Annotated in this window: 93 protein-coding genes and 1 pseudogene (1 of these 94 running past the window's edge); 24 read left to right on the forward strand and 70 right to left on the reverse strand. The window is 45.8% G+C overall.

Translation table 11 applies throughout. The features are described 5' to 3' along the window. Positions 1 to 178 precede the first annotated feature (178 nt). Positions 179 to 853, forward strand: a complete 675-nt coding sequence (locus MSG35_RS10135) for a Crp/Fnr family transcriptional regulator (RefSeq protein WP_086970544.1) — start codon at positions 179 to 181, stop codon at positions 851 to 853. 50 nt (positions 854 to 903) lie between these two features. On the opposite strand, the gene tsgA is transcribed toward MSG35_RS10135, so the two are convergent. The 3 genes from tsgA to MSG35_RS10150 all read right to left on the reverse strand — a co-directional run bounded on the left by tsgA (position 904) and on the right by MSG35_RS10150 (position 4,032). Then, entirely contained in the window at positions 904 to 2,076 is a 1,173-nt protein-coding gene (gene tsgA, locus MSG35_RS10140) for an MFS transporter TsgA (protein WP_086970545.1), read from the reverse strand. Between the two features lie 72 nt (positions 2,077 to 2,148). Continuing rightward, positions 2,149 to 2,856, reverse strand: coding sequence for a purine-nucleoside phosphorylase (gene deoD, locus MSG35_RS10145; RefSeq protein WP_061033645.1), 708 nt, complete (start codon positions 2,854 to 2,856; stop codon positions 2,149 to 2,151). A gap of 267 nt (positions 2,857 to 3,123) precedes the next feature. Next, positions 3,124 to 4,032 carry a TIM44-like domain-containing protein gene (locus MSG35_RS10150; protein ID WP_004736112.1) on the reverse strand — a complete coding sequence of 303 codons (909 nt, stop codon included), beginning with the start codon at positions 4,030 to 4,032 and terminating at the stop codon, positions 3,124 to 3,126. Positions 4,033 to 4,232: 200 nt separating this feature from the next. Between MSG35_RS10150 and MSG35_RS10155 the strand changes: the two genes are divergently transcribed. The 3 genes from MSG35_RS10155 (at position 4,233) to MSG35_RS10165 (ending at position 7,782) form a co-directional block, all read left to right on the forward strand. Further along, positions 4,233 to 4,823 carry a TetR-like C-terminal domain-containing protein gene (locus tag MSG35_RS10155; protein ID WP_248383833.1) on the forward strand — a complete coding sequence of 197 codons (591 nt, stop codon included), beginning with the start codon at positions 4,233 to 4,235 and terminating at the stop codon, positions 4,821 to 4,823. A 17-nt stretch (positions 4,824 to 4,840) separates the two neighbouring features. Beyond that, positions 4,841 to 6,715, forward strand: a complete 1,875-nt coding sequence (locus tag MSG35_RS10160) for an MFS transporter (protein ID WP_248383834.1) — start codon at positions 4,841 to 4,843, stop codon at positions 6,713 to 6,715. Positions 6,716 to 6,861: 146 nt separating this feature from the next. Further along, entirely contained in the window at positions 6,862 to 7,782 is a 921-nt protein-coding gene (locus MSG35_RS10165) for a putative sulfate exporter family transporter (protein ID WP_048613077.1), read from the forward strand. A 133-nt stretch (positions 7,783 to 7,915) separates the two neighbouring features. On the opposite strand, the gene MSG35_RS10170 is transcribed toward MSG35_RS10165, so the two are convergent. Together MSG35_RS10170 and MSG35_RS10175 are read right to left on the reverse strand one after the other, a co-directional pair. Further along, the gene (locus MSG35_RS10170; RefSeq protein WP_017068947.1) at positions 7,916 to 8,083 is read right to left on the reverse strand and encodes a hypothetical protein; all 168 of its coding nucleotides are present in this window, start codon (positions 8,081 to 8,083) and stop codon (positions 7,916 to 7,918) included. A 106-nt stretch (positions 8,084 to 8,189) separates the two neighbouring features. After that, positions 8,190 to 9,068, reverse strand: a complete 879-nt coding sequence (locus MSG35_RS10175; RefSeq protein WP_048607926.1) for a LysR substrate-binding domain-containing protein — start codon at positions 9,066 to 9,068, stop codon at positions 8,190 to 8,192. A gap of 193 nt (positions 9,069 to 9,261) precedes the next feature. Here MSG35_RS10175 and nagE point away from each other — a divergent pair, with 193 nt between their 5' ends. Continuing rightward, positions 9,262 to 10,707 carry an N-acetylglucosamine-specific PTS transporter subunit IIBC gene (nagE, locus tag MSG35_RS10180; RefSeq protein WP_170930211.1) on the forward strand — a complete coding sequence of 482 codons (1,446 nt, stop codon included), beginning with the start codon at positions 9,262 to 9,264 and terminating at the stop codon, positions 10,705 to 10,707. Positions 10,708 to 10,832: 125 nt separating this feature from the next. On the opposite strand, the gene menE is transcribed toward nagE, so the two are convergent. The 6 genes from menE to MSG35_RS10210 all read right to left on the reverse strand — a co-directional run bounded on the left by menE (position 10,833) and on the right by MSG35_RS10210 (position 18,224). Then, entirely contained in the window at positions 10,833 to 12,269 is a 1,437-nt protein-coding gene (menE, locus tag MSG35_RS10185) for an o-succinylbenzoate--CoA ligase (RefSeq protein ID WP_248383835.1), read from the reverse strand. Positions 12,270 to 12,333: 64 nt separating this feature from the next. Continuing rightward, entirely contained in the window at positions 12,334 to 13,341 is a 1,008-nt protein-coding gene (gene menC, locus MSG35_RS10190) for an o-succinylbenzoate synthase (protein ID WP_052879778.1), read from the reverse strand. A 75-nt stretch (positions 13,342 to 13,416) separates the two neighbouring features. Continuing rightward, positions 13,417 to 14,283, reverse strand: coding sequence for a 1,4-dihydroxy-2-naphthoyl-CoA synthase (gene menB, locus MSG35_RS10195; protein WP_017060170.1), 867 nt, complete (start codon positions 14,281 to 14,283; stop codon positions 13,417 to 13,419). A 102-nt stretch (positions 14,284 to 14,385) separates the two neighbouring features. After that, complete coding sequence (menH, locus tag MSG35_RS10200) at positions 14,386 to 15,186, reverse strand: 2-succinyl-6-hydroxy-2,4-cyclohexadiene-1-carboxylate synthase (RefSeq protein ID WP_048661466.1); 801 nt, start codon at positions 15,184 to 15,186, stop codon at positions 14,386 to 14,388. Positions 15,187 to 15,195: 9 nt separating this feature from the next. Next, positions 15,196 to 16,920, reverse strand: coding sequence for a 2-succinyl-5-enolpyruvyl-6-hydroxy-3-cyclohexene-1-carboxylic-acid synthase (menD, locus tag MSG35_RS10205; protein WP_248383836.1), 1,725 nt, complete (start codon positions 16,918 to 16,920; stop codon positions 15,196 to 15,198). After that, positions 16,917 to 18,224: an isochorismate synthase MenF gene (locus MSG35_RS10210; protein WP_065583685.1), complete on the reverse strand. Its 1,308-nt coding sequence runs from the start codon at positions 18,222 to 18,224 to the stop codon at positions 16,917 to 16,919. Before MSG35_RS10210 ends, menD begins: the two co-directional genes overlap by 4 nt. 296 nt (positions 18,225 to 18,520) lie before the next feature. Between MSG35_RS10210 and MSG35_RS10215 the strand changes: the two genes are divergently transcribed. The 3 genes from MSG35_RS10215 to MSG35_RS10225 all read left to right on the forward strand — a co-directional run bounded on the left by MSG35_RS10215 (position 18,521) and on the right by MSG35_RS10225 (position 21,906). Further along, on the forward strand, positions 18,521 to 19,753 hold the full coding sequence (locus MSG35_RS10215) for a pyridoxal phosphate-dependent aminotransferase (RefSeq protein WP_048613093.1): 1,233 nt from the start codon (positions 18,521 to 18,523) through the stop codon (positions 19,751 to 19,753). A gap of 169 nt (positions 19,754 to 19,922) precedes the next feature. Further along, positions 19,923 to 20,507 carry a 5'-deoxynucleotidase gene (yfbR, locus tag MSG35_RS10220; protein ID WP_017060613.1) on the forward strand — a complete coding sequence of 195 codons (585 nt, stop codon included), beginning with the start codon at positions 19,923 to 19,925 and terminating at the stop codon, positions 20,505 to 20,507. 55 nt (positions 20,508 to 20,562) lie between these two features. Then, a complete protein-coding gene (locus tag MSG35_RS10225) occupies positions 20,563 to 21,906 on the forward strand; it encodes an anti-phage deoxyguanosine triphosphatase (protein ID WP_248383837.1) in 1,344 nt (447 codons plus the stop codon). A 26-nt stretch (positions 21,907 to 21,932) separates the two neighbouring features. On the opposite strand, the gene MSG35_RS10230 is transcribed toward MSG35_RS10225, so the two are convergent. After that, a complete protein-coding gene (locus MSG35_RS10230; RefSeq protein WP_081230556.1) occupies positions 21,933 to 22,532 on the reverse strand; it encodes a tRNA-uridine aminocarboxypropyltransferase in 600 nt (199 codons plus the stop codon). A gap of 9 nt (positions 22,533 to 22,541) precedes the next feature. Here MSG35_RS10230 and rrtA point away from each other — a divergent pair, with 9 nt between their 5' ends. Next, positions 22,542 to 23,090, forward strand: a complete 549-nt coding sequence (gene rrtA / locus MSG35_RS10235; RefSeq protein WP_061039305.1) for a rhombosortase — start codon at positions 22,542 to 22,544, stop codon at positions 23,088 to 23,090. On the opposite strand, the gene MSG35_RS10240 is transcribed toward rrtA, so the two are convergent. From MSG35_RS10240 to MSG35_RS24095, 8 genes and pseudogenes are all read right to left on the reverse strand, one after another. After that, a complete protein-coding gene (locus MSG35_RS10240) occupies positions 23,081 to 23,380 on the reverse strand; it encodes a helix-hairpin-helix domain-containing protein (RefSeq protein WP_248383838.1) in 300 nt (99 codons plus the stop codon). The genes rrtA and MSG35_RS10240 overlap by 10 nt on opposite strands. A 225-nt stretch (positions 23,381 to 23,605) precedes the next feature. Next, positions 23,606 to 25,471: a peptidylprolyl isomerase gene (ppiD, locus tag MSG35_RS10245; RefSeq protein ID WP_048607903.1), complete on the reverse strand. Its 1,866-nt coding sequence runs from the start codon at positions 25,469 to 25,471 to the stop codon at positions 23,606 to 23,608. Positions 25,472 to 25,689: 218 nt separating this feature from the next. Beyond that, positions 25,690 to 25,983: an HU family DNA-binding protein gene (locus tag MSG35_RS10250; RefSeq protein WP_012604504.1), complete on the reverse strand. Its 294-nt coding sequence runs from the start codon at positions 25,981 to 25,983 to the stop codon at positions 25,690 to 25,692. A 168-nt stretch (positions 25,984 to 26,151) separates the two neighbouring features. Beyond that, a complete protein-coding gene (lon, locus tag MSG35_RS10255) occupies positions 26,152 to 28,503 on the reverse strand; it encodes an endopeptidase La (RefSeq protein ID WP_019824784.1) in 2,352 nt (783 codons plus the stop codon). A gap of 132 nt (positions 28,504 to 28,635) precedes the next feature. Next, positions 28,636 to 29,916 carry an ATP-dependent protease ATP-binding subunit ClpX gene (clpX, locus tag MSG35_RS10260; protein WP_009847283.1) on the reverse strand — a complete coding sequence of 427 codons (1,281 nt, stop codon included), beginning with the start codon at positions 29,914 to 29,916 and terminating at the stop codon, positions 28,636 to 28,638. Between the two features lie 81 nt (positions 29,917 to 29,997). Further along, complete coding sequence (clpP, locus tag MSG35_RS10265; protein ID WP_004736080.1) at positions 29,998 to 30,624, reverse strand: ATP-dependent Clp endopeptidase proteolytic subunit ClpP; 627 nt, start codon at positions 30,622 to 30,624, stop codon at positions 29,998 to 30,000. Between the two features lie 105 nt (positions 30,625 to 30,729). Next, entirely contained in the window at positions 30,730 to 32,028 is a 1,299-nt protein-coding gene (tig, locus tag MSG35_RS10270; RefSeq protein WP_017106221.1) for a trigger factor, read from the reverse strand. Between the two features lie 294 nt (positions 32,029 to 32,322). Beyond that, positions 32,323 to 32,505, reverse strand: a pseudogene (locus tag MSG35_RS24095) (hypothetical protein); the annotation flags it as partial. Positions 32,506 to 32,668: 163 nt separating this feature from the next. Here MSG35_RS24095 and MSG35_RS10275 point away from each other — a divergent pair. From MSG35_RS10275 to MSG35_RS10285, 3 genes are all read left to right on the forward strand, one after another. Then, entirely contained in the window at positions 32,669 to 34,507 is a 1,839-nt protein-coding gene (locus tag MSG35_RS10275) for an ATP-binding protein (protein ID WP_248383839.1), read from the forward strand. A gap of 10 nt (positions 34,508 to 34,517) precedes the next feature. Beyond that, entirely contained in the window at positions 34,518 to 35,867 is a 1,350-nt protein-coding gene (locus MSG35_RS10280) for a sigma-54 dependent transcriptional regulator (protein WP_248383840.1), read from the forward strand. Between the two features lie 78 nt (positions 35,868 to 35,945). Next, positions 35,946 to 36,119: a hypothetical protein gene (locus MSG35_RS10285; protein ID WP_167542298.1), complete on the forward strand. Its 174-nt coding sequence runs from the start codon at positions 35,946 to 35,948 to the stop codon at positions 36,117 to 36,119. 45 nt (positions 36,120 to 36,164) lie between these two features. On the opposite strand, the gene MSG35_RS10290 is transcribed toward MSG35_RS10285, so the two are convergent. The 3 genes from MSG35_RS10290 to MSG35_RS10300 all read right to left on the reverse strand — a co-directional run bounded on the left by MSG35_RS10290 (position 36,165) and on the right by MSG35_RS10300 (position 39,344). After that, positions 36,165 to 37,526 (reverse strand): TRAP transporter large permease, encoded by a 1,362-nt coding sequence (locus MSG35_RS10290; protein ID WP_017060625.1) that lies wholly within the window; start codon positions 37,524 to 37,526, stop codon positions 36,165 to 36,167. A 2-nt stretch (positions 37,527 to 37,528) separates the two neighbouring features. Continuing rightward, positions 37,529 to 38,284 carry a TRAP transporter small permease gene (locus MSG35_RS10295; protein ID WP_048607896.1) on the reverse strand — a complete coding sequence of 252 codons (756 nt, stop codon included), beginning with the start codon at positions 38,282 to 38,284 and terminating at the stop codon, positions 37,529 to 37,531. 64 nt (positions 38,285 to 38,348) lie between these two features. Further along, positions 38,349 to 39,344: a TRAP transporter substrate-binding protein gene (locus tag MSG35_RS10300; protein WP_248383841.1), complete on the reverse strand. Its 996-nt coding sequence runs from the start codon at positions 39,342 to 39,344 to the stop codon at positions 38,349 to 38,351. 346 nt (positions 39,345 to 39,690) lie between these two features. Here MSG35_RS10300 and MSG35_RS10305 point away from each other — a divergent pair, with 346 nt between their 5' ends. Next, on the forward strand, positions 39,691 to 40,098 hold the full coding sequence (locus MSG35_RS10305) for a thioesterase family protein (RefSeq protein ID WP_248383842.1): 408 nt from the start codon (positions 39,691 to 39,693) through the stop codon (positions 40,096 to 40,098). 11 nt (positions 40,099 to 40,109) lie between these two features. On the opposite strand, the gene MSG35_RS10310 is transcribed toward MSG35_RS10305, so the two are convergent. Continuing rightward, on the reverse strand, positions 40,110 to 40,952 hold the full coding sequence (locus tag MSG35_RS10310; protein WP_248383915.1) for a 4'-phosphopantetheinyl transferase superfamily protein: 843 nt from the start codon (positions 40,950 to 40,952) through the stop codon (positions 40,110 to 40,112). Between the two features lie 518 nt (positions 40,953 to 41,470). On the opposite strand from MSG35_RS10310, the gene MSG35_RS24100 reads away from it, so the two are divergent. Genes MSG35_RS24100 through pfaD form a run of 5 tightly spaced genes read left to right on the forward strand, consistent with a single transcriptional unit; the run spans position 41,471 to position 59,202 of the window. Further along, positions 41,471 to 41,662, forward strand: coding sequence for a hypothetical protein (locus MSG35_RS24100; protein WP_083784101.1), 192 nt, complete (start codon positions 41,471 to 41,473; stop codon positions 41,660 to 41,662). After that, a complete protein-coding gene (locus MSG35_RS10315) occupies positions 41,662 to 49,503 on the forward strand; it encodes a type I polyketide synthase (protein WP_248383843.1) in 7,842 nt (2,613 codons plus the stop codon). Before MSG35_RS24100 ends, MSG35_RS10315 begins: the two co-directional genes overlap by 1 nt. Then, the gene (locus MSG35_RS10320) at positions 49,503 to 51,551 is read left to right on the forward strand and encodes a PfaB family protein (protein ID WP_248383844.1); all 2,049 of its coding nucleotides are present in this window, start codon (positions 49,503 to 49,505) and stop codon (positions 51,549 to 51,551) included. The genes MSG35_RS10315 and MSG35_RS10320 overlap by 1 nt, the downstream gene beginning before the upstream one ends. Beyond that, positions 51,548 to 57,526 carry a beta-ketoacyl synthase N-terminal-like domain-containing protein gene (locus tag MSG35_RS10325; protein WP_248383845.1) on the forward strand — a complete coding sequence of 1,993 codons (5,979 nt, stop codon included), beginning with the start codon at positions 51,548 to 51,550 and terminating at the stop codon, positions 57,524 to 57,526. The genes MSG35_RS10320 and MSG35_RS10325 overlap by 4 nt, the downstream gene beginning before the upstream one ends. 38 nt (positions 57,527 to 57,564) lie before the next feature. Continuing rightward, positions 57,565 to 59,202, forward strand: coding sequence for an eicosapentaenoate synthase subunit PfaD (gene pfaD / locus MSG35_RS10330; protein WP_048613119.1), 1,638 nt, complete (start codon positions 57,565 to 57,567; stop codon positions 59,200 to 59,202). 97 nt (positions 59,203 to 59,299) lie between these two features. Here the strand turns inward: pfaD and hflX are convergent, their stop codons facing one another. The 10 genes from hflX to prmB form a co-directional block, all read right to left on the reverse strand. Continuing rightward, positions 59,300 to 60,667 (reverse strand): GTPase HflX, encoded by a 1,368-nt coding sequence (gene hflX, locus MSG35_RS10335; RefSeq protein ID WP_059021166.1) that lies wholly within the window; start codon positions 60,665 to 60,667, stop codon positions 59,300 to 59,302. A gap of 279 nt (positions 60,668 to 60,946) precedes the next feature. Further along, a complete protein-coding gene (ugpC, locus tag MSG35_RS10340; RefSeq protein WP_248383846.1) occupies positions 60,947 to 62,059 on the reverse strand; it encodes a sn-glycerol-3-phosphate ABC transporter ATP-binding protein UgpC in 1,113 nt (370 codons plus the stop codon). A 6-nt stretch (positions 62,060 to 62,065) separates the two neighbouring features. After that, positions 62,066 to 62,923, reverse strand: a complete 858-nt coding sequence (locus MSG35_RS10345) for a carbohydrate ABC transporter permease (protein WP_060468181.1) — start codon at positions 62,921 to 62,923, stop codon at positions 62,066 to 62,068. Then, positions 62,920 to 63,858 (reverse strand): sugar ABC transporter permease, encoded by a 939-nt coding sequence (locus MSG35_RS10350; RefSeq protein WP_009848503.1) that lies wholly within the window; start codon positions 63,856 to 63,858, stop codon positions 62,920 to 62,922. Before MSG35_RS10350 ends, MSG35_RS10345 begins: the two co-directional genes overlap by 4 nt. Positions 63,859 to 64,039: 181 nt before the next feature. Continuing rightward, entirely contained in the window at positions 64,040 to 65,287 is a 1,248-nt protein-coding gene (locus tag MSG35_RS10355; RefSeq protein WP_048664276.1) for an ABC transporter substrate-binding protein, read from the reverse strand. Positions 65,288 to 65,398: 111 nt separating this feature from the next. Further along, a complete protein-coding gene (locus MSG35_RS10360; RefSeq protein ID WP_248383847.1) occupies positions 65,399 to 66,844 on the reverse strand; it encodes an ATP-binding protein in 1,446 nt (481 codons plus the stop codon). A gap of 58 nt (positions 66,845 to 66,902) precedes the next feature. Further along, positions 66,903 to 67,631, reverse strand: coding sequence for a response regulator transcription factor (locus tag MSG35_RS10365; protein ID WP_048607871.1), 729 nt, complete (start codon positions 67,629 to 67,631; stop codon positions 66,903 to 66,905). 227 nt (positions 67,632 to 67,858) lie between these two features. Further along, a complete protein-coding gene (locus MSG35_RS10370; RefSeq protein ID WP_248383848.1) occupies positions 67,859 to 69,316 on the reverse strand; it encodes a protein adenylyltransferase SelO in 1,458 nt (485 codons plus the stop codon). 535 nt (positions 69,317 to 69,851) lie between these two features. After that, a complete protein-coding gene (locus MSG35_RS10375) occupies positions 69,852 to 70,493 on the reverse strand; it encodes a LysE family translocator (RefSeq protein WP_248383849.1) in 642 nt (213 codons plus the stop codon). 253 nt (positions 70,494 to 70,746) lie between these two features. Continuing rightward, complete coding sequence (prmB, locus tag MSG35_RS10380) at positions 70,747 to 71,679, reverse strand: 50S ribosomal protein L3 N(5)-glutamine methyltransferase (RefSeq protein WP_017060640.1); 933 nt, start codon at positions 71,677 to 71,679, stop codon at positions 70,747 to 70,749. Positions 71,680 to 71,741: 62 nt separating this feature from the next. On the opposite strand from prmB, the gene smrB reads away from it, so the two are divergent. After that, positions 71,742 to 72,272 (forward strand): endonuclease SmrB, encoded by a 531-nt coding sequence (smrB, locus tag MSG35_RS10385; RefSeq protein WP_017064096.1) that lies wholly within the window; start codon positions 71,742 to 71,744, stop codon positions 72,270 to 72,272. A 111-nt stretch (positions 72,273 to 72,383) separates the two neighbouring features. On the opposite strand, the gene sixA is transcribed toward smrB, so the two are convergent. Then, positions 72,384 to 72,848, reverse strand: coding sequence for a phosphohistidine phosphatase SixA (sixA, locus tag MSG35_RS10390; protein ID WP_017064097.1), 465 nt, complete (start codon positions 72,846 to 72,848; stop codon positions 72,384 to 72,386). A 305-nt stretch (positions 72,849 to 73,153) separates the two neighbouring features. On the opposite strand from sixA, the gene MSG35_RS10395 reads away from it, so the two are divergent. After that, positions 73,154 to 75,931 (forward strand): insulinase family protein, encoded by a 2,778-nt coding sequence (locus MSG35_RS10395; protein WP_248383850.1) that lies wholly within the window; start codon positions 73,154 to 73,156, stop codon positions 75,929 to 75,931. A gap of 468 nt (positions 75,932 to 76,399) precedes the next feature. Here MSG35_RS10395 and fadJ read toward each other — a convergent pair whose 3' ends face one another. Together fadJ and fadI are read right to left on the reverse strand one after the other, a co-directional pair. Beyond that, a complete protein-coding gene (gene fadJ, locus MSG35_RS10400; RefSeq protein ID WP_248383851.1) occupies positions 76,400 to 78,616 on the reverse strand; it encodes a fatty acid oxidation complex subunit alpha FadJ in 2,217 nt (738 codons plus the stop codon). Beyond that, positions 78,616 to 79,923, reverse strand: a complete 1,308-nt coding sequence (fadI, locus tag MSG35_RS10405) for an acetyl-CoA C-acyltransferase FadI (RefSeq protein WP_048607862.1) — start codon at positions 79,921 to 79,923, stop codon at positions 78,616 to 78,618. The genes fadJ and fadI overlap by 1 nt, the downstream gene beginning before the upstream one ends. A 552-nt stretch (positions 79,924 to 80,475) precedes the next feature. Here fadI and MSG35_RS10410 point away from each other — a divergent pair. The 4 genes from MSG35_RS10410 (at position 80,476) to MSG35_RS10425 (ending at position 84,910) form a co-directional block, all read left to right on the forward strand. Next, entirely contained in the window at positions 80,476 to 81,024 is a 549-nt protein-coding gene (locus MSG35_RS10410) for a sigma-70 family RNA polymerase sigma factor (RefSeq protein ID WP_017060646.1), read from the forward strand. After that, on the forward strand, positions 81,017 to 81,745 hold the full coding sequence (locus tag MSG35_RS10415) for a DUF3379 domain-containing protein (RefSeq protein WP_248383852.1): 729 nt from the start codon (positions 81,017 to 81,019) through the stop codon (positions 81,743 to 81,745). The genes MSG35_RS10410 and MSG35_RS10415 overlap by 8 nt, the downstream gene beginning before the upstream one ends. Before the next feature lie 297 nt (positions 81,746 to 82,042). Then, on the forward strand, positions 82,043 to 83,317 hold the full coding sequence (locus MSG35_RS10420; protein ID WP_248383853.1) for an OmpP1/FadL family transporter: 1,275 nt from the start codon (positions 82,043 to 82,045) through the stop codon (positions 83,315 to 83,317). Between the two features lie 297 nt (positions 83,318 to 83,614). Then, a complete protein-coding gene (locus MSG35_RS10425) occupies positions 83,615 to 84,910 on the forward strand; it encodes an outer membrane protein transport protein (RefSeq protein WP_248383854.1) in 1,296 nt (431 codons plus the stop codon). 95 nt (positions 84,911 to 85,005) lie between these two features. On the opposite strand, the gene MSG35_RS10430 is transcribed toward MSG35_RS10425, so the two are convergent. The 33 genes from MSG35_RS10430 to fliI form a co-directional block, all read right to left on the reverse strand. After that, positions 85,006 to 85,791 (reverse strand): MlaA family lipoprotein, encoded by a 786-nt coding sequence (locus tag MSG35_RS10430; RefSeq protein ID WP_061039282.1) that lies wholly within the window; start codon positions 85,789 to 85,791, stop codon positions 85,006 to 85,008. 124 nt (positions 85,792 to 85,915) lie between these two features. Further along, complete coding sequence (gene ccmI, locus MSG35_RS10435; protein ID WP_050621064.1) at positions 85,916 to 87,136, reverse strand: c-type cytochrome biogenesis protein CcmI; 1,221 nt, start codon at positions 87,134 to 87,136, stop codon at positions 85,916 to 85,918. Continuing rightward, positions 87,136 to 87,627: a cytochrome c-type biogenesis protein gene (locus tag MSG35_RS10440; protein ID WP_248383855.1), complete on the reverse strand. Its 492-nt coding sequence runs from the start codon at positions 87,625 to 87,627 to the stop codon at positions 87,136 to 87,138. The genes ccmI and MSG35_RS10440 overlap by 1 nt, the downstream gene beginning before the upstream one ends. Then, on the reverse strand, positions 87,624 to 88,175 hold the full coding sequence (locus tag MSG35_RS10445) for a DsbE family thiol:disulfide interchange protein (protein ID WP_017060653.1): 552 nt from the start codon (positions 88,173 to 88,175) through the stop codon (positions 87,624 to 87,626). Before MSG35_RS10445 ends, MSG35_RS10440 begins: the two co-directional genes overlap by 4 nt. 5 nt (positions 88,176 to 88,180) lie before the next feature. Next, entirely contained in the window at positions 88,181 to 90,151 is a 1,971-nt protein-coding gene (locus MSG35_RS10450) for a heme lyase CcmF/NrfE family subunit (protein ID WP_248383856.1), read from the reverse strand. Further along, on the reverse strand, positions 90,148 to 90,630 hold the full coding sequence (gene ccmE, locus MSG35_RS10455; protein WP_017064106.1) for a cytochrome c maturation protein CcmE: 483 nt from the start codon (positions 90,628 to 90,630) through the stop codon (positions 90,148 to 90,150). Before ccmE ends, MSG35_RS10450 begins: the two co-directional genes overlap by 4 nt. Beyond that, the gene (gene ccmD / locus MSG35_RS10460) at positions 90,627 to 90,833 is read right to left on the reverse strand and encodes a heme exporter protein CcmD (RefSeq protein ID WP_009848525.1); all 207 of its coding nucleotides are present in this window, start codon (positions 90,831 to 90,833) and stop codon (positions 90,627 to 90,629) included. Before ccmD ends, ccmE begins: the two co-directional genes overlap by 4 nt. Positions 90,834 to 90,847: 14 nt before the next feature. Continuing rightward, a complete protein-coding gene (locus MSG35_RS10465; RefSeq protein ID WP_017064107.1) occupies positions 90,848 to 91,588 on the reverse strand; it encodes a heme ABC transporter permease in 741 nt (246 codons plus the stop codon). A 148-nt stretch (positions 91,589 to 91,736) separates the two neighbouring features. Beyond that, a complete protein-coding gene (ccmB, locus tag MSG35_RS10470; RefSeq protein WP_017060658.1) occupies positions 91,737 to 92,405 on the reverse strand; it encodes a heme exporter protein CcmB in 669 nt (222 codons plus the stop codon). Between the two features lies 1 nt (position 92,406). Then, complete coding sequence (gene ccmA / locus MSG35_RS10475) at positions 92,407 to 93,024, reverse strand: cytochrome c biogenesis heme-transporting ATPase CcmA (RefSeq protein ID WP_048607846.1); 618 nt, start codon at positions 93,022 to 93,024, stop codon at positions 92,407 to 92,409. Between the two features lie 279 nt (positions 93,025 to 93,303). After that, positions 93,304 to 93,816 carry a DUF2802 domain-containing protein gene (locus MSG35_RS10480; protein ID WP_248383857.1) on the reverse strand — a complete coding sequence of 171 codons (513 nt, stop codon included), beginning with the start codon at positions 93,814 to 93,816 and terminating at the stop codon, positions 93,304 to 93,306. Beyond that, positions 93,816 to 94,310 carry a chemotaxis protein CheW gene (locus tag MSG35_RS10485; protein WP_017064109.1) on the reverse strand — a complete coding sequence of 165 codons (495 nt, stop codon included), beginning with the start codon at positions 94,308 to 94,310 and terminating at the stop codon, positions 93,816 to 93,818. The genes MSG35_RS10480 and MSG35_RS10485 overlap by 1 nt, the downstream gene beginning before the upstream one ends. Before the next feature lie 70 nt (positions 94,311 to 94,380). Beyond that, positions 94,381 to 95,496: a chemotaxis protein CheW gene (locus tag MSG35_RS10490; protein ID WP_248383858.1), complete on the reverse strand. Its 1,116-nt coding sequence runs from the start codon at positions 95,494 to 95,496 to the stop codon at positions 94,381 to 94,383. Continuing rightward, positions 95,483 to 96,265 carry a ParA family protein gene (locus tag MSG35_RS10495; RefSeq protein ID WP_081231283.1) on the reverse strand — a complete coding sequence of 261 codons (783 nt, stop codon included), beginning with the start codon at positions 96,263 to 96,265 and terminating at the stop codon, positions 95,483 to 95,485. The genes MSG35_RS10490 and MSG35_RS10495 overlap by 14 nt, the downstream gene beginning before the upstream one ends. 10 nt (positions 96,266 to 96,275) lie before the next feature. After that, positions 96,276 to 97,400, reverse strand: coding sequence for a chemotaxis response regulator protein-glutamate methylesterase (locus MSG35_RS10500; RefSeq protein WP_050652157.1), 1,125 nt, complete (start codon positions 97,398 to 97,400; stop codon positions 96,276 to 96,278). Between the two features lie 13 nt (positions 97,401 to 97,413). Then, positions 97,414 to 99,597, reverse strand: coding sequence for a chemotaxis protein CheA (locus tag MSG35_RS10505; protein ID WP_050652156.1), 2,184 nt, complete (start codon positions 99,595 to 99,597; stop codon positions 97,414 to 97,416). A gap of 9 nt (positions 99,598 to 99,606) precedes the next feature. Continuing rightward, entirely contained in the window at positions 99,607 to 100,338 is a 732-nt protein-coding gene (locus MSG35_RS10510; protein WP_248383859.1) for a protein phosphatase CheZ, read from the reverse strand. A gap of 105 nt (positions 100,339 to 100,443) precedes the next feature. After that, positions 100,444 to 100,812, reverse strand: coding sequence for a chemotaxis response regulator CheY (gene cheY / locus MSG35_RS10515; RefSeq protein WP_016767062.1), 369 nt, complete (start codon positions 100,810 to 100,812; stop codon positions 100,444 to 100,446). A 42-nt stretch (positions 100,813 to 100,854) separates the two neighbouring features. Further along, the gene (locus MSG35_RS10520) at positions 100,855 to 101,589 is read right to left on the reverse strand and encodes an RNA polymerase sigma factor FliA (RefSeq protein ID WP_248383860.1); all 735 of its coding nucleotides are present in this window, start codon (positions 101,587 to 101,589) and stop codon (positions 100,855 to 100,857) included. Beyond that, a complete protein-coding gene (locus MSG35_RS10525) occupies positions 101,582 to 102,469 on the reverse strand; it encodes a MinD/ParA family protein (RefSeq protein WP_248383861.1) in 888 nt (295 codons plus the stop codon). Before MSG35_RS10525 ends, MSG35_RS10520 begins: the two co-directional genes overlap by 8 nt. Positions 102,470 to 102,482: 13 nt before the next feature. Next, the gene (gene flhF, locus MSG35_RS10530) at positions 102,483 to 104,036 is read right to left on the reverse strand and encodes a flagellar biosynthesis protein FlhF (protein ID WP_248383862.1); all 1,554 of its coding nucleotides are present in this window, start codon (positions 104,034 to 104,036) and stop codon (positions 102,483 to 102,485) included. A 27-nt stretch (positions 104,037 to 104,063) separates the two neighbouring features. Next, complete coding sequence (flhA, locus tag MSG35_RS10535) at positions 104,064 to 106,163, reverse strand: flagellar biosynthesis protein FlhA (RefSeq protein WP_017064115.1); 2,100 nt, start codon at positions 106,161 to 106,163, stop codon at positions 104,064 to 104,066. A 210-nt stretch (positions 106,164 to 106,373) separates the two neighbouring features. Next, positions 106,374 to 107,504 carry a flagellar biosynthesis protein FlhB gene (flhB, locus tag MSG35_RS10540; protein ID WP_017060671.1) on the reverse strand — a complete coding sequence of 377 codons (1,131 nt, stop codon included), beginning with the start codon at positions 107,502 to 107,504 and terminating at the stop codon, positions 106,374 to 106,376. A 9-nt stretch (positions 107,505 to 107,513) separates the two neighbouring features. After that, positions 107,514 to 108,296 (reverse strand): flagellar biosynthetic protein FliR, encoded by a 783-nt coding sequence (gene fliR, locus MSG35_RS10545; RefSeq protein ID WP_017060672.1) that lies wholly within the window; start codon positions 108,294 to 108,296, stop codon positions 107,514 to 107,516. A gap of 6 nt (positions 108,297 to 108,302) precedes the next feature. After that, the gene (gene fliQ / locus MSG35_RS10550) at positions 108,303 to 108,572 is read right to left on the reverse strand and encodes a flagellar biosynthesis protein FliQ (RefSeq protein WP_029235191.1); all 270 of its coding nucleotides are present in this window, start codon (positions 108,570 to 108,572) and stop codon (positions 108,303 to 108,305) included. Between the two features lie 11 nt (positions 108,573 to 108,583). Next, positions 108,584 to 109,513 carry a flagellar type III secretion system pore protein FliP gene (gene fliP / locus MSG35_RS10555; RefSeq protein ID WP_248383863.1) on the reverse strand — a complete coding sequence of 310 codons (930 nt, stop codon included), beginning with the start codon at positions 109,511 to 109,513 and terminating at the stop codon, positions 108,584 to 108,586. Next, complete coding sequence (gene fliO, locus MSG35_RS10560; protein WP_136982077.1) at positions 109,500 to 109,940, reverse strand: flagellar biosynthetic protein FliO; 441 nt, start codon at positions 109,938 to 109,940, stop codon at positions 109,500 to 109,502. Before fliO ends, fliP begins: the two co-directional genes overlap by 14 nt. Next, positions 109,940 to 110,350, reverse strand: coding sequence for a flagellar motor switch protein FliN (fliN, locus tag MSG35_RS10565; RefSeq protein ID WP_004739851.1), 411 nt, complete (start codon positions 110,348 to 110,350; stop codon positions 109,940 to 109,942). The genes fliO and fliN overlap by 1 nt, the downstream gene beginning before the upstream one ends. A 29-nt stretch (positions 110,351 to 110,379) precedes the next feature. Continuing rightward, positions 110,380 to 111,423: a flagellar motor switch protein FliM gene (gene fliM / locus MSG35_RS10570; RefSeq protein WP_017631770.1), complete on the reverse strand. Its 1,044-nt coding sequence runs from the start codon at positions 111,421 to 111,423 to the stop codon at positions 110,380 to 110,382. Between the two features lie 7 nt (positions 111,424 to 111,430). Then, positions 111,431 to 111,919: a flagellar basal body-associated protein FliL gene (gene fliL / locus MSG35_RS10575; protein ID WP_050635193.1), complete on the reverse strand. Its 489-nt coding sequence runs from the start codon at positions 111,917 to 111,919 to the stop codon at positions 111,431 to 111,433. Positions 111,920 to 111,972: 53 nt separating this feature from the next. Then, a complete protein-coding gene (locus MSG35_RS10580; protein ID WP_248383864.1) occupies positions 111,973 to 114,087 on the reverse strand; it encodes a flagellar hook-length control protein FliK in 2,115 nt (704 codons plus the stop codon). Positions 114,088 to 114,269: 182 nt separating this feature from the next. Then, a complete protein-coding gene (gene fliJ, locus MSG35_RS10585; protein ID WP_248383865.1) occupies positions 114,270 to 114,707 on the reverse strand; it encodes a flagellar export protein FliJ in 438 nt (145 codons plus the stop codon). A 19-nt stretch (positions 114,708 to 114,726) separates the two neighbouring features. Beyond that, positions 114,727 to 115,343, reverse strand: partial view of a flagellar protein export ATPase FliI gene (fliI, locus tag MSG35_RS10590; protein ID WP_017060680.1) — the 3' portion only. It continues 703 nt past the right edge of the window; 617 of the gene's 1,320 nt are visible here — the last part of the coding sequence; the start codon falls outside the window, past its right edge; its stop codon occupies positions 114,727 to 114,729.

A 115,343-nucleotide genomic window follows, 5' to 3' on the forward strand; every position in this document is an offset into this window, starting at 1 on the left:
CGTCTCCCTCCACCATATTCTCCTTAATTGGAAAATCGAAAAGCCAACTCATTGAGTTGGCTTTTTTCGTTTCTGTGTATAATATTTCACTGTACCCGTTACCTTTCTCGTTCAACGATCTTGATAACCTATCATCCAAGTTGAGAAACTTCTCTCAACAACTGAATTAAAATCAAATATGCAGCTACAAACCCTAGGAAAAGGTCGCTTCGAAACTGAGTGGACCGAAGACAAGCAACTAATCGAACAAACCATTCGTGATTGTATTTGTACGAGCAGAATATTTGAGGAAAATGAGAAGTTATTAACTCAAGGAGAGCATGTAGAAAACCTATACCTTGTTGATTCAGGAAGAGTTTCCATGGGGATGACGGCTCGCAACGGTAAAACATTTTTGTTAGGTACTCTTGAGTGTGAGCAACAAGTCTTCGGGGAAATGGAATTCTTTACAGGATACCGATGCCAAATGGATATTATGCCAATCGAGCCCGTTAACGTATCTATCATTGATGCTCAAAAGCTAAAGAAGTACTTGTTAGAACAACCTAGGCTTTCTCTCTATTTCGCTAGCGCTATCGCTATTGACTATCAAGACACGGTCGAGATCCTAACAAGGCGTCTTCTATATCCGATTACTTATAATGTTGCCTACGATATTTATCATCAATATTTGAATGACTTACCCGTCGATGGCTTTCAAAAGAACTATCTTGAAGCGGAACGCTTCGCTACGACTGATAGAGTCTACCGCCGCGCGGTGAAAGAGCTTGAGAGCAAAGGTTTTATTGCTAAAGAAAAGAAAGGACTAAGGATTCTTGATCTAGAAGGGCTTAAAAAATTTGCGGAGCAATAAAGGCCTGCACAAATACAGACCTTTTCAGTGTCGCTTAAACCGATAACTATTTATGCAGTTTGAGTTTGATTGGATTGGCTTGCTTTGTACTTTGTAGATGCAATAAGCATCACCAACACAACAGCATATATTGCAGGGATGGCATACATAACTGTTTGTAAGCCAACAATACTTTCCATCATAGAGCTAATCGCAGGGCTAAACATTGCACCAGCACTGCCGCTAACCAATATATAAGAAACATTCTTACTTGATGCATTGCGAACAAATGACACACCATAAGCAATGAAAGCATTATAAAGTGCAGCACAAGCAAACCCGTAACCATAAGTCAGGTAAGAGAGCCATTCTAGTTGATTTGTAGTAACGATGACGCTCGTTATCACCATTGCAAGTGTAATGATCGTCAATAAGAAGTACTGAATCTTCATACGCGACACAATGACAGTCGAAACTAAAGCACCAACCAACGCTGCTGACCAATACTGAGTAATAATGTTACCCGCTTGTTCAAATGGAATATCGAACTTCTCTTTCACAAACATTGGAGCCCAAGTTAAGAAAGTATAAAGGGCAAGCATTCCTAAGAATAGTCCGATACCACCACTAATAATGCCGAAGTTCCATTCAGACTTTGATTCAGTTTGTGTTGCGCTTTCATCACCACATTGATTGAAGTTAGTCAGCAAAGCGATAAACATTGTTGCCAATGCAACCACGCCAACACTCAAGTAACTGATGCTCCAATTCATTGCATTAGTAAGTGCGTAAGTGGTGATCATTGGGAACACAACACCTGCAATGTTAAATGTCGCGTCTTGTACCACTAACATTGTGCTCTGAATTTTGTCTTTCCATAATGAAACGACAATAGTACCAGCGATACACAGACCAACACCTCCACAAAAACCAATAATAGCCATACATAACATCACGATCGATAACGAAGGTGCAATGTAAAGGCCTAATGAGGACAGTGCGATAATGCCATAGCACAACACCGTCATGCGTTTAATACCGACTTTTTCAATTAAGAAGAAAGCCGCAATAGTGCCGGCTAGTGCTCCACCATTTAATAAAGAAAATATTGATGCTACTTCATTTACATTCGCGTTAAATGCATTGGCTATTGGCTCGACCAACATACCAAATTGTGTCGCAAAGCCCGCCATAACGAAATTAGCGAGGAAACTGATAGCAGTGAGTGTCATTTTATTTTTCATTGTTCACTCCAAGGGCTCGTAGGTTAGATGTTTTAATTTGGGAGAGCTTAACTTTAAGCCCTCCACACAGGCTTAAGCTTTGATTGCCGTTTCTAGAGCAATTTCAATCATGTTGTTGAATGAAAGCTGACGCTCTTCTGCGGTGGTCTCCTCACCCGTGATACAATGATCAGACACCGTCAGGATCGCTAATGACTCAATACCAAATTGTTGTGCTAGCCCGTATAAGCCTGCAACTTCCATATCGATACCAAGCACCCCAAAACGCTCTAAGGCAGGGATAAGATCTTCATCAGGATCGTAATAAAGGTCGCCAGTAAACACGTTGCCAACTTTAACATCTATATTCTTCTCTTTTGCTGAAAGGTAAGCATTATGTAAAAGCTCAAACGTTGCCGATGTCGCCATGTGATAGCCACTGCTGCGCTTGGCATTAGTTGGAGAGTCTGTACCGGCAGCTTGTGCCAAAATCACATCACGCATCATGACATTTTTCTGCGTTGCACCAACACTGCCGATACGTATAATGCGCTTAACACCGAAGTCATTAATCAGTTCGTGACCATAGAGAACCATTGATGGTACACCCATGCCATGCCCCATAACTGAGATGCGCTGCCCTTTGTAATAGCCAGTGTATCCAAGCATGTTTCGAATATCAGTCACGAGTTTTGCGTCTTCTAAGTAGGTTTCAGCAATGTATTTCGCTCGTAGTGGGTCACCCGGCATAATTACTGTAGATGCGAAATCCTCAGCAGTGCCAGCAATATGTGCAGTCATAATGTTTCCTTATTTGTTTTGTTGGCGCAATCATAAGGAGTAATGGCACAAAGCATTGAGGACAAATGTCCGCTTTCAAAGTACTGCCTCTCAAATTTGAATCTCTCTATCAAAACAGAGAAGTAGCCGTTCTAAGAACCTAGTTATGACTGGCTTGCTACCCTCAGCACACAAAAAAGCCCCTGCTGATTTCTCAGCAGGGGCTTTCTATTATTTGGTGTTATTCCGAATAACTACATCCTATTGATGTTGAGTTAAATCCTGGAATTAACCTTGAATACCAACAATTAACCAAGGTGCATTGTTAGTTGTTAGGTCACGCTCTAGGTGCCAGATATCAGTGATATCTTCTTCAACGCCATCCGCTGTGTCACGGTAACGACCGCTAAACTGAAGGCTTAGCTGTGCTTTGCTACCATCGTGGTCTGCGCGAACGATTTCAGCATCAACGTACATTACGTCAGTGTGCTGATCACCGTCTAGCTTATTACGCTCAGCTTTTAGGTCTTCAAATAAGCTTGGAGATACGTATTCTTCAATCGTGTTTAGCTCGTTGTGATTCCATGCACCTTGCAGTGTACGGTAGTGCTCACGAGAACCGTTGATGAATGCCGCTTGATCAAAGCCCGGTGGGTAGTTATGTGGAACATCGCTTTGTGCACCAAAACCGAAACCACCAGCAGCGCCTTGTGATTGAGGTTGTGCTTGCTCGAAGTTATGAACATTTGGTTGTTGCTTAGGTTGTTCAAACTTGTTCTGACCCATGCCGCCGAATGCTGGCTGTTGGCCACGAGCATTCTGCTGATTCATTGAGCCCTGCTTCGCGCCCAACATTCCGCGTAGGAATTTAAACGCTAGGAAAGCAATCAGACCCATGATCAGAATATCCATGAACTGGATACCTTCAAATGCGCCACCAAAGAATGCAGCTAAAAGACCACCAGCAAGTAAGCCACCTAGCAGACCGCCCATAAGGCCTTTCTTGCTAGAGTTAGCTGCTGTGTTCTTACCCGTTTGATCTTGACGGATCGAATTCGTGTTTTGTTGTTTTGGTGCTGGAGCCGTTTTAAAGCTTTTGCCAAATGACTTACCACCACCAAACTTTTTCGCTTCCGCGATTGGCGTCACCGCGACTGTTACCAACAGGATCGCGACTAGTGAGAAAAATCGTTTCATTATTATCCTTTATAATAGGGTTCTTTATCTTTCGACACCTTAATCATACTCGTTAACAAAGAACAATGAAATATTCACCGTGCTTACACATGTATCATAATATTGCAGCTATTAATTGATTACTAAACTAGCGAAGGGATTGACGGCACTCAGGGGCAGCATTAAAATATTGAACGATGTTCATTTAATAGAAAGTACCCATGGCAAGACGAAACGATCATACTCGCGAACAATTAGTGCAATTAACCTTAAAAACGGTAACCGACTTCTTAGAAGAGCACTCTTATCACGAGCTAAGTCTACGTAAAATCGCCAATATGATTGGTTACGTTCCAAGTACCTTAGTAAATGTATTTGGTAACTACAACCTACTGCTTTTGCATGTGGTCGCTCAAACATTAGATGAACTGGCGTCAGAATCTGCTATAGCGGTTGAACAATCGAGCAACCCTCAACAAGCTCTATTCAACCTTGCCTACTGCTACCACGATTTTGCACAGCGACACCCTCACCGTTGGCAGCTTATCTTCGAGCACAACATGAACGGTGAAAACCTTCCTGAATGGCAATCAAACCGCATCGATAGAATGACAGGCATGCTAGAGCAGTTGCTCGTAGCGATTGCTCCTGAACATACGAAAAGCGAAGTCGTTAAAGCCAGCCGTGTATTATGGTCTGGAGTACACGGAATTACTCTACTCAGCGTTGATGATAAATTTTTCGCCTCTGAGCCTATTGATGGTAAAGAGCTGATCAATAACCTAGTCTCAAACTACTTAACCAACTGGTAATCATCCAAGGAAAGATAATGAACAACAGCAGCCAATCTTCGCTGTTAACCCAAAAAAGGTTCCTACCCTACTTTATTACCCAATTTCTAGGAGCCTTTAACGACAACATATTCAAAAATGTCCTGTTACTGTTTGTTGCTTTCGCAAGCGTAGACACGCTGCCTATTTCCAGCAATCTATTCATTAATTTGGCCGCTGGCCTTTTTATTCTGCCCTTCTTCTTATTTTCAGCTTTGGCCGGTGTACTGGCCGACAAATACGAAAAATCGTGGTTTATCCGTAAAGTTAAGCTCCTTGAAGTAGTGATCATGTCACTGGGTGCGATCGGATTCATCTACGAAAGCTACGGAATATTACTTCTACTTCTGTTCCTTATGGGAACGCAGAGTGCTTTCTTTGGTCCGGTGAAATACGCCCTGCTTCCACAGCAGTTAGAAACAAAAGAACTGGTATCTGGTAATGCTCTTGTTGAGACAGGTACATTCTTGGCGATCCTAATTGGTACTCTAGGCGCAGGCATCATTGCGTCTGAAGAAGGCGCGAAGCTCATTGCTGCGGTGTGTATTGTTTCGTTCGCCGTGCTTGGCTATGTATCAAGTTGCTTTATCCCACAAGCACCAAGCAATGCACCAGATCTTAAGGTAAAGTGGCAACCTGTAAAACTGACCCGCGCGACACTGGCGATTGCCAAAAAAGATCGCCCGACCTTTCAAGCTCTGATGTCTATCAGCTGGTTCTGGTTCCTTGGTGCGGCTTACCTAACTCAGTTTCCCAACTTCACTAAACTGCACTTAAACGGCACTGAAAGCTCCGTCGCCTTTTTACTGGCGCTGTTCTCGGTAGGCATCGCGATCGGCTCTTTGGCTTGCGATAAGTTATCGAATCACCGAATTGAAATCGGCATCGTGCCAATGGGCAGCTTAGGTATCTCGATATTCGGCCTTTTGATGGCGATATCCATCCCGGAGTCTTTGCCTGACTTTAGCTCTTTCCATCAATTCGTAACCTATTCAGAGCTGTGGCCGCTATTTGCTTACCTTCTGCTTCTGGGTATCTCTGGCGGTATCTTTATCGTTCCTCTATATTCACTGATGCAGTTACGTGCCAAGCCCGACGAGCGTGCCCAAGTGATTGCCGGGCTCAATATCTACAACTCACTGTTCATGGTGGGAAGTGCGGTATTAGGTATTGTTTGCCTTAGTGTTCTAGATCTTTCAATTCCACAGCTGTTTATCTTGCTCGCAGTAGGCAACACTTTGGTGATGCTGTACCTGTTTTATCAGGTGCCTATCTACGCTTTCCGCTTCTTTACGTGGGTGGTCACTCACACCATGTACCGGGTTAAACACAAGAACTTACATCACCTGCCAGAAAAAGGCGGTGCGTTGATTGTCTGCAACCATGTGAGTTATATGGATGCACTGCTGCTGAGTGCGGTTTGCCCTCGCTTGATCCGTTTTGTGATGGAAGAGGATTACACCAAGTTACCGCCAATTCGACGCTTCTTGAAAAGAGCTGGGGTGATTCCAATCTCCGCGACCAACCGCAACTCAATTCGAAACGCTTTCAAAGAAGTAGAGCGTGCCCTGCATGAAGGCCACATCGTGTGTATTTTCCCAGAAGGAAAGCTCACCTCTGATGGCGAAGTGGCTGAGTTCATGCGTGGTATGGAACTGATCATCAAACGTTCCCCTGTCCCAGTGATTCCTATGGCTCTTAAAGGATTATGGGGTAGCTACTTTAGTCGTTACAAAGGCCGTGCCTGCAAAGGGTTACCGACTCGCTTCTGGACTAAGCTAGAGATAGAAGCTGGTGAACCGATTTCACCTAAAGAGGCCTCTTGTGAAACGCTTCGACAGTCAGTCTCTGACCTTCGCGGATCACTACGCTAGTTAACCAACCCTTTATTCATATCAGCTGAACAAGCGTTAAGTTTTCCTTAACGTTTGTTCAATTCATTTAGACTTACTTATCATTTTATTGAACGTATAGTGGTCTCATCACAATAACGCCACAACAAAACAAGACTCTAAATACAATGAACCTAAAAAAGTCCGTTCCATTTTATCTTGCTGCACTGTTTTGCTTAACGCCTTGGGTTAGCTCACCGACAGCCCTGGTTATCGGTTTCCTGCTTGCGAGTTTAGGTTTAGTCCCTGAACACTTGGAAGTCGGCAAACTCACCAAAAAACTACTGGCCTACTCTATTGTTGGCTTGGGTTTTGGTATTCAGTTTGAAAAAGCATTAGCAGTAACAGGCGATGGTATTGGGCTCATTGTAACGACGATTATTGGTACATTAGTCATTGGTTGGTTCTTGGCTAAACGAATGGGGCTAGACCGCACTACGGGCTACCTTATCTCTTCTGGTACCGCGATTTGTGGTGGTAGCGCGATAGCGGCTGTGGCGCCCGCTATCAAAGCAGACGATGAACAGATTGGCTTGGCGTTAGCCACTGTATTCGTGTTGAACTCGGTTGCTCTATTCTTATTCCCGATGATTGGTCACGCGCTTGAGCTCAGCCAACAAACATTTGGTACTTGGGCAGCCATCGCGATTCACGATACGTCTTCTGTAGTAGGTGCAGCTTCAGCGTATGGCGAAGAAGCACTGACGACAGCGACAACGTTGAAACTCGCGCGTGCACTTTGGATCATCCCAATCGCTTTAATCAGTGCGATGATCTTCAAGAACGATCAAAAGAAGATTACGGTTCCCTACTTCATTTTCTTCTATTGCGCCGCTATCGCGGTGAGTGACTTACTGCCACAATTTGAGATGGTCTATCAAGGAATCTTTGATGTGTCTAAGCGAGCACTGGTGGTGTGTCTGTTCTTAATTGGCTGTGGTATTTCAGTTGAAAAGTTAAAAGCAGCAGGGCCGAAACCATTGATGTTTGGTATTACGATGTGGGTCATGATCTCGACAGGTTCATTAGCGTGGTTAACTCTCGCCTAACCTGCATAGAAACGCTTTAGATGGTTGTTCGGTTAGCTAGACACTCGGGTTAGCGAGCAACAAAACAAAAAGGCAAAGCTCCAATGGGCTTTGCCTTTATCGTTTGTGGTAAGGATATTCTTTGTTGCAACAATCACGAATCAAACAGGGGCTTATCACTCTTCTTGCTCTCTCTTTTCATTAAAACAAGTACCACAACCAACACAAATGCGGTGAGTTCAGCCAACGAACGAGTCAACCCCGATGAGATGATTGCTTGGCCTATCTGCAGTAAAACCGCAATGATGAGGGCAATTTTCATAATAAGACCTTATTCTATAATCCGTTATTTATATGGCTTATTATGATGGATGGTTATAAAGATAATAAATTCTGTTTTGAACTATCTAATTGCTAAATTAACTAACCTAACGCAACTGCCCTTCTAACCACTTAATAAAGGTTCTTACCTTAGGCCGTTTTTCCGTGCCTAGCGGGCAGATTAAGTCATACCCTTGGTCAGTATCCATGCTCGGATAAGGTGTTATGAGCTCACCAGTCTGGACATACTGCTTAACAAAATGATAGCGCCCCATCGCGACACCGATATTACTGAGGGCACTTCTTACGCCCATATCTCGGTGGCTCACGCAGTAAAATTGCTCAAACAAGTTCACATCCAAGCCGTGGTGTTTAATCCAACGCTGCCATACATCTGACCCTAGTGCATGAATGAAATTAATCCGGTGCAGCGATTCTAAGCCATCATCAAAGATGTCGTGCTCAGCCGCGTAACTCGGTGTACATACCGGAATATACTTTTCACCAAACAGGCGCTGTCGATGCATGTCTTTGAGATCTTCAGCGCCATAATAAATGGCGACATCGAGATGATTTTGATGAAAATCCTGCTCTTCTTGCGAGAAAATGTTGAGATTAAACTTAGGATATCGCTTTTTAAAATCAGCCAGTCTTGGTAGTAACCAACTGTTGGCAAATGCAGGACTGGTACCGATATTGATCTGTCCATACAAGTCTGTGTTGGTAATGTCTTCGATCTCACCAAAAATAGAGCTTAACGACTTGGATAACGTTCGTTGAAAGCGCTGGCCTTCTTCCGTTAGTTCCAGTTTACGAGTCCCTCGCACAAACAAGTTAAATCCGAGTTCACCTTCTAACACTTTGATTCGATGGCTAACGGCTCCCTGAGTCAGATGCAACTTTCTCGCCGCTAGCGTAAAGCTCATTTTCTCTGCAGCAACATTAAAAGTATGAAGATTTCTAAGTAAAGATTGATGGTTAGCCATACGAACTCATGCATTAAAAATTTTAATTCATACTACTACCCGTTTCGTTTGTTTGCATTAAGAAATAAGTTTTTAATAGCCGCAGTTACTTAAAATCCTGCCTCGATCAACCTTTGACTCCATACGTTGACGAGCAGAAACATTAAAAAAATTAATTACAAACTTAGGGGCACATATGAATATACTCGGGTATATGCAAAAAGTAGGTAAGGCATTGATGGTTCCCGTAGCCACACTGCCAGCTGCAGCAATCCTTATGGGGATCGGCTATTGGTTGGACCCTGTTGGTTGGGGTTCTGAAAGTATCTTAGCCGCATTCTTGATCAAATCTGGTGGCGCGATCATCGACAATATGGCGGTTCTGTTCGCGGTGGGTGTCGCATTTGGTTTGAGCCGTGATAAGAATGGTTCTGCGGCACTGTCTGGTTTTGTGATGTTCCTCGTCGTCACCACGCTACTTGCTCCGGGCTCTGTTGCTCAGTTAATGGATGTTGAACTCAGTGAAGTGCCAGCGGCATTTGGCAAAATCAGCAACCAATTCGTAGGTATCATTGTGGGTATCATCTCTGCTGAGATCTACAACCGCTACTCAACCGTTGAACTTCCTCAAGCTCTAGCGTTCTTCAGCGGTAAGCGTTTGGTTCCTATCCTTACCTCAATCGCAGGTATGGCTCTCTCTTTTGCTCTACTTTACATCTGGCCAGCTGTTTACGACGCTCTGATCGTTCTGGGTATTAAACTAGAGAGCATGGGCGCAGTGGGTGCCGGTCTGTTTGGTTTCTTCAACCGTTTGTTCCTATCAGTAGGTATGCACCACGCTCTTTACCCTGTGTTCTGGTTCGACGTTGTTGGTATTAACGACATTCCAAACTTCCTAGGTGGCGCGCAATCTATCGCTAACGGCACGGGTATTCCGGGTAAAACAGGCATGTACCAAGCGGGCTTCTTCCCTATCATGATGTTTGGCCTACCAGCAGCAGCATTGGCGATGTACCACTGTTCTGATGCGAAAAACAAAAACCAAGTATTTGCAATCATGCTTGCGGCAGCTATGGCTTCATTCTTCACAGGTATTACAGAGCCGCTAGAGTTCAGCTTCATGTTCCTAGCACCCGTGTTGTTCCTGCTACACGCAGTATTAACAGGTCTATCGCTTTACATTGCAGCAAGCATGGAATGGATGGCAGGCTTCGGCTTCTCTGCTGGTTTCGTTGACCTAGTACTATCAAGCCAAAACCCACTAGCGGTTAACTGGTACATGCTACTGGTTCAAGGTGTGGTGTTCTTCGCGCTTTACTACGGTATTTTCCGCTTCGCTATCATCAAGTTCAACCTACGTACTCCAGGTCGTGGTGAAGAGATGGAAGCAGAGAAAGAAACTGAAACGCCAGAAGCATTAGCTAACCTAACCAATAGCTACATTGAAGCGGTTGGCGGTGCAGACAACATTCTAGAAGTCGATAACTGTATTACTCGTCTACGCTTAACTGTGAAAGACTCAGGTGCAGCAGACAGCGATAAACTGAAGAAACTCGGTGCGGCAGGTGTGGTACCGGTTGGTAAAGGTGGCCTACAAGTTATCATTGGCCTAGGTAAGGTAGATAAAGTCGCTGAGCAAATGAAGAAGGCACTCGCTTAACGCCAAATCTTGAATGACACGATAAGATACTAAGAATTTGTGACGGCTTCACCACCGTCACAACCCCCTGAAGCGCAATTACGACTAGTCACCGTGTATTGCGCTTCATTTTATTACTCTTCGCTCTATTTAGAACGAGTCTGCTGTAACCACTGCGCCAATCCAGCGCGCGAAACCTTAATACCCTGTTGTTCCTGCTGAGGCATTCGATAATACTCAACAGGAAATTTGAACCGTTCAAGACGCCCCGTCAATTGCTCGATAAACCACTCTTTGGTTGGCAGCTCAGCACAATCGACAATCGCTGCAGGTCGGAATCCGAACTCATCATCTTCAATGGGAACAATAAAGGCCTGATTAACCTCAGACAATTGATTGAGTACTCGCTCAATTTCTTCGCAATGAATGTTCTCACCACCAGAAATAAACTGATTGTCGGCGCGACCAATAATCGACACTTGTTCGCCAACCCACTCACCAAGATCTTTGCTATCAAACCAACCGCTCTTATCAACTAATGGCGTTAATTTACCTTGATAGTAATACCCGGAAGCGAGCGTCTCGCCACCAATAAAGATACGTTGTTCTTCAATTTTTAGCTGGCGATGGTTAAGGACAAAACCGGCGGTGCTGCTGGCATCAACGGGCTTCGCGGTCACGGTTGAAGCCGCTTCAGTCATGCCGTAGCCAAGCCATGTTTCAATGCCCATTTGTTGAGCTTCGAGCCCAAGTGCTTCTGGTATATGACTACCACCCAAAAGTACATGCGTTAAAGTAAGTGCTTGCTTACTCTTTAACAATCGATGTAGCTGAGTAGCGACTAATGAAGCGTGACTGCATTCTTCTATATCGGTTTCAAGCTTACCTGTGCCTATTTTGATGCAGCCACCAGCCGCCAACCAACGATGAACTATCGCCAGCCCCGACACATGGTACATAGGTAAACTCAGTAACCACGTGTCACCTTGTTGATAACGAAACACCTCAAGCAGCCCTGACGCAGAACATAAGTGCTGATCAAGTGTATGGGCGACCGCTTTTGGATTTCCGGTAGAACCTGAAGTGAATACGATACTCGCTAGATTTTGCGGATTGAAGTGGAAGTCTTGAGATGTCGTTATCCGATTACCATCAGCATCGACCTTCACTTCATTTAAGCAAGACAAGGTCACCAACTGAGTATTCAAATCGGCAGTCTCTGATTGCTCTATCCCGCTATTGCCCAAGAGCCAAAGGTAGCTTCGTTGATCTGCTTGATATAAGGAATCGAGCTTTTGCTTGAGGCGTAAACTAGGCTGAGGCATCGTAAACGCACAAACCACACCCAAATTGAGTGCGGCAAGGTAAACAGGGATCACTTCAGCTTGATTCTTACCAACAATCGTTAGTACATCACCTTCAGATAGGCCTTGATGAGATAGCTGTTGTTGGTACTCACTAACCAACACAAACACTTGCTGCCAAGTATAAGTACGGTGAGTAGTCACTAACGCTGGTTGAAGTGGGTTTTGCTGCGCCCACTGTACCCAGAGCGGGTGATGATTAGATTGTGGGCGCATCATATGATAACCAAAAATAGATTAAGAACTTGCTAGGCTAACTAAATAGCCATTCAAATAGCTCGGTCTAAGAAGACCAAATCAATTGCTGCTGGTCAAGCGTAGAGACAGGCAACTGACTCCCCGGCCAAGAAACCTCTAGCTGCTGCTTGAACAAGCCAATCGTATCCAACCCCGGCACTTCATTTGGCAAATATTGCTGCGCCAAACGAGCAATCTGCGTCAGACCTAGGCTCGACTCAATGCTTGAGCTCAATACCGGTTTCATTCCAAGCTTCTGTGCACGCTCAATGATTGCCACACAACGCTCTACAGAACCAATAAGAGTTGGCTTGATCACGACAGCTTTAACGCCAGTAAGGTCGCTAAGATCAAACTCTGGGCTTCGCACCGCCTCTTGTAGTGTCTCGTCCCACGCAATCGCGACACCATGGTCGATGGCAAAGGCCAAGCTATCTTCTGGCTTTTGGCAAGGCTCTTCAATAAAGCTTATGCGCTGACGCAGTGACGGCGAAATGTATTTAATGAACTGCTTCGCTTTCTCTGGCTTCCACGCACGGTTGGCATCAAGTCTTAGGGTCAAATCAGGGATCGACTCAAGGAATAAGCTAACCAGCATGCCATCGCGAATCGCTTCGTAGAGGCCGACTTTCACTTTCGCGACCTTCTCGCCTTGCATCTCATTCAATACAGGGATCAGTTCATCTGGATCGCCTGTACACAAAGGCGCCGCTTGGTAGTTACCTTGAGCGTTAAGATCGCCTCGCAATTCCATCATCGCCATTGAAAAGCCAAACGCGACAGAAGGATACAGCTCGTCGAAAGGCGTTTGAGGCTTATTGTGGCTCCAAAGCTCTAATTCGTGTTGAAGCTGAATGCCAGCTTGTTCGGCATCTTCTTGGCTAAAACCGGGCAAAGGCGCAACTTCGCCAAAACCAGTTTTACCATCACACTCAAGTTGGATGATATAGCCAACGCGTTCGTTCAACTTATTGTCACGAAGAACCACGCCACTATCCATAGGTAATTGATAACGGTAGAGTTTAGCGTGGCGCTGAGAATTCACTGAGTTCATAAAGTTTCCTAAAAAACGGGGAACATCAAAACAAAACGAGCCGCTATTAGCGACTCATTTTGAAGAAGAGAAAGACTATGGATTACGCGGGAACTTGTCGAAGTCCGGTCGACGTTTCTCGTTGAATGCGTTGCGGCCTTCTTGGCCTTCCTCTGTCATATAGAACATCATGGTTGCGTTACCAGCCAACTCTTGCAGACCGGCTTGACCATCACAGTCTGCGTTCAGAGCCGCTTTCAAGCAACGCAGTGCCATTGGGCTGTGTTGAAGCACTTCACGACACCAACGAACGGTCTCTTTTTCTAAGTCAGCGACAGGAACAACGGTGTTTACAAGGCCCATGTCCAGTGCTTCTTGTGCATCGTAGAAGCGGCACAAGAACCAGATTTCACGCGCTTTCTTTTGACCAACGATACGAGCCATGTAAGAAGCACCCCAACCGCCATCAAATGAACCCACTTTAGGACCCGTCTGACCGAACTGCGCATTTTCAGCGGCAATCGTAAGGTCTGCCATCATGTGAAGTACATGACCGCCGCCTACTGCCCAACCCGATACCGCTGCGATAACTGGTTTTGGACAAGTACGAATTTGACGTTGGAAATCAAGTACGTTCAGGTGGTGTGTACCTGAATCATCTTGGTAGCCGCCGTAGTCACCACGAATACTTTGGTCACCACCAGAACAGAACGCCTTCTCACCAAGACCCGTCAAAATGATCACGCCTACTTTCTCGTCGTAACGAGCGTCAGCCAGTGCGTTGATCATCTCTTTTACGGTTTGTGGACGGAACGCATTGTGGACTTGAGGACGCGCAATCGTGATTTTTGCAATACCATCGTCAGATTTGTGGTACTGAATATCTTCGTATTGACTGCTTTCATCGCTCCAGTTAACTGCCGCGTAAAGTTCTTCTTCTGTGATGCCTACTGTTTTAGCCATGGTGATTCCCATTGTTCTATTAGAGACCACGACTAACGAGTAGTCGTGACGGTGTTGCTCTGCTTTTGATAGTGCTTGATACGAGAGAATCGCTCAGTCAGATTAACGACGACTGGCGATACATTGGATTATCAGGTTAGAAAACAGCTCGGGTTGCTCAAAATGAACATTATGACCCGCGTAATCCACCTGACTATATTCAAAGCCACTATTCTCAGCTAGCTCCATGAATTTACGATCTTTTTCTCCACATACATAATGCAATAAATGCTCATGAGATTTCAATGTGGCACGTAAATCCGGTTGCTTAGCTAACGAAGTAGATAACAACATATTTGCTACGGATACTCCAAGGTTACCACTACGCTTTATGACCAAAGTTTGTCTTTGCTCATGATTTAGTGAAGAAAAGACGCTTTGTTGATACCAATCGTCTAAAACATCTTCAATCGACTGCTGTGCAAAGCGAACAGCCCATTGCGTATCGTGTACTAACCTTTGTGCTCTTTCTTCATCACATTCCAAGCCAAAGTTGCCACCTTCAATAATGACTTTCTCTAGGTTGAGTGTCTCAAAGCAAGGGCTTGTCACCCCATACATTGCGAGCCTTCCGCCCATAGAATACCCAATCACTACGATAGGATAATCGGCAGGAAGATCGTTGAGAGCCAGTTGGGATGTGATGCATTGGACAATTTTCTTGCAGCAATGATCAAACCCTACCGGATCGATAAAGCGACTTTGTCCGTGTCCGGGTAAATCTATGCAAAGGAGAGGAAAATCCTCGAGGAATGGATGACATGCACTCCAATCATCCCCGCTTCCGAGTAAACCATGTAAGAAAACAAGCAAAGGTTTGTCAGAAGAATCTTGTACAGCTGGGTAATAATCGGAGTAAAGCATGTAAAGTCCTTAGGCTAATGCCTCGGTGAGCATTGAACTGAATTGTTTCAGCAAAGTAGACGCTTGTTCGGGAGGCGTCTTAACTTCCACGAGCAAGGTACCCTGACCCTGTTCGAAATGTTGTTCGATAATAGTTTGATAGCAATTCAAGGTTTCTGGCGCAGCGTATCCCAACTGGAATTGCGCAGCAGCGTGTTCAAAACTGAAACCATGAGGCATTTGATAAAGTGACTGTTTCTGTTGTTCTGGTACCGGCAATAAATCAAAGATCGCACCGCCATCATTGTTGGTCACAACAATAACCATCGGCGTTAAGTTATGAGTCAGCAGAGCCAGTGAGTTGAGGTCGTAAAGCAAAGAAGTATCGCCAATCAACATCAATAAGGGATTTTGGTTGGCTTTCACTACACCCGCAGCCGTTGCCACCAAGCCATCAATGCCCGATGCACCACGATTGCTGTAAACTCGATTCGCAGATATTGAAGACAGCATATCTACCAGCCTTACCATCAAGCTGTTTCCCACAAACAACTCTCTGTCTTTAAGTCTAGACGACAAGTCAACCGCAACACTCAACTCGGTCAGTTGGTCATTATTGGATATTTGTGCGAGTGCGAGTTGCTGAACGGTATTTGCCACCTCGATTAAAGGTGTAGCCCAACCCGAGTGTTTGCCCAACAACGTTGGCAGGTGTTGATCAGTTATCCACGACTCAATATTGGCAACAATATGAGTTTGAGGCAAATGGTCTTGATTTATACGGTGCGCATCAGCCGAAACCACAACATATTGCGTGCAATCGAACCAAGCTGCTTGTGACTTAACCCAATGGTTTAATCGCTTAGAAACAATGCGCTCACCAAACTGAAGAATGAAATCACACTGGTTGAGTTGCTCTTTAACTGAGTCACTCTGTAACCACAGATCATAATGCTTCCAATCACTGCTCACGCCCGATTGAGGATCACAGAAAATTGGCCAGCCCAAAGCCGAAGCAAACTGCTTCGCTTTTGTCGCCGCTTCTTTATCAATCGAACCAATAATCACCGCACCTTTACGCGCTAGGTAATCGCCCGGCGCTATCGGCTGTACAGTCAAATGGTTGGGTAAACAGGTATTGGAATACGGGCTTGTTGACGAGCTCCACCCAGCGATACTGTTAGTGTAGTCTGCATACATTTCAGCACTGTTCTTAGAATAGAGCGGCTCTGGGAACGGACAATTGATATGAATCGCACCGCCCACATTGCGTTGTTTCGCAAGCGCGCTATCAACCGATGTTAGAAGCCAATTCAATGAAATTTGTGTGGTTGGGCTTGGCAGGTTTAAAGCACTTTCTACATGGGAAGAAAAGATACCATGCTGCTGAATCGCTTGATTGGCACCACAGTCGACCAAGTCGATGGGTCTATCAGAGGTCAGTAAGATCAGCTTCTCTCGTGTCAGCCCAGATTCAGCCGTCGCAGGAAGCAAATTCGCCACGGCGGTTCCTGATGTCACAATCACTGCAACTGGCTTATCACTTGCTTTTGCTAAACCTAAAGCTAAAAACCCAAGACCACGCTCATCAAAGTGCGTGTGTAAGGTTAACTTAGGGTTAGCTTCAGCTTCGAGAGTTAACGGCGTTGAGCGAGAGCCCGGTGCAACACAAACATGTTCAACGCCATTGCGTGCAAGCTCTTCAAGTAACGTGTGACACCAAACTCTGTTTAATACGGCTTGGTCGTGATTCATGACGCGACACCCAATGGAGGGTGATCAGAAATGAGACTGAGCAAGGTAGACATCTTCTTGTTCAGTTCTTGCCACTCATGTTCGGCAACCGATCCCGGCACGATCCCCGCGCCAGCAAACAACTGTACTTGATCGTTTACAATCAAGGCGCTGCGAATCGCCACGCAGAATTCCGCTCGCTGATGACTGATATAGCCTACAGACCCTGCATACCAACCTCTAGCAAACGGTTCGTGTTCAAGAATGAAATCCATCGCTTCTTTACGAGGTAAACCCGCCACCGCAGCAGTAGGTTGTAAGGCAGCAAGCAACTGCACACCATTAACACCATTATTAAGCTGAGCATGGATATTACGCTTAAGATGCTGCACCTTACGCAAGCGCACTAGACGCGCATCCTTTTCAACATGGACCGTTTGAGAATGAGGAGTGAGACGCTCAATGATGTCGTCGACCACATACTGGTTCTCATTGAGGTTTTTGCTATCTTGAGAAAGCCAGTTGGCCAGTTCCATATCCTCAGTAGCGTTCTCTCCGCGACCAATGGTTCCAGCAAGCGCTTCGGTATCGAGCTCAGTACCATGTCGGCTATATAAGCGCTCTGGTGTAGAACCAATGAAACTGTGTTTAGAATCCAGCACCAACATAAAGTGGAAACTGTGGTGATTTTGCAGGTAGCTGGCTTTAAGTAATTGAGCTGCGCAGATTGGCGCATCGAGCTGCAGTGTGGTTTTACGCGCTAAAACGACTTTTTTGTACTCTTCATCGCTAATGCCTTGCAGCACTTTATCGACAAGGTTGCCCCACTGCTCTCTTTCTGGAACGTGATTAATTTGTTCAATATGAGCAGACAAAGGCGCCAATATCGCCGCTTCCACAGAAAGCTTATTCAAAGCATTAATAGAAGAAACGCGATCAGGGGACAAGTTAACCGCTAGCGACCACGTATTGTCAAAGCGAATCAATTCAACCTGAGGAAGGAAGAAAAACGACTCCATGCAACGACGGTTCTTTGCGGTGTGCCCGTCAAACGAGCGTCCACCCCAGATTCGTTGGTCTTCACCAAGAATCGCGTACGCGGGTGCAGGATCTGAAAACGTATGTAACTGTCCGAGCGCAACAACCTCTTCACGAGTGTCGCGTGACTGCCAGTAGAACTTAGGAAAGAGCGGTTGAGCATGAAGCCATTCTATAAATGCAAACGATGGTTTTTGCGTTAGAACTTCAACACAACGAACTTCGCTTGCTTGGGCATTTTGTACTCGCTCAATCAAAGCGGAGATAGTTTGCTGGAAATGTGACAAATCGACCTCGTTCACATCTAAATTATTATTATATTAGTTTGATACTTTATGGGCAGTACCCACTTAGATCAAGAATGTACTATATCTTTTCAACATTCCTGTAATTTTAAGCGATCCCGCCCCTTTATTCATCTTAGCCAATAACCAAGAAAGCGATTAATTAAAATTTAGAAAAGAGTGACAACAAAAAGGCTAAACGTGACACTGAAATGCGACATTCATCAGATTTTTATTCTATCAAACGCCATTTTGCGGTACTTTAATAAAGTATTTAAATTAATTTCAGGAAATCGGCAATGCAAAATATCGGGATGTCGTCAAAACTCAACAGCGTATGCTACGAAATCAGGGGGCCTGTACTCAAACATGCTAAGCGCATGGAAGAAGAAGGGCATAAAATACTGAAGCTTAATATTGGTAACCCCGCCCCATTTGGTTTTGACGCCCCTGATGAAATCCTTGTTGACGTAATCCGTAACCTACCGACATCTCAAGGTTACTGCGACTCAAAAGGCATCTATTCAGCCCGCAAAGCGGTTGTTCAGCACTACCAGAAAAAAGGCCTACGTAACCTTGATGTAGAAGACGTTTACATTGGTAACGGCGCATCAGAGCTTATCGTTATGTCTATGCAAGCGCTACTGGATAATGGTGATGAAATCTTAGTTCCCGCTCCGGACTACCCACTATGGACAGCGTCTGTTGCGCTTTCTGGTGGTACACCGGTTCACTACATGTGTGATGAAGATGCTGATTGGTATCCAGATTTAGACGACATGCGCGCGAAGATCTCACCAAAGACGCGCGGCATCGTTCTTATCAACCCGAACAACCCAACGGGCGCGGTATACAGCCGTGATTTCCTACTGCAAGTGGTTGAGATTGCTCGTGAGCACGGTTTGATCATCTTCGCCGATGAAATCTACGACAAAGTACTTTACGACGGTGCGGTGCACACTTCAGTGGCAACGCTTGCTGAAGATGTATTAATGGTGACGTTCAACGGCCTATCTAAAGCTTACCGTGTATGTGGTTTCCGTGGTGGTTGGATGTTCTTAACAGGCCCTAAACACCTAGCGAAAGGCTATGTAGAAGGGCTAGAAATGCTGGCCTCAATGCGTTTGTGCGCCAACGTTCCGATGCAACACGCTATCCAAACCGCACTCGGGGGCTATCAGAGTATCAACGAGCTGATTCTTCCAGGTGGTCGACTGCTTGAACAGCGTGACCGTGCATGGGAACTGATCAACAAGATCCCTGGCGTTTCTTGTGTGAAGCCGAAAGGCGCAATGTACCTGTTCCCTAAAATCGACACCAACATGTACAACATCAAAGACGATCAGAAGTTTGTACTCGACTTCCTTAAGCAAGAGAAGGTGTTATTGGTCCAAGGTACGGGCTTCAACTGGCCGAAACCGGACCACTTCCGCATCGTGACTCTGCCGCACATCGAAGATCTGGAAATCGCGATTGGTCGTCTAGAGCGCTTCTTACAGACTTACAGCCAAGACGACCTCGTCGAAGGTTAATAAGCACAAAGAAAGATGGCTACAATTTGCTGTTTTAAAAGACTTTAACTTGTATTCATTCACTTCTATGCTTAAAAGGCTCCTGTTTAGGAGCCTTTTTTGTATCCGCTGTCTCGTATGCCTGCGCAAACACAAAATACGAGTGGAGCACTCTCTAGATAGGACATTTATGAAACAGAGCCATTTCTTTGCCCATCTCGCACGTATGAAGCTGATTCAACGTTGGCCTTTGATGCGTTCGGTCTCAAGCGAGAACATTTCAGAACATAGCCTACAGGTTGCTTTCGTGGCACACGCTTTAGCACTGATCAAAAACAAGAAGTTTGATGGTCAGCTTAACCCTGAGCACATTGCTCTGCTTGGCATGTACCACGACACCAGTGAGGTACTGACAGGTGATTTGCCAACGCCAGTTAAATACTACAACCCGGATATTGCACAAGAGTATAAAAAGATAGAAGCCGCAGCAGAACAAAGACTGCTTTCGATGTTGCCAGAAGAGTTCCGAGACGACTTCGCCCCCTTCTTAATATCTGGTACTGCGAGTAAAGAAGAGCAAAGCATCGTCAAGCAAGCAGATACTATCTGTGCTTATTTGAAATGCTTGGAAGAGCTCAGTGCGGGCAACCATGAATACGAGCAAGCCAAGCGCCGATTAGAAGAAACACTCGAACAACGCAAAAGCCCAGAAATGGACTACTTTCTCACCACATTTGCGCCGAGCTTTGAATTATCACTAGACGAGATAAGCTAGCTGGGTATAAGTTGTTTTTAATTAGCTAAATAAAATCAATTTGATAGGTGCTATTTTGAATTCTCTACTCGAACCACCCTTTGTACTCGAACAAGAATGGCAACATCGAAATGACGATGAACATAAAATACGACGTGATGATCACCGCAGCCCGTATCAGCGTGACCGTGCACGCGTGCTTCACTCTGCTGCCTTCCGTCGCTTACAAGCGAAAACCCAGATCCATGGCACCACGGTCAACGACTTTCATCGAACGCGTCTTACTCACTCTCTTGAGGCCGCTCAGCTTGGCACCGGCATCGTCGCCCAGCTGAAGAAAAAGCAGCCCGAATTTCGAGACCTATTACCCTCAGACAGTTTGATTGATTCACTGTGTTTGGCTCACGACATCGGTCATCCACCTTATGGACATGGCGGCGAAGTCGCACTCAACTACATGATGCGCGACCACGGTGGCTTTGAGGGCAACGCTCAAACGTTTCGTATTGTCACACAGCTAGAACCTTACACTGAACATCACGGGATGAACCTATCTCGACGCACTTTGTTAGGTCTGATTAAGTACCCTTCTCTGCTGAGTGAGGTTCAAGCTAAATTGCAGTCTGAACCCGTTAAGCATCAACGACAACTCCGTGCTAAAGATTGGATGCCAGCAAAAGGCATCTACGATCATGATGAAGAACTGTTTAACTGGGTGCTTGAACCGCTTTCAAGCAGCGACCAACAGCTCCTAAAACAGAAAAGAAAAACACACACCGAGCCACTTGAGCACAATAGGACCAAATATAAGTCGCTGGATTGTTCAATCATGGAGCTGGCCGATGACATCGCGTATGGCGTGCATGATTTAGAAGATGCGATTGTGCTTGGTTCTGTGACCAAAGCTCAGTGGGTCGAATCGGCTTATCCTCAACTGAAAGAGATGGCCGATCCATGGATTTGCGAACACCTAGATTCAATTACAGAGATGCTTTTCTCTGGTGAACAGTATCGTCGAAAGGATGCGATTGGTGGGATAGTCAACGCCCTGTTGACCAGCATCTCGATTAAGCGAGTAGATGCTAACTTTGAGAATGTGCTTTTGGCTTACAATGCAGTGCTCGAGCCGAGCATGGACGGCACGCTCGATAAGCTGAAACACTTTGTCAGCGAGTTCGTGATTCAAGTGCCACAGGTTCAAGTCATCGAATACAAAGGCCAACAGATAATCATGGATATGTTTGAAGCATTCAGCGCTGATCCTGAACGCTTGCTACCACTGCCCATCAAGAAGCAATGGCTACAACATCAAGATGAATCAAGAAAGATGCGCGTGATAGCCGATTACATTTCATCGATGACCGATGATCTTGCGCAGAAAATGCATCAGCAACTGTTCTCGGCTCATACCGAGTTTTAATTCCTGACTCACTTTACTAAAACGGCTTAATCTAAGTAGTTTTTCTCAAACACGCCCGGCGGCATTTGATTGATTTGAAACTGAATCATTTGGTCAAATGCCGTTAGCAAAGGGCTAAAGTCGCCATCACTCTCTAACAAGCTAAGTAAATGATAGCCAGCTTCAACGGTTGAAAGGCTATTTTCACTGGGTGCTTTGCGAATTCGGTAATTACCCTTGAGATCTTTCGGTAAATGAACCGTGTTCAACGCATGCAAGTTACTCGATACTTGCCACATCTTGAATGCTTTCTTCCACGTGCCATCCAATAAAATCACACGCAGCTTCTTATTGGGAGATGTCGCCGACTCAACTGAAACAGAATTTTCGCTTGGGTATAAAATCACATGTTGGTACTGTTCATCGGCCAGCAATGCGTTGAGTTGTTCATTGTCTGAAAAGTCTTCACCGACAAGCGTCACGCTGTTATTTAGAGACAACGAGAGAATACGCGCCGTTCCCATCGGACGATGCTCTTCTGATGGGTGCTGAAGAATGATAAGCTCAACATTCGATTCGAGTGGTGTAACCCACTGACAAATACAAGCTTTCAAAGCCTTGCTGCATTGGGGGCAATAACGAGACATGGATTTAATGTGTACCCTGTTTTAATTTTCACTTCACTTTTATGCGTCTTATTCCAATTTGAGCCAATACAAGCTTGGGTCGTTTGGGATAGCAATGCGATTGCCGAAGGGCAATGGTGGCGAATCCTAACAGGAAACTTTTCACATACCAACTACTCGCATCTTCTGATGAATCTAGCAGGCTTGTGGATCATCAGCTACCTGTTTCAACCGAGTAAAAAACAGCTTGTTGTTGCTTTGCTTGTGATCAGTTTAGTGACCGGCGTCTCTCTGTTATTTTCAAGCATTCAGATCTACGTTGGCCTATCGGGCACTTTGCATGGGTTATTTGGCTTGTTCGCGCTCAGAGAGGCTTTAAACGGCAGGAAATCTAGTTGGCTGTTAGTGTTCGGATTGGTCGCTAAAATCGCTTGGGAGCAGCTTATTGGTCCTTCTAGTACGACTGGCGAACTGATTAACGCTCGCGTAGCAATTGAAGCCCACCTAGCAGGTGCACTGGCTGGAGGCTTCATAGCTGTCGTTTCATTTCTAATGAATAAAAAAACGGATCAAAGCTGAATTCTTTCGCGATTCTTTTCAACCGTCGCTTCACCTATTCCTTTGACACTCACCAAATCATCAGCAGTCGTAAATGCCCCGTTCTGATCTCTGTAATCGACGATCTCTTTGGCTTTCTTATCACCCACACCAACCAATAGTGCTGAAAGTTCTTCTGCTGTCGCGGTATTGATGTTGACCGTAATCTCAATGCCATCGTAAAGCTCAGCCTTAGTTGGGCTGTCTGCAAACACGGCAGGGCTTAAGAGCATCAGAAATAAAAGAATTAGTGTTGAATATATCGTGCGCATAAATCGTTCCTTTGTTCAAAAAACGTAACTTATGCATTTGCCGCGCTAGATAACACAATCACCAGATAAAAATAAAGCGGGTCACCTAAGTGACCCGCTTCGTTATACATCTTATTTTCATCAGCTTGTTTGTTGGCTCACAAATCTGAATTAGAGCCTAACAATCATGTGTTGATTCTCAGTAGTAAACTCTAACTTGAGCTTGCTACTGAGGTAATCACACGCTTACTGACCTTGACCCACTACGTAGTATTCAACGTCTGCGTTTTTACGAAGTACGTTTAGTACGTTAGTCAGATCTTGTTGGTTACCAACTCGCTCCAACTGTGCACCAATTTGAGTGCTGTAAGCTGGGTTGATTTCAGCAGTCACTTTAGAAAGCTCAACAACAACGATGTTACCGTCTTGGTCTTTAGATTGACCGAACACAGCTTGGCCTGCTTCTGGTTTCGCTAGAGCGAATACAGATGCCGCTAATGGCGAGTTACGGTCAATCGTTTCAAGTTCAGTGAACTCAAGGTTGTTGTCCGCTAGTACTGCTTCATTGCCTTGCTCAAGTTCGTTCACTAGAGAAACACCTAGCTCAACCGCTTGTTGCTCTGCTTGTACAGCAGACAATGCAGCAACAACTTGATCTTTCACTTCAGCTAGAGGAAGAACTGTCTCGTCACGAGTCTCTTCTACACGAACAACAATTACGTGCTCAGGTGCAACTTCGATAACTTCAGAGTTTAGACCGTCTTCTTTCACTTCAGGGCTCAAGATAGCTTGCATAACTGCAGGCGTCATCAGAACTTCTGGAGCGTCAACTTGAGAGATGAAATCTGTCGTTGTGATCTTAGCGTTGATTGCTTCTGCAGAGTCATCTAGAGAATCTGGGAATTCAAACGCTACTTTTTCTAGCTCAGTTTGTTGCTCGTAGAATTGATCAACTGCGTGTTGGTCTAGAAGCTCTGTCTTAATCTCTGCCGCTACTTCAGTGTAAGGCTGAGCTTGAGACGCTTTTAGTTCGTCTAGCTTGATGATGTGGTAGCCGAAATCAGATTTAACTAGGCCAGTCGTATCACCAATATTCTCAAGAGCGAAAGCCGCGTCTTCGAATGCTGGGTCCATAACATCGCGTTCAATCCAACCTAGGTCACCGCCAACGTCTGCACTACCGAAGTCGTCAGATTTCTCTTCTGCTAGCGTAGCAAAATCAGCGCCTGCATTTAGCTCGTCTAGGATTGACTGAGCTTTCGCTTCGTCGTCGCCTTGAACTAGGATGTGGCTAACTTTACGTTGCTCTTCAGTTGAGTACTTGTCTAGGTGCTCTTGGTAGTATTTCTGTGCTTCTTCATCGCTTACTTCAAGCTGAGACTTAAGCGCTTCAGCAGAAAGCTCAATGTAAGATACCTTAGCTTGCTCTGGACGAGTGTAAGCTGCTGGGTTCTCTTGGTAGTACTGTTCGATTTGCTCGTCAGTTAACTCGATGCCTTTTGCAAGGTCAGCAACAGACAGTGTCACTGTGCGAATATCACGAGTTTGAGCGATAAGCTTGCTCTGAGTATCGATTTCGCCCTGAAGAACGAATTCACTGCCTTGAAGTGCAGTCACAAGCTGGTTGCGCATTAGGTCACGACGCATGTATTCAGCGAAGCTCTCTGCGCTGAAACCTGCACGACGTAGTGCTGCTTGGTAAACTTCTTGGTCGAATTGACCAGCCGTTTGGAACTGAGGCATTTCTAGAATCATGGTACGGATTTGAGAATCACTGATTCGTAGGCCTAGAGACTCAGCTTGCTGCTCAAGCAGTACGTCGTTGATCATGCGATCAAGTACTGATTTACGGAAAGACTCTACGTAAGCAGGGTCTGCAAGCATTTGCGCGAAGTAATCGCCAAGTTGAGACTGCATACGGTTACGTTCGTTTTGGTAAGCCTGTTCGAACTCACCACGAGCAATTTCTGTGTTGCCAACTTTAGCTGCTGCGTTGTTACCGCCACCGGTGATGTAGCTGCCTACACCTGCGAATACGAATGACAGGATAATCAACCCAAGGATAATTTTTACCGCGATGCTATTCACGCCTTCGCGTAATCGATCCATCATAATTTAAGTGCTCTCCGGATATGAAGCATTGGCTTCAAAATAAAAATCTATTCACGCGATATTATCAGAAAAAGAAATGCGCATCAGTAGGATGCGCATAATTTAAATAAGTTCAATGTGCTTTGTACACATACTGTTTAAGAATGAAACATCATTTTTCAAACAGTAAACGCATTTTACTGCCTTCCCCTCTTAAATGGAGGTTTCAGCAGTGAAAATTAGTTACATGCGTCTTTAAGTGCTTTACCCGCTTTGAAGCCAGGTACTTTAGCTTCTGCGATTTGGATCTCTTCACCAGTCTTTGGGTTACGACCTGTACGAGCAGCACGAGTACGAACACTGAAAGTACCAAAGCCAACAAGTGCAACTTGGTCGCCTGATTGTAGCGTTGTGCCAACTGCTTCGATGAATGCGTCTAGAGCGCGGCCAGCTGAAGCTTTAGAGATGTCTGCGTTTTCTGCGATTGATTCTACTAGTTGTGTTTTATTCACTGTTTTTCCCCTATGTGTCATCTGTGACTACTTCTGATGACTGTACGTTCCATTTTGGTTTTAATTTAGCCGCAAGCCTTATTGCAAAAGGGCTGCCGCTTTGATCAATAACTTAGCGTCCAAAAAAAACGCTGACAAGCCTTTTCGGGCCTATCAGCGTAATTCTTTACTTATTTTTGCTATGCATCACTATTTTTTCACGTCAAACTCGACCCCTGACGGATCTCGTTCTAGCGCTACTTTGAGTACTTCATCAATCCACTGAACCGGGATCACCTTCAAGTCAGCGATTACGTTGTCTGGAATCTCTTCCAAATCACGCTCATTGTCTTTAGGAATCAGTACAGTTTTGATGCCGCCACGGTGTGCTGCAAGCAGTTTTTCTTTCAAGCCACCGATAGGTAAAACTTCACCACGAAGGGTAATTTCACCTGTCATACCGACCTCAGCTTTAACCGGATTACCCGTCAAGCTAGAGACAAGTGCAGTACACATTGCGATACCCGCACTCGGGCCATCTTTCGGTGTAGCACCTTCTGGTACGTGAACGTGAATATCGCGCTTTTCGTAGAAATCCGAGTTAATACCCAGTTTTTCTGCACGAGAACGAACCACGGTCATTGCCGCTTGGATCGATTCTTTCATCACATCGCCAAGTGAACCGGTTTGCGTTAACTTACCTTTACCCGGCATTGCTTCAGTTTCGATAGTCAGTAGATCACCACCAACTTGAGTCCAAGCTAATCCAGTCACTTGACCAATACGGTTGCTTTCATCCGCTTTACCGAAGTCATGACGTTGAACGCCTAAGTACTCTTTCAGGTTATCAATGTTAACCGTTACAGACTTAAGGTCGCTGTCTAGCAAGATGTTCTTCACTGCTTTGCGACAGATCTTAGAGATTTCACGCTCTAGGCTACGCACACCCGCTTCACGCGTGTAGTAACGAATGATGCCGATGATTGCAGAGTCTTCAATCTCAATCTCATGAGGCTTAAGACCGTTGCGTTGAACTTGCTTGTCCAATAGGTGGCTCTTAGCAATGTTCAGCTTTTCATCTTCTGTGTAACCAGACAGGCGAATGACTTCCATACGGTCCAGCAGTGGGCCAGGAATGTCCATTGAGTTAGACGTTGCCACGAACATCACATCAGACAGATCGTAATCGACTTCTAGATAGTGATCGTTGAATGCATTGTTTTGCTCAGGGTCTAGAACTTCTAGAAGCGCTGAAGATGGGTCGCCACGCATATCAGAAGACATCTTATCGATTTCATCTAATAGGAACAGTGGGTTCTTAACGCCAACTTTAGACATCTTCTGGATTAATTTACCCGGAAGTGAACCGATGTACGTACGACGGTGACCACGAATCTCAGCTTCATCACGAACGCCACCTAGTGCCATACGTGTGTACTTACGACCCGTTGCCGCAGCAATCGAACGACCTAGCGAGGTTTTACCTACACCAGGAGGACCTACAAGACAAAGGATTGGGCCTTTTAGCTTGTTGATACGGTTTTGTACTGCCAAGTACTCAAGAATACGTTCTTTAACACGCTCTAAGCCGTAGTGATCTTCGTTTAAGATCTCTTCCGCTTTCGCTAAATTCTTTTTAACTTTTGAACGCTTAGCCCAAGGAACGCCAACCATCCAATCAATGTAGCTACGTACTACTGTTGCTTCAGCAGACATTGGCGACATCATTTTCAGTTTTTGCAGTTCTTGCTCAGTTTTCTCACGAGCTTCTTGAGGCATCTTAGAATCTTCGATCTTTTTCTTCAGAGTCTCGAATTCATCAGGTGCGTCGTCCATCTCGCCAAGTTCTTTCTGAATCGCTTTCATTTGCTCATTCAGGTAGTACTCACGCTGAGATTTTTCCATCTGCTTCTTAACGCGGCCACGGATGCGTTTTTCAACTTGCAGGATGTCAATTTCTGACTCCATTTGGCCCATCAAGAATTCCAGACGTTCAGTTACATCTAAGATTTCTAGAACGTGCTGCTTGTCTACCAGTTTAAGTGGCATGTGCGCAGCAATCGTATCAGCAAGGCGAGCCGCCTCATCAATACCGTTCAGAGACGTTAGAACCTCTGGTGGAATCTTTTTGTTCAGCTTAATAAAGCCTTCGAATTGATTGATCGCACTACGAACAACCACTTCTTGTTCTTTTTCGTCAAGTTCTGAGGTAACAACGTATTCGGCATCCGCTAAGAAGAATTCACTTTCTTTGAATTGGTGAATTTTTGCACGCTGCTGACCTTCAACAAGTACTTTAACCGTACCATCAGGGAGCTTTAGTAACTGAAGAATAGTAGCGACTGTACCTACGTTAAATAGGTCGTCGATTGAAGGCTCATCAGTGTCCGCTTCTTTCTGCGCTACAAGTAGTACTTGTTTGTTAGCTTCCATTGCCGATTCAAGGCATGTAATCGATTTTTCACGACCGACAAACAATGGAATAACCATGTGTGGGTAAACCACTACATCACGTAGAGGTAGCACGGGGATTTCGATACGCTCGGAACGTTCCAAGTTCATATATTTCTCTCTTCCGCTTTAACTTATAAAGCAGTATATGGGGCTTAAACGACTGGATTCAATGGAAGAATAAAAAAAAGGAGGTAATTGCTTACCTCCTTTTTCAATTTGAGTGACTTGTCTAAAAAAGACCTACTCTGCAACAGCTGCTTGATTATCTGAGTTGCTGTAAATCAACAGTGGTTCTGACTCACCATTAATTACCGACTCATCAATCACAACCTTGCTTACATCAGTTGAAGATGGCAGTTCGTACATAGTTTCTAGTAGAACACCCTCCAAGATAGAGCGTAGACCACGAGCACCTGTTTTACGGTTCATTGCTTTCTTAGCAATTGCGCGTAGGGCATCTTCACGGAATTCTAACTCTGTATCCTCAAGCTCAAATAATGCTGCGTACTGTTTTGTCAGTGCATTCTTTGGCTCACATAGGATTTGGATTAGCGCTTCTTCATCAAGCTCTGTCAGTGTTGTTGTCACAGGTAGACGACCAATGAATTCTGGAATAAGACCATATTTCACTAGATCTTCAGGTTCTACTTGAGTGAACAATTCACCGATAGTTTTGGTTTCGTCTTTTGAACGCACTTCTGCGCCAAAGCCGATACCTGAACCTGTTTCTACACGCTGTTCAATCACTTTATCTAGGCCTGCAAACGCACCACCACAGATAAATAGGATCTTAGACGTGTCCACTTGCAAGAACTCTTGCTGTGGATGCTTACGACCACCTTGAGGTGGAACTGAAGCAACTGTACCTTCAACAAGTTTTAGTAGAGCTTGCTGTACACCTTCACCAGACACGTCACGCGTGATTGATGGGTTTTCAGCTTTACGAGAAATCTTGTCGATTTCATCGATGTAAACAATGCCGCGTTCCGCTTTCGCTACGTCGTAATCACACTTCTGAAGCAACTTCTGGATGATGTTTTCAACATCTTCGCCCACGTAACCTGCTTCGGTTAGTGTTGTTGCGTCTGCCATTGTGAAAGGAACGTCTAGGAAACGAGCCAATGTTTCAGCCAGTAGTGTTTTACCACTACCAGTAGGACCGATAAGAAGAATGTTACTCTTACCTAGCTCTACGCCTTCAGCTGTCGTATCACCATTACGTAAACGCTTGTAGTGGTTATAAACTGCAACTGCTAGCACTTTCTTCGCGTATTCTTGACCGATTACATAGTCGTCAAGATGCTCACGAATCTCACGCGGCGTTGGCAGCGATTCCGATTCTTTCTTAGGAAGAACATCTTTAATTTCTTCACGAATAATGTCGTTACAAAGATCGACACATTCATCACAAATGTAAACAGAAGGACCTGCGATTAACTTGCGAACTTCGTGTTGGCTTTTGCCACAGAAAGAGCAGTAAAGCAGTTTACCGCTACCACCCTCTTTGCTTTTATCTGTCATTCGCTAACCTCTTAGCCTTAACTCTCTATGCTTGAGTGTATATCAATTTGAATCACTTTGCGTTAAACAATTGCCCTGCAATTATTGACCGCGGTGATTAAGAACTGAATCCACTAAGCCGTATTCTACTGCTTGATCAGCAGACATGAAGTTATCACGATCTGTATCGCGCTCAACAACTTCTAAAGGCTGACCTGTGTGCTCTGCCAATAGTTTGTTTAGCTTTTGTTTGATCGTTAGGATCTCTTGCGCGTGAATTTGAATATCAGACGCTTGGCCTTGGAAGCCGCCAAGTGGCTGGTGAATCATTACACGTGAGTTTGGAAGCACGTGACGCTTACCAGGAGTACCACCCGCTAGTAAGAATGCACCCATAGAGCAAGCTTGACCCATACATACTGTACTCACGTTTGGCTTGATGAACTGCATTGTGTCGTAGATAGACATGCCTGCTGTTACGCTACCGCCAGGTGAGTTGATGTAAAGATAGATATCTTTGTCTGGGTTTTCTGATTCCAAGAAAAGCAGTTGAGCCACGACAAGATTTGCCATGTGGTCTTCCACTTGACCTGTTAAGAAAATGATACGTTCTTTTAATAGACGAGAATAAATATCGTAAGAACGTTCACCACGGGAAGTCTGTTCAACCACCATAGGAACTAGTGCGTCCATAATCGATGGCATTGTATTTTTTTCTTGGTAGCTCATATTCTTATGTCCCTAAAATAAATGGCCCGAATGATTAAATCATACGGACCATTGTTAGCAGAATTGTTGACCGTACGTCAACCTTCTACGTCAGATATTACTATATTAAGCAGGTTGCTGATTCATTAGCTCGTTGAAGCTAACTTCTTTATCAGAAACTTGAGCTTTAGCGATGATTGCATCAATAGCTTGCTCTTCTAGAGCAACATTGCGCATGTTGTTCATCATTTGCTCGTTTTGCTCGTAGTAAGCAATAACTTCTGTTGGATCTTCGTATGCTGTAGCCATCTCTTCGATGATAGCTTTAACTTTCTCGTCATCAGCTTTTAGCTCTTCAGTCTTGATTACTTCACCAAGAAGAAGACCTACAACTACGCGACGTTTAGCTTGCTCTTCGAACAGCTCACGTGGAAGTTGGTCAGCAGCTTCAGTGTTGCCACCGAAACGTTGAGCAGCTTGTTGACGTAGAACACCGATTTCTTGATCGATAAGAGCAGAAGGTACGTCGATGTTGTTTTCGTTAACTAGACCGTCGATAGCTTGCTCTTTGATGCGGTTCTTAACAGCTTGCTTAAGCTCACGCTCCATGTTCTTACGAACTTCAGCTTTAAGACCTTCAACGCCGTCAGCAGCGCCGAACTTAGAAACGAATTCTTCGTTTAGTTCTGGAAGTTCACGAGCTTCAACTTTGTTCAGCTTGATAGAGAACTTAGCTGCTTTACCTTTTAGGTTTTCAGCGTGGTAATCTTCTGGGAAGTTTACGTCGATTTCGAATTCCATACCTGCTGTTTTACCAACGATACCGTCTTCGAAGCCAGGGATCATGCGACCAGCGCCCATCTCTAGTGGGAAGTTCTCAGCTTTGCCGCCTTCAAACTCTTCACCGTCGATAGAACCAACGAAGTCGATAGTTGCACGAGAACCAGCGTCAGCAGCAGCTTCAACTTCAGTCCAAGTTGCTTGTTGCTTACGTAGAGTTTCGATCATCTCTTCAACGTCAGCTTCTTTAACTTCTACTGCTGGTTTCTCAACAGTGATGTTTTCTAGACCTTTCAGCTCAACTTCTGGGTAAACTTCAAAAGTTGCGTTGAATACTAGGTCAGCGCCTTCGTTGTTTTCAACTGGTGCGAAAGTAGGTGCGCCAGCTGGGTTGATTTTCTCTTTAACGATCGCTTCGATGAAGTGACGTTGCATTACTTCGCCCATCACGTCTTGACGTACTGCTTTGCCGTACATTTTAGCAACCATCTTCATTGGCACTTTGCCTTTACGGAAACCATCGAAACGACGGTTTTTCGCGATGTTGCGTAGTTCAGCTGTAACTGCATCTTCGATGTTAGCAGCAGGAACAGTAATATTAAGACGGCGCTCTAGGCCTTCTAGCGTTTCAACAGTAACTTGCATTATATAAACCTCAAAACTGGCTCAGTAATCTGAGCATATGAGCCGTAACTTAGCTTTAATTCAAAAGCAGACGTTGTTGGCTGCATCCTTGTGTAGTGCTCTATCCGAACACCTAATTTAAAATCGAGCATTGATGTCTGAATTGATTATTCAACCAAACACCAGACTAATCAGCGATATCTTCGTTCTTCACACGTCGATTAAAACGCAATAAAGCTTGTTTTCAGAAACAAGAAAGGTATCTCCGATTAGCCTCAGGACAGAAATTTTAGACGCGACATTCTAGCGATCTGTTTAATCTCTGTCGAGCCGTTCACCTCTGCATGATGATGAATGCTCTAAATTCGTCCAACTAAGTGATATAAAAACGATCAAATCATCACTTAGCACAACAGAAATGGGGACAATAGCGACTTTTTCAAGGGAATCGAGGGCTTTTTTTGCTAAAAACCTTAAAAAGAGATCTTGCTCTTGTTTTACCCCTCAGAGTCGATAACTTTTTCAACAATCCCCGTTACAAACCCTTAACCTACACCCATCTGTTCACTCTCTGCTTTCAGCAAAAACTACCGCTATTTGCTACCATAAACGAGAGAAGACAGGCTTGATTGTTTACCAAAGAAATTAGCGGAGAGCCTTCATGTTTCAAGCTTTTAGAATCCCAATACTATTAATGGCCACATACAGTTTACTGATGGTGTTTGGCGGTCATTGGGTGTGGAGCACAAGCCATGAAAGTTTGTTAAATGATCATCAATCTAAGCTGGACCGTTTTTCTGTTCATATTTCAAGCCAATTGGATAAGTTCGCGCACATTCCCGAGCTGCTTTCAAAAGACAAAGAGCTGGTCGATGCCTTGCACTCTCCAAGTAACTCTGCGCAAATCGAACTCACTAATCGTTATCTAGAGCACGTAAACTCGGTGATTCAAGCATCCGACACCTACCTACTAGACAGTATCGGCACCACCATTGCAGCCAGTAACTGGAATCAACCGCGTTCTTTTATTCGTCGTAACTTTGCTTTCCGCCCCTACTTTCAAGAAGCGATTATTGGCAATGAAAATCAATATTTTGCGCTAGGTTCAACCTCTGGAAAGCGAGGGTATTATTATTCTTACCCCGTCTCCTATGCCGCCGAGATTATTGGCGTCATTGTCGTAAAGATGGATTTATCGCTGATTGAAGCAAGTTGGAAAGGCAAACAGAGTTTTTTTGTTGCTGACGATAAAGATCAAATTGTATTTATGTCGAGTAACCCTGAGTGGCTGTTCAAAAGCCTTCAGCCGCTAAGCGAAGCACAACACACTCGAATTCAAGAAAGCAGGCAGTATCTCGATACAAAAATAGAAAGCCTGCACTTCTCCGGCGATTTAGACAGTGCCACCAGTCGTATTGAATCGCCACACAAGCTCGTCCAAGAGCAGTTCTTTAGCTCTTCGCGTTTCCTAGCCGAACCAAAACTCACCATACGGGTATTTTCTCCGACCCACTTAGTGTGGTGGGACTTGGTTGCTTACCTTGTGGTTTTGAGCCTTATTTTTGCGATTATTTATCTAACGATGCAGCTCAACCACCATAGACAACAGAGACGAGCACAGATAGACAGGCTGCAATCCGAAGCCAAGCAAAAACTCGAATTTCAAGTGCTTGAGCGTACATCGGAGTTGCATGTAGAGATCAAACACCGTATCGAAACCGAGCATGTGCTGAGGCAAACCCAAGACGAGCTCATCCAAGCTGCCAAACTGGCAGTGCTAGGGCAGATGTCAGCGAGCATCAGTCACGAACTGAATAACCCGCTTGCCGCAATTCGCAGTTATGCCGACAACGGCCGACTGTTTCTTGCCAAAGAAAAAACCGATCGTGTCGATGACAATCTATCGCGAATCTCGGCACTCACTGATCGTATGGCCAAAATCAGCCACCAGCTTCGCTCCTTCGCCAAGAAATCGACCGCAGAAGAGCTACACACCTTACAAATACTCCCAGTTTTACATTCATCGAAAGAGCTGATGAAGCCACAACTTAAGAGTGAACGAGTTAAGGTCAACGAACTCCCTGAAACCTTTGATGCTTGCGTACTCGCCAACGCCATTCAACTGGAACAGGTGATCATTAACCTGCTAACCAACGCGATTCAGGCGATGGAACAACAAGACGACAAACAATTAGCTATTCTGTTAGAGATTAGAGAGTCCGACCATCAACAAGCCAATACCTTGCTGATTCATGTCGATGATAACGGCCCCGGCTTCACCTCCCCCTCTAACGGAAACTTTTTTGAACCCTTCCATACCACCAAGAAAAACGGACTTGGACTTGGGCTATCGATTTCTCAACAAATAATCAGCGGAATAAATGGCAAACTCGTTACCGGTAGCAGCCCTCACGGTGGTGCTCGATTCAGCATAGAGCTGCCCCTTGTTGAACAAGAACAGCAAGCAAAACTCAGCAATAACCAGAATACAAAGAAGTAAAGGAATCACTATGTGTCACGTCTATTTCATTGATGATGAATCCGATCTAAGAATGGCGATTGAACAGAGCTTCGAGCTCGCCGACATTGATGCCGAATTCTTTCCCGATGCGGAGTCTGCTCTGCTCGCGATTCAAGAAAACGGCTTACCTCACGTGATCATCACTGATATCTGTTTACCGGGCCTATCCGGGCATGACCTGCTCAACACCGTGATGCACAAAGACAAAGAGATCCCCGTGATCATGATTACTGGTCACGGCGATATTTCGATGGCCGTTCAAGCAATCCAATACGGCGCCTATGACTTCATTGAAAAACCTTTCGCTAATGAACGCCTAATCGAAACCACCAAGCGAGCGATAGAAAAACGTCAGCTCACCCTTGAGAACCTTGAGTTAAAACGTTCACTCAAGGCCAGCCAAGCGCTTGGCCCAAGGATCATTGGTGACACGCAATCAATGACGGAGCTGCGGTCTATCATCACTCACGTTGCCGATACCAATGCCGACATATTGCTATTTGGCGAAACAGGCACCGGCAAAGAATTAGTTGCACGTTCTCTACATGAACAAAGCAGCAGGCGAGAACAAAACTTCGTTGCGGTCAATTGCGGCGCGGTCCCTGAAAACCTAATTGAGAGTGAACTGTATGGCCATGAGAAAGGGGCATTCACTGGCGCTGAAAGTAAGCGAGTGGGTAAATTTGAATTTGCTCAGGGCGGAACTCTATTCTTAGATGAAATTGAGTCCATGCCGATGCAAGCACAAATTCGCCTGTTGCGCGTCTTGCAAGAACGTGTCATCGAAAGGGTTGGGTCTAATGGTTTAGTTCCTCTAGACATTCGAGTGATTGCGGCAACTAAAGTCGACCTAAAGAAAGCCGCTGAAGAAGGCTCTTTCCGCCAAGATCTCTATTATCGACTCAATGTTGTGACCCTAGATTTGCCACCGTTAAGAAGCCGACAAGAAGATATCCCAGCACTCTTCCACCACTTCTTACTGGTCGCTGCAGCACGTTATGGCAAGACAGCCCCAGCCCTTCCACAAAAGGAGCTGCATACCCTTTTAGCTCATGATTGGCCGGGAAATGTTCGAGAATTACGTAACACTGCAGAGCGTTTTGTGCTTTTAGGTAAGCTTTCTCACTTATCAGACAGCGCCACTGAAACTACTCAAGAGCTGTCTTTGGCAGAATTGGTATCTGACTTTGAAAAAAACACGTTGAAGCAGGCACTTATTGAATGCAATGGCAGTATAAAAGAGACCATGGAGAGGCTGCAATTACCGAGGAAAACCCTCTACGATAAGATGCAAAAACACCAGCTCACGAAAGAATCTTATAAGGTAGAACCAAACTAAATTAGATTTGGGAGCAAGATCACCTATACTTATTTCAATAACAGGATGTTATGCAATAAATGTAATAAGGAAGTCGTTATGGGTGAGAAAACAAAAGTGCCATCGATTACCGATACTTTCGAAATAGATGGTATTTTTTATACTGACAATCATGTTGATCTATACACGCCAGAATTAGAGGCAAAACGCGCTCTGTATGAGCAGATAGACCATCATTCAAATCGTGGCAGAAATATAGATGAGGAGGTCTAGTGACCTCCTCATTTTTTATGGGTTAAATTCCATGTCACCAAATAACTACTTGGTTATGATTTCCGGTCCCATCAATGTGGTCGGCAACCATGTTGATACCCAAGGCACGTAAGTGACGATAATCAAGAATAAGAACATCACGCCAACCCATGGCAGTGCGGCTTTTACTACGTTCATCATCGACATCTTCGCGACCCCTGCGGTCACAAACAAGTTGAGCCCGACAGGCGGCGTTATCATCCCTATCTCCATGTTCACCACCATCATGATACCAAGGTGAATTGGGTCGATACCGAGCGCAATAGCGATTGGGAATACCAATGGTGCAACGATGATCAGCAAGCCTGATGGCTCCATGAACTGACCACCAATCAAGAGTAAAACGTTTACCACAATCAAGAAGGTGATCGGACCTAAGCCCGCAGATAGCATAGACTCAGTGATCATTTGAGGGATGCGTTCTTCGGTCAGTACATGCTTAAGAATCAGAGCGTTGGCAATGATAAACAGCAGCATGATCGTCAGCTTGCCAGCATCGTAAAGTGTGTCTTTAGTATCTTTATGGAAGAAAGTTTGGAACACTTTTACCAAAGCAGGCTTTGTATTGTTCTTGTCCGCAAACGGCCCCATATCTTTATAGATAAAGTTGGCGATAAAGAAGGCATACACCGCAGCCACTGCCGCCGCTTCTGTCGGAGTAAAGATGCCACCGTAGATACCACCTAAAATGATGACAATCAGCAGCAAACCCCAGCTCGCATCTTTCGCGGCTGCGAACATCTCGCCCCAACCCACAAATGGCTGCGCCGGAATCTTCTTAATACGAGCTGCAATGTAGATAGCAATCATCAGCATCACACCCGCCAACAGGCCAGGGATCACGCCACCTAAGAACATACGACCTACCGATACATCGGTCGCCGCCGCGTATACCACCATCACGATGGACGGTGGAATCAAGATACCCAAGGTACCCGCGTTACAGATAACCCCTGCCGCGAACTCTTTTGAGTAGCCGTTTTTGATCATACCTGCGATAACGATACTACCGATCGCCACTACCGTTGCAGGAGATGAACCAGAAAGGGCTGCGAACATCATACATGCCACAACCGACGCCATCGCCAAGCCGCCGCGGAACCAACCCACCATCGCGATAGCAAAACGGATAATACGTTTCGCCACGCCACCAGTAGACATAAAGCTAGAGGCCAAGATAAAGAAAGGAATCGCTAAGAGTGTGTAGTGGCCTGCAAAAGCATTAAACAGCGTTTGTGCGACTGAAGCTAATGACGCATCTGAATGCATCAATAAGAATATTACGCTCGATAAACCGAGGGAAATTGCAATTGGTACACCGACCAACATGAAAGCAATTACCATTAAAAATAGAAATAACATTGCCATGATTAGTCTTCCTTACCGTTAGATTTTGTACTCGACTCATTCGCTTTGTTCTGCGGAGTCGAATTCAATACCGCTGTTGCATCTTCGTCAGAGCCCGCTAGCACGTCCGCTTTCAATGCATCCAGCTCTTCTTCGGCTTCGTGTCCTGCAATCATGCGGTCAAGCTTGCCTGTGACGACTTGGTAAGCAACTTGAGCAAAACGAAACGTCAGCATTGCCATACCAATCGGCAGCGCCATATAAGGAATAAAACGTGGCAGTTTCTCGTATCGCTCGCCTTCATTCAGCCAGTCAGCAAGAAACTGAAGCATCTCTGGCATTGGAATATCGTCGGTCTCGTACCATGCGCGATCGGTCGCGAATGGGTACCAATAATTCCAAGAACCGATAAGAAGTAAGATTGAAAATGCTAGGCAGCTTGTCACGGCGATGAGCGCATACACTTTGCGTAGCTTTTCTGGGGCAAGGTTGATAATCACATCAACACCAATGTGGAAATGTTTTTTAACGCCATAAGATGCGCCCACTAACACCATCCAAGCAAACATGAACACGGTCAGTTCCAGTGCCCATAAGATGTTGTCATTAAATGCGTATCGAAATACCACGTTGGCAAAAGTAAGTAGCGTCATTGCGCCAAGAAAAAATGCGATTAATGACTCTTCAATCACATCCGTAACTCTTCCGACTTTGGAAAAAAGAGAGGTTTCCAGTGCTGATTCGCTAGAATTTGGTTGTTCCATTTGAGGCTTTTCCATAATTGACTCCGCTTATAATTGTTTTAATAAGGAGTGACGAATACTCGCCACTCCCTTAGCGGTGTTATTGGTTTGAAGCTAACGCTGCATCGATAAGGTCTGAACCGATGTCTTTTTCAAACTTCTTCCATACTGGTTGAAGTGCAGCTACCCACGCTTCACGCTGTTCAGGCGTAAGTGTACGAACCTCACCACCCGCTTCGATGATGTTGTTTTTGTTCGCTAGGTTAACTTTTGAAGATTCTGCATTACGCGTCTCAGACACTTCTTGAACGATAGTGCCAAGCTGTGTGCGTACATCTTCAGGTAGGTCTTTCCAGAAGTCGTTTGACGTTACAACTAGGTAATCCAAGATACCGTGATTGGTTTCAGTCACGCCGTCTTGTACTTCAAAGAACTTCTTACCGTAAATGTTTGACCATGTGTTCTCTTGGCCATCGATAACCTTAGTTTGCAGGCCACCGTACACTTCTTTGAAAGACATCTTCTGTGGGTTAGCGCCTAGTTGTTCAAACTGAGCCACCAATACATCCGATGCTTGAACACGGAATTTCAAACCTTTTGCATCTTCAGGGCTGATAAGAGGTTTGTTCGCCGACATCTGTTTCATGCCATTGTGCCAAAACGCTAGACCTTGAAGGCCACGACGCTTCATCGCATTCTTCAGTTTTTCGCCAGATTCTGAGTTTTGGAAACGGTCAACGGCTTCTACGTCTTCAAATAGGAAAGGAAGGTCAAAAATGCGGTATTTCTTAGTGAACTTCTCAAATTTAGACAACGATGGCGCCGCCATTTGAACATCACCATTTAACAGGGCTTCCAGTACCTTATTATCATCGTAAAGCGTTGAGTTAGGGAAAACTTGCATACAAGCTTTGCCATTCATTTCCGTGTTTACTCGCTCTTCCAGTAAAGAAGCGGCAATGCCTTTCGGGTGCTTATCCGTATTGGTTACATGACTGAATTTAATCACGATTTCACCTGGATCACAGTTTGCAGTAGCATTAAAACTTGTGAGCGCCAGAGCAGATACAGACAGCAGGGTAAGAGGCTTAAACATTATTATTCTCCTTAGTAAACAAAGCAGCCCTTCAATGGGAACTGCGTGCTTTCACTAAGGCAATTAGCGCGCCACATTAACACAATTCATTAACAAGCCTTTAACCACAAGGCTTCATCAGATCTGCTTGCAGTTGTCGCTAACTCGCTACAAAAATTAATGGGTGGAAAATGACACATAGAATATTTGTAAATGGGTGGAAGCTGACCAATGTAATAGTAATGAATGAGGTCTGACCAAAAGCCACATTACCGATGATGTCTTGAAGTAATTTCGACCTATCCTGTAGAGTGCTGCACAACTTAGCCAGATTTACTGTCCCACTACTTACCAAGAGTTGATACTAATGAGTCAGATCTACCATCACCCAGTACAAATTTACTATGAAGATACCGATCACTCTGGTGTGGTTTATCACCCTAACTTTCTTAAATACTTCGAGCGGGCACGCGAACATGTCTTGGGCAGCGATAAACTGGCGGAATTGTGGAATGAGCATGGACTAGGTTTTGCGGTCTATAAAGCCAACATGACTTTTCAAGATGGGGTTGAGTTCGCTGAGATCTGCGACATCCGAACCTCTTTTGAAATCGATGGCAAATACAAAACCTTATGGCGACAAGAGGTATGGCGTAAAGATGCGACCAAACCCGCCGTGATTGGTGATATCGAGATGGTCTGCCTTGATAAAGACAAGCAACTGCAGCCGGTACCCGCTGAAGTATTAAAAGCGATGCTTGGAGAGTCGAGCTAGCTTTATTTTATCTACATAGACGTAAAGAGATGAGACGACGAAAAGGTTCTCATCTCTATCTGCATGGGTAGCAAATTTCCGCCAAGCGTCACCGCAAACCGATACTGTTCATCCAACCGCCCTAAGCAACACTGCCAATCTGTAGAACTATCGTCTTGTTGAGCAGAATCCAAATTCAACCCAATCCCGCTATGTAGCCTGATTTCGCGATACAACCCTGATTGAAAGCCTGACGAACTGAGTTCCAATGCTTGCTTGGTCAAAAATGTTCGCTTGGTCAAATTAGAGAAATCGAACGAGAAGCTTCGCAACGATGTGGCTAGTCCCTTGCCTGTCGCTTTGATATACGACTCCTTCAGCGCCCAAAGATCGAAAAAACGCTCTCTCTGCAGCTCTTTACTAAGTTCAAGTAAATCCGCTAATTCTTTATCTGAAAAATAGTGCTTCATGATCGAATCGATATTGGTCGAGCTTCTTGCATGTTCGATATCGACACCCAGTTGGACTGGCTTCCCTACTCTCTGGCAAACCGCGATTAACAAATGTTCTTTGCTATGACTAATATTGAAATTTAGCCCCGTCATGAGTTGCTGTTCAGCGACTAAACTGGGCTTTCCTTTCTCGCCATATTCAAAGCGCCACGCTTCGGGCATTAAATCAGAATAGCTAGACAACACCTTTCTTAAGTAGTTGCGAACATACAGGGCTTGAACTTTAGATGAGGGCATTCGATACCGCTCGACTTTCGCTATTTCATCAGCTGTGAGTGTCTGTTTGAGGTGTGACTTACTGCCGACATCATCACGCAAATCACTCAAAGAACATAGCCACAAATCAACGATTGGATTTTCCAATTTACTCACGCTCACGTCTTCAAACCACTTATCAAAAAAACACCAAAACGAACAAATTTAAGTCACCTATGATTTGAGATAAACATAGAGAATCTGCGCAGGAAACACCCTTCATATAGGGACTTAAAACTAACTTTTAAAATAATAACAAATTAAAACACAGATCACACTCCACCTTACTGAACAGGCATCTATTAAATGTTACTTACAAAAATCTGACATAGATCTCACCAAGTCAAAAAATAGAGTATAAACACTAAAAAAACACTCATACCCATTAATTATCAATAAGTTAACTCCATTAAAAATACAAAAAACAAAAGTTCAGTAAAATCATCTGGTCTGAACAGATCATAGTGGCCTCTGGGAGCATTGTATCGGCCACTCACCTCGGGTAGCCTGCTCAACCATTAAACAAATTCACACGTTTTCTTTGCGGATACCGACTTGTCGTTTAGTCAGACTTTGAACAGGATTTTAATGGACATCGCCTCAACATTTGAATGCCACCGTCGCGCATGAAACACCTCCCCTACTCTCGTAAGTCAACGCACTTCGTAAAACTAATTTCTATCTGGTTGCCGCCACTCAGCAACCTGAATTTTCAGCTGCGCTTCCCTAAGTCTGTTTCAGATTTTCTTTCTATAGCTTTAAAAGCGCAGCCTCAAAACACGACATCACTTTCTGTGATTTCTAGTGGAGACTCATAATGAGCCAACCCGAAAAAAATACACCGGAATCAGTCGACGACACTCGACTTAATAAACGCCTTAAAGACATGCCAATTGCTATCGTTGGTATGGCAAGCATGTTTGCGAACTCTCGCTACCTAAACAAGTTCTGGGATTTGATCAGCGAAAAGATCGATGCAATTACCGAAGTGCCTGATACGCACTGGCGCCCAGAAGATTACTACGATTCAGATCGTACTACGCCAGACAAGTCTTACTGTAAGCGCGGCGGTTTCATCCCTGAGGTTGACTTCAACCCAATGGAGTTCGGCCTTCCGCCAAATATCCTTGAACTGACTGATACGTCACAGCTGCTATCTCTGATCGTGGCAAAAGAAGTACTTGAAGACGCGAAACTTCCTGAAGGCTACGATCGCGATAAGATCGGTATTACACTCGGTGTAGGCGGTGGTCAGAAGATCGCTCAAAGCTTGAATGCTCGTCTCCAATACCCTGTTTTGAAAAAAGTCTTCAAGAGCAGTGGCATCAACGACGAAGACAGCGAAATGCTGATCAAAAAATTCCAAGACCAATACATCCACTGGGAAGAGAACTCATTCCCTGGTTCATTGGGTAACGTCATTTCAGGTCGTATTGCTAACCGCTTTGACCTTGGTGGCATCAACTGTGTGGTAGACGCTGCGTGTGCTGGTTCTCTAGCCGCAATGCGCATGGCACTGAGCGAGCTGGTTGAAGGCCGCAGTGAAATGATGATCACAGGTGGTGTGTGTACTGATAACTCACCAACCATGTACATGAGCTTTTCTAAAACCCCAGCATTCACTACAAACGAAACCATTCAACCTTTCGACATCGATTCAAAAGGCATGATGATTGGTGAAGGCATTGGCATGGTTGCTCTTAAGCGTCTTGAAGATGCAGAGCGCGACGGCGACAGAATCTACTCAGTGATTAAAGGTGTCGGTTCTTCTTCGGATGGTAAGTTCAAGAGTATTTACGCCCCTCGCCCTGAAGGACAAGCAAAAGCACTGAAACGTGCTTACGATGACGCAGGTTTCGCACCGCACACGCTTGGCCTTTTAGAAGCGCACGGCACAGGTACAGCAGCGGGTGACGTTGCTGAATTTGGTGGTTTGAACTCGGTATTCAGCGAGAACAATGAAGAGAAGCAACACATTGCGTTAGGCTCTGTGAAATCTCAGATTGGTCACACCAAATCAACTGCGGGTACTGCAGGTTTAATCAAAGCTGCATTGGCACTGCACCACAAAGTACTGCCGCCAACGATTAACGTATCGGCTCCGAATCCTAAACTGGATATCGAAAACTCGCCGTTCTACCTAAACACACAAACGCGTCCTTGGATGAAACGTGTCGACGGCACACCACGCCGTGCAGGTATTAGCTCATTTGGTTTTGGTGGCACTAACTTCCACGTTGTATTAGAAGAGTACACACCAGAGCACGCTCGCGGTGACAAATACCGTCAGCGCCAAGTGCCACAAACACTGTTATTCAGCGCAGAATCTCGTCAAGCACTGATCAATGAACTAAAACAGGTTTCAACTCAAGCGGCAGATGCTGCGTTCAAACTAGAAGCGCTTGCTGAGCAACATGCTCTACGCGAAGTTAACGCTAAGTACGCTCGTATTGGTTTAGTTGTCACTGACCAAGCAGACCTTCAAGCGCAACTGACTCAAGCGATTTCTATGCTTGAGAGTCAAACCAAAACACATTGGCAGATGCCAAACGGTACTAGCTACCGTGAGTCAGCACTGATTGCTGAAAACGGTGCGGGTAAAGTAGCGGCGCTATTTGCAGGTCAAGGTTCGCAATACCTGAACATGGGTCGCGAGCTTGCTTGTCATTACCCTGAAATGCGCCAACAGCTTGCTCAAGCGGATCAAGTATTTGGTCAGCACAAGAAAACGGCTCTGTCACAAATTCTGTTCCCAATTCCAACCTTCACACCAGAAGCAACCAAAGCTCAAGAAGCGGTGTTAACCAACACGGCCAATGCGCAGAGTGCGATTGGTACTGTGTCTATGGGTCAGTTCGACATCATGACTCAAGCAGGCTTCAAAGCAGACATGGTTGCAGGCCACAGCTTTGGTGAGCTAAGTGCACTATGTGCATCGGGTGTTATCTCGCAAGACGATTACTACCAGCTAGCTTTCGCTCGTGGCGATGCGATGGCTGCGACACCTGAACAAGGTGACAGCGGTACTATGTTTGCGGTCATCCTAGACGCAGACAAACTTCCAGCCGTTGAAAACTGTATCAGCCAATTCGAAGGCGTGAGTATTGCCAATTACAACGCTCCGACTCAACTGGTTATTGCAGGTCCAACTGCGACGGTTCAACAAGCAGCACAAGCGCTAACAGAACAAGGCTTCAAAGCAATTGCTCTGCCTGTTTCTGGCGCGTTCCACACGCCGCTTGTTGCCCACGCTCAAAAACCATTTGCTTATGCAATTGATAAAGCTTCATTCAGCGCTCCAACGCTGCCGCTTTACTCAAACGCAACAGGCAAACTTCACAGCAAAGACGCTAAAGCGATCAAGAAAGCGTTCAAGCAACACATGCTGCAATCGGTTCGTTTCAGCGAGCAAATTGAAGCGATGTATGAAGCAGGCGCGCGCGTATTCGTTGAGTTCGGTCCTAAGAACATTCTTCAAAAGCTGGTTGAGAAAACATTGGCTGATAAGAACGAAGAACTTTACGCAATCAGCATCAACCCAAGCCCTAAAGGCGACAGTGACCAACAACTTCGCTTAGCTGCGGTTCAACTGTGTGTGGCTGGTGTTTCATTAGACAACATTGACCCTTACCAAGCTGACATTGCTGAACCTGCAAAGGCATCACCAATGAACATCAAGCTGAATGCAACCAACTACATCAGCCCTGCTACTCGTAAGAAAATGGATCAATCATTGGCTTCAGGCAACGTCACCGAAAAGACTGAGATTGTTGAAGTGAAAGTTGAAGTCGAGAAAATCGTGGAAAAAGAAGTGATTAAAACAGAAATTGTTGAAGTACCAGTGGCTGCTCCTCAAGCTTCAAATGCACAACCATCAGTTGCACCTGTACCAAGCGTACAAGTAGCAACAGCAGCTCAGCAGCCACAAGTGTCACAACCGGCACCAGCGACTATTCAGCCAGCAGCTCAAGTAACGGTTGATGAATCTTCACTGCAATCGTTCTTCAATGCTCAACAACAAGCAGCAGAAGTACATCAGCAGTTCCTTGCAATTCCTCAGCAATACGGTGACACGTTCAACACCCTAATGTCTGAGCAAGCGAAAATGGCAACAGCAGGCGTAGCAATTCCTGAGAACCTACAGCGTTCTATGGAGATGTTCCACCAGCACCAAGCTGAAACGCTAAAAGCCCACGCTCATTACCTAGAGATGCAAGCGCACAGCAACAGCTCTGCACTTAATATGCTGACGCAAGGTTCCGTGCAAACGGCACAACCAACCTTCGTTGCGCCAGTCAATGCTCAACCAGCGATTCAAGCTCCAGCGGCTCCAACAGCTATCGTTCAACAGCCTGTAGCTAAAGTGCAAACTGCCTCTGTACAAGCGGCGCCAGTTCAAGCTGCACCGCTTCAAAAGACAGCAACTCAACAAGCTCCAGTCCAGAAAGCCGTTCCTGCACCACAAGTAGTGGCTCAAGCAGCAGCACCTGTTGCAGCTCAGCCTGTGCCAGTTAAAGCGAAACCGGCTCCTGTGGCTGCGCCAGTAGCAGTACAAACAGCCGATGCTGAAAAAGTGATGCTAGAAGTGGTCGCTGAGAAAACAGGTTACCCAACGGAAATGCTTGACCTAGAAATGGACATGGAAGCAGACCTTGGTATCGACTCAATCAAGCGCGTAGAGATCCTTGGTACCGTTCAAGACGAAATGCCAAACCTACCTGAGCTGAACCCTGAAGATTTAGCTGAGTGTCGTACTCTTGGCGAAATCGTTACTTACATGAACAGCAAGATGCCTTCTGGAGTTTCAAATAATGAAGCTGCACCAGTTCAAGCAGCTGCTGTAGCTAATGGTCTTGATGCGAAAGTCGTTCAACAAACCATGCTAGAAGTGGTTGCTGAGAAGACAGGTTACCCAACGGAAATGCTTGATCTAGAAATGGATATGGAAGCAGACCTTGGTATCGACTCAATCAAACGTGTTGAGATTCTTGGTACGGTTCAAGATGAACTGCCTACTCTTCCAGAGCTAAACCCTGAAGACTTAGCTGAGTGTCGTACTCTTGGCGAAATCGTTGCTTACATGAACAGCAAGCTTCCAGCGTCTGCACCAGTTGCAGCACAAACTGAAGTAGTTGCTCCGGTAACATCTAACAACGGACTAGATGCCGCTGTCGTTCAAAAAACCATGTTAAAAGTAGTCGCAGAGAAAACGGGCTACCCGACTGAAATGCTAGACCTAGCAATGGATATGGAAGCTGACCTTGGTATCGACTCAATCAAGCGTGTTGAAATCCTAGGTACAGTTCAAGACGAGCTACCGACTCTTCCAGAGCTAAACCCTGAAGATCTCGCTGAGTGTCGTACTCTAGGCGAGATCGTCGACTATATGAACAGTAAGCTTCCGGTGTCTGCTCCAGTAGCAACTCAAGCATCTGCACCAGTACAAGCAGTATCAAACGGTTTAAACGCAGAACAAGTTCAAAGCACAATGCTGAGCGTAGTCGCGGATAAAACGGGCTACCCAACAGAGATGCTAGACCTAGCAATGGACATGGAAGCAGACCTTGGCATCGACTCAATCAAACGTGTTGAGATCCTTGGAACAGTTCAAGACCAGCTACCAACATTGCCAGAGCTGAACCCTGAAGATCTAGCTGAGTGTCGTACTCTTGGCGAAATCGTTGACTACATGAACAGCAAGCTAGGCGCTAATGAGGCTTCTAACGCAGCACCCGTTTCAGATGCAGCTGTAGAAAGCACGAGCAACGACCTAAACCCAGCTCATGTTCAATCAACAATGATGGAAGTGGTTGCCGACAAAACAGGCTACCCAGCAGAAATGCTCGACCTAGCGATGGACATGGAAGCAGACCTTGGCATCGACTCTATCAAACGCGTTGAAATTCTAGGTACAGTTCAAGACCAGCTACCAACGCTGCCAGAACTAAACCCTGAAGACCTAGCTGAGTGTCGTACGCTTGGTGAAATCGTTACTTACATGCAAAGCAAGCTATCCGCTGCTGCACCCGTAGCGACTCCAAAAGCTGAATCAGTAACGCCTATCGCAGAAACAGCGACAGCGGAACTTCCTCCACACAATGAGGTAGCGCTAAAAAAGCTACCAGCGGCAGATAAACTCGTCGATTGTTTCTCAAAAGACGCTTGTGTCGTGATCACAGATGATGGTCACAACGCCGGTGTTCTAGCAGAAAAGTTGACCGCTAACGGCATTCAAGTTGCTGTAGTGCGTAGTGCTCTTTCTGTCGCGTCACCTTTAAACAGTGAAATCGCAAGCTACACACTCAACAGCGTTGATGATGCTGGTGTGACTGCGGTTATTAACGACATCGAAGCAGACCTTAAAACGTCGAACAAAGTGATTGCTGGCTTCATTCACCTACAAGCTATCGTTGATACTAAGCAAAGCAACGAGCAAGCGGTTAACTTGAATGCAGACTCAAGAGCTTCACTAACCACAGCGTTCTTATTCGCGAAGCACCTAAATGGTCAGCTGAATACCGTTTCTGGTCGCAGCGTGTTCTTCACACTAAGCCGTATCGATGGTGGCTTTGGTTACCTAGATACTAAGCAATTAGCGAACGCAGAACTTAACCAAGCAGCACTGTCTGGTCTAACTAAGACACTGAGCCATGAATGGTCAAACGTGTTCTGCCGTGCATTGGATGCTGACGCTTCGATTGATGCTCGTCACCTAGCTGAAGCTATCACAAGCGAACTGTTCGATATCGATACCAACACGGTTGAAATCGGCCTTAGCCATGCAGAAAACGGTGAATCTGGTCGTGCAACATTGATTGCGGCAACACCAGGTGCTGCACAAACGAAGAACACAGGCGCTCAACTCACCAAGAGCGACAAAGTTCTGGTAACGGGTGGCGCTAAAGGCGTGACGTTTGAATGTGCACTGACGCTTGCTAAGCAATGTAAGTCTCATTTCATTCTTGCAGGTCGTAGTAAGCATATTACTTCAGCTGAGCTACCTCAGTGGGCACAAGGCAAGCAAGAGAAAGAGCTAAAACCAGCGGCTATTGCTCACCTACAAGCAACAGGTGACAAACCAACGCCAAAGAAAGTTGATACCTTGCTAAAACCTGTATTGAGCAGCCTTGAAATCAACGCAGCACTTGCCGCTTTCAACGAGATTGGCGCGAGCGCTGAGTACCTAAGCCTAGATGTGTCGAACCATGAGTCTGTAGCGAAAACACTGGCGAATTTCGACGGCATCACGGGTCTTATCCACGGTGCAGGTGTACTGGCTGACAAACACATTCAAGATAAAACACTTAATGAACTGAACATGGTTTACGGCACGAAAGTGGGCGGGCTAGAAGCGGTTCTTGGTGGTCTTGAGAGCAGCAAACTAAAACTGATTGCGATGTTCTCTTCGGCGGCGGGATTCTACGGAAACACAGGCCAAAGTGACTACTCGATGTCTAACGAGATCCTAAACAAAGCGGCTCTACAACTGTCTGCGCGTAACCCTCAAGCGAAAGTGATGAGCTTCAACTGGGGACCGTGGGACGGCGGCATGGTCAACGCAGCACTGAAACGTATGTTTACCGAGCGCGGCGTGTACGTAATTCCTCTTCAGGCAGGTGCAGAGCTGTTTAGTTCTCAACTACTGAACGAAACTGGCATTCAACTGCTGGTTGGTACGAGCATGCAAGGTTCTGACAACAAGGAAGCTGCTGTAAAAAAGCTTAATGCGGAGTCTGTGCATCTTGCAAAGAGTCCGCTGAATACAAGCATCACTGTGACACGTCATCTTGACCCTAAGGCTTTGCCTTTCATCCAAGATCACTGCATTGCCGGTAACCCAGTGTTACCGACAGTGTGTGCCATCCAATGGATGCGTGAAGTGGCAGAGCAACTGTTAGGGGTAAACGTTAGCGTTCACAACTACAAACTGCTTAAGGGTGTGATTTTTGATACTGATGAAGTGCAAGAGCTGAAACTGGTTCTTTCTTCTGATGCTAAATCAAAAGAGCAGCTAAAAGCAGTGATCAGTTGCCAAGGGCGACCACAGTATCAAGCTCAGTTGCAAGTTGCCTCTGTGCAAGTGTCTGAAGATGTTCAACAAGCGTCAGAAAAGCGCTTTGAAGCCAAAACTTCAGCACCTGTAACAACGGCACAAGCTCTATACAGTGACGGCACTCTGTTTCACGGACCAAGACTGCAAGGTATTACCTCAGTTGAACGCTTTGACGACTTAGGCTTATTGGCTCAATGCCAGTTGCCTCAGATTGAAAACAGCGACTGCGGATCATTTATTCCTAAGCAAGGCTTTGGCGATAGCCAACCATTTGCTGAAGATTATCTGTTGCAAGCCATGTTGGTATGGGCTCGATTGAAATACGGCGCGGCAAGCCTACCGTCTGCAATCGGTGAATTTATTTGTTACGCACCGATGCACAATGGTGACCAAGGTTGGCTAGAGCTGAGCGTGATCAAAAGCACGGCTCGTTCTCTGCAAGCTGATATCTCGCTTTTCCACCAAGATGGTCGTTTAAGTGCGGTAATGAAAGGTGCAAAAGTCACCATCAGCAAGAGCTTAAACGACGCATTTTTGCCGAAGTCTAGCTCATCAGTATCAAAGAAAGAGACGACTAAGAACGCAGAAAAGGAGCAATTGTCATAGTGACTGTTCCTACTAATAAAGCGATGCCATTGCGCATCGCTCTTTTAGCTCAGCCAGCAAACGCAGCTGAGCTTTCTGCCGACTTATCACCTACGCTTCCAGAGATGGTTACTATTGTGGTTGATGGCAACTTTGATCAAGCACTTGTTCAAGCGATTGAGGCAGTCAATCAAGGTAGTGCTGTTAAGCTTTGTTTGGATTCTCACTCACCATCATTGTTGATGTTGAGTGCACTGACCGCTGCTCAAAACAAGATTCATCCACACGCTTATCTAGCGGGTTTTGTAGATACAGCTACCGGAGATAGCATTCAGCTTGCTCTGGATATTGCACGCCGCCCCGCGACAGATTTAAGTCATCAACAGCAACACTCTGACTTATCGGCTTCGCAACAGTTTGGTCAATTGCTGAATATGGTGAATGCAATATCGAGCCGTTCATTGCCGAGCTATTCATTACCGAACCACTATTGGTTCACTGAGCCGAACAAAGCACGTGTTGCTGCGTTAACCTTCAGCGAAGAAAACAAGAAATCCACCAGCCTGATATTGACTCAAGCGACCGGTTTGCAAGAACCAAAACCCTTGCTATCGAGCGAGCGTTTGATGTTTGTGGTTTCTGGCAATGACCAAGCTGAATTGGTTTCTCAGTTGACCTCACTAAGAGCTGAGCTTAAATTCGTTAACGAAGCGGCAGACAGCAAACTTGCTATCGCTACCTTGATGCATTCAAACCTAAGTCACTTCCAAAGCATTCAGCACAATGCTGGCCGTGGTGCGAACATCGTGATTCAAGCGGCTTCAATTGATGCTGCAATACAAGAGATCACAGCGCTAGAAAATGCGTTGCCAAAAGTAATGGCTGAAAATAGCCAATACAAAACGCCAGCGGGCAGTTGTTTCTCACCGATGCCTCAAAGCAAAGGTGGCGTTGCATTTATTTACCCTGGTGTTGGCACGGTTTATCCCGGTATGTTGCGCGAGTTTCACCACCATTTCCCACAGTTATTTGCTCGTTTAGAACGTGAAGGTAACTTGAAAGAGATGCTGCAGGCCGACAAAACCTACGCTGAAAACTCGCAAGAGATGTCGCTCAGTGAATTGGCAATTGCAGGTGTGGGCAGTAGTTATCTGTTAACACAACTGCTGTGTGATGAATTCAAAGTGCAGCCAGATTTCGCCTTGGGCTACTCCAAGGGTGAAGCCTCCATGTGGGCCAGCTTAAATGTTTGGAAAAATCCACATGCGCTGATTGAGATGACTCAGACCAGTCCTATCTTCACCACTGCTATTTCTGGCGAACTCACCGCAGTGCGTCAAGATTGGCAGCTGAACGGCGACGAAAGCATCCAATGGAATAGCTTTGTGGTTCGCAGTGATGCACAAGCGATTGAGGCTCTGTTACCAGAGTTTCCGCGCGCTTATCTCGCTATCATCCAAGGTGATACTTGCGTACTGGCAGGCTGTGAAAGCACCTGTCGTGCTCTGCTCAAGAAACTGGGTAAACGTGGCATTGCCGCGAACCGTGTTACTGCAATGCACACCACGCCAGCGTTGAGCCAGCATAGCCAAGTGCAGGAGTTTTACACTCAACCACTGTTCGACGAGTTGCCAAAGCATATCCGCTTTATCAGCGCAGCAGGTCTACCGACTGGCGCACCAATCAATATCGACAGCGATAGTATCGCCCTTTCGATTGCCGACACCTTCTGTTCAACGTTAGATTTCACCGCGTTGATCCAGAGTGCGCGTCAACAAGGTGCTCGTCTGTTTATAGAAGTAGGTGCCGATCGTCAAACCAGCACATTGATCGACAAGATCAATCGTAGCGACAACGTAGCAGACCAGTACTGCTCAATCGCTTCCAATGCCAAAGGCGGTGACGATATTGTCACGATCATCAAATGCATTGGTCAGCTCATTACTCATCAAATTCCACTGTCTGTCGAGCCACTTATTCAAGGGCTAGAACAACAGATCACCGCCGCTAAGCAATTAAGTGGTGTGTCTCAAGGCAGCGCAGTGAATCATCAAGGAGAGCTAGTATGAGTTCTCAATCGAAGCCATCTCAATATCAAGCTCAGAACAAACAGCGAGTGAAGTGCAATAAGATCGCGATTGTCGGTATTGCTAACCAATACCCAGAAGCGGATACGCCAAAAGACTTTTGGCAAAACTTGCTAGATAAAAAAGATTCTCGCACCACATTAAGCGCTGAAAAGTTAGGTGCTAAACCTGAAAGCTATCAGGGCGTGCAAGGTGAGTCGGATCGCTTTTATTGTGATAAAGGCGGCTACATCGAAAACTTCAATTTCGACAGCAATGGCTACCGCTTAACAGCAGAATCGTTCAACGGTGTTGACCAGAGTTTCCTATGGGCTTTGGACACGAGTCGTAAGGCGTTATTCGACGCAGGTATTGATCTGAATGCCGATGTTTTAGAGCGCACAGGCGTGATCATGGGTGCCCTTTCGTTCCCAACAACACGCTCGAACGACCTGTTTCTGCCGATGTATCACTCGGTCGTCGAAAAGGCACTACAAGCTAAATTGGCTAATGACCAGTTTTCGCTGCTACCAACCAATGAAACCGCGCAAGACCTTAATCCGATCAATGGTGCCGCTGCACACAACGCCTCTAAGTTAGTGGCTGATGCATTAGGTTTAGGCAACGTACAACTTAGCCTAGATGCGGCATGTGCAAGCTCAGTGTATTCATTGAAGTTAGCGTGTGATTACTTGAACACAGGCAAGGCCGACATGATGTTAGCAGGCGCGGTATCCGGTGCTGACCCATTCTTTATCAACATGGGTTTTTCCATCTTCCACGCTTACCCTGATCACGGTGTGTCGGTTCCGTTTGATAGCAATAGTAAAGGCTTGTTTGCTGGCGAAGGTGCCGGTGTTTTAGTGCTAAAACGTTTGGCTGATGCAGAGCGTGATGGCGACAATATCTACGCAGTCGTCAGCGGTATTGGCTTGTCGAACGATGGCCGTGGCCAGTTCGTATTAAGCCCAAATAGCAAAGGACAAGTACAAGCCTTTGAACGCGCTTACGAAGCTTCTAACCTATCGCCAGACAGCATTGAAGTGATTGAGTGTCACGCAACCGGCACGCCATTAGGTGATAAGGTTGAGTTAACCTCAATGGAGCGTTTCTTTGCTGACAAATTGAATGGTTCTAACCCGCCATTGATTGGCTCTGCGAAGTCCAACCTCGGTCACTTACTGACTGCGGCGGGTATGCCGGGGATCATGAAGATGATCTTTGCGATGAAAGAAGGCGTGCTTCCACCAAGTATTCACTTGGATAAGCCACTATCGTCGCCAGAAGGTTTATTTGGCTCACAGACTCTGCCAACGCAAGTTCAACCTTGGCCAAATAAAGCGGGCAACCCAGAGCGCTGCGCGGGTGTTTCTGTATTTGGTTTCGGTGGTTGTAATGCTCACTTACTGCTTGAAGCGTATTCAGACACTCGTCATGTAAACCAGACTCAAGAGTCGGCTTCTCCAAGCCTACAACCGTCTAATTTAAGCATTACAGGTCTAGCGTCTCACTTTGGTTCTCTGCAAAGCATCAACGCGCTAAGCACTGCGATTGAAACCAACAACGATGCTTTCATTGCCTTGCCTAAGAAACGCTGGAAAGGCTTAGACCAACATCCAGAACTGCTGAATCAGTTTGGTTTACACGGTATTCCAAATGGCGCGTACATCGATCAATTCGACCTCGATTTCCTTCGCTTCAAAGTGCCGCCAAATGAAGATGACCGTTTGATCTCTCAGCAGTTGCTACTGATGAAAGTTGCAGACGAAGCCATCAAAGATGCCAAGCTTGTAGCAGGCCAAAAGGTTGCGGTTTTAGTCGCGATGGAAACTGAGCTTGAGATGCACCAATTCCGTGGGCGCGTAAACCTGCATAGCCAATTGGCTGACAGCTTTGCCAACATGGGTATTGAGCTAACACAAGACGAATACCAATCGCTAGAAACCATCGCGATGGACAGTGTGATGGACGCAGCCAAGCTGAACCAATACACCAGTTTCATCGGCAACATCATGTCTTCGCGTATCTCTTCATTGTGGGACTTTAACGGCCCTGCCTTTACGATCTCAGCCGCTGAACAGTCAGTTGCTCGTTGTATCGATGTCGCGCAAAACCTAATGTCGCAAGAGTCCATGGATGCCGTCGTAATTGCAGCCGTCGATCTAAGCGGCAGTGCGGAACATGTGATTCTGAAGAACAGCGTGAGCCCAGTGTCACTTTCTCCAAAATTCGGGCAACCGCAAGACGGCAGTTGGAATGTGGGTGAAGGCGCAGGTGCAATTGTTCTTGTTGAAGAAAACCAAGTAGCGAGCAACCAAGATGCGGCTTACGGCAGCATCAACGCATTAGCGTTTGGTTCAAGCGAGCGTAACAACACCGTTGTTGATGAGTTACTGACTCAAGTCGGTATGAGCTCAAACGATGTTTCTCTGCTTGAGCTTAACCATGCACCTGAATCTTCATTACATCAGTCTTCGTCTCTAAGTTTCGCGAACCCAAAGACGACTCAAGCGAGTCAGCGTGTTGGTCATTGCTCTGCAGCTTCTGGTATGGCAAGCCTGCTACACGGTCTGCTAAACCTGAACCTTGAGTCTCTGAATCCAAATGTCCGCTCTAAGAACGCGATTGTTGCCAACATCAGCGAAGGACAATGTTCACAGCTGCTACTAAGCCAGTCGAGTGTTGAATCTCAGTCACTTTCCGTTCGTTTAAGCAATGAACTGGCGAGCGATGCTAAACGTCAAGTGGTTAAGCAAGTGACTCTTGGTGGTCGCGATATCTATCAACATATTGCCCAAACCCCAGTGACTAACTTGGCTACGATTCAGCAGAAAGCTTTTGGCAAACAAGCAGCAAGAGTGGCGTCGGTTCCAACGACAGCAAGCATTCAAGCAGCGATTGCGCAAAAAGAGTTAGAGAAGAAAGCACTAGCGCAAAACGCGGTAGAGCCAGTAATCGAAACTCCTACATCAGTATCCCCTACTCTGGCGCCAACTCGCCACAGTCAGCTAACAGGTAACCACAGCAATATGACTCATGTCCTATCCGCTAAAAATGGCGCGTCTCAAATCGACGCTAATACGGATGCAGCATTACAGCCGTCTGTAACACCACACAACCAAGCTTTTGCTCAAAATCAGCAAGCAGCTCAACAGGTACACAAAGCATTCCTGCACACTCGTGCCCAAGGCATGCAGATGGCTGATGCGCTATTAAAAGCACAGCTAAACGCAGTGACGTCTGGTTTAGATAGCAATGCCCTTTCTCAACAAACGAATGGTCAACAAACGCCAGCTCAGCCTGTTCAAGCTCAACCGGCTCAGGTTCAGTCAGTGCCAGTCAACGTACTTGCAACGCCAGCACCAGTAAAACCTATCCGTAAGCCGTGTATCTGGGATTACGATGATCTGGTTGAGTATGCGGAAGGTGATATTGCGAACGTGTTTGGCCCCGATTACGCGATCATCGATAGCTACTCGCGCCGCGTTCGCCTACCAACCACAGACTACCTATTGGTATCTCGTGTAACCAAGCTCAACGCGACCGTTAACGAATACAAGCCAAGCACCATGACCACCGAATACGACATCCCTGTTGATGCGCCGTATCTTGTAGATGGTCAGATCCCTTGGGCTGTTGCAGTTGAATCTGGTCAGTGTGACCTAATGCTGATCAGCTACTTAGGCATTGATTTCGAAAACAAAGGCGAGCGTGTTTATCGCCTGCTTGATTGTACGTTGACCTTCCTTGGCGACTTGCCTCGTGGTGGCGATACGCTGCGTTACGATATCTCAATCAATAGCTTTGCTCGCAATGGCGACACCCTGCTGTTCTTCTTCTCGTACGAATGTTTCGTTGGCGACAAAATGATCCTGAAAATGGATAACGGCTGTGCGGGCTTCTTCACTGATGAAGAGCTAGCAGATGGCAAAGGTGTGATTCACACTGAAGATGAAATCAAGGCTCGTAAGCTGGCGACTAAGCAACGCTTCGACCCTATGTTGCACTGCCCTAAAACTCAGTTTAACCACCAAGAATTGCGCCACCTACTGACTGCAAACATTGCAGAGTGTTTTGGTCCAACTCACCAATCTAATCGCCACCAGCCTTCTTTGTGCTTCAGCTCAGAGAAGTTCATGATGATCGAAAAGGTTAGCCGCGTTGAACCACAAGGCGGCACATGGGGACTTGGTCTGATTGAAGGTCACAAGCAGCTAGAGCCTGAGCACTGGTACTTCCCTTGTCACTTCAAAGATGACTCAGTAATGGCTGGATCTTTGATGGCAGAAGGTTGTGGTCAGCTGCTTCAATTCTTCATGATGCACCTTGGCATGCATACGCTTGTTCAAAATGGTCGTTTCCAACCGCTTGAAAATGCCCCTCAACAAGTGCGTTGTCGTGGTCAAGTTCTACCGCAATCTGCAGAACTGACTTACCGCATGGAAGTGACCGAGATTGGTCTAAGCCCTCGCCCATACGCGAAAGCTAACATCGATATTTTGCTGAACGGCAAAGTGATTGTTGATTTCCAAAACTTGGGTGTAATGATCAAAGAAGACGACGAATGTACTCGTTACCTGCCTTCTTTAGAAACAGCTGTCACGACCCCTGTTATCGAAAGCTTGGACAATGAAAGCTTGGGCCATACGCCAGCAGTGAACCAACAAGCTTCAGCAAATGCGCCACTTATGGCTCAAATTGAAGACCTAGAAACTGCACCAAACAAGGGTGTCGTTCCTCTTCAACACGTTGAAGCTCCGGTGACTCCAGATTACCCAAATCGCACACCCGATACGGTTCCGTTCACGCCTTACCACATGTTCGAATTCGCAACGGGCGATATCGAGAAATGTTTCGGCCCTGACTTCTCAATCTACCGTGGAATGATCCCACCACGTACTCCGTGTGGCGATCTACAGCTAACCACTCGTGTCGTAGAGATTGATGGCAAGCGTGGCGACTTCAAGAAGCCTTCATCGTGTATCGCAGAATACGAAGTGCCAGAAAATGCATGGTACTTTGATGAGAACAGCCACCACACATTGATGCCTTATTCGGTATTGATGGAGATTTCACTGCAGCCAAACGGCTTCATCTCTGGCTACATGGGCACCACTCTGGGCTTCCCAGGTGAAGAACTGTTTTTCCGTAACCTAGACGGCAGCGGCAAAATGCTGCGTAACGTCGACTTGCGTGGCAAAACGATCACCAATGATTCTCGCCTGCTTTCAACCGTAATGATGGGCACTAACATAGTACAGAGCTTTAGCTTCGAACTGAGCACTGACGGCGTGCCTTTCTACGAAGGTACAGCGGTATTTGGTTACTTCAAAGGCGCTGCTCTGAAAGACCAACTAGGTTTGGATAACGGTAAGGTGACTCATCCTTGGCACGTTGATAACAACCGCACGCCGGATGTAAACATCAACCTACTAGACAAAACAACGCGTTACTTCAATGCACCTGTTTCTGCTACTGGTGAAGTGCAAGAGCATTACCAACTGGCTGGCGGTCGCTTGAACTTTATCGATACTGTGCAGATCACCAGCGATGGTGGTAAAGACGGTCTAGGTTACTTATACGCTGAGCGTACGATTGACCCAAGCGATTGGTTCTTCCAGTTCCACTTCCATCAAGATCCAGTAATGCCAGGTTCTCTAGGTGTCGAAGCGATCATCGAACTGATGCAAACCTACGCGCTAAACAAAGACCTTGGTGCTAGCTTCCGCAATCCGAAGTTTGGTCAGATCCAATCGGAAGTGAAATGGAAATACCGTGGTCAGATCAACCCTTTGAACAAACAGATGTCTCTGGATGTACACATCACTGCGATTAAAGACGAAGATGGCAAACGCATCATCGTTGGTGACGCAAACCTGAGTAAAGATGGTCTACGTATTTACGAAGTGAAAGACATCGCGATTTGTATCGAAGAAGCCCCTGCTATCGATAAAGCTCCTGGTATCAAGAAAGCATAAGCCGCCATTAGAGACAGAGAATTAGGAAAGAATTTAGTATGACAACTCAAACTACAATCAATAATGAAAAGCTATCTCCGTGGCCTTGGCAGATCGAAGAGAACACAACGCGTTTCGATAACGCAGCAATGTCGACAATCTTGAAAGATTTAAGCCTTGCTTGTTACGTAGTGAACCACCCAGAAAAAGGCCTAGGCGTAAGCCAACAAGCTGAGATTGCATCAGGCGATTCAGCAAGCTCTGCGAACAGCCAACCTGTTAGCGCCTTTGCTCCGGCTCTTGGTACACAAAGCCTAGGCGACGAAGATTTTCGTCGCTGCCACGGCGTGAAATACGCTTACTACGCTGGCGCAATGGCAAATGGCATTTCATCTGAAGAGTTGGTGATTGCGCTTGGCCAAGCTGGCATTCTTTGTTCATTTGGCGCGGCGGGTTTAATCCCGTCTCGTGTTGAGCAAGCGATTAACCGCATTCAAGCAGCACTGCCAAACGGTCCTTACGCGTTTAACCTGATTCACAGCCCAAGCGAACCCGCACTAGAGCGCGGCAGTGTTGAGCTGTTTTTGAAGCATAAAGTAAAAACGGTTGAGGCTTCTGCTTTCTTAGGTCTAACACCGCAAATCGTTCACTACCGTGCAGCGGGCCTTAGCCGCGATGCACAAGGTGAGATTCAGATTGGCAACAAGGTTATTGCTAAAGTAAGCCGTACTGAAGTCGCAAGTAAGTTCATGCAGCCAGCTCCTGTGAAAATGCTGCAAGCTTTGGTTGATGAAGGCCGAATCACAGCAGAACAGATGGAGCTAGCACAGCTTGTTCCTATGGCGGACGACATTACTGCAGAAGCCGATTCTGGTGGTCACACCGATAACCGTCCGCTGGTTACCTTACTACCAACGATTCTTGCCCTGAAAGAGCAAATCCAAGCTCAGTACCAATTTAAAACACCGCTACGTGTCGGTTGTGGTGGTGGCGTAGGTACGCCTGACGCTGCTCTAGCGACGTTTAACATGGGTGCGGCATACATTGTTACCGGTTCTATCAACCAAGCGTGTGTTGAGGCTGGCGCGAGCGAACACACTCGTAAGCTACTTTCGACAACCGAAATGGCTGACGTGACTATGGCTCCGGCGGCAGACATGTTCGAAATGGGCGTGAAACTGCAAGTGGTTAAACGTGGCACCTTGTTCCCAATGCGTGCGAACAAGCTGTACGAGATCTACACACGTTACGACTCGATTGAAGCGATTCCAGCTGAAGAGCGTCAAAAGCTAGAGAAACAGGTATTCCGTTCAACACTGGATGATATTTGGGCGGGAACTGTGGCGCACTTTAACGAGCGCGATCCTAAACAGATCGAACGTGCTGAAGGCAACCCAAAGCGTAAGATGGCGTTGATCTTCCGTTGGTACTTAGGGCTTTCTAGCCGTTGGTCAAACACGGGCGAACAAGGTCGTGAGATGGATTATCAAGTATGGGCTGGTCCTGCACTTGGCGCATTCAACGCATGGGCGAAAGACAGCTACCTAGACGATTACCAACAACGTAATGCGGTCGACCTTGCTAAACATTTGATGCACGGTGCGGCGTACTTGGCTCGTGTTAACTTGCTGACCTCACAAGGTATCAAGCTTGATCCAGAGCTAGCACGTTGGAAGCCGACGCAAAGAATGGCGTAGGCATTTCAATACGGAGTTAATTAAGCTCAACGAATAAAAAAAGCGACCTTATCAGGTCGCTTTTCTTTTGGTCATTCTTCTTAAGCTAGCTAAAAGATTAAGACTTCTGCATACGCTTTTTCAGTCGAGCTAAGTCAATTTCACTAGAGCGAACGGTCAACTTAATACACTCGTAATCGTATTCTTCTTTAACCACACTCATGTTTGAGCGAATCTCACCGATGATGCCTTGTCCAGAATAAGGAATCGTGATCTCTTCTTCGATCATGCCTTCTTCAGCAACACTAACGATGTACTTGTGCAGTTTCGTGATATCCAGAGGATCTCGAGTCGACGTTAGCATCGCATCTGGGAATTCTTCGATCAGCTCTAATTGCTGTTCTTCCGTCAATCTATCGCACTTATTCAGCACTAATAGTTTTTCGCTGCCTTCAACACCCACCTGTGCCAATACGTCGTGTACCACATCAAGTTGGGCGCGGAATGAAACGTCAGAAGCATCAACGACATAAAGCAGCAATGAAGCATCATGCGCTTCTGCTAGTGTTGAGTGGAACGAAGCAACCAGATCGTGTGGTAATTTCTTAATGAAACCCACTGTATCAGAAACCAGAATACGTGGTTGAGTAATTGGTTGAAGCGCACGAACCGTGGTGTCTAACGTTGCGAACAGTTTATCTTCACCCACCACTTCGGTTGCGGTCATTGCACGCATCATCGAAGATTTACCGGCATTGGTGTAGCCAACTAAAGCAACAGTGAAAAGCTCCGCGCGCCTTGTGCGTCGGGTCTTCATTTCATCTTGTACGCTGACTAGCTCACGCTTAAGCGCAGCAATTTGGTCACGTACGTTACGACGGTCTAGCTCTAGTGAAGTTTCACCGGCGCCCTGACCCATTTGACGCTCTTTATCACCCTCAGCCGTTTCACGAAGTCGTGGCACTAAGTAGTTTAGACGAGCGATATCAACTTGCAGACGAGCAGTACGAGTACGAGCGTGGCGGCTGAAGATTTCGATGATGATGCCAGTACGGTCAAATACTTCCACACCCAAACTCGCCTCAACAGTGCGCAGTTGAGATGGGCTTAAATCACAGTCAAAGACCACAACATCAGCGGCGCCGTATTGGAAATTGCCCGTTGGAAGATCATCAAAATCTAGCTCGTCGATTTCTGAATCAAATAGACCTGATTCATCAAGGAAGTCTTCATCTTCGGCTTCTTCAATCGAACCTTGGTAACCGGTTAGATGAGCAATTTCCGCAAGCTTACCAGCACCCAACACGTTTTGTCGTTGAGCTGAACTGTGGTGCTGCGATTGAGTACCAACCACTTTAAACCCTAGGGTTGTTACTAAGCGAGCAAGTTCGGCAAGAGACTCTTTTGCTTCGTCACCTTTGAAGTCCGGTGTCGTAATAGAAATAAGTAAAGCGTTACTAGCTGAGGGTTTTGCTGTTAGTTTCATGTATTCTTCTGTTTATGCACCAAAGTGCAACCTAGTATTTGGTCTAAAGTTGAGTCGATCCTACGCTGTTCTACGTCAGCTTTATAGGGCTAAGAGATACTAAATCGCGATATTATTGCTGTTAAAGCATTTAACTTGGTTATCCCTCTGTTTTTGTGAGGAATAAAAAGCGGCTAAAACAACGAAAAAGGCAGCATCACCTTACTTATTACTCGTTGGTGATACTGCCTTTGGTTTTGACATGAACTTTGATTGTTAAACTAACTCAGCAACTAGAAGTTAGAAATCGATTCTCGCTTCCGTCTGAGCATCGAAGAATACGGCTTTGGATAGGTCAAAATGCAGCGGCGCCATTTGCCCAACCGACACCTCAAATTCCGGAGACAAGCGACACGCGACTTCTTGGTCATTCACTTTGACCATAGCGATAGTATCTGGCCCTGTCGGTTCCAATACCTCCAGCTGTAAGTCTAGCTTTGTGGAGGCAGAAACATCATCACCTTCCTGTTCGGTAATGTGTTCTGGACGCAGCCCAATCACCAACTCCTTGCCATCTTGGTCACGCATACTTTGTGGCAAACGAATATGGTGTTCTTGATCTGCGGTACCAACCACTTTAATAATCGGATTTTGTTCCTCATCTAAGTCCACCATGGTTTTAATGAAGTTCATTGACGGTGAACCCATAAAGCCTGCCACAAACATATTGTTGGGTTTGGTGTAGATCTCTTGCGGTGTGCCGAGCTGCTGTAGTTCACCATCTTTCATTACTGCGATGCGATCAGCCAGTGTCATTGCCTCGATCTGATCATGGGTTACATAAACAATCGTGGTATTCAGCTTCTGGTGCAGACGTTTTATCTGATGACGCATCTCAACACGCAGCTTGGCATCCAAGTTCGAAAGCGGCTCATCAAATAGGTAAAGCTTAGGGCGACGAGCCAGAGCACGTCCCATCGCGACACGTTGACGCTGACCACCAGAAAGTTGCGACGGTTTACGATCAAGCAATTGCTCGATTTGCAGCATTTCTGCCACTCGATTCACTTCAGCATCGATCTCGTTCTGAGGCATCTTACGAATCTTCAAACCGAAGGCGATATTGCCGCGTACCGTCATGTTTGGGTAAAGCGCGTACGACTGGAATACCATCGCAATGTCGCGATCTTTAGGTTCAACCTGAGCGACATCGACACCATCAATCACGATTTCACCCGAGCTAATGCTTTCTAACCCAGCAATGGTGTTCATTAGGGTGGATTTTCCACACCCCGAAGGGCCGACAAGTATCAAAAATTCCCCCGAATCGATACTGATGTCGATGCCCTTTAACGTTTCGTTGTCCGCGTTGCGATAGGTTTTACGGATCTGTTTTAAATCTAATGTTGCCATGGGTAATTATCCTTTTACTGATCCTGCCGTTAGGCCACGAACAAAATATTTTCCTGCGAAGACATACACCAACAGCGTTGGCAGTGCGGCGATGATCGCGGCAGCCATGTCGACGTTGTATTCTTTAACGCCTGTGCTGGTGTTCACCAAGTTGTTTAATGCCACGGTGATCGGCTGAGTATCTGAGCCGGAGTACACCACCCCGAACAAGAAGTCGTTCCAGATTGCGGTGAACTGCCAGATCACCGTCACCATGATGATCGGCGTTGAGATCGGTAATAAGATCTTGAAGAAGATGGTAAAGAAGCCAGCACCATCGAGCTTTGCCGCCTTGATTAATTCATCAGGAATCGAGATGTAGAAGTTACGGAAAAACAGTGTGGTAAATGCCATACCGTAGATAACGTGCACAATCACCAAGCCGATGGTTGTGTTCGCTAGCCCCATCTTGCCGAGCATGGTTGCCATTGGTAGTAGCACCACTTGGAATGGAATAAAGCAACCAAATAACAACAAACTAAAGAACAGGTTTGAGCCTCTAAATTGCCATTTCGTCACCACATAACCATTGAATGCACCGAGCAATGTTGAAATCGCAACCGCAGGAATCACCATTTGGAACGAGTTCCAGAAGTAGCCTTTGATGCCTTCACATTTCACGCCCGTACAAGCGGTGTCCCACGCTTTATACCAAGCATCGAACACCCACTCTTTCGGCAAGCTCATCAAGTTACCCGCCTTGATATCTGGCAGAGTTTTGAAAGAGGTCAGCACCATCACGAACAATGGCATTAGGTATACTAAACAGAAGAAAAGCAGTGCTGAATAGATAAACATTCGAGCAAAATTGATGTTATTCATCATGACTTTTTCTCCCTAAGTTCAGAGTAAAGATAAGGCACGAGAATCGCTAAGATACCGGCAAGCATCATCATGGCACTGGCGGCACCAAGGCCGATTTGTCCACGAGTAAAGGAGTGTGCGTACATAAATAGCGCAGGAAGATCCGATGAATAGCCCGGACCACCCGCCGTCATTGCGGTCACAAGGTCGAAGCTCTTAATCGCAATGTGTGAGGTGATAATCACCGCACTGAAAACCACTGGGCGCAAGCAAGGCAGAATGATTTTGAGATAAATAGTAGGTAAGCTTGCCCCATCAATTTGTGCCGCTTTGATAATTGATGAATCGATGCCGCGAAGACCCGCTAAGAACATCGCCATCACAAAGCCTGAAGACTGCCACAGTGCCGCGATAACCAAGGTATAGACCGACATTTCAGAGTCGACTAACCAATCAAATTTGAAGTCAGTAAATCCCCAATCTTGCATCAGCTTTTCAATGCCAAGACCCGGATTAAGAATCCATTTCCACGCCGTACCTGTCACGATGAATGACAGCGCCATTGGGTATAAATAGATAGTACGAATCGCACCTTCTTGGCGGATATTCTGGTCAAGCAACACCGCTAAACCCACACCTAACAAGATAGCAATTGCCATAAATAGAAAACCAAACACACCGAGGTTGGTGATTGAGGTTATCCAGCGATCGTTATCCATCAGCTTTTCATATTGGGTTAAACCAACGAAATTAAAGCTCGGCAGAAATCGAGAGTTGGTGAACGACAGCGCTGCCGTCCAAAAAATGTAACCGTAGATACAGACCACGGTCACTAACGCGGTCGGCGCCAGTACAATTTTAGGTAACCAATGTTGCAACCTGTCAGCAAAACTTGGTTTCGGTGCAGGCTGGCTCCTTGTGGGTTTTGGAGTCGACTCAGTCAAAACATGCTCCATAACTTATCCTTGTTGCACAATCGAGCCAATGGCTTACCTCTCGGCACCACATCAGCATCACGCATATCAGAATTGGGAGTGAAGAGTAGATAGGCTCCCTACGAGCCTACCCACCCTGGGGGTTTGGTAAAGCAACACAACCCGTCACTCACGTGCGTTGTGTGTCGCTTATCAAGTTAGATTAGATAGCCGCTTTCACAGCTTTCGCTAACTTAGCCGCCGCTTCTTTTGGATCGGCATCTTTTTCGTTGAAGAAGTTGGTCACTACGTCATAGATAGCGCCTTGAGCGTAGCTTGTTGTCGCTAGGCCGTGAGCCATACTCGGAACAAGATCGCCAGATTCCGCACTTGCTTTGAAGGTTGCCATTGAATCCAACGCACATTGGTCAAACTTAGACATGTCCATATCTAGACGAACAGGGATAGAACCTTTGTTAAGGTTGAAGACTTCTTGGAAATCTTTGGTAAGAATGGTTTTCGCTAGGTCTTGCTGCGCTTTTTGGTTCTCTTTGTCACTCAGCTCAAAGAACGCAAAGCTATCGATGTTGAAAGTGAATTGGCCATCAGTACCTGGAGCTGGTGCACAGATGTAGTCTTTACCCGGCACTTTGCCTGCCGCAGTAAATTCACCTTTCGCCCAGTCACCCATGATCTGCATTGCCGCTTCGCCATTGATAACCATCGAAGTTGCTACGTTCCAATCACGACCCGGAGAGTTGCTGTCGATGTAATCACGCATCTTTTTGAATTTGGTGAACACTTCCACCATTTTGTCGCCAGATAACACGTCCATATCCAGATCAACGAACGCTTTGTTGTAATCTTCACTGCCTAGTACATCAAGTGCTACAGCTTCGAATACCGTAGCGTCTTGCCAAGGTTGACCACCGTGAGCCAGTGGAATGAAGCCAGCCGCTTTAATCTTGTCTGCGGCAACAAAGAACTCATCTAATGTCGTTGGAACCGTCACTCCTGATTTTTCTAAAACAACAGGGTTCGCCCAAAGCCAGTTAACACGGTGAACGTTGACAGGAACCGCCACATATTCGCCATCCCACTTCATCACTTTAGTGACCACTTCTGGCAGTAGCTCATCCCATTGTTCTTGTTTCGCCGTTGCATCGAGAGACGTTAGAAAACCTAAACCACCCCACTCTTGAATATCATGACCTTTGATCTGCGCGGCAGATGGAGGATTGCCCGACACTGCTCGAGTTTTCAAAACAGTCATCGCACTTTCACCGCCGCCACCAGCAACAGCAAAATCTTTCCAAGTATGGCCTTGTTCTTCAATCATCTCTTTCAGTACCGCTGCAGATTTCGCCTCGCCACCGGCAGTCCACCAGTGAAGCACTTCCACTTCACCAGCTTGAGAAAATGTTGAGGCAGCAAGAAGAGATAGAGTAAGTAGGGTTTTATTGATTTTCATTATTATCTTCCATGTTTTAGCGGACTCGACGTCCGGTTCAATAAAGAGTCTACTTATTTTGATTTTTAGGATTGAAACAAAAGGTAAGCCCTATGTAACATAATTGTTACATTACACTTCTAGGCCTGTTGGGATATAGACTTTGGCTTCTAAGCCGCCTTGAGAGGAGTTGCGAATAATGAGATCTCCGCCGTGTCCATGCAGGATATTTCGGCAGATCCCGAGGCCAAGACCGTGTCCTTGATCATCCGTTGCTAACCTAAAGTAAGGTTCAAAAACTAACTCTAGCTTGTCTTCTGGAATGCCATTGCCACGGTCTTTAATGGTCACGACTACCCAAAGCTCATCACCGCTGATTTCTACCACAGCTGAGGAACCATACTTAACCGCGTTGTCGATTAAGTTGGTCAGTACACGCTTTATCGCCAGTGGCTTCGCGACCAATGGCTCAATGACGACCGGCTCGAACTCAACCTTCGTTTGGTACTGGTTATGAGATTCAATCACAGCAAGCACCATTTCATTGAGGTCAATAATGGCATTGTTCTCGTGTAAGTCAGTATCTCTTACGGCCTGAAGAGCACCTTTAACCATCATCTCAAGCTCATCGAGATCTTTGTTGAATTTGTCTTTCTTTACTTCACTCTCCAACAGCTCTGTACGCAATCTAAGCCGTGTTATTGGTGTCTTTAAGTCATGGGAGATTGCCGAGAAAAGGTGCTCACGGTCGGCAACATAGCGACGAATTCGTTGCTGCATGCGATTGAAGGCTCGGGTCGCCGTCACCAGCTCCGTTGCCCCTTCTTCATTAAGTGGTGGCTGCTGAATATCCATACTCATCTCATTGGCCGCTCTTGCTAATTTTTTAAGAGGGCGTACTTGCCGACGAATCATCAAGTAAGTCAAAACCAAAAGAATGAGGGTCGAGGAAACTAAGAAGATCACCTGTTCTCTGCCGAGAATCGTATCGTCGAGTTTGACGTAAGGCGCCGGTAACAACGCGGCGATATACACCCATTCATGACTGGCTAATTCTATCTGAACAACCAAAATCGGCGGATTAAGAGGCTCTAAGGTTAATGTGTGATGTGCCCACGATCGTGGGAGATCGCTCAAGTAGATGTCATTTTTAAGCAAACGAAGATGTTCAGGGCGAGAGAAATCAACCCGCACTGATTCGACTTTATTGAGCTTGCTACTCAAAACACTTTCTATTGCTTCAATTGAGGCGGTTTTTAAGCGGGTATCGGTAATCGGTTCAACGATCAAAGCCTCTTTATTGAAAGAAACGAAGAAGCGCGTACCGCCCATATTGCGGATCTGATCTAACACGATATGACGATATTTAACGGGCAGAGATTGGAAGAAAGTCACCGTTGAGGCAAACATGTTCGCCATGCTTGAAGAGGCAGAACGAATCCCCTCCAGTTCTTTGTGTTTGGATTCGCTATACCAAATAGACGTTGCGATACCTTGAGCAATCACGACCGCTAGCAAGGTTAACAACAAGGTTCTTGCGACCAAGGAGTTTGGCTTTAACCGACTCAACCAGTTCATACGAGATAATTCATCCGGAATACTTCATTGGAAATACTTGATTAACAGTAAGCCATGCTTAGTGTTCATACTGAACAGGCACAGCAAGAATATAACCGTTGCCGCGCATGGTTTTGATGTAATGAGGATATTTACCACTGTCGCCCAGTCGGCTTCTCAGGCGACTAAGCTGCACATCAATGCCACGTTCAAAAGGCAACGCTTCACGGCCTCTGGTAGCGAAAGAGATGGTGTCACGGTCGAGAACTTCGTTAGGACGAGTTAAGAACAACATCAACAGAGAAAAATCACTGCCCGACAAATCCATCTCTTCCGAGTGTTCATTGTGGGAAATTCGATGCGCTAACGTATCAAGCGTCCAATCACCAAAAATAATCTGCTTTGGCAATGCATCACTTGGCTTGTCATCCACCACTTGAACGCGGCGTAATAACGCTTTGATACGAGCCATTAACTGACGAGGGCTAAACGGCTTGGCAATGTAATCATCAGCACCAATTTCTAAGCCGATAATCTGGTCGGTTTCATCCGATACGGCAGTCAGCATGATGATAGGCACATTCGATTGCTTACGGACGCGTTGACACAAGGTAAAACCGTCGTCACCGGGTAGCATCACATCAAGCAGAATCAGATCTGGATAACCTTGGTTTTGCAGATGAGCTTCTAGTTCAACACCATCTCCCACAGAAGAGACATCGAAACCCGATTTTGTGAGGTACTCTTCCAGCAGCTCGCGGATTTCTTGATCATCATCCACCACGAGAATTCGAGTATTTGTTGGCATCGCCCAAACCTATTAAATTTACAACTTATTCACATAGTGTATAGGCTGGCCGATTGTTTGATTATTGACATGTTTGTAAAGTTAGAAGAACAAACAGATAAAGATCACAACTTAGTGACCTCTATCTGAATCTTTAAGGCTTAATCCGCTGATAGTTAGTTATCACGCACAATTGATTATCACGTACAGTTGGCTATCAAGAGCAGTCGATTGTCATGCGTAGCTGATTATGACGAGCAGCTGATCTCCATGGCTTTACCCCACTCAGGAGGTAGAGCCGCTAGGTGTTCATAATCCGGGTGTTCCGCGTAAGGGTCTGCCAGTACCACCATCAAAGCGTCAATATCGCTGCTATCACCGCGCTCTGCTTTGTCGATGGCTAGCTGAGCTAGGTAATTTCTGAGGATGTACTTCGGATTTACCTGTCTCATCTTTTCACAGCGCTCTGCCACTGAAATCTCTTCTAATTCGCAGCGTTGTAAGTAGTTATCTACCCACAGTTTTGCTGCATCTCGGTCGATAACCAAATCAATCACGTCTTGCGGCTGCAAGGTATCCAAGTTCGACAACGTTCTTAAGTACCTTGGGTAGTCGACTTTATTTTGTGACATCAGCTCGAACATAGATTCAAACAAACGACTGTCGCCTTCATGTTTCGAAAGCAGCCCCAATTTACGACGCATCATCTGACTAAAATAACCGTTCATTTGCGGTTCGTACTGCTCTAAAGCCGCCTCTAAGTCGGCCTTATCCACCAGCGGAGAAAGTGAGTGAGCCAGTGCCGACAGGTTCCATAAACCTATTCTCGGTTGCTGGTTAAATGCGTAACGACCTTGGTAGTCTGAGTGATTACAGATCAAGCGAGGGTCATATTCATCAAGAAAGGCGAATGGACCGTAATCGAAAGTTTGCCCGATGATCGACATGTTATCGGTGTTCATCACGCCATGAGCAAAACCATTCGCTTGCCACAACGCGACCATTTCCGCAGTGCGATCGACAATCTCATTAAACATGGCAGCGTAGGGCTTCTCTTGATCAAGGCATTCCGGGAAGTGCCATTCGATGACTTTATCAGCCAGTAATTTATGTTCTGCCAACTGATTGGTGTAAAACAGATGTTCAAAGTGCCCAAATCGAATGTGGGATTCTGCAGCACGCACCAGTAATGCTCCCCACTCTTGCTTCTCACGATAAACTGGCGTGTCACTGGTCATCATGGCTAATGCACGAGTGGTTGGGATATTGAGCCCCGCCATCGCTTCGCTACACAAATACTCACGAACCGTTGATCGAATAACAGCGCGTCCATCACCCATACGAGAATAAGGCGTTTTACCTGCACCTTTGAGGTGTAAATCGAACGTTTCGCCACTTTTCGCGACAACTTGAGCTAATAACAGCCCTCTTCCATCACCTAGATCCGGATTATAAGAACCAAACTGGTGGCCTGCGTACTTCATTGCTACAGGCGAAAACTGCTCAGGTTCAACATTGCCAGATAACGTTTCAAGCAATTCCTCTGAAGCATCATCAAATGGAGGAAAGCCGAGTTCATCCGCAAGCTTATGGTTCCATGCGAGCCATTGGACATTGCTGAGCGGTGTAGGTTGAATTGGGGTATAGAACAGTCGAGGTAATGCAGTAAATCGATTGTTAAATGAAATAGAATCCCAGACAGACATGAGAGATACACTGTAGATAAAAGATAACTTAAGATTATCACAGTTTTGTAACAACTTCAGAAGTGCGATGGCGCTTGTTTATAGAGGTAAGGTGATAAACCATTCCACAGGAAGAAAGTGGTGACTAGGAGTAAATTACTGGGGGATGCTTGCTAGAAGAAGATGACTAAGAAAAAGTTAAGTGGCTAGCCTGATGAGAAAAGCCACATTTATAAGAGAAAGAGTTCTGACTTTGAAGACTTTTTAACAAGTGATTCCATAATAAAAACTAAAACTATAGAGCCATGAAGTTGACTACATTAGAGCAAGAATACCCACTAGAGAAAGGGTAGAGAAAATCCAAGTACGACTGATTACGCCAAAGTTACTGTGTTGAATCATTTCTTGATGCTGCATATGTCTCTCCTTGAGAACGTGATGGTGTAACTACAATATATCGGCTTTTCGCCAAATGCAGCAAGCACATTAATGTTAACCTTTTATGACAGCATCAAGAATATTCTGTAATCATTCACCTCTCTGATAAAACAGAAAGTTATGCTCGACTGGTCGTCGAAAGCAGTGCACCAGCTCCAATAAAGACACCTCCAGTGACACGATTAAAGACCTTGGCTCGACCTTTCGCAAACAACCAATTTGACGACTTCGCGCCCAAGTAGGCATACACCAGTAACCAAGACAATTCCATCACTGCGAAGGTCAAAGCAAACACGGTAAACTGTGGTAATAGCGCAATTGAGGGATCAATAAACTGTGGGAAAAGTGCGGTAAAAAACAGGATAGCTTTGGGGTTGCTCGCGCCAACAATAAAGCCACTTAGGTAATGCTGCGCAGCACTTTCTTTGACAGTTCGAGAGCCGCCTTGTTGATCCGGTAACTTGTCATAATCTTGTTGGCTAGAGCGCAGTGATTTCCAGCCGAGGAAGATTAGATAAGCCGCACCAGTCCATTTTATGACATTAAATACCACTTCAGACGAAGCAATAATTACCCCTAGTCCGGTAAACGATAAGGTTAGAATGCCAGTAATCGCAGTTAAGCTCCCCAAGGCGGTAAATATCGATAATTTAAAGCCAGATTGCACACCTTTGGTCATGCACAATAAAGAACTTGGGCCTGGTGATGCCGTTAAGATCAGCACCGCTAGTAAATAATAAATCCATGTATCAAAGCTCATCGTGAATTCTCCTTAACTCACTAAAACGACTAAATATTAAACACCAATATGTAATAAGCCCTCATATTAATCAACTAAATATTGCGCTGAACTTCTTCGATATAAATGCAAACATCTTTAATCTAGGCAATAAAAAACGCCATGCATTGCTGCATGGCGTTTAAATAAAAACGTTTCAAATCGAACGTCTTACTAGATGTCAGGTTCTAAGCTTACAGCCCTAAGATAGGGGCACTAACCTAATAATTGAAACCTAGTCTTTGTAGATAGAGAACTCATCAGCGCAAGCAACAAGCTGCTCACGAGTGATCATGAATACGCCATGACCACCGTTAGAGAATTCAATCCAAGTGAATGGAATCTCTGGGTACTGATCCATCATATGAACCATTGAGTTGCCTACTTCACAGATAAGAATACCGTCGTCAGTTAGGTAGTCTGGTGCATTAGCTAAGATGCGACGAACCAATTTCAGACCGTCGGTACCCGCTGCTAGGCCAAGTTCTGGCTCGTGAGTAAACTCATCTGGTAGGCTGTTCATATCTTCTTCGTCCACGTAAGGTGGGTTAGATACGATCAGGTTGTATTTCTCTTTTGGCAAATCACGGAAAAGATCTGAACGGATTGGGAACACTTGCTGCTCCATGCCGTGATCTTGAACGTTCTGCTCTGCAACTTGCAATGCGTCTGTAGAGATATCAATCGCATCTACTTCAGCGTCAGGGAATGCGTGAGCACAAGCAATAGCGATACAACCACTACCCGTACACATATCCATGATGCGAGTTGGCTCTTCAGTTAACCAAGGTTGGAATTGAGCTTCGATCAGCTCACCAATTGGCGAACGAGGCACAAGAACACGTTCATCAACGAAGAACTCAAGACCACAGAACCAAGCTTTGTTGGTTAGGTAAGCCGTTGGTGTACGATCATTAATACGCTTGATTACGCGCTCAACAATACGTAGACGTTCGCTGCTCGTTAGACGAGAGTTCATCACATGCGAAGGAACATCAATCGGCAGATAAAGAGTAGGTAAGATAAGTTGTACTGCCTCATCCCACGCGTTATCAGTGCCGTGACCATAAAATAGGCCAGCTGCGTTAAAGCGGCTAACAGTCCAACGAATCACATCTTGAAGCGTGTGTAGTTCTGATACCGCTTCTTCTACAAAAATCTTATCCAAAATTGTCTCCGAAAAGCGCTACAATACTGCTAATTACGTTTCTAATTAGAATTCATAACCTGATGAGCAAAAAAGACACCGACTTCGATGACGATTTCGCCCTGTTCAACGATGCAGTAAAGGGCGTTAAAAAGTTGCAACAGGATACCATAGTCCAGCAGCCAAAAAGAAATGCCAAGCAAAAAGAAATTACTCGAACGGCAAGACAAGCCAGTGATAGCGAGTTTTATTTCTCGGATGAGTTCATTCCGCATCTTAGCGAAGACGGTCCGACACGTTATGCGCGTGATGATGTCTCTAAATATGAGGTCAAGCGCCTACGTCGTGGTGTCTACGTGCCTGACGTGTATCTCGATATGCATGGTATGACTCAACAAGAAGCCAAACGTGAACTGGGCGCGATGATTGCGCACTGCGTAAAAGAGAGCGTGGCGTGTGCCTGTGTTCAACACGGTATCGGTAAACACATCCTTAAACAGAAGGTGCCTTTGTGGTTAGCACAGCACCCAGATGTGATGGCCTTCCACCAAGCGCCGTTAGAGTTTGGCGGCAATGGCGCGCTGTTAGTCTTGCTTTCGGTTCCTGAGAAATAATTCTGGTTAACGAATTCTCTCTCACCAAAAAACAACAAAGGGCATCCCAATCATATTGAGATGCCCTTTCTATTTGTCTTCAACTTCGTCACCCGACAGAGTTCAACGAGCTTATGGATTGATGTTCCAAAGCAACTCACCTTTTTGTGTCTCAAGGTTGAAGTCGATACACGCTAAGCCCGAAGTGGGAAACATCGGCGGCGCCATGCCTGTTGCAAACTCTGCCGTTAGGTAGCCTACTAGAGGTAAATGAGAAACAAATAAAATGGTCTCTAGTTTTTCTACTTCAGCCATTGCTAAGGTCAAATCAAACACATCGTCGGACATTCCATAAGGCGTAATATCATCACAGGTTTCTACTTTCTTTCCAGAAAACGCCTGAGAGATCTCTAACCACGTTTCTTGTGCCCTTAAATATGGGCTCACCAGCACTTTATCGAATTGACTAATCCCCTGCTCATTTGCAGCTTGTGCCACGGCAAGAGAAGCCATTTTCCCGCGCTTGGTCAACGCTCGTTCTGCATCCGAGTTGGCAAAATGTTCTGCTTCACCGTGGCGCATAATGAATATTTTCATGTTCAATCCTGTCTTCGTAACATGTCGAAAGTCGATATATCCCATATATCAGCGAAACGCTACTTAGGTTTGGCTCTCAATCCAGAGAAGCCGCAGTCAATATAAATAATTATATCAAGTCACTTGCCAAAGAGTTCGACTTTCTTAACAATCTTGTTAAAAGAAAATAAATTACTGATAAAAATCGATAAAAGTGATTTAGAAATCGCCAAAAAGCACTTCATATCCCAAAATATGATCACAAGGTTTGCACGCCGAATCATCGGGTACATAATTTAAAAACCACCTTCTCTGGAGATGCTCCTGTGCACTTAAGCCCAAATGATGAACATCAATACCGCTACATAACCTTAAATAACGGGTTACGTGTACTGTTAGTTCAGGACCAAAATGCTCAAAAAGCAGCAGCCGCATTAGCCGTCAATGTGGGGCATTTTGATGACCCTACAGACCGAGAAGGTTTAGCTCACTACTTAGAGCATATGCTATTTTTAGGAACTGAAAAGTATCCAAAGGTCGGAGAGTTCCAAAGTTTTATCAGCCAGCATGGCGGCAGCAACAATGCTTGGACAGGAACAGAGCACACCTGCTTCTTTTTTGATGTTGAATTGAATGCCTTTGAAAACGCACTCGATCGCTTCAGCCAATTTTTTACCGCTCCCCTGTTCAACGAAGAAGCGTTAGACAAAGAACGCCAAGCCGTTGATTCCGAATACAAGATGAAACTCAACGACGACTCACGACGCTTGTACCAAGTTACCAAAGAGCTGGTGAATCACAATCACCCATTCTCGAAGTTTTCTGTCGGTAATATAGATACGTTGGGTGACAGAAACGGCGAGACGATTCGACAAGAGATCTTGGCTTTCCACCAGCAACAATACTCTGCTGACTTAATGTCGCTGACACTGTCTGGCAATCAATCATTAGATGAGATGCAAAGTTGGGTTGAAGATCGCTTTAGCTCGATCACCAATCACAATCTACAAGGCAAGAAGGTTGAAGTACCGATTGTCGGCGAGTTAAGCACAGGCGTACAAGTCCGCGTTGAACCAATTAAAGAAGTACGCAAACTTATCTTAACCTTCCCAATGCCAAGCATGGACGAACACTACGGCGTTAAGCCATTGTCGTTCTTTGCCCACCTTTTAGGTTACGAAGGTGAAGGCAGTTTGATGATGCAACTCAAAGAGAAAGGTTGGATAACATCCCTCTCTGCAGGCGGTGGCGCGAGCGGCAGTAACTACCGTGATTTCACCGTGAGTTGCTCGTTGACTATTGAAGGTTTAACCAAAACCGATAACATCATCCAAGCGATATTTCAGTACATCAAGTTAGTCGAGCAACAAGGCATCGAGGAGTGGCGCTACCTAGAAAAACGCGCCGTTCTTGAGTCTGCTTTCCGCTTTCAAGAGCCATCAAGGCCGCTAGATGTCGTCAGCCATCTCGTCATCAACATGCAGCACTACCAAGAGCAAGATGTGGTGTATGGCGATTACAAAATGTCGCATTTCGATGACGAGTTACAGCGTTCTTTGCTACCTTACTTAACCGTCGACAACATGCGTGCGACCATTGTTGCTCAGGGATTCGAGTATGACAGGGAAGCGAAGTGGTACTTTACTCCCTACTCGGTCACACCTTTTAGCGCTGAACAAGTTCAATGCTTTACGTGCATTAACCCCGGTTGGCAGTTTGAACTCCCAAGCAAAAACCCGTTTATTTGCTACGATCTAGACCCGACTGAACTGGAAGGTGACGCTAAGTTTCCACAACTGTTAGAAGAGCTCGACGGCTTTAAGCTGTGGCACCTGCAAGACCATCAATTTCGAGTTCCTAAAGGTGTGGTGTATGTCGCTATCGATAGCCCGCACTCAGTTGCTAGCCCAAGAAATATCGTTAAAACACGCTTGTGCGTAGAGATGTTCTTAGACTCACTCGAAAAAGATACGTATCAGGCTGAAATCGCCGGAATGGGTTACAACATGTATACCCATCAGGGCGGCGTTACACTCACACTTTCTGGATTCAGTGAGAAGCAACCACAATTGCTTAATATGATCCTTGAACGCTTTCAAGCACGCGACTTTAGTCCAACACGCTTCGAAACGATTAAGCATCAATTGCTAAGAAACTGGAATAATGCGTCGCAAGACCGCCCTATTTCGCAGCTGTTTAATGCGATGACAGGGATACTTCAGCCAAATAACCCGCCCTATTCTGTATTAATTGAAGCGCTGGAAACGATAGAGGTCGATGAACTCTCTTCTTTTGTTCAAGCAATCTTGGCTGAACTGCACGTAGAAATGTTTGTGTATGGCGACTGGAAAAAAGCCGACGCACATAAAATGGCGGAAACGCTAAAAGATGCCCTACGTGTTCAAGACCAAGCCTACGAAGAGTCATTGCGCCCGCTCATCATGCTGGGTGAAAACGGCAGCTTCCAGCGTGAAGTGGTGTGTAACCAAGATGATTCGGCAATCGTGGTTTATTACCAGTGCGCTGATATTTCTCCTAAAAACATTGCGCTGTATTCATTGGCGAACCATTTGATGTCAGCCACCTTCTTCCATGAGATCCGTACCAAGCAGCAGCTAGGTTACATGGTCGGCACAGGTAATATGCCACTCAACCGACACCCAGGTATTGTGTTGTATGTACAATCACCGAATGCTGCTCCAGCAGACTTATTAGCCTCGATAGACGAGTTCCTCAATGCCTTTTATATGGTGTTGTTAGAGCTTAACGACTACCAATGGCACAGCAGTAAACGCGGTCTCTGGAATCAGATTTCGACACCAGATACGACTTTGCGAGGACGTGCTCAACGCTTATGGGTTGCGATAGGCAATAAGGACTTGGAATTCAATCAGAGAGAGCGTGTGTTGGAAGATCTTAAAGGGTTAACTCGCTCAGACATGATGCGTTTTGTGGTTAGCCAGCTAAAACCACGCACGGCAAATCGCCTGATTATGCATGCTCACGGTAATGCTCATAATGAGGAAGAGAAGCTGTCAGCAGGTGTTGAAATTGGCTCTATTGACGAGTTTCAGCTACGCCCGAAAGATACTGAGCTTGGCTGATAAAGCTTGAATGAAAACCATAAGGTTGATGTGAAAGCATCAACCTTTTTTATTGAATGCAGCACAAAAGCAGATCTCCTATTACGCTCCTTCGTCGCTTTAGGAGATGACAGTAGTTTCGATTGAGATGTGTGTGACCACCTTTCTTATCAATTCAATAGCGTACTTTTTATCTCTCGATCGTCATTCCCGAAAAGGAAGAACGACCGAATCGGGAATCTCCCACACCAAGCCAACGCTACCAGACAGAACACATCCCTCTCCTTGTCATTCCCCAGAAGGAAGAATGACTGAGTCGGAAATCTCCCACACCAAGCCAAGACGGCCAGACAGAACACATCACTTCCCCGTCATTCCCGAGAAGGAGGAACGACTGAGTCGGGAATCTCACTCCTTTAGCATATCTCCATAAAAATAAAGCCCGCATCAATCGCTTGATACGGGCTTCTTAATCAATGAATTAGAGAGTTACTTGTAGAAAGACTCACCCAAACCAGCGCGTGTCAGTAGGCCATCACATGGCGCAAAACGGTCACCGTATTTCTTAGCGAAATCGTTCATCATCTCAACCAGTGACTTAATGCCGATTTGATCCATATAACGGAACGGACCACCTAGGAATGGCGGGAAACCGATACCGAAAATCGCACCGATATCACCATCACGAGGGCTGCGGATAATGCCGTCGTCTAGACAACGAACCGCTTCGTTTAGCATAGGTAACACACAGCGCATCGCGATATCGTTATCGCTCAACTTAGGATCTGGTTGAAGCTTAAGCAGCTTGTAAACTGACTTATCGACTTCCTTCTTCTTGCCTTTGTAAGTGTAGAAACCTTTACCGCTCTTACGGCCTTTACGGTTGTCATTCAAAAGAATGTCGAACACATCAGGGCCTTGGAAGCGATCGCCTAACTCATTCACTAAAATAGGAATGATCTTCGCACCGATATCAACACCCACCTCATCTAGTAATGTGATAGGGCCAACCGGGAAACCGAAGTCCAGTAACGTGCTGTCGAGCTTTTCAATCGGTTCGTTCGCTAGTAGCAAGTGCGCTGCTTCATTCATGTACGGAGCAAGAATACGGTTCACGTAGAAGCCAGCGGTGTCTTTGACAACAATCGGCGTTTTGCCTTGCTTCTTCGCTAATGCTACAACCGTCGAGATCGTCTCTTCTGACGTAGTTTCATGAGGGATAACTTCTACTAGCGGCATTTTTTCGGCAGGGCTGAAGTAGTGAAGACCGACAACGTTTTCTGGTCGCTGCGCCTTCTCTGCAATCTTATGGATCGGCAATGAAGACGTATTTGTCGCGAAAATAGTCTCTGGCTTGGCATTGGCTTCGATATCCGCAACCATTGACTGCTTAAGGTCTAGGTCTTCAAATACCGCTTCAATCACCACATCGGTGTGGTTGAAACTCGTAAAGTCGATACCACCAGATAGCTGAAGCATCTTACTTTCGAGGCCCGCTCTGCTCAGAATGCGACGCTTACGCTGCTTATCGAACAACTTGAAGTTGTAGTTAAGCGCGTTCAGCACACCTTCATTTGATACGTCTTTAATACGCACAGGTACTTTCGCCTTAGCAACGCTGACATGACTGATACCTGCGCCCATAAGACCGCCGCCAAGCACACCAACACGCTTAACCGCTTTTGGTTCTGCGTCTGCGCCGTGCTCTTTTTTCATTTCAGTGGTGGCAAAGAAAATCGAACGCAGGGCTTTAGATTCTGAAGTCATAACCAGTTCAGAGAAACGCTTGGCTTCATACTGAAGACCTTTATCAAAGCCGTTCTCAAGGCCATAACGAATCACGTCTAGAATCGCATCTGCTGCTGGGTAATTGCCACGTGTTTTCTGATTGGTCTTCTTAGAAGCTTGTTCAAAAATCACTTTACGACCAAGACCGTTACGTGAAATCAGTTTTTCTTTGGTCGACGCTTGGCTTTTCGATGCTAGACGCTTACCTTTTTTACTGCCCGTATTCTTTTCAACAAAGCTCTTAGCGACTTCAAGCAGGATAGTTTCAGGCACACAAGCATCCACGACACCGAGCGATTTCGCTTTCTTAGCGCGCAGTTGCTTGCCCGTTAGGATTAGGTCGAGAGATGGCAGCAAACCGATAAGGCGAGGTAGACGCTGTGTACCGCCAGAACCCGGCAATAAGCCTAGTTGTACTTCTGGCAGACCAAGACGCGTCTTATCTGAATCAGTACATACACGGTAATCACACGCCAGTGCGAGCTCTAAACCACCACCTAAACATGGGCCGTGAATCGCTGCGACTACTGGGTACGGCAGTTCAGACAGAGTTTGGAACATCTCCTGCCCTTGGCGAGCCAGAGATTGTGCTTCGTCAGCCGTTTTACACGCATCAAGCATTCTTACATCAGCACCAGCGATAAAGTTATCTGGCTTAAGAGAATGAACGATTAGGCCCTTAACTCGGCTCTGCTTTTCTTTGAGTTGCTCGAAAATGGCTTTCATTTCTTCAGCAAAAGCCGCTTGCAGCGTGTTCATTTTCTCGTTTGGCACATCAATCGCTAACCAAGCAATATCTTGCTCGTCGATATTAAGAGTAAATGCTGTCGCTTTCTCTTTGGTTGATTCAGTCGCCGACGTTGAATCTGGTTGGGCGACTGTTTCTTTTTCTGTTGTTGCATCAAGAGTTGTAGACATTATTCTACCTCCAAGATCATTGCTGCACCTAAACCACCAGCCGCACAAGCTGTGTTTAGTGCCAAGCCGCCACCGCGACGTTTCAGTTCACGTAATGTTTGAGTCATCATGCGCGCGCCAGTCGCAGCAAATGGGTGTCCGTAAGCAATCGAGCTACCCAGCACGTTGAACTTCTCCATATCAATCTCACCGATCGCTTTATCACGGCCAAGATTCTTCTGTGCAAACTCATCGCTCGCAAACATTTTAACGTTAGCCAAAACTTGGGCAGCGAATGCTTCGTGCATCTCGATCAGTGTTAGGTCTGACAGCTCTAAACCGGTGTTCTTCAATACTTGTGAGGTCGCGTAAGTCGGGCCCATCAACATATCTGTTTCAACACCAATCGCTGAGAACGCATAACCACGAATATAACCAAGCACTTCTAAGCCTAGTTCTTTCGCTTTACCTTCGCGCATCAACATCACTGCAGCGCCGCCATCAGTAAGCGGCGTAGCATTGGCTGCCGTTACACTGCCGTACTTTCTATCAAAAGCAGGACGCAGCTTAGCGTAACCTTCAACCGTTGAGTCGTGGCGAATGTTGTTGTCTTCCGCTAGGTACTTTTTGTAAGGCGCCGGGAATGCCGTCATCACTTCGTCTTTAATCTTGCCTTCTTTCCATGCTTGAGAAGCCAAAGAGTGAGAACGGTGAGCAAGTGCATCTTGAGCTTCGCGAGTAATACCATGTGTCTTCGCCATCTGCTCAGCCGTTTGCCCCATGGATAAACCGGTCGAGTATTCAGCAACTGCAGGTGGTACTGGCATCAAATCTTTTACGGAAAGTGTTTTAAGAATTTTCAGCTTTTGACCCATAGTTTTCGTTTTACTCAGCGCTAATAGATTTGCCGCTAACTTTTTCGAAACACCGATAGGTAATACAGAAGAAGAGTCCGCACCGCCCGCAATACCGACATCAATCGTGCCAGCCATAATGCTTTCGGTCACGTTAACTGCCGCTTGGAAGCTGGTCGCACATGCTCGTGTGACACTGTAGGCATCAGTATTGATGTCCATGCCTGTGCCCAACACGATTTCACGCGCAATGTTCGGCGCTTCTGGCATTTGCACGACTTGGCCGAACACAACTTGTTCGATAAGCGCAGGATCAACATCCGTTCTTGCAAGCATTTCGCTCACAACCATTTTGCCTAGGTCAACCGCAGGCACTTGGCTAAATTCTGTGCTCTGACGAGCAAATGGGGTTCGTAATCCAGCGACAACGGCAACGCGTTCTCCAGAACGCGTTTTGACTTCCTGTTTGCCCATGGTTTCTCCTTAAAGTTAAGAGGTCTGACCTGAAGCATTGTAAAGAAGTTGTTAATTAAATCAAACGAGCGTTTAAATAAACGTGATACGAGTATCTCACTGTTTGAAAATATAACTGCACATTCAGGCGAACCTTTTTGGGGGAAAGGTTGTCGTAAGAGACTAAACTATTGTAAGCCAAGACTGTTATCGCAATGTAGAGAATGGTTTTCTTGAGGCAAAAAAAAACCACACAAAGCTGTGTGGTCGGAATGTATATAAAGCAATTAACTTAGCGCCAATTGAAATAATCAGTTTCCTGATTAGGAGAAAGTAAAGTCAGCCTTCAAAAGGAAGTGTCGTCTTGCTCAACATGCTAGCCACGAATGACTAACTAGACGACAAGGTGTACTATAACGGGTTCGAGGCCTTAGATTTTGAAGTAGATCAATTTTAATGTGATTTTACGATTTCCTGCCGATCGTTAGCTCTAAAAATATAAAAACGAAGCACAACGTATAGAGGACAGCTATACGCAGAGCAATTATGGAGGCTCGTGTGTCAATAATAAAAATGTTTGGAAAGAAAACAGCCAAGCGTCCGGTCAACTCTGATATGGACAAACAAAGAAAATACGAAGCACTCGTGCGTGCCTATCATCGTGACCTCTTTCGCTACGCCTATTGGTTATGCAAAGACAAAAGCATTGCCGAAGACTTAGTTCAAGAAACTTGCCTTCGTGCATGGAAGTCACTTGATAGCCTTCAAGATGAAAAAGCCGCTAAATCTTGGCTGATTACCATCTTGAGACGCGAGAACGCTCGACGTTTTGAACGCAAACAGTTTGATCTGGTTGATATCGACGATCACGGTAACGATGCTAGTGTCAGTGATGACCCGCATCATCAGCATCAGTGGTTGCAAGCCCAGATCATGAAACTTGAAATTGATTACCGTGAACCTCTCTTCTTGCAAGTGATTGGTGGTTTTAGTGGTGATGAGATTGCCGATATTCTCGATCTCAACAAAAACACGGTGATGACACGTTTATTCAGAGCTCGAAATCAGTTGAAAGAGCTGTTGGATACAGAAGAGGCAGAGAGGGGGCAACATAATGGATGATTTGGAATTTCGTCGTCGTGTATTGTCGGAACCTAAACAACGTACACAAGATATTGTTGATGCGACCGCGAATAGCGAAGCCAATAGTAACTTCTTAGACGATGTACTAGCGCTTGATAAGCAGATCCACTCAGCGATGAATGTGGATGTGCCAGACGATCTTGCTGATCGTATTCTGTTCAATCAGACCTCAAGCGAAGAAAGCAAAGTAGTAAGGCCTACGTTTGCGAGACGAGCAATGGCAATGGCTGCCTCGGTGGCGTTTGTTGCTGGTTTATTAGTTGGCCAAGTGAATTGGGGAAGTGCATTCGTTTCACCTGCGCAAGCTAGTTTAGTTGATACGGCGGTGAAGCATGTTGTTGATGAGAAGAGCTTTGTTAGTAACATCGATGAACAGGTCACATCGCAGCAGATCAATGCAAAAATGAATCCATTTGCTTTTCAGTTTGATGATGCTTTCCCTTACCACGTCTATTACCTAAACCACTGTGGCTTTGGTAAATCTAACGCGGTACATATGGTCTTCCAAGGCGCAAAAGGCAAAGTAACACTGTTTTTAACCGGAATTCCGACAGACAAACCTATCGACTTTGATGAAAAAGGCATGTCCGGCTCGGTAACACCCGTCGATGGCAGCAGCTTAATCCTGGTTGGTGAAAATGGTGAGGATGTTTCCAAAATCGCCGAAAAGCTGACAAAAATGATCAAACCAATGAGCTAATTCGCTCTTAAAGCCCCGTCACAAAAGGCCCAGCAATTATATTACTGATATTGCTGGGCTTTATTTATAAATAAACCGCAAAACCATTCACTCCACCAATACCTCTAGAGTTAAAACTCTAAAAAACAGCATTTCGCACCATTTTCGTGCCAGATAGGCGTCATTTCCATAATTTTCCACTCAAAATTTCCAATGGTCGGATTTGTATATCGTATACTTGCGAATAGGATCAGCCACCATTGAGCAATTGCTCAAATTAATCGCCCTGTAGAGGCGGATATATAAAGGAATAAATGAATGACTACCAACAACACGCGTCTGTTTAAAAAGTCTCTTTTAGCAGTAACAATTACACTGGCGTCTTCGCAAGCGATGGCAGCAGGTTTCCAACTTAACTCGCAATCAGCAACTGGCCTTGGCCGTGCTTTTGCTGGTGATGCAGTAATCGCAGATAACGCTTCTGTTATGGCTCGTAACTCAGCAGCAATGGCTTTGTTTGATTCATCTCAGTTTTCTGCTGGTATCAACTACATCGAGACTGACATCGATGTTACAAACGTGAAAGCAGGCGGCACAGTGCCTGTCGATAGCGCAAACAATAGCAGTGGTACTCCGGTTCCTAATATCTACTATATCCACCGACTAAATGACCAATGGGCATTTGGTGCTGGTATCTACTCAAACTTTGGTACAACTAATAATTTTGATAGCAGCTTTGGTTCAAGCAGCGCGTTAGGCGGTGCACACACTGGCCTATCAGCGTATGGCGGTACTACTGAAATCAAAAGTATCAACTATGCACTATCTGCTTCATACCGTGTGAATGAACAATTCTCTATTGGTGCAGGTCTAGATATCATTCAAGGCAGCGGAAAACTAGAGCGTAATTTAACAACTGGCCCCGCAGGTAATACTACAACACAAAATCTAGCAAAAATTGATGCTGATGGTATTGGTCTAGGTTGGAATATTGGCGCTGTATATGAAATAGACTCAGCAAACCGTTTTGGCCTTTCTTACCATTACAGCCCTGAAATCGAAGCTGATGGGGATATGACCCTTACGGACCCAACTACAGGCGGGGCACTTCCGCTAGATACGTTATACCTATCATTGCCTAGCATGGCTGAGTTCTCTGGTTACCATGAGATTAAAGATACTAAGTTTGCGGTTCATTACTCTGTTCAGTGGATTGGCTGGAACACATTTGACACTCTAGAAGCAGACTCTGTTGCTGGTAAGCAAGAAATTGGTAACTACCAATGGCAAGACGGTTGGCACTACGCAATCGGTGGTACTTACTTCCTGAACGATGCTTGGACTCTGCGTGCTGGTTACATGTATGACACTGCAGCTCAAGATAAAGTAACTTCGATTTCTGTTCCTGATTCTGACCGTCAATGGTTCTCTGCAGGTTTCACATACGCATTCCAACAGCAGCATACTGTTGACTTCGGCTTTACTTACCTACTAGGTGAAGATGTAGATGTGACTGAAGGTGGCGGTGCTCTAACAGCAACTACTCACGCAGACGCTATCTTAGCTGGTATCCAATACAGCTACAGCTTCTAATATAAGTTAGATTTCAAATACCCAAAGGGTCGCATTATGCGACCCTTTTTTATTGCCTAATCCACTGACCCGCATCAATTTAAGCTTACAACTGTAGCCTGCAAGGCTAATATATGACTACAAGTGTACGCTCAAACTTCGCAACACAGCCGAAACATTCAGATTATTTCTCTAATAATTGAACACATTTACTCATTAAATCCCTAAAACACTGTTTTATTCGAATTTCATTTTTAAAGTAATGACTCTAAAAGTAGAATCACGCCACTAAATACTTATGATTCAGCGAACATAATAATGAAAATGAATAAGACTCTTCTATCTGCTGCAGTGGCAGTTGGACTACTTTCGACTTCTACCGTGACTCAGGCGGCAGGTTTTCAACTAGCAGAATACTCAGCAACAGGCCTAGGCCGTGCATACGCTGGTGAAGCTGCTATGGCTGACGGTGCAGACGCACAATGGCGTAACCCTGCAATGCTGACTTACCTAGAAGGCACTCAAGTTTCTGTTGGTGGTATCTACGTTAACCCTAACATTGATGTTAAAGGTGAAGTAAACCACGCTCACCCTGCGATAGGTACAAGCCAAGCATCTTCAAACGATTTCGCAGATGACGCTATTATCCCGAACCTTTACATTTCTCACCGTTACAACGAGAAGTTTGCTATCGGTTTTGCATTTGGCACAAACTACGGCATGGAAACCAACCTAGGTGATGATTTCAATGCTTCTCACTTCGGCAATGAAGCAAGCGTAATCACTAAAGAAGCTAACCTAAACTTTGCTTATCAAGTTGTTGAGCAAGTAAGTGTTGGGGGTGGTATTCGTTACGTGATGGGTGAAGGTAGTTTCGGAGCAACGACACCAGCAAAAAATGCAATCGGAGCTCCAGAAGGTACAACACTGAAATACATGGAAGGTGATGACACTGCATGGGGCTGGCAAGTAGGTACGGCATGGCAGATCAACGAAGATCACCGCATCGGTTTTGCCTACAAGTCTGAGGTTGAACTGAAATTAGAGGGTCACGCAGAAGGTATCGGCTTTGGCATGACGCCCGATCAACGTGACAACGGGCATATGATGTTGGCACTTCCTGCAACAGCAGAACTTGCAAGTTTCCATCAACTAACAGAAGCATTGGCAGTTCATGCAAGCTTTAACTGGACTGACTGGAGTTCTTTCGAAAAACTACAAGCAGAATTAAACACATACGGCAGCCAAACAGTTAAAGTGGAAAATTGGGAAGATAACTACCGCCTTGCTTTAGGTGCAACTTACCAAGTTGACCCAAAACTGGCTCTACGTACTGGTGTGGCTTACGATACTTCAGCTGTTAGTGACAAAAACCGTACTATTACAATCCCAGAAACTGACCGCACTTGGTTAAGCATTGGTGCGGGTTACCAATGGTCTGAACAACTTTCATTAGACGCGGGCTTTACTTACATCATTGCTAAAGATGCTCCAATCACTGAGTCACGTGGTTATAAATCTGACGATGTTGCAGAAGCTGTTGGTGGCCAATTTGTTGGTACAACAACAGGTAATGTTTGGCTAGTGGGTATCCAAGCCAACTACCGTTTCTAATCTGTTTTACTTAATCTAAAGTAAACAAACATTAAAAAGGCTCGATGTTGCATCAACACCGAGCCTTTCTTTTATCGATTTTCTAAATCATCTTTCTAGTAATCTTCTAGATAACCATCGATGAAGTCTTCTTCTTCAAGGTCGACCTCTTCAGGTTCTATCTCGGCTTTGAAATCACGACGTTGAATGTAAACATCACGCGTTAATGCATATGGATCAGGAGAATTATCCAACAGCGCTTCTTGTGATACTAACTGAGCACGTGTTTCCATGCCTTCAAATGCCCACTTTCCTAAGCTAGCCCAGAAGTTCAAGAACGACAGAGGCACATACATACCATCAACGGTTTCAGTCACTTCACGCGTTGTTAGTGGACCATAACCCGGCACCATGAAGTACGGACCATTCCCTACCCCATAATGACCAATCGCATCAGAGAACGACTTATCATCGTATTTGGTGATCCCCGCTTCGCTGGCAATATCGATCAAGCCTAACAAACCAATCGTTGAGTTAATCCAAAAACGGTTGAAATGGTCGAGTGCTTTCTCGCCATTACCCATAATGAGGTTGTTCACCATGCTTGATGGTTCGTCTAAGTTGGCTAGGAAATTGGAGATACCAGAACGCACTGGCACTGGGGTGTAGTCAACATAAGCGAGGGAAACAGGACGAACTAAATAAGGATCTAGATATTCGTAGTTGATATCCCACATCGCGCGGTTGAAGCCTTCAAAAGGATCATTCGGGTGGGACTCTTCGACGTATTCAGAGGTTTCGAGGTTATCATCGTTAACACTTTCGTCCGGTGCACTTGAACACCCAACCGTTAAGCTTGCGATAAAAAGTAAACTCGAGAGTCTTAAAACACTGACAGACATATCACCTTTTCCATAAGGAATTCAAATAATAAAAAAGGCCAGCAATCGCTGGCCTCAATTGTTTGGCTAAGTCTATACCGTTTATCTGCAAATCGGAATAGCTAACACCTATGCAAAGTGATGATTAATATTGCTTATTGATATCAATGGTAACTGGAGCACCCAGTTCAACCACTTCACTTTCACCGTACCAATCACCTTCGCGAGTGGAAACGTTACCGTCTGTATCAAGCCTAGCTCTAACCATCAGAGTTTCAAGGCTAGACAGCTCTTGCCCTTCCAGCATGCTGTTGCCATCATCTAGCACAACAGTACGAGGGAAAGTCCCTAGTGGGTAACGAGCGGCTGCGATAGGCATTGGAGAACCATCAGCTCTGTGCACTGACACAATTAACACTGAGTTAGGGTCAGCGTTAACGTCAGCAGATAGATCGAGCGTTACAGCAACAGTCTTACCTTGGTCGACACCCATAGTGTCACCCATTTTCTTCTGAGCACTTTCAATACTGCGCGAAAGCATTTCATAGCGACTGTCTTGTGGACCAATCATCTGTTGCATGATGCTCCAGTACTTCACAGCACCTGGATAGTCTTGACGCTCAAATGCATCGAACGCTAGCAGTGAGAACACACGAAGGTCGACGTAATCGTTTTGAATCAAACGGCTCAAAATCAAACGAGCTTGGTTTTGATCAGCTTCATCAGGTGAAAGCATCAGAGCTTGTGCGAAACCTAACTGAACATCTTCATTCTTAGGTTCAAGCTTGTAAGCTCGTTCCATAGAGTCTTTTGCTGTTTCAGCATCACGGTTAGCCAGTGCAATACGACCGAGTAGTAACCAACCTGTTGAATCTTTTGGTTGGTAATGCAGACGAGTACGAAGCGCCAGAGTCAAATCTTCCAGCTCATCATCCGTTAGTGCACCACCTTCCGATGACATTAGCTTTTTAGACAATTCAGGAAGATTCGAGCTCACTTCTTGCCAGTGTTGAACTTTGTCCAATGCACCGAACTTAAAGTACATACCATAAGTCACAACGACGACAAGAATGATCGACGGTACAACCACACCAAGCGTAGAGATTTGAGTCTTCTTCATCTCTTCTTGTGCAGGAACATCATCAAGCAGAGACTGTTTCAAATCAGCGATCAGTTCTTGTTGGTTATCAACAAGACCTTCCTCTGCTTCTACTTCTAACTCGACAAGACGGTCTTTATAGAATGCTTTGTTCAACTCGTCGCGAAGCATTTCATCATTGTTTGCCTTCTTATTAATGAAAGGCAGAACAATTAAGAAAATTGCCGCTAGCGAAAGGATAATGGTAGAAATCCAAAATAGAGTCATTACTTCTTATCTCCGTCGTTCTCTTCATCGAGTAACGCTTTTAAGCGAGCTTCTTTGTCTGCATCCCAGTCTTTATCTGACTCTACTGCTGCTTTTGATTTTGACTTTCTGCTTCGTAAAATAATCAAACCAAATCCAAACACAACAACCGCAAACGGTCCAATCCAAAGGATCGATGTTGCTAGTGTCAGTGGTGGATTGTAAGTCACAAAGTTACCGTAGCGAGCAATCATGTAATCAATGATATCTTGCTTCGACTTGCCGTCTTTTGTCATCTCGTACACTTTTTGGCGTAAGTCGACCGCTAGCTCAGCGTTCGAATCACCAATCGTGTTGTTCTGACATTTAGGGCAACGTAGTGTATTGCTTAGCTCTTTGAACTGCTGCTCTTGATCTACGGTATCAAATTCATGAAATTCGATAGGTGCAGCAGAAACCGCCGCTGAAATTGCGAACGTAGCGAATAGAGTAATCAGTGCCTTTCTAATCATTTCGATTCCTCCAACAACTCTTGATACATCGGCTCAAGCGTCGATGCCCAGTTGGTTGGGTTCACGTCACCAACATGGCGGTAGCGAACTACGCCGTTAGCATCGATTAGGAAAGTTTCAGGCGCGCCATACACGCCAAGGTCAAGACCTAGCATGCCATTACCATCAAACAGGCTAATTAGGTACGGGTTACCCAACTCTTTTAACCAACCAACCGCTTTGTTGCGATCATCTTTGTAGTTAAGACCAATGATCTTAACGCCTTGATCCGCAAGCTTGTTCAGGTAAGAGTGCTCTGCATAACAAGTAGGACACCAAGTCGCCCACACGTTAAGAAGCAATGGCTCACCTTTAAAGATTGCTTGGTCATGAAACTTACCTGGTTGTTCTAAGTCTTCTAGACCGAACTCAGGAACAGGCTTACCAATCAATACAGATTCAAGCTTAGTCGGGTCATCGCCCGACTGGTTGCGCATTAATTGCGTTGCAAAGATTCCAGCTAGAACCATGAACGCAATCAATGGAATGAATAAAATCTTCTTGTTCATTCGAATTAAGCCTCCTGCTCTTCAGCCGACTTTTTTGTTGGCTTACGGAAACGGTAACGACGGTCACTGATAGCAATAGCACCACCAATCGACATAATCAAAGAACCTGCCCAGATCCAACGTACAAATGGCTTGAAGTAGATACGAACAGCCCAAGATTTGTTGTCGTCTAAACGTTCACCCATTGCAATGTAAAGGTCGCGCGTTACGCCACGGTCAATCGCTGCTTCTGTCATCATAGACTTAGCTGTGGTGTAGAAACGTTTTTCAGCGTGAAGCGTGTTGATGTATTTGCCTTCTTTTGTAATTTCAAAGTCAGCAATGTAACCATCATAGTTAGGACCATCTTTGTCACGAACCCCTGTAAACAGGAAGCTGTACTCTTCAAGCTGGTAGCTTTCACCTGGCGCCAGACGCACATCACGTTCGATGCTGTAGTTTTGCACCATCGCAATACCAATCACTGTCACGGCTAAACCAATGTGACCACACATCATTGCCCAGTGGCTACGAGGTAGCTTAGTTAGACCTTTCAGGAATGTATGACGGTGAGTCGCACGCTCATGCAACTCAAAGCCATGCATGAAGATGATCCAGAACGCCATTACCCAACCAGCAAAAGCAGTACCACTGAAGCGGTCAGCCAGTAGAGCAACCATTAGCGCACTCAAGCCCAGTGAGAATGCACCTGAAATCAGCATTGGTTTAACAAGCTTAGATAGGTTGTCACGTTTCCAGCGGATCAGAGGACCGATACCAAGCAGGAACGAGAACGGGATCATTAACCAGAAGAACAACATATCAAAGAATGGTGCACCGATAGATACCGAGCCCAAGCCTAACTGTTTGTGAACTAATGGCAGTAGCGTACCGACTAACACAACGACAAGCGCTGCAATCAATAAGATGTTGTTACCAAGCAGTGCGTTTTCACGAGAAACCAGATCGAAGTTACCGCGAACACGAACCGATGCGCCTTTAACTGCGAATAACAGCAGTGAACCACCGATAACAAAGACTAGGAAACCTAGAATAAACATACCACGAGCAGGATCCGACGCGAATGCGTGAACCGATACCAAGATGCCCGAACGAACTAAGAATGTACCTAGTAAGCTTAGCGAGAATGCAGAGATAGCCAGCAATACTGTCCAAGCTTTAAATGTGCCACGCTTTTCGGTTACCGCTAGTGAGTGCATCAGAGCAGTACCAGCTAACCAAGGCATGAATGAAGCGTTTTCTACTGGATCCCAGAACCACCAGCCACCCCAGCCAAGTTCGTAGTAAGCCCACCACGAACCTAGTGCGATACCTACTGTTAGGAATAACCAAGCTGCGATTGTCCAAGGACGTGACCAGCGAGCCCATGCCGTATCAAGGCGACCACTCATTAGAGAGGCGATTGCAAAAGAGAACGCAACAGAGAAACCTACATAACCCATGTAAAGCATTGGCGGGTGAATAATCAAACCCGGATCTTGCAGTAGTGGGTTCAAGTCACGGCCATCTACAGGGAAGAAAGGCAATGTACGTAGGAACGGGTTAGACGTTACGATAATGAACAGCAAGAAGCCGACCGTAATCAAACCCATGATAGCCAGTACGCGAGCTACAGACTCTTGAGGCATACCACGGCTAAACGTCGCTACAGCAACCGTCCAACCCGCTTGGATAAGAACCCAAAGCAGTAATGAACCTTCGTGAGCGCCCCAAACCGCCGTAATTCGGTAGTACCAAGGGAGTTGGCTATTCGAGTTACTTGCTACGTATTGAATCGTAAAATCATTTGTGTAGAACGCGTAACACAAGATAAAGAACGAAATCGCTAAGAATCCGAACATACCCCACGACAACGGTCGTGCGCTGTTCATCAATAATGTGTTATTTCGAGCGGCTCCATACAGTGGGAGCACGCTTAGCAGCAATGCAAGTCCCAAGGACAGGATCATCGCAAAATGGCCGATCTCGGCTATCATTGAGCATTTCCTTCTTTTTGTTCAGTCGTGTATTGCAAAGGCTCATGGGTTTTCTTCATTGCTTCCGCAACTTCAGAAGGCATGTACTCTTCATCGTGCTTTGCCAACACCTCAAACGCTTCGATTGTCGTTGCATTTTTAAGAACACCCTGAGCAACAATACCTTGGCCTTCACGGAAAAGATCAGGAAGGATGCCATCGTATAGAATTGTTACTTTAGGGCCTACATCTTGCAAATCAAAGCTAACACGTAGTGATTCATTGTCACGGCTTACAGAGCCGACTACGACCATGCCACCAATACGTAGGCGTTGACCAACTTCAGGTTTCTTACCATCTTTACCGTTGACCAGCTCAGTTGGTGTGTAGAACAGATCCATGTTCTGGTTAAGTGCGTAAACCATCAATCCAACAGTCGCACTGATACCAAAAAAGATCGCTAAGACAATGCCCAGCCTCTTTTTACGTCTTGGGTTCATAGAGTGTTCTCCATATTTTTTGCTGCATCGATACGAGCTTGACGATCAATCTTAGCTTGTACTTCATTTAGTAATTGCTTACCACGACGAACGCTTACGACCAGTAAAATGATCATCGCGAGGAATGTGATTCCAAATGCACTCCATACATACGAGGCATAGCCTCCCATGGCAAAGAAATCACTCAAAGATTCAAAATACATAATTACCTACCCTACTACGCTTTTTCAGCCGCAAGCTTGCGAACCCATGGACGGTGACTTTCTTTACTGATGATTTCGTTACGGAAACGAACCATAGTCACAGCACCAAAGAAAAAGGCGAAGCCGAAGATGTTAAGAAGAAGCGGCCATAACATGTCACTTGAAATAGAAGGCTTGTCGAACTTAGTGATCGTCGCGCCTTGGTGAAGTGTGTTCCACCACTCTACTGAAAAGTGAATGATAGGTAGGTTGATGACACCAACGATAGCCAAAATGCCTGCCGCTTTCGCTGCTGTTTTTTGGTCGTCAAAAGCGTGGTGTAGTGCGATCACACCCAAGTATAGGAATAGAAGAATCAGCTCTGAGGTTAAACGCGCATCCCAAACCCACCAAGCGCCCCACATTGGTTTGCCCCAAACAGCGCCGGTTAGTAACGCAATGAAGGTAAACACAGCACCAATAGGTGCCATCGCCAGTGCGGCCATGTCTGATAGCCTTACCTGCCATACCAAACCGATAAAGGCAGCAATCGCCATCGACATGTAAACGCCCATCGACCAGATTGCTGACGGTACATGGATGTAGATGATACGGAAGCTATCGCCTTGTTGGTAATCAGAAGGCGCAAATGCAAGCCCCCACACGGTACCGACGGATAGACACAATAGCGCTAGGATCGAAAACCATGGCAAAAGTTTACCAGCAAGCTGATAAGAGGTTTCTGCTTTGGCATAGGGATGGAGCCATTTCCACATGTTGTAATCTCACTCTTACTTCATATTGCTTACAGCTATTAAAGCTATAATTATAATAATTTTATTTGTCTTGCTTTCAGTTTTACTGACTCTATGAGTCCAATCGACACGTTTGGTTCACATTGGCTATACGATAACGGAACCCCAATCAGTTCACACTCACTCTAAGTGCGGCACTGATCGCAAAAGGCGTCATAGTCATCGCACCCATTAACATTGCCCCAAGCACCGCCAATTGGCCGTTGTACGCAACGCCCAAAGCCGCAGCGTCAATCGCTGACGTCGCGAAGATTAAAATGGGGATGTAAAGCGGCAAGATTAACAGGCTTAACAGGACTCCGCCCTTCTGTAACCCAACGGTTAACGCAACACCAATTGCACCAATAAAACTCAATGCGGGTGTTCCTACCAGCAAGGTCAACACAACTGAGAGCCATGTATCAAAATCTAAAGACAACAAAACAGCCAATAATGGGCTGATTAAAATCAATGGTAACCCGGTCAACAACCAGTGTGCTATGACCTTGGACAATACTACCAACTGCAACGGGATGGGCATCAGCATCATCTGTTCAAGGGCGCCATCTTGAAAATCATCGCGGAAAAGACGTTCTAAAGAGAGCAATGCAGAGAGCAAAGCGGCCACCCAAACAATACCCGCAGCAATACGCGCAAGTAGGTTTGGCTCAGGGCCGATACTCAAAGGGAATAGAGTTATGACAATGATGAAGAACCACAAAGGGTTAAAGATATCCGCTTGACGTCGAAACGCAATAAGCAGTTCGCGTCGGATAATCGTGGTCATTGAAGAGATCATATTACTCACCCAACTTTATTTTTCTTAGTTTCGGGCTATCAGCAAACATATCTTGGTGTGTGGTTAATAACACAATGCCACCGTTGTCTGCATGCTGAGAAAAAAGAGATTCGAGAACTTTCACGCCCTGCTTATCAATCGCAGTCAGCGGCTCATCGAGAATCCACAACATTTGCTTGCTCAACCAAAGGCGAGCCAACGCAACTCGACGCTGTTGGCCTGCTGAAAGTTGCCCCGCAGGTACGTCTTCTCTGCCCGCAAGCCCCACTTGAGCCAGCGCGTGGTAAAGCTCTTCTTTGCTGGTACCGCCACTGTGAATAGACTGATAAAAGCTCAGATTCTCATAAGCACTAAGCTCGCGCTTTACGCCTGTTTGGTGACCAAGAAAAAGTAAATTTTGATGATAAACATCTCGACTCGATTCAATAGACTCACCGTCCCAAGAGATAGTGCCGTCATCGCGATCGCCTAAACCAGTAATAATCCTAAGGAGTGTCGTTTTCCCAGTACCGTTACGACCTTCAACCTGAACCAGTTCACCTGGTTTCAATTGAAAAGACAACGATTCAAACAGAACCCTGTCGTCACGAATAGCAGTTAAATTTGAGACTTCTAGCATAGGTAAATTTAGTCGAGTAATGAGAGCGCTATAGTAGCACACCAACATGGTGACAAAACAGGACTAGGCGTTTTCGATAGAACAAAGTCGGTAAGAAACTGTTACCACCGCATCACAATTTACACATTTTCATCAACAAACAAGATATTGTCGTAGATACAAGCACTTATAAACATCGTTCTATATAGATCGATTAGACATAAAAAAAAGAAGCCGAAGCTTCTTTTAAGAGGAATACGTAATAAACATCAATTGCTCAATACGAATTAAGCGCTCAATTTAACGACGTCTAGGCGGGTCTCTGCGATCGCGAGAGGCATCGGGTTGATCATCGTACGATGAAGGGTTACTTCTCAACGAAGGGATTTTTTCCTTACCCGCGAGCTTATTCTGCAGAGACATCATTAGCTCAGCTTCCGCTTTAGGTAATTCACACTCTTCGATCAGTTCGTTTATCCCGGCACCAAGCTGAACCATTTTAGTTGCACGTGTGTACAAGCGTCCATCGGTGTCAGCATGTTCCAGCTCAACAATACGTTCATTCAAGTGCTTTATCAGATCTTGCTGTTCCGTCACTTTCTGGCCAAGGCCAACCACAACAGAGCGAACCTCAAGTAATTGCTTACTCGATTTTTGAAGCTCTTTGTCCAAGTTACGAACTTGCAGACGTGACTGATCGAGCTGCTTTTGAATCGCACGTTTTACTTTGCTAATCAAAATCAGGATAAATAACGTAAAAAACCCAACGCCTGATATCAGGGCAACAGGGCTTAAAGGAAGCGCTTCAAACATTACAGGTGAGCCATCTCATCCCATTCGTCTTCGCTTAGTAGTTTGTTTAGATCTACTAAGATAAGCAGCTTGCCATCTCGGTTACTTACACCTTGGATGAACTTAGCACTTTCATCAGTACCAACACTTGGCGTTGTGTCGATTTCAGAAGAACGTAAGTAAACCACTTCAGCAACGCTATCTACTAGAATACCAATTACTTGACGCTCAGATTCAATAACGATGATACGAGTGTTGTCTGTGATTTCCCCTTGCATCAAACCAAAGCGAGAACGAGTGTCGATAACAGTAACAACGTTACCACGTAGGTTGATAATACCTAGAACGTAATCTGGAGCACCCGGTACTGGAGCAATTTCGCTGTAACGCAGTACTTCACGTACTTGCATTACGTTGATGCCGTAAGTTTCTTCTTCTAGCTGGAAAGTCACCCATTGAAGTACTTCATCATTCGTTTGCTCTTTTCTTACTTCAACTTCACTCATATGAGACATAGATAATCCTCTTGCCGTCGTTACCGACCACTATTATTAACTTGATGCTTTTGTTGTACCAATCGTAGTACTAGCTCAATGCTTTTACATCTAGCCCTGCGTTTAGCATGGCGATTAATGCTTCGACATGGATCAAAGCACACATTTTTTCTTTTACCATCCCAGCGAGCCAAGGGCGTTTTCCCGCCGTTTCTCGCCAGCGTACTTTATCTGTATTCAACAACTCGGTGCCTTTGAGCTCAGTGCCCGCAAGGCCCCACAAGCTTTCTCCAAGCATCACTATATATTGATAGTTTTCTTTGTATTCGTCACCTGCTAGTTTCTCAGACATCACCCATTTTGCGGTATCGACCACATCTAGCTGACTATCACGGTTGGTTTGTAACCCCAAATACCAAGTCGGTTTACCAATAATGTGATTGACCTCTTCTAGGCGATGGATACCACCGAGTTCATCAAGCGGCACCGCAAAGGTCACACCGTTCACATCGAAATACAGTACTTGAAAATCTTCTGTGCGAACCGTACTTTCCCAAGAGGTAAACTGGTCAGCACCTCCGGCTTGAGTTTCGGGTTCAATAACTGTTTCGGGCTCAGGAACATCAACTTCAGGCTCAACAGCCTTAACTTCTACTTGTTCCGTCGCTAACTCTTCAATTTGCTGCAATTCAACAGGTGGCTCTACAACAATTGATAAATCGGGTTCTGGAAGATTCCAATCCTGAATCTCTGGCTCTTCGAACACTTGAACAGACTCAACCGCAGCATCAAACATTTGCATGTCAGCTTGCTGGGCGATTTTCTGGGTGTTCTGATCCATCAACTCATCAAGGTTCAGTTCATCAACAACATTGGTCGCCTCTAAACGACTCAGTAGTTTCTGAACATCCTCAAGGTTAGGAACCTCAAACTCAGCCGCGCGTATTTCTGCATAGCTTGAGTGGTGACTCGAAAATTGGCGCTCTGGCTCTGGCTCTGGCTCTGGCTCTGGCTCTGGCTCTGGCTCTGGCTCTGGCTCTGGCTCTGGCTCTGGCTCTTCAGATTGTGATTCGTCGCTCGACTCGTCAACAAAAAAATCGTCAGATTCAAAGCTTTCATCACCTAACAGCGCAGTAAAGTAGTCATCCAGTGCTTGTTCACTGGATAGACTTGGCTGCGCCAATGTTGATTCTTTATTCGCGCTCATTTATCGCCAACCTTTCGAGATAAATAAGCAGCTGTTTATAAGCAAATACACCACGGCTACCCGATGCAAAATGAGAGGCTGGTAAGCGTTTTAGGCTCGCATCTCGAAACTTAGTATCTATCGGCACAGCAGATGTCCAAACTTGATTTGGATAATCATCTTTGAGCTGCGTTAATGTTTGCAGTGAGGCTTTGGTTCGCTTGTCGTACATCGTCGGGACAATCGTCACCTTAAACGGTGTTTTGCGAGACTTCTGCATGATGGTCAAAGTGCGAATCATGCGCTCTAAGCCCTTCATCGCCAAAAACTCAGTTTGTACCGGAATCAATATACGATCGCTTGCAGCCAATGCATTGACCATCATCACACCCAGAATTGGCGGGCAATCGATCAACACATAGTCATAGTCGTCTTTCAAAGCGGCCAAAGCGCGTTTCAAGATCAACCCCATGCCGCTTCGATTTCCCATTACACGGTCTAATGTCGCCAAAGACATGTGAGCAGGAATAATATCGATACCTTCGACTTCCGTTTGTAAAAGCAAAGGTCTTACTGTCTGCGCGGTGAACTCACGCAACTGGAACAGATCAAACAGGCTCGATTCCACCGTATCTGAGTCGTAACCCAGATAGGTGGTCAGTGATGCATGTGGGTCAGTATCAACCAACAGAACACGGTGCCCCTTCAACGCAAGTAAACCTGCTAGAGTCACGGTCGTGGTCGTTTTACCAACACCACCTTTTTGGTTTGCAACACTCCAAACAATCATTTCGATTTACCTAAGCTAACCCAACTTCAACCAAGATCCTTTCCGCGATGCGGTCTAGAGGTAGGTCTTCAGTAGAAATGCCAGCTTTTGCTACAGCTTGAGGCATACCATATACAACACAACTGTCTTCGTCTTGTGCCCAAATCGTCGAGCCCGCAGTTTTCAACATACGCGAACCTTCTCGACCATCTGCGCCCATACCGGTCAGTATCATAGACAACACTTTGTCACCATAGATCTTCGCTGCAGAGCCAAATGTGACATCCACACAAGGCTTGTAGTTCATGCGGTCGCCGCCATCAATAATTCTTAGACGTGCAGACCCAGCTCGGCCATCAACCATCATCTGTTTACCACCCGGAGCAAGATACGCCACGCCAGGTTTTAACACATCACCGTCTTGCGCTTCACGAACTTCAATCTTACACAAGGTGTTCAAGCGACTAGCAAAAGCCGCTGTGAATGTTGCTGGCATATGCTGAACTAACACAATTGGATGTGGGTAGTGTGCAGGGATGCGAGTCAAAATCTTCTGTAGAGCAACAGGGCCGCCAGTCGAAGTACCAATGGCTGTTAATTGATACTTCTTACCTGACGCTCTGAATTTCGCCGTTGATGCAACCGCAGGCTTCGCTGTCGAAGTCGAAGCTGCTGTTGAAATTGGCTGGCGCAATGGCGTAGATGTTGAAGTCGTTGCTGTCGCTCTCGGCGCAATAGGAGCACGACGCATAAATGCACGCTTTGCAGCAATCTGAATTACACGTTGTTGAAGCAATGCAACTGCATCGTCACGGTTACGTGCAATGTCTTCAAACTTCTTAGGTAGGAAGTCGAGAGCACCTGCATCTAACGCATCTAACGTTGCTCTCGCTCCATCATGCGTTAACGATGAGAACATCAAAATAGGCGTTGGAGACGCAGCCATGATCTCACGAACGGCAGTGATGCCGTCCATGACAGGCATTTCAATGTCCATCGTGATTACGTCAGGTCTTAGCTGTTTCGCTTTTTCAACGGCTTCTTTACCGTTTACTGCAACATCAATGACTTCTAGGCGAGCCTCTGAGTTGATGATCTCGCTAACGCGACGACGAAAAAAACTCGAATCATCAACGACTAATACTTTAATCGCCATATTTATCCTTAAATTAAATTCTTGACGCAGCTGCGTACTGCTTCAACAAGTCCGGCACATCTAGAATCAATGCAATGTGTCCGTCACTTGTAATTGTCGCGCCTGCCATTCCTGGCGTGCCTTGCAGAAGCTTATCAAGTGGCTTGATCACGACTTCTTCTTGACCGATAAGCGTATCGACAACAAAACCAACACGTTGGCTACCAAGTTGTACGATAACAACATGGCCATGCCCTTTACGCAGTTCAACAATACCCGCTTTAGGAGCAAGCCAGTTTTGCAAGTAGAACAACGGAATAGACTTATCGCGAACGATGATCGTCAGCTGACCATCAACCACGTTTGTGCGGCTTAAATCTAGGTGGAAGATCTCGTTAACCGATGCCAATGGCAATGCAAATGGGTGACCCGCAACACCGACCATTAAGGTTGGTAGAATCGCTAGGGTTAGTGGAACCTTGATGGTGATCTTGGTGCCCTGTCCCATTTCTGAATCAATATCAATAGAGCCGTTCAGTGTGTTGATCGCTGTTTTCACAACGTCCATACCCACACCACGACCAGAGATATCCGAGATCTGCTCTTTGCTTGAGAAGCCAGGAGCAAAAATCAGGTTGAAACACTCTTTATTCGATAAACGAGACGCTGCATCTTCATCCATCAGGCCACGTTTAACCGCGATAGCACGAAGCTTATCAGGGTCCATACCGCCACCGTCATCAACGATAGCCAGTTCAATGTGGTCACCTTCTTGAGAGGCAGACAGAATCACTTTACCCGTTTGTGATTTACCCGCAGCAACACGGTCGTTTGGCATTTCAATACCATGATCGACAGAGTTTCTCACCAAGTGAATCAGGGGATCAGCAAGTGCTTCTACTAAGTTTTTATCAAGGTCCGTTTCTTCGCCACGCATTTCAAGAACGATGTCTTTCTTCAAGCTACGAGCAAGGTCACGGACAACTCGTGGGAAGCGACCAAATACTTTCTTGATCGGCTGCATACGAGTCTTCATTACCGCACCTTGTAGGTCTGCAGTAACAACATCTAAGTTAGAGACAGCTTTCGACATTTCTTCGTCGTTGCTGTTAAGGCCAAGGCTGACGAGTCGGTTACGCACCAATACCAGTTCACCTACCATGTTCATGATGGTGTCCAGTGTTGATGTATCAACGCGAACTGTTGCTTCAGCTTGCTGCTTCTTAGCCGGTGCTTTAACTTCAGCTTTTGCTGGAGCGCTCGGTTTCGGCTCAGCTTTAACGGCAACTGGCGCGGCAGGTTTAGGCGCAGCTTGAGGTGCTACTGCCTTAACTTCTGCTGGCTTAGTCGCGGCATCCAATTCTTCAATCGAAGGTCCATTACCTGAGCCATGTAGTTGGTCAAGTAACTTCTCGAACTCTTCGTCAGTCATCAGATCATCGCCTTCAGACATCGCCGAAGCAGGTGCTGCTGGCGGTGGAGGAGGCGTTGAACTTGCCGCTGTCGGGCTCTTACCCGCACCGTGCAATTCATCTAATAACTTTTCAAATTCGTCATCAGTAATATCACCACTGTCAGCAACAGACTGAGGTGCAGCGGGTGCTGGCGGCGGTGTTGGTGCAGAAGGCGCTGTTGGTGAACCACCTTTACCGTGAAGCTCATCAAGCAAGCGTTCAAACTCATCTTCAGAGATATCATCGACTGAAGATGCATTGATGTTTGAGCTTTCAACAGTAGGTTCCGGAGCAATAACAGGCTCAGGCGCTGCAACAACAGGTTCAGGGATAATAGGTGCAGGCGCTTCTACTGGTGCCACTTCATCCGCAGACTCTGGTTTACAGAGACGGTGAAGTTCATCCAATAAAGATTGGTCGGCTGGCACTAAAGGTTCCTGATCTTGCACGGCGCGAAACTGTACATTGACTGTATCTAGCGCCTGCAGCATGGTATCCATCAAACCTGATGTTACGCTGCGTTGGCCGTTTCGCAGAATGTCGAACACATTCTCAGCACCATGACAAGTATCCACCAGCTCAGTTAATGCTAGGAAACCAGCACCACCTTTTACTGTATGGAAACCACGGAAAATAGCATTTAATAGGTCTTTGTCGTCAGGGTTATTCTCAAGCTCTACCAGTTGTTCTGATAGGAGTTCAAGGATCTCTCCTGCTTCGACTAAAAAGTCCTGAAGAATATCTTCGTCTAAATCGTAGCTCATACGTTACCTTTAAAATCCAAGACTGGATAACAAATCGTCGACTTCATCTTGAGATGCGACAGCGTCTTCGCGCTCTTCTGGGTTCATAATTGGACCTTCAGGCGCAATCGATGCTTTCTTCTCTGACTCTGGAGTTGGCTCTTTTTGATTCGCACCGAATACCGTGAGAATCTCGACCAAACGTCCTTCCACCTCATTCACCAAGGTAATAACTTTGCTAATTATCTGCCCAGTTAAATCTTGGAAATCCTGAGCCATCAAGATTTCAGTCAATTGTCCGCGTAGTTCAGTACTATCGCCTTCTACTTGGACAAGCAATCCATCAATGCGGTGACATAAAGCTTTAAATTGTGACAGCTCAATGCGGCCATGCATCAGTTCATTCCATTGAGGCCTTACTTGAAGTAAACACTCGTGTAGGTTGTCTGCGATTGGCATACAGCGATCGACAGCGTCCATCGTCTTATTTGCCGCAACTTCCGTTTTATCAATGACATACTGAAGGCGATCCCTTGCATCAGGGATTTCGTCATTTGCGATAACGCTGATGCGTTCATCGAAATTGAATTGAGTCAAAGAGTCGTGGAGGTCGCGTGTCAGACTTCCTATTTCTTGAAGCATTGGATTGTCTTGAAGACTAAAGTTATCTTCATAAATGCTTCTCACAAGAGAATCAGCATTTTGCTGCTCATCGTTCTCAAGCAGCTCTACTAATTTTTTTGCTTGTTCTAATGAAATCATCCTGAATTCGGCCTTACTCCGCATACTTTGTGCGCTTAGGCTATCAAGATAAACAGATAACTTATCAGTCAGTGTTTACCTAGAAGTGCCTAAATTTATTGATGCTTATAAGCGATCAAAAATCTTATCAAGTTTCTCTTTCAGCGTTGCAGCAGTGAAAGGCTTCACAATGTAACCATTAACACCCGCTTGCGCAGCTTCGATGATCTGCTCACGCTTCGCTTCAGCTGTAATCATAAGCACTGGAAGGTGCTTAAGTTCTGCGTCTGCGCGAATGTGTTTAAGCAGGTCAATCCCTTGCATGCCTGGCATGTTCCAGTCAGTTACCACGAAATCAAATTCGCCTTTTTTCAGCATAGGTAACGCGGTCAAGCCATCATCTGCTTCTTGAGTGTTGTTGAAACCTAAATCGCGAAGTAGGTTTTTAACAATTCGGCGCATCGTTGAAAAATCATCAACAATGAGAATTTTCATGTTTTTGTTCAAATTAGCCTCCACTGAATAGGATCAGTGTTGTTAGTCGTTCTGTGTCCAAGCACTTAACTTAGTGCGTAAACGCTGCATAGATTGGCTCAGTATTTGGCTGACACGAGATTCGCTGACACCTAACACTTCCCCAATCTCTTTTAAATTGAGTTCTTCGTCGTAATAAAGCGAAAGCACAAGGCCTTCTCTTTCCGGAAGTTGTTTTATCGAATCGATCAAAGCTTGGCGGAATGACTCATCAGCAACCCCTTGAAAAGGCGTATTATCTTGAGAGTCTTCATTCGGAGATATTACATCATCTGAGACGCCTAAATCTTCGATTCCAACCAGTCTTGAGCAATTAATGTCAGTTAAAGCGCTGTGATATTGCTCTAAGCTGAGCCCCATGTGTTTTGCCACTTCGGCATCGCTCGGGTCACGGTTGAGGGTTCCCTCTAATTCCGCGATTGCACTGCTGATTTCTCGATTGTTTTTATGAACCGATCTCGGTACCCAGTCCCCACGGCGAATGTCATCCAACATTGCGCCACGAATCCGAATACCAGCATACGTCTCAAAGCTTGCGCCTTTGGTACCATCATAGTTTTGTTGCGCCTCAATCAAGCCGATCATGCCCGCTTGAATTAAGTCATCAACCAATACATTAGGCGGTAATCGCCCCAACAAGTGATGAGCGATACGTTTAACCAACACAGAATACTTCTCAAAAAAAGCCTGTTGGCTATTGTGATTAGCGTGTTGGTCGTAAGTAAGCGCTTTATTCACCAAATGGTTCCTCTATAAATTCAGTACGATTCAGCAGCCTTTCAACAAAGAACTCCAGGTGTCCACTTGGTGTTTTTGGTATTGGCCAGGTCAATGCTTTGTTAGCCAAAGAGCTGATTGCCAATGCAGCTGGAGAGCGAGGAAACGCATCGACTACGATTTTCTGTCTCTTGACTGATTGACGTACTTTATCATCTAAAGGAATACATGCTACGAGTTCGAGGCTCACATTCAAGAAGCGCTCTGTGACCAAAGTCAACTTTGCAAATAATTCTCGGCCTTCGCGGTAGCTTCTGACCATATTTGCAACAACTTTGAATCGCTGAACGTGGTGTTCTCTACTTAAAAGCTTAATCAAAGCATATGCATCCGTGATCGAGGTAGGTTCATCACATACCACAACAACCACGTCTTGCGCCGCTCTTGAGAAGCTGATCACCATGTCCGAAATACCTGCTGCCGTATCGACTAACAAGATATCCATCTCATCTTCAAGAGAACCGAACGCTCGAATCAAACCAGCATGTTGAGCATGCGAAAGTTCAGTCATGCTTTGTGTACCCGATGTCGCTGGAATTATCTTAATTCCGTACGGCCCTTCGACAATCGCATCCTTAAGTTCACACTCACCCGCCAAAACATGTCCTAGGTTTCGTTTAGAACGAATGCCCAGCATGATGTCGACGTTAGCCAATCCTAAATCGGCATCCAGTACCATGACTTTTTTGCCTTGGCGAGCCATGCAAATAGCCATACCTAACGTCACATTAGATTTACCTACCCCACCCTTACCGCCAGTTACAGCGATAACTTTCGTGATTGAAGGCTTCGTTAAGCGACGGAGGCCGCTAGCTTGATCGTGTATCATATTTTCATTCATATTTATCCGCCGCCTAGAGTCCTTCAGAATCGCTATTCCAGTAATGAGGTTCATTCTCTGTAGATTTTTCTAATAGCTCATTAGCCTTAGCAATCATGTACTTTGGCTGAGCTATAACGATATCTTCAGGAACTCGTTGACCATTTGCTATGTAAGCAACTGGTAATGCATTTTGTATTACGACACTGATGAATTCACCTAGACTTAGGGATTCATCCAGCTTAGTCATGATGCATCCCGACAACGGGATTCTTCTAAAGTGTTCAATTGTTTCTTGTAGCACTTTGCGTTGCGCGGTTGCAGGCAACACAAGGTAGCTATTGATAACGGAACCACTCTCTTGCATCAATGTGTCTAACTGCTCAGATAGGCGAACATCTCGTTGTCCCATACCTGCAGTATCGACCAGAATCAGGCGACGATTACGTAACTGATATATTACATCGGCCAGTTCGCTAGAATCTTTAGCAACTCTTACAGGACAACCCATAATTCGACCATAGATCGATAACTGCTCATGTGCACCTATACGATATGTATCAGTTGTCACTAGTGCGACGTTATCGGCGCCATATTCCATGGCAGCACGTGCAGCTAGCTTTGCAACAGTCGTTGTTTTACCCACGCCAGTTGGGCCAAGTAGAGCCACAATACCGCCGCGTTTTAAAATATCTTTTTGTGTAACGGAGATTTGGTCAGCAACCAGAGCTAACAAAGCCTTCCACGCACGTGCAGGTTTAGTATCTTCAGGAATGTAACACGCCATTTGATCGGCAAGCTCTGCAGATACACCCATACGCTCAAGGCGCTTAATAAGCATGGCTCTGAGCGGTTCACGACGCTCAACTTCTTGCCACATTAACCCGGATACTTGATGCTCTAACAAACGACGAATTGAGGTCATCTCTTCGCGCATCGTTTCCATTTCAGTATCAGAACCTTTGGACTGCGTGTTCTCTCGACCACGATCGTAACGTGTTGGGTCCAAACGAGGTGCCGGACGCTCGACTCTACGGTCTTCAGCAATCAACTTAGACAAACCCGTTTCACGAGCAAATGCTGAATCAAGATTGCCGTGAGACTGTTGGTTACCGTGAGATTGCTGATGGCCATGAGACAGCAAATTGCTTTGACTCTGAGGCTTATGGCCCGTGCTTGATTGGCGATTGAGCAATGCTGACAATGAATCTTCATTTTCAGCACGATGTTGTGGCTCATCATCGGCGCCATGACTGTATTGCTTAAGCATATTCGCAAAGCGCTTAGTCATTGAGCGTCCACCTTCAGCATTCGACTGCAGGCTAACCTTGTCATCGTCTAGTTGACGTCGCCCGGCAGGAGCTGCGGGCGCGGCCATTTGTGTATATTGGCTTTGTGCAGGCTGCTGAGGTTTATTTAGTCTCTGGCTCGCTGTCGACGGGCTGGATTCGCCATCAATAGCGGCAACAATTTCCACGCCACCTGCGACCTTTTTGTTAGACATGATCACCGCTTCTGAACCAAGTTCTTCTTTAACTTGGAGCAGAGCCGTTCGCATATCTTTTGCAAAAAATCGTTTAATTTTCAATTCGATTGTCCGTTCTAATTAGGCGGCTTAATTACCAACAGCTTGTACGATACGTATCTGCTTTTCGTCCGGTATTTCTTGGTAAGACAAGACTCGTAAGCTTGGGATCGTGTTCTTCACGAACTTAGCCAGAGTCGAACGCAACACGCCAGAGGTCAATAGTACCGCGGGCTCACCTTTCAGCTCTTGCTCTTGTGTGGCGTGGCTGAGGGAGGTCTGTAAACGTTCGGCTAAACCAGGTTCAATACCAGCAGATTCTCCACCGGATGCCTGCATGGTTTGATGCAAGATTTGTTCCAGCTCAGGAATCAAGGTTATCACTGGCAATTCTGGTTCTATACCATTGATTTCTTGAACAATTAATCGTTTCAATGAGATGCGAACCGCCGCAGTTAGTATGTCAGGTTCTTGACTCTTACCAGAATACTCCGACAAAGTTTGGACTATGGTTCGAATGTCACGAATTGGAATCGCTTCATTCAACAGGTTCTGTAGCACTTTCACGACCACACCCAACTGCAATTGATCCGGTACAAAGCCTTCGACCAGCTTAGGTGTTGAGCGGCTGAGCATCTCAAGCAGGTTCTGAACTTCTTCGTGACCAATGAGCTGCGATGCGTTATTGGTTAACAGCTGGCTAAGGTGTGTCGCCAGTACCGTAGAAGAGTCCACAACGGTATAACCTAAAGCCTGTGCGTGTTCACGCTGCTCTTCACGAATCCAAACCGCTTCAAGGCCAAAGGCAGGGTCTATCGTCGGCTCGCCATCGATCATGCCATAGACTTGGCCCGGGTTAATCGCGAGTTCCATATCTGGTTTAATCTCAGCTTCACCCACAGCAACACCCATCAACGTAATTCGGTAGCTGTTTGGTGTCAGTTCTAGGTTATCGCGAATGTGTACCGCTGGGATCAAGAAACCAAAGTCTTGAGACAGCTTCTTACGCACACCTTTAACACGCTCAAGCAATTCCCCGCCTTGGTCTCTATCAACCAAAGGAATTAAACGGTAACCCACTTCTAAACCAATAATATCGACAGGTTGAACATCATCCCAAGAGAGCTCCTTCTGAGAGCCTACTTCTCCATTCGCTTCAACTGTCGCCGGAAGATTAGGTTCTTCCGCCTTCTTCTTGTTCTTTTTATCGATGTAATACGCCCCCGCGCCCGCTACGATGGCAAGACTCAAGAATGAGAAGTGCGGCATGCCAGGAACAATACCCATAATGCCAAGGATGGCGGCGGTGATCATCAAGGCTTTTGGATTGTCGAACATCTGGAAGACAAGTTGCTCACCCATATCTTCATCAGTATTTTGGCGCGTTACCATCATCGCAGCTGCAATAGACAGTAATAGAGATGGAATTTGTGCAACCAGACCATCACCGATAGTCAGTAGCGTGTAGATTTCGATTGCTTCACCAAAACCAAGGTCAAACTGAGCCATACCAATGCTCAATCCACCAATGATGTTGATGAATAAGATTAAGATACCAGCGATCGCATCGCCTTTAACAAACTTAGAAGCACCGTCCATCGAACCGTAGAAGTCAGCTTCTTTGGTTACTTCAAAACGTCTCAGACGCGCCTGGTCTTGGTCGATCAAACCTGCGTTCAAGTCGGCATCGATTGCCATCTGTTTACCCGGTAAAGCGTCTAACGTGAAACGCGCGCTTACTTCCGAGATACGACCCGCACCTTTGGTTACAACCATGAAGTTGATGATCATAAGAATCAAGAACACCACTAGACCTACCGCATAGTTACCACCGATAACCACGTTACCGAAGGCTTCAATCACGTTACCGGCCGCGTCGCCCCCTTCGTGACCATGGAGCAATACCACACGTGTCGAAGCAACGTTCAAGGCTAATCGAAGTAGAGTCGCAATCAGCAGGACGGTCGGGAATGCAGCAAAATCTAAAGGCCTGCGGGTATAAACCGATACCAATAGCACAACCATAGACAGTGCAATGTTGAAGGTGAAGAACATATCCAACAAGAAAGCTGGAATGGGCAACACCACCATAGCAAGCGTTGCAAGTACCATAACAGGTGCACCAATCGCAGGCATGGCACGGTTAGGGATTTTAGGTAGCTTGTCCACAAAAGGCAGGGAGAATTTCATAAATCTAGACAGTTTCGCTATGTTGTAGCTCTCTGAACAAGTGGATTAGGTCTTAGTCAGGGCTGTTTGCTATGGGCTTATAATGTTCAGGCTACTACAGCAAACACTGTACCAACATCTCACGTCAAATTATCGCCATCACCTCTATAAAAGGAAGATTAGCTAGCTCGCTATTATCAGGGTTCATCACGCAGAGCTCAAGCAATTGATCTAATGACGTAAATCAGGTGGGATCGGCATATTAGAATCTTGCAGTTTTGGTCGCTCACCACCTCGTTTTCGGTACTGTTTAAGCTGGAAGACATATGCAAGCACTTGTGCAACTGCCGTAAACAGACCGTCAGGAATTTGTTGTTCTAGCTCAGTGGTGTGATAAAGCGCCCTCGCCAATGGCGGCGCTGGAACTATATAGATGTCGTTTGCACGCGCAATCTCTCGGATCTTCATCGCCATGTGGTCGACACCTTTAGCAACCACAATTGGTGCTTTGTCTTGATTCTGCTTGTAGCGCAGCGCCACTGAAAAGTGTTCCGGGTTGGTCACAATCACATCCGCTTGAGGGACATCAGCCATCATGCGACGCTGAGCCGCTTCCCTTTGAAGCATACGAATTCGGCCTTTCACTTCCGGCTTACCTTCAGTGTCTTTGAATTCGTCTTTGACTTCTTGTTTGGTCATCTTCAATTGATCGGCGTGTTGCCAGATCTGGAACGGGATATCAATCGCCACCACAATCAGCAGTGAGCAGCTGATCAACAGGATGAAATTGAGCAAGATATCCAAGGCATGAAAGATGTTCTGCGGGTACACATCCATACTCAGCTGCATTAAATCATGCTGAGAGGCTTGAATCAGATAAATCGCCATCCCCGATACGAGCGCTACTTTAAGAATAGACTTGAGCAGTTCAACCCAACTTTGCAGGCCAAACATACGCTTGATACCACTCAGTGGGTTGAGCTTAGACGCCTTTGGCATCGCCGCTTGCATTGAGAAGTTAATCCCACCGACACCCGCAGCGCCGATGACGGCAGCAACAAACAAGGTTATCAGTATCAAAAACAGCGGGAACAGCAGGTTCACCAGTGCACCACCGGCAATTTCTAGAAGTTTGTTAGTGTCAAAAATTTCGTCGCGACTCAAAGAGAACAGGCGTTGCATCGCCTCGAACAAAGCCTTCGCCATCGATTCGCCAAACCACATTAATGCAATTGCACCGACAATAAGTACCGACGCTGACGCTAGCTCTTTTGACCTTGCAACCTGCCCTTTCTCTTTGGCCTGTTGCAAGCGTTTGGGCGTGGCGTCTTCTGTGCGTTCTTGACCGTCTGACTCTGCCATTTCAGTCTCCTAGCAATCTAACCGGATTAGACGACATATCTGTTGTTCGCCCTGCATCCAGAATAGCTCATAGTGACTATACAAGCCGCCAAGGATGTACCAACAAAGCAACAGACCCACGAGTAGCGCAAATGCAAAACCCAAAGAAAAGATGTTTAACTGAGGTGCCGCACGCGTCATTACACCAAAAGAGAGGTTAATCGTTAGCAGCGCGATAATGCCCGATAAGGACATCGCCAATGCCGTTTTGAACATGATACCGAGCCACAATGCGAGCTCTCGAAAATCGACTGAGGTCAGAGAGCCACTGCCAATCGGCAAAGTCTTAAAGCTAAACACCACCAGCTGCAGCATTTTCAAGTGACCATCGGTCGCCAAGAAGAACATGGTCGCTAGCAGCATGAACAATTGACCAAGTACAGGCGTGTTTTGCCCGTTAGCCGGGTCAACCATTGAGGCGAAACCCAAGCTCGATTGCATGCCGAGGATCTGACCCAGCATAACAAAGGTTTGAATCATGAACTGGGTAACAAAGCCCATGGCCACGCCAATCACGATTTGCTCAAAGACTGTTAGGAAGCCTTGAAAGGACAGAAGTTCAATCTCTTTGGGAACGGCCGGAATCGCAGGCATCACCGCAAAAGTAATCGCCAAACCTAAATACAGACGAATACGCGGAGACACAAAGCGTGCCCCTGTTACCGTCATCACCATCAGCATCGCTGAGATGCGAGTGTATGGCCAAAAATAATTGGCTAACCACTCTAGTACAAGGCTCGTTGGGTATTCCATAACGGTTTAATACAGAACTTGCGGCAAGCGTTCGATGAGCTCAAAAAAGAACTCCATCATCATCTGGGTCATCCAGTGTGCGAATAGCATCAACGCCAACAAAGTTACGATCAAACGCGGCAGGAAACTCAGTGTTTGTTCGTTGATTGAGGTCGCAGCTTGGAAAACAGCCACAACCAAACCGATCAGCAGGCTAGGAATAATGATGGCGCAAACCATGATTAATACCATCCAAAGGGCATCTCGGAACAACTCTACGAATATTTCAGGATTCATTATTCCCCCAGCTACAAGGCAAAACTGCCGGCGAGTGTGGAGAGTATCAAGTTCCAGCCATCAACAAGAACAAACAGCATCAACTTAAACGGCAGCGATACAATCATCGGTGACAACATCATCATACCCATAGCCATCAATACCGATGCCACCACCAAGTCGATGATTAGGAAAGGCAAGAACAGCATAAAGCCGATTTGGAAAGCCGTTTTTAATTCCGATGTGATAAATGCTGGAATCAGAACCGCCATCGAAACATCTTCAGGGTTAGTCACTTCCGCACCAGAAATCTCAACAAAGGTTTCAAGATCTTTGATTCGAGTCTGTTTGAGCATGAAGGACTTAATCGGTTCTTGGGCAACATCAAATGCCTGTCGTGCCGATATCTGTTCATTAAGATAAGGCTGAACTGCTTGTTCGTTAACTTGATTAATCACTGGCGACATGATGAAGAAGGTCAAGAATATCGCGATACCAATAATGACTTGGTTAGACGGCGTTTGTTGTAGACCCATCGCCTGACGCAAGATAGACATCACAACCACAATACGAGTGAACGACGTCATCAAAATCACCATCGCCGGCAAGAAGCCAAGCATGGTCATTAACGCGAGAATTTGCAGGTTAATCGAGTAGTCTTCGCCGCCATTGGCATTGGTTGTCATGGTAAAGGCAGGTATGCCGCCACCATTGCCAGTTAAGCTGCCCGTGGTCATGGTTGTCGATTTGGCTTGGTCTTGTTCCATCGTGCTGATAGTCACCGACTCTGAGCCAGCGGTATTTGCAGGAATGACTGTGCCGTCTTCAGCTTGTGCAAATACCGACACACTGAATACGATTGAGCATAGAAGAATAAGCTGAACCAACATCACTTTCACCGCTCGGAAAGCTCCGGCTTGGTGAAAGTAAGAGGAGTTCAAAAGTCCGTTACTTGTTTGCATCTTTTTTTATTAGCTGGGAAAGCTGACTTGAAAATGTACTTTTTTCCAGCATCTCCTGAGTAAGAGGTTTATCGAGCTTAGAGATCAGCTGAATCGATTGTGTGGTAATCCCTACCAAGAACTGTTCATCACCCGCTTGCACAATAGCGATACGCTCTTTAGTACCAACAGGGATTTGCCTAACAATCGCCAAACCTTGTTGATTCGACATCGCAGGCACTTGCATTCGCTTGAGTAGCCAAGCAATAAATAAAATGAAGGCTATAACGAAAATTAGCGACCCAAAGGTGGTCGCTAAATCAAGAGAAGGCGGTGTTGCTGCAAAAGCAATGGAAGGAACCGTTAATAGCCCTACTCCCAAGATTCCTCGTAACAAACCTGTCATTCCGAGAAAAGAGCCCGCCAGTCTTTGAGACAAAAAGCTCATTAACGCAGCTTCTTAATTCGTTCTGTTTGGCTAATAACGTCAGTCAAACGAATACCAAATTTGTCGTTTACTACAACCACTTCACCGTGAGCAATCAGAGTACCGTTAACCATCACATCCAGTGACTCACCAGCAATTCGATCAAGCTCAACAACCGAGCCTTGGTTCAATTGAAGTAAGTTACGGATACTGATCTGAGAGCGGCCAACTTCCATTGAAATAGTCACTGGAATATCCATAATGGTATCCAGCTTACGACGCTCATCTTCAGAAATCGGAGATGATGAATCGGTTAGCTCATCAAGTGGTGCCGCAAGCACATCATCAACATCAATTGACGGCGCTGAAGGATCTTCACCAAGTGCTGCAGCCCATTCGTCTGCTAGCTTTTGATCTTCACTAGGTTCCATTACCAATTCCTATACTTTTATCTATTTTTCTATTCGTCATCATCGCTGTTTTCGAGTTCAGACATTAAGTCTTTACCTAGAAAAGCGAGATCAGTTTTAACCACATGGGGTCTTTGAATTTTTTCCGAAATCTGAACTGCAAGCTTCTCACCAGAACGGCCCATTTTCACACGATAAGTCGGCAGTTCTTCGACAAACATGGTTGCGTGTTCAGGCATGTTCATTGGGATAACATCACCAGGGCGTAGCTCCATCAGATCACGAAGGGAAATATCTTGCTCTAGCAAATTCACACGGAAGTTGACGGGCACATCCATGATCTCATCACGCAGTGCGGTACTCCAACGAACATCGGTTTCCATCTTGTCTGATTGAACACCCGCATCAAGCAATTCACGGATCGGCTCAACCATGGAGTAAGGCATGACAACGTGGAAGTCACCACCACCGCCATCTACTTCAATGTGGAACGAACTCACAACAATCACTTCGGTTGGGCTCACAATGTTCGCCATACTTGGGTTCACTTCAGAATCCAAGTATTCAAACTCAACCCCCATCACTGGAGACCAAGCTTCTTTGTAATCTTCAAAAACAATTTTCAGCAGTAACTGAATGATTCGTCTTTCAGTAGGCGTGAATTCACGACCTTCAATCTTGGCGTGGAAACGACCATCACCGCCAAAAAAGTTCTCTACGAGAATGAAAACCAGACGAGCTTCCATGGTGATGAGTGCCGTACCTTTCAGTGGACGGAAACGAACCATGTTTAAACTGGTGGGTACATACAATGTGTTTTGGTACTCACCAAACTTCATCATTTGTACGCCGTTGATCGACACTTCAGCCGTTTTACGTAACATATTAAACAAGCTGATACGCATATGACGTGCGAAGCGCTCGTTAATAAGTTCAAGGGTCGGCATTCGACCACGGACGATTCGATCTTGAGATGAGAAGTCGAAATTGACCGCATTGTCATTTTCGGTTTCTAAGACATCTTCAACTTCTTCAACATCATCAACGCCATGTAACAGCGCATCAATTTCGTCTTGGCTTAATAAATCGGTCACAAATTACCTATTGAATTACGAAGTCAGTGAATAACACTTTTTCAATCACAGGCTGGCCAACAGCTTGAGCCAGGCTTGCTTTAATATCTTCTGTTGCCTTGTCACGCAGTTCAACTCGTCCGGTTGGTGAGCGCAATTGATCGACCGTTGCCGAAGCAAACGTGGCCAATAGCGTACTTTCTACAAGTGGAGAGTGGTAACGAGCTAGGTCTTCATTCTTACTGCCACGTACCATGAGCTGTGCTTTTATCTGAACTAGGCGATCTTTTTTGTCACCTGTCACATTAAACAAGAAGGGCTGTGGAATATTAACATACATAACAGGCTCTGCAGCGACCACAGCCGTTGTTGGCTGAGACTGAGATTCAGAGGCGCTATCGTCAGAACCTAAGAAAAAGTACAGCGCACCACCTATACCAAGCAGTAACACGACTACGGCAATAATGATTATAAGGAGCTTGCTCTTCCCTTTAGGTGCATCTTGTTCTTCTGCCATACTTTACTCTAACTTCCTGTTCTTTCGATTAACTAAGCGTTCTTAGCCTGATATTAGGCATAATAACTAATTCCATCACGCTTTGATGCGACATTCAATTCAAGATTGCTGCCACTATCAAGGTTTTCATCACCTTGCGTATCATTTGTGCGGTTAGCGCCGGATTGTTGCTCACCATTGTTGTATCTATCTTGTCCCTGACCGGAGTTCTGTTGTTGAACAGACGAATCGGCAAGCTGCAGACCTTGCTGAGCAAGCATCTCTCTCAAGCGAGGTAAGGTTTGTTCAATCACATCTCTCGCTTGCTGATTACTCACCGTAAAGTGCACGTTTGCCACGTCATTATTCATGGTCATGCGGATTTTCATTTGGCCGAGTTCTGGTGGGTCGAGACGGATGTCCAAGTTCTTGAGGTTCTTAGACATCATCATTTGTACTTTTTCAGCCACTTGCTCATTGGCTAGCTCTTTGGTGAGCTGTAAAGGTGCTTGTTGAGCAGCTTGAATTTCAGCTCGCGTAGGTGCTGAACCCACCGTTGCCGTACCTTGTGCACCAGCTGCAGAAGCGATCTGCTGAGCAAAGGTTGAATCTTTAGAATCTTCTTTAGCACCCGCTTTACCCAAACCAGACAGTGCTGCTGCACCGGCGCCCGCTTTAAGAAGCGTATCAGTCGAGCCGGCTTTTGTGGCAGCTGGCGTTGCATTCATCGCCATACCTTGCGCGGTTAAAGCTGGATCCAACGTTGCTTGCTGCTGAGGTGAAGCCACATTAGCTTGTTGAGCTGCATGTGCATTATTGGCGTGCAGCATTGCCGCCTTTTCCGTAAGAGCATTGTTTGCTGATTGAGAAGCAGCCTGCGCTGACACTTGTTGTGCCGCCGTCGCTACAGCTGCTGTTGATGCTGCCGCAGCTAAGGCTTTAGTTTCGCTTGAATCCGTATTATCCCAATCGATAGCAGCGGGTTCACCAGACGCACTGTTCGCAGCCGGAGCTTGACTTAGCAGAGCTGTTGCTTGTTGTTGAACGTTTGCGAGCTGTTGATTCAACAGGTCTAGGTTAGAGCTCGCTTTAGCCAAAGCGGCTTGCTCATCAACAGTCAACTTAGCACCACTTTGTTGCTTCTGAAGCAAGCTATCGACAACAGACTGCTCTGATTCGATTTGTCCATTCAATTGGTTTAGCGCTTTGGTATGGGCATCTACTTGCTTTGCCAGTTCAATATCCGCGGCTGATAATGCTTGACTCTGATCGGCAGCAACCGCACTAGCTGCATTCTTTTGGCTCAGCTCTCGGCTCATACTGGCTTCAATTTGTTCTGGAGTGACGCCTTTATCCATCAGCTGTCGAATTTCAGCATCAGTTAGCTGAGAAACACCCTTACCTCCGGTAAGTACAGCGATTTCAGAATCGACTTCAAGGCTCTTCTCTTGATGTGCAACCTTAGCTTGTTGTGTCGCCTTATCCGTAACGGAAGCTCCTGCAACAGAAGCACCGGTGATATTACCTTGGGCTTGTTCTGCCTGACCTTGCTGAGGCAAGCCTTTGCCGTTTGGCGCTTGATTTAGAGTTTTGTTTGCCTCATCCAATTGACCAAGCAATTTATTGCCTTCACTCATCGCTGCATTGGCTTGCGATGCCTGCGTAGCACCATCTACAGCTGTTGGACCCTGAGTTTGGGATTGAGCAATATGTTCTTTAGATTCGTTAGTTGTAGCCTGCGCATCTTTACCATCTGCCTTATCTGCGACGGTCTTATCAGCGACAGTGCTATCAGTGCCCGAATTGGCTTTGAGCTTAGCCTCAGATCCAGACGCAGCCTCTGCTGATGTTTTATCAGCAGCTTTCTCGCCTTCTACTTCTGAAGCTGCTTGCTTGCTTTGCGCTTCGCTCACTTCGTCAGTAGCCTTTGATTCAGCTGAATCGGCTTTGTTCGTTTCGGCTGAGGCTTCACCTTCGGTAGAGGCCTGTTTAGCATCAGGGTTCGCGGTGCTTTCTGTGTCTTTTGCTGCGGCTTTACTGCCACTTTCTTCAAAGCCAAGCGCTTCTTTAAAGGACTCAAAGAAACCTTTAGAGTCGCCGGTTTCTTCTACCTTGGAGGAGGCAGAACCGGTGTCCAACAACGATGACGTTTTGTTGGTCGCTGAATTTGAGGAAAGACTAACATTCATATATACAAGCTCTATCTACCAGCTTTGCTGCCATGAATCAGGCAACAAAAAGAAAGTCGGATGCTTTTCATGCCTTTGGTGGGCATAACGCGCAATTTTATATAAAACGGAGCAAGAAACATGCCTATAAGTTCGGTTCTCACAATATCGAGAACAGCACTGACGTCATTCGTGGCTTAGGATCACATCTTCTTTCGGCTGTATAACAGAGTCGAGAACTCATCCATTTGCTTTTGTTCTCTTCGATCTTGCAGCTTTGCTTTCTCTTTCTGCTTTTTCTCCATCAACCACTCGTAGGATTTACGTTTTTTGCGTAACTCCATCCAGTAGTTTTGGCAGTTATCGACTTGATTTTTAAAGTGGTGCTCGGCTTCTCTCTGCTTGGATAATGTTTCATCCAACTGAGTTAAGAAGCGGTTCAGGTGACCATATTGGCTCGCCGTTAAGCCAGCCTTGCCGCGGTCAACGAGCTGCTGACAGTAATCGAGTCGATACTTTTCAATCTGCGCAACCTGCTCGTAGTAACCTTGCAGCTCCGAGTTCGCTTTGTTTAGCGCAAGTACAGCTTGGTTCTCTTGATCTTTGGCTTGACCGAGCAAAAATTCTAATGCGTTATCCATGACTAACCTTATTCACCCGTTAGCCACCCAATACATGTTTCAACATGTTGACGCACATGTCATATGGGACCGTTTCTTTCATCTTCTGCTGCAAGTACTCATCCAGTTTTGGTTTCAACGTGAAGGCACTATCGATTGCTGGATCCGTTCCTGGCTTGTAAGCACCAATCGACACCAAATCTTGGTTTTTACGGCAGATAGACAGCACTTGCCTTACCGCTTTCGACATCAAGACATGTTCTTCAGTGGTGATTTGCGGCATAACACGACTGACGGATTTCTCAACGTCAATCGCAGGATAATGACCGGCATCAGCCATCTCACGAGATAACACAACGTGACCATCGAGAATTGCTCGCGACGCATCGGCAATCGGATCTTGTAGGTCATCGCCTTCGGTTAACACGGTAAAGAAGGCCGTGATTGAACCTTGCTCATCATTACCATTACCTGCTCGTTCCACCAGCGCAGGAAGCTTAGCGAAGACTGATGGCGGATAACCTTTGGTTGCTGGCGGCTCCCCCACAGACAGAGCAATTTCACGCTGAGCCTGAGCAAAACGGGTCAATGAATCCATGAGTAGCAGAACATCTAAGCCTTGGTCGCGGAAGTACTCGGCGACAGCCAACGCGGTTT

Source organism: Vibrio sp. 1CM23M (assembly GCF_023161755.1).
Taxonomy (GTDB): Bacteria; Pseudomonadota; Gammaproteobacteria; order Enterobacterales; family Vibrionaceae; genus Vibrio; species Vibrio coralliirubri.

Coding starts and splice junctions, on each gene's coding strand:
- MSG35_RS10135 (WP_086970544.1), top strand. CDS start 179: ATGCAGCTACAAACCCTAGGAAAAGGTCGCTTCGAAACTGAGTGGACC.
- tsgA (WP_086970545.1), bottom strand. CDS start 2,076: ATGAAAAATAAAATGACACTCACTGCTATCAGTTTCCTCGCTAATTTC.
- deoD (WP_061033645.1), bottom strand. CDS start 2,856: ATGACTGCACATATTGCTGGCACTGCTGAGGATTTCGCATCTACAGTA.
- MSG35_RS10150 (WP_004736112.1), bottom strand. CDS start 4,032: ATGAAACGATTTTTCTCACTAGTCGCGATCCTGTTGGTAACAGTCGCG.
- MSG35_RS10155 (WP_248383833.1), top strand. CDS start 4,233: ATGGCAAGACGAAACGATCATACTCGCGAACAATTAGTGCAATTAACC.
- MSG35_RS10160 (WP_248383834.1), top strand. CDS start 4,841: ATGAACAACAGCAGCCAATCTTCGCTGTTAACCCAAAAAAGGTTCCTA.
- MSG35_RS10165 (WP_048613077.1), top strand. CDS start 6,862: ATGAACCTAAAAAAGTCCGTTCCATTTTATCTTGCTGCACTGTTTTGC.
- MSG35_RS10170 (WP_017068947.1), bottom strand. CDS start 8,083: ATGAAAATTGCCCTCATCATTGCGGTTTTACTGCAGATAGGCCAAGCA.
- MSG35_RS10175 (WP_048607926.1), bottom strand. CDS start 9,068: ATGGCTAACCATCAATCTTTACTTAGAAATCTTCATACTTTTAATGTT.
- nagE (WP_170930211.1), top strand. CDS start 9,262: ATGCAAAAAGTAGGTAAGGCATTGATGGTTCCCGTAGCCACACTGCCA.
- menE (WP_248383835.1), bottom strand. CDS start 12,269: ATGATGCGCCCACAATCTAATCATCACCCGCTCTGGGTACAGTGGGCG.
- menC (WP_052879778.1), bottom strand. CDS start 13,341: ATGAACTCAGTGAATTCTCAGCGCCACGCTAAACTCTACCGTTATCAA.
- menB (WP_017060170.1), bottom strand. CDS start 14,283: ATGGCTAAAACAGTAGGCATCACAGAAGAAGAACTTTACGCGGCAGTT.
- menH (WP_048661466.1), bottom strand. CDS start 15,186: ATGCTTTACTCCGATTATTACCCAGCTGTACAAGATTCTTCTGACAAA.
- menD (WP_248383836.1), bottom strand. CDS start 16,920: ATGAATCACGACCAAGCCGTATTAAACAGAGTTTGGTGTCACACGTTA.
- MSG35_RS10215 (WP_048613093.1), top strand. CDS start 18,521: ATGCAAAATATCGGGATGTCGTCAAAACTCAACAGCGTATGCTACGAA.
- yfbR (WP_017060613.1), top strand. CDS start 19,923: ATGAAACAGAGCCATTTCTTTGCCCATCTCGCACGTATGAAGCTGATT.
- MSG35_RS10230 (WP_081230556.1), bottom strand. CDS start 22,532: ATGTCTCGTTATTGCCCCCAATGCAGCAAGGCTTTGAAAGCTTGTATT.
- MSG35_RS10240 (WP_248383838.1), bottom strand. CDS start 23,380: ATGCGCACGATATATTCAACACTAATTCTTTTATTTCTGATGCTCTTA.
- ppiD (WP_048607903.1), bottom strand. CDS start 25,471: ATGATGGATCGATTACGCGAAGGCGTGAATAGCATCGCGGTAAAAATT.
- MSG35_RS10250 (WP_012604504.1), bottom strand. CDS start 25,983: ATGACACATAGGGGAAAAACAGTGAATAAAACACAACTAGTAGAATCA.
- lon (WP_019824784.1), bottom strand. CDS start 28,503: ATGAACTTGGAACGTTCCGAGCGTATCGAAATCCCCGTGCTACCTCTA.
- clpX (WP_009847283.1), bottom strand. CDS start 29,916: ATGACAGATAAAAGCAAAGAGGGTGGTAGCGGTAAACTGCTTTACTGC.
- clpP (WP_004736080.1), bottom strand. CDS start 30,624: ATGAGCTACCAAGAAAAAAATACAATGCCATCGATTATGGACGCACTA.
- tig (WP_017106221.1), bottom strand. CDS start 32,028: ATGCAAGTTACTGTTGAAACGCTAGAAGGCCTAGAGCGCCGTCTTAAT.
- MSG35_RS10275 (WP_248383839.1), top strand. CDS start 32,669: ATGTTTCAAGCTTTTAGAATCCCAATACTATTAATGGCCACATACAGT.
- MSG35_RS10280 (WP_248383840.1), top strand. CDS start 34,518: ATGTGTCACGTCTATTTCATTGATGATGAATCCGATCTAAGAATGGCG.
- MSG35_RS10285 (WP_167542298.1), top strand. CDS start 35,946: ATGGGTGAGAAAACAAAAGTGCCATCGATTACCGATACTTTCGAAATA.
- MSG35_RS10290 (WP_017060625.1), bottom strand. CDS start 37,526: ATGGCAATGTTATTTCTATTTTTAATGGTAATTGCTTTCATGTTGGTC.
- MSG35_RS10295 (WP_048607896.1), bottom strand. CDS start 38,284: ATGGAAAAGCCTCAAATGGAACAACCAAATTCTAGCGAATCAGCACTG.
- MSG35_RS10300 (WP_248383841.1), bottom strand. CDS start 39,344: ATGTTTAAGCCTCTTACCCTGCTGTCTGTATCTGCTCTGGCGCTCACA.
- MSG35_RS10305 (WP_248383842.1), top strand. CDS start 39,691: ATGAGTCAGATCTACCATCACCCAGTACAAATTTACTATGAAGATACC.
- MSG35_RS24100 (WP_083784101.1), top strand. CDS start 41,471: ATGAAACACCTCCCCTACTCTCGTAAGTCAACGCACTTCGTAAAACTA.
- MSG35_RS10315 (WP_248383843.1), top strand. CDS start 41,662: ATGAGCCAACCCGAAAAAAATACACCGGAATCAGTCGACGACACTCGA.
- MSG35_RS10325 (WP_248383845.1), top strand. CDS start 51,548: ATGAGTTCTCAATCGAAGCCATCTCAATATCAAGCTCAGAACAAACAG.
- pfaD (WP_048613119.1), top strand. CDS start 57,565: ATGACAACTCAAACTACAATCAATAATGAAAAGCTATCTCCGTGGCCT.
- hflX (WP_059021166.1), bottom strand. CDS start 60,667: ATGAAACTAACAGCAAAACCCTCAGCTAGTAACGCTTTACTTATTTCT.
- ugpC (WP_248383846.1), bottom strand. CDS start 62,059: ATGGCAACATTAGATTTAAAACAGATCCGTAAAACCTATCGCAACGCG.
- MSG35_RS10345 (WP_060468181.1), bottom strand. CDS start 62,923: ATGATGAATAACATCAATTTTGCTCGAATGTTTATCTATTCAGCACTG.
- MSG35_RS10350 (WP_009848503.1), bottom strand. CDS start 63,858: ATGGAGCATGTTTTGACTGAGTCGACTCCAAAACCCACAAGGAGCCAG.
- MSG35_RS10355 (WP_048664276.1), bottom strand. CDS start 65,287: ATGAAAATCAATAAAACCCTACTTACTCTATCTCTTCTTGCTGCCTCA.
- MSG35_RS10360 (WP_248383847.1), bottom strand. CDS start 66,844: ATGAACTGGTTGAGTCGGTTAAAGCCAAACTCCTTGGTCGCAAGAACC.
- MSG35_RS10365 (WP_048607871.1), bottom strand. CDS start 67,631: ATGCCAACAAATACTCGAATTCTCGTGGTGGATGATGATCAAGAAATC.
- MSG35_RS10370 (WP_248383848.1), bottom strand. CDS start 69,316: ATGTCTGTCTGGGATTCTATTTCATTTAACAATCGATTTACTGCATTA.
- MSG35_RS10375 (WP_248383849.1), bottom strand. CDS start 70,493: ATGAGCTTTGATACATGGATTTATTATTTACTAGCGGTGCTGATCTTA.
- smrB (WP_017064096.1), top strand. CDS start 71,742: ATGAGCAAAAAAGACACCGACTTCGATGACGATTTCGCCCTGTTCAAC.
- sixA (WP_017064097.1), bottom strand. CDS start 72,848: ATGAAAATATTCATTATGCGCCACGGTGAAGCAGAACATTTTGCCAAC.
- fadJ (WP_248383851.1), bottom strand. CDS start 78,616: ATGTCTACAACTCTTGATGCAACAACAGAAAAAGAAACAGTCGCCCAA.
- fadI (WP_048607862.1), bottom strand. CDS start 79,923: ATGGGCAAACAGGAAGTCAAAACGCGTTCTGGAGAACGCGTTGCCGTT.
- MSG35_RS10410 (WP_017060646.1), top strand. CDS start 80,476: ATGTTTGGAAAGAAAACAGCCAAGCGTCCGGTCAACTCTGATATGGAC.
- MSG35_RS10415 (WP_248383852.1), top strand. CDS start 81,017: ATGGATGATTTGGAATTTCGTCGTCGTGTATTGTCGGAACCTAAACAA.
- MSG35_RS10420 (WP_248383853.1), top strand. CDS start 82,043: ATGACTACCAACAACACGCGTCTGTTTAAAAAGTCTCTTTTAGCAGTA.
- MSG35_RS10425 (WP_248383854.1), top strand. CDS start 83,615: ATGAAAATGAATAAGACTCTTCTATCTGCTGCAGTGGCAGTTGGACTA.
- MSG35_RS10430 (WP_061039282.1), bottom strand. CDS start 85,791: ATGTCTGTCAGTGTTTTAAGACTCTCGAGTTTACTTTTTATCGCAAGC.
- ccmI (WP_050621064.1), bottom strand. CDS start 87,136: ATGACTCTATTTTGGATTTCTACCATTATCCTTTCGCTAGCGGCAATT.
- MSG35_RS10440 (WP_248383855.1), bottom strand. CDS start 87,627: ATGATTAGAAAGGCACTGATTACTCTATTCGCTACGTTCGCAATTTCA.
- MSG35_RS10445 (WP_017060653.1), bottom strand. CDS start 88,175: ATGAACAAGAAGATTTTATTCATTCCATTGATTGCGTTCATGGTTCTA.
- MSG35_RS10450 (WP_248383856.1), bottom strand. CDS start 90,151: ATGATAGCCGAGATCGGCCATTTTGCGATGATCCTGTCCTTGGGACTT.
- ccmE (WP_017064106.1), bottom strand. CDS start 90,630: ATGAACCCAAGACGTAAAAAGAGGCTGGGCATTGTCTTAGCGATCTTT.
- ccmD (WP_009848525.1), bottom strand. CDS start 90,833: ATGTATTTTGAATCTTTGAGTGATTTCTTTGCCATGGGAGGCTATGCC.
- MSG35_RS10465 (WP_017064107.1), bottom strand. CDS start 91,588: ATGTGGAAATGGCTCCATCCCTATGCCAAAGCAGAAACCTCTTATCAG.
- ccmB (WP_017060658.1), bottom strand. CDS start 92,405: ATGATCTCTTCAATGACCACGATTATCCGACGCGAACTGCTTATTGCG.
- ccmA (WP_048607846.1), bottom strand. CDS start 93,024: ATGCTAGAAGTCTCAAATTTAACTGCTATTCGTGACGACAGGGTTCTG.
- MSG35_RS10480 (WP_248383857.1), bottom strand. CDS start 93,816: ATGTTTGAAGCGCTTCCTTTAAGCCCTGTTGCCCTGATATCAGGCGTT.
- MSG35_RS10485 (WP_017064109.1), bottom strand. CDS start 94,310: ATGTCTCATATGAGTGAAGTTGAAGTAAGAAAAGAGCAAACGAATGAT.
- MSG35_RS10490 (WP_248383858.1), bottom strand. CDS start 95,496: ATGAGCGCGAATAAAGAATCAACATTGGCGCAGCCAAGTCTATCCAGT.
- MSG35_RS10495 (WP_081231283.1), bottom strand. CDS start 96,265: ATGATTGTTTGGAGTGTTGCAAACCAAAAAGGTGGTGTTGGTAAAACG.
- MSG35_RS10500 (WP_050652157.1), bottom strand. CDS start 97,400: ATGGCGATTAAAGTATTAGTCGTTGATGATTCGAGTTTTTTTCGTCGT.
- MSG35_RS10505 (WP_050652156.1), bottom strand. CDS start 99,597: ATGAGCTACGATTTAGACGAAGATATTCTTCAGGACTTTTTAGTCGAA.
- MSG35_RS10510 (WP_248383859.1), bottom strand. CDS start 100,338: ATGATTTCATTAGAACAAGCAAAAAAATTAGTAGAGCTGCTTGAGAAC.
- cheY (WP_016767062.1), bottom strand. CDS start 100,812: ATGAAAATTCTCATTGTTGATGATTTTTCAACGATGCGCCGAATTGTT.
- MSG35_RS10525 (WP_248383861.1), bottom strand. CDS start 102,469: ATGAATGAAAATATGATACACGATCAAGCTAGCGGCCTCCGTCGCTTA.
- flhA (WP_017064115.1), bottom strand. CDS start 106,163: ATGAAATTCTCCCTGCCTTTTGTGGACAAGCTACCTAAAATCCCTAAC.
- flhB (WP_017060671.1), bottom strand. CDS start 107,504: ATGGCAGAGTCAGACGGTCAAGAACGCACAGAAGACGCCACGCCCAAA.
- fliR (WP_017060672.1), bottom strand. CDS start 108,296: ATGGAATACCCAACGAGCCTTGTACTAGAGTGGTTAGCCAATTATTTT.
- fliQ (WP_029235191.1), bottom strand. CDS start 108,572: ATGAATCCTGAAATATTCGTAGAGTTGTTCCGAGATGCCCTTTGGATG.
- fliP (WP_248383863.1), bottom strand. CDS start 109,513: ATGCAAACAAGTAACGGACTTTTGAACTCCTCTTACTTTCACCAAGCC.
- fliO (WP_136982077.1), bottom strand. CDS start 109,940: ATGAGCTTTTTGTCTCAAAGACTGGCGGGCTCTTTTCTCGGAATGACA.
- fliN (WP_004739851.1), bottom strand. CDS start 110,350: ATGGAACCTAGTGAAGATCAAAAGCTAGCAGACGAATGGGCTGCAGCA.
- fliL (WP_050635193.1), bottom strand. CDS start 111,919: ATGGCAGAAGAACAAGATGCACCTAAAGGGAAGAGCAAGCTCCTTATA.
- MSG35_RS10580 (WP_248383864.1), bottom strand. CDS start 114,087: ATGAATGTTAGTCTTTCCTCAAATTCAGCGACCAACAAAACGTCATCG.
- fliJ (WP_248383865.1), bottom strand. CDS start 114,707: ATGGATAACGCATTAGAATTTTTGCTCGGTCAAGCCAAAGATCAAGAG.